At 71.4% G+C, this 108,281-nt stretch carries 90 protein-coding genes; 45 read left to right on the forward strand and 45 right to left on the reverse strand.

The genetic code is table 11. The features are described from left to right. The 4 genes from AB0J97_RS40685 to AB0J97_RS40700 all read right to left on the reverse strand — a co-directional run. On the reverse strand, window positions 1-390 hold a 390-nt coding region (locus AB0J97_RS40685; protein WP_364099420.1), incomplete at its 3' end, for a hypothetical protein. Window positions 391-727: 337 nt separating this feature from the next. Continuing rightward, window positions 728-2,155, reverse strand: a complete 1,428-nt coding sequence (locus tag AB0J97_RS40690; RefSeq protein ID WP_364099647.1) for a DEAD/DEAH box helicase — start codon at window positions 2,153-2,155, stop codon at window positions 728-730. A 352-nt stretch (window positions 2,156-2,507) separates the two neighbouring features. Continuing rightward, on the reverse strand, window positions 2,508-2,714 hold the full coding sequence (locus tag AB0J97_RS40695; protein WP_020545593.1) for a cold-shock protein: 207 nt from the start codon (window positions 2,712-2,714) through the stop codon (window positions 2,508-2,510). Between the two features lie 826 nt (window positions 2,715-3,540). Further along, a complete protein-coding gene (locus AB0J97_RS40700) occupies window positions 3,541-4,323 on the reverse strand; it encodes a class I tRNA ligase family protein (protein WP_364099423.1) in 783 nt (260 codons plus the stop codon). 478 nt (window positions 4,324-4,801) lie between these two features. Here AB0J97_RS40700 and AB0J97_RS40705 point away from each other — a divergent pair, with 478 nt between their 5' ends. After that, entirely contained in the window at window positions 4,802-5,167 is a 366-nt protein-coding gene (locus tag AB0J97_RS40705) for a hypothetical protein (RefSeq protein ID WP_364099426.1), read from the forward strand. Between the two features lie 108 nt (window positions 5,168-5,275). Continuing rightward, window positions 5,276-5,716 (forward strand): hypothetical protein, encoded by a 441-nt coding sequence (locus tag AB0J97_RS40710; protein ID WP_364099429.1) that lies wholly within the window; start codon window positions 5,276-5,278, stop codon window positions 5,714-5,716. A 26-nt stretch (window positions 5,717-5,742) separates the two neighbouring features. Here the strand turns inward: AB0J97_RS40710 and AB0J97_RS40715 are convergent, their stop codons facing one another. Then, on the reverse strand, window positions 5,743-6,864 hold the full coding sequence (locus tag AB0J97_RS40715) for an FAD-dependent monooxygenase (RefSeq protein WP_364099432.1): 1,122 nt from the start codon (window positions 6,862-6,864) through the stop codon (window positions 5,743-5,745). 63 nt (window positions 6,865-6,927) lie between these two features. Between AB0J97_RS40715 and AB0J97_RS40720 the strand changes: the two genes are divergently transcribed. After that, window positions 6,928-7,380 carry a MarR family transcriptional regulator gene (locus tag AB0J97_RS40720; RefSeq protein WP_364099435.1) on the forward strand — a complete coding sequence of 151 codons (453 nt, stop codon included), beginning with the start codon at window positions 6,928-6,930 and terminating at the stop codon, window positions 7,378-7,380. A gap of 40 nt (window positions 7,381-7,420) precedes the next feature. Here the strand turns inward: AB0J97_RS40720 and AB0J97_RS40725 are convergent, their stop codons facing one another. Next, window positions 7,421-8,359: an alpha/beta fold hydrolase gene (locus AB0J97_RS40725; protein WP_357706776.1), complete on the reverse strand. Its 939-nt coding sequence runs from the start codon at window positions 8,357-8,359 to the stop codon at window positions 7,421-7,423. A 90-nt stretch (window positions 8,360-8,449) separates the two neighbouring features. On the opposite strand from AB0J97_RS40725, the gene AB0J97_RS40730 reads away from it, so the two are divergent. Both AB0J97_RS40730 and AB0J97_RS40735 read left to right on the forward strand, forming a co-directional pair. After that, complete coding sequence (locus AB0J97_RS40730; RefSeq protein ID WP_364099438.1) at window positions 8,450-9,037, forward strand: TetR/AcrR family transcriptional regulator; 588 nt, start codon at window positions 8,450-8,452, stop codon at window positions 9,035-9,037. 492 nt (window positions 9,038-9,529) lie between these two features. Further along, complete coding sequence (locus AB0J97_RS40735; protein ID WP_364099441.1) at window positions 9,530-9,682, forward strand: hypothetical protein; 153 nt, start codon at window positions 9,530-9,532, stop codon at window positions 9,680-9,682. A 34-nt stretch (window positions 9,683-9,716) separates the two neighbouring features. On the opposite strand, the gene AB0J97_RS40740 is transcribed toward AB0J97_RS40735, so the two are convergent. Continuing rightward, window positions 9,717-10,628 (reverse strand): LysR substrate-binding domain-containing protein, encoded by a 912-nt coding sequence (locus tag AB0J97_RS40740; RefSeq protein ID WP_364099444.1) that lies wholly within the window; start codon window positions 10,626-10,628, stop codon window positions 9,717-9,719. Window positions 10,629-10,878: 250 nt separating this feature from the next. Between AB0J97_RS40740 and AB0J97_RS40745 the strand changes: the two genes are divergently transcribed. Together AB0J97_RS40745 and AB0J97_RS40750 are read left to right on the forward strand one after the other, a co-directional pair. Next, window positions 10,879-12,639 (forward strand): adenine deaminase C-terminal domain-containing protein, encoded by a 1,761-nt coding sequence (locus AB0J97_RS40745; protein ID WP_364099447.1) that lies wholly within the window; start codon window positions 10,879-10,881, stop codon window positions 12,637-12,639. A gap of 62 nt (window positions 12,640-12,701) precedes the next feature. Then, entirely contained in the window at window positions 12,702-13,370 is a 669-nt protein-coding gene (locus AB0J97_RS40750) for a DUF6198 family protein (RefSeq protein ID WP_357706784.1), read from the forward strand. A gap of 76 nt (window positions 13,371-13,446) precedes the next feature. Here the strand turns inward: AB0J97_RS40750 and AB0J97_RS40755 are convergent, their stop codons facing one another. Continuing rightward, entirely contained in the window at window positions 13,447-13,875 is a 429-nt protein-coding gene (locus AB0J97_RS40755) for a hypothetical protein (protein ID WP_364099450.1), read from the reverse strand. A gap of 24 nt (window positions 13,876-13,899) precedes the next feature. Next, complete coding sequence (locus AB0J97_RS40760) at window positions 13,900-14,070, reverse strand: hypothetical protein (protein ID WP_357706786.1); 171 nt, start codon at window positions 14,068-14,070, stop codon at window positions 13,900-13,902. 203 nt (window positions 14,071-14,273) lie between these two features. Between AB0J97_RS40760 and AB0J97_RS40765 the strand changes: the two genes are divergently transcribed. Together AB0J97_RS40765 and AB0J97_RS40770 are read left to right on the forward strand one after the other, a co-directional pair. Then, window positions 14,274-14,834: a sigma-70 family RNA polymerase sigma factor gene (locus AB0J97_RS40765; protein WP_364099453.1), complete on the forward strand. Its 561-nt coding sequence runs from the start codon at window positions 14,274-14,276 to the stop codon at window positions 14,832-14,834. Then, on the forward strand, window positions 14,831-15,511 hold the full coding sequence (locus AB0J97_RS40770; protein ID WP_364099456.1) for a hypothetical protein: 681 nt from the start codon (window positions 14,831-14,833) through the stop codon (window positions 15,509-15,511). The genes AB0J97_RS40765 and AB0J97_RS40770 overlap by 4 nt, the downstream gene beginning before the upstream one ends. Window positions 15,512-15,564: 53 nt before the next feature. Here the strand turns inward: AB0J97_RS40770 and AB0J97_RS40775 are convergent, their stop codons facing one another. From AB0J97_RS40775 to AB0J97_RS40785, 3 genes are all read right to left on the reverse strand, one after another. Then, a complete protein-coding gene (locus AB0J97_RS40775) occupies window positions 15,565-16,737 on the reverse strand; it encodes a HAMP domain-containing sensor histidine kinase (RefSeq protein ID WP_364099459.1) in 1,173 nt (390 codons plus the stop codon). Window positions 16,738-16,812: 75 nt separating this feature from the next. Beyond that, window positions 16,813-18,324, reverse strand: a complete 1,512-nt coding sequence (glpK, locus tag AB0J97_RS40780; RefSeq protein WP_364099462.1) for a glycerol kinase GlpK — start codon at window positions 18,322-18,324, stop codon at window positions 16,813-16,815. Between the two features lie 21 nt (window positions 18,325-18,345). Next, window positions 18,346-19,191 (reverse strand): MIP/aquaporin family protein, encoded by an 846-nt coding sequence (locus AB0J97_RS40785; protein WP_357706793.1) that lies wholly within the window; start codon window positions 19,189-19,191, stop codon window positions 18,346-18,348. 83 nt (window positions 19,192-19,274) lie between these two features. On the opposite strand from AB0J97_RS40785, the gene glpD reads away from it, so the two are divergent. Continuing rightward, window positions 19,275-20,945, forward strand: a complete 1,671-nt coding sequence (gene glpD, locus AB0J97_RS40790; protein WP_357706794.1) for a glycerol-3-phosphate dehydrogenase — start codon at window positions 19,275-19,277, stop codon at window positions 20,943-20,945. A gap of 10 nt (window positions 20,946-20,955) precedes the next feature. On the opposite strand, the gene AB0J97_RS40795 is transcribed toward glpD, so the two are convergent. The 3 genes from AB0J97_RS40795 to AB0J97_RS40805 form a co-directional block, all read right to left on the reverse strand. Beyond that, window positions 20,956-21,942 carry a S66 peptidase family protein gene (locus tag AB0J97_RS40795; protein WP_364099467.1) on the reverse strand — a complete coding sequence of 329 codons (987 nt, stop codon included), beginning with the start codon at window positions 21,940-21,942 and terminating at the stop codon, window positions 20,956-20,958. Next, a complete protein-coding gene (locus AB0J97_RS40800; RefSeq protein WP_364099470.1) occupies window positions 21,943-23,100 on the reverse strand; it encodes a ThiF family adenylyltransferase in 1,158 nt (385 codons plus the stop codon). A gap of 151 nt (window positions 23,101-23,251) precedes the next feature. Next, window positions 23,252-24,532, reverse strand: coding sequence for an MFS transporter (locus AB0J97_RS40805; protein ID WP_364099473.1), 1,281 nt, complete (start codon window positions 24,530-24,532; stop codon window positions 23,252-23,254). A gap of 420 nt (window positions 24,533-24,952) precedes the next feature. On the opposite strand from AB0J97_RS40805, the gene AB0J97_RS40810 reads away from it, so the two are divergent. The 4 genes from AB0J97_RS40810 to AB0J97_RS40825 all read left to right on the forward strand — a co-directional run bounded on the left by AB0J97_RS40810 (window position 24,953) and on the right by AB0J97_RS40825 (window position 27,567). Further along, on the forward strand, window positions 24,953-25,543 hold the full coding sequence (locus tag AB0J97_RS40810; RefSeq protein WP_364099476.1) for a hypothetical protein: 591 nt from the start codon (window positions 24,953-24,955) through the stop codon (window positions 25,541-25,543). Window positions 25,544-25,550: 7 nt separating this feature from the next. Then, the gene (locus tag AB0J97_RS40815) at window positions 25,551-26,045 is read left to right on the forward strand and encodes a hypothetical protein (protein ID WP_364099479.1); all 495 of its coding nucleotides are present in this window, start codon (window positions 25,551-25,553) and stop codon (window positions 26,043-26,045) included. A gap of 84 nt (window positions 26,046-26,129) precedes the next feature. Beyond that, window positions 26,130-26,633 carry a hypothetical protein gene (locus AB0J97_RS40820; protein ID WP_364099482.1) on the forward strand — a complete coding sequence of 168 codons (504 nt, stop codon included), beginning with the start codon at window positions 26,130-26,132 and terminating at the stop codon, window positions 26,631-26,633. Between the two features lie 25 nt (window positions 26,634-26,658). Further along, window positions 26,659-27,567: a cation transporter gene (locus AB0J97_RS40825; protein ID WP_364099485.1), complete on the forward strand. Its 909-nt coding sequence runs from the start codon at window positions 26,659-26,661 to the stop codon at window positions 27,565-27,567. On the opposite strand, the gene AB0J97_RS40830 is transcribed toward AB0J97_RS40825, so the two are convergent. The 11 genes from AB0J97_RS40830 to AB0J97_RS40880 form a co-directional block, all read right to left on the reverse strand. Then, on the reverse strand, window positions 27,540-28,334 hold the full coding sequence (locus tag AB0J97_RS40830) for a hypothetical protein (protein ID WP_364099488.1): 795 nt from the start codon (window positions 28,332-28,334) through the stop codon (window positions 27,540-27,542). The genes AB0J97_RS40825 and AB0J97_RS40830 overlap by 28 nt on opposite strands. Before the next feature lie 5 nt (window positions 28,335-28,339). Beyond that, entirely contained in the window at window positions 28,340-29,233 is an 894-nt protein-coding gene (locus AB0J97_RS40835) for a hypothetical protein (RefSeq protein WP_364099491.1), read from the reverse strand. Continuing rightward, window positions 29,230-30,084, reverse strand: coding sequence for an ATP-binding cassette domain-containing protein (locus AB0J97_RS40840; protein WP_364099494.1), 855 nt, complete (start codon window positions 30,082-30,084; stop codon window positions 29,230-29,232). The genes AB0J97_RS40835 and AB0J97_RS40840 overlap by 4 nt, the downstream gene beginning before the upstream one ends. Beyond that, window positions 30,081-30,884 carry a zf-HC2 domain-containing protein gene (locus tag AB0J97_RS40845; RefSeq protein ID WP_357706813.1) on the reverse strand — a complete coding sequence of 268 codons (804 nt, stop codon included), beginning with the start codon at window positions 30,882-30,884 and terminating at the stop codon, window positions 30,081-30,083. Before AB0J97_RS40845 ends, AB0J97_RS40840 begins: the two co-directional genes overlap by 4 nt. Continuing rightward, on the reverse strand, window positions 30,881-31,408 hold the full coding sequence (locus AB0J97_RS40850; protein WP_364099498.1) for an RNA polymerase sigma factor: 528 nt from the start codon (window positions 31,406-31,408) through the stop codon (window positions 30,881-30,883). The genes AB0J97_RS40845 and AB0J97_RS40850 overlap by 4 nt, the downstream gene beginning before the upstream one ends. Before the next feature lie 183 nt (window positions 31,409-31,591). Continuing rightward, window positions 31,592-32,515 (reverse strand): ABC transporter ATP-binding protein, encoded by a 924-nt coding sequence (locus tag AB0J97_RS40855; protein ID WP_364099501.1) that lies wholly within the window; start codon window positions 32,513-32,515, stop codon window positions 31,592-31,594. After that, window positions 32,515-33,456 carry an ABC transporter ATP-binding protein gene (locus AB0J97_RS40860; protein ID WP_357706816.1) on the reverse strand — a complete coding sequence of 314 codons (942 nt, stop codon included), beginning with the start codon at window positions 33,454-33,456 and terminating at the stop codon, window positions 32,515-32,517. The genes AB0J97_RS40855 and AB0J97_RS40860 overlap by 1 nt, the downstream gene beginning before the upstream one ends. Further along, entirely contained in the window at window positions 33,453-34,418 is a 966-nt protein-coding gene (locus AB0J97_RS40865; protein WP_364099505.1) for an ABC transporter permease, read from the reverse strand. Before AB0J97_RS40865 ends, AB0J97_RS40860 begins: the two co-directional genes overlap by 4 nt. Further along, complete coding sequence (locus AB0J97_RS40870; protein WP_364099508.1) at window positions 34,415-35,332, reverse strand: ABC transporter permease; 918 nt, start codon at window positions 35,330-35,332, stop codon at window positions 34,415-34,417. Before AB0J97_RS40870 ends, AB0J97_RS40865 begins: the two co-directional genes overlap by 4 nt. Window positions 35,333-35,366: 34 nt before the next feature. Further along, the gene (locus AB0J97_RS40875) at window positions 35,367-37,007 is read right to left on the reverse strand and encodes an ABC transporter substrate-binding protein (RefSeq protein WP_364099511.1); all 1,641 of its coding nucleotides are present in this window, start codon (window positions 37,005-37,007) and stop codon (window positions 35,367-35,369) included. Between the two features lie 78 nt (window positions 37,008-37,085). Continuing rightward, window positions 37,086-39,599, reverse strand: a complete 2,514-nt coding sequence (locus tag AB0J97_RS40880; protein WP_364099514.1) for a collagenase — start codon at window positions 39,597-39,599, stop codon at window positions 37,086-37,088. 153 nt (window positions 39,600-39,752) lie between these two features. On the opposite strand from AB0J97_RS40880, the gene AB0J97_RS40885 reads away from it, so the two are divergent. After that, window positions 39,753-40,709, forward strand: a complete 957-nt coding sequence (locus AB0J97_RS40885) for a LysR family transcriptional regulator (protein ID WP_364099517.1) — start codon at window positions 39,753-39,755, stop codon at window positions 40,707-40,709. A gap of 10 nt (window positions 40,710-40,719) precedes the next feature. Here AB0J97_RS40885 and AB0J97_RS40890 read toward each other — a convergent pair whose 3' ends face one another. From AB0J97_RS40890 to AB0J97_RS40905, 4 genes are read right to left on the reverse strand one after another with little or no spacing between them, the layout of a single operon-like run. Then, window positions 40,720-43,716, reverse strand: coding sequence for a glycoside hydrolase family 38 C-terminal domain-containing protein (locus AB0J97_RS40890; protein ID WP_364099520.1), 2,997 nt, complete (start codon window positions 43,714-43,716; stop codon window positions 40,720-40,722). Between the two features lie 25 nt (window positions 43,717-43,741). Further along, window positions 43,742-44,623: a carbohydrate ABC transporter permease gene (locus AB0J97_RS40895; protein ID WP_364099523.1), complete on the reverse strand. Its 882-nt coding sequence runs from the start codon at window positions 44,621-44,623 to the stop codon at window positions 43,742-43,744. A gap of 1 nt (window position 44,624) precedes the next feature. After that, window positions 44,625-45,497 carry a sugar ABC transporter permease gene (locus AB0J97_RS40900; protein WP_364099526.1) on the reverse strand — a complete coding sequence of 291 codons (873 nt, stop codon included), beginning with the start codon at window positions 45,495-45,497 and terminating at the stop codon, window positions 44,625-44,627. Between the two features lie 7 nt (window positions 45,498-45,504). Further along, complete coding sequence (locus tag AB0J97_RS40905; RefSeq protein ID WP_364099529.1) at window positions 45,505-46,794, reverse strand: sugar ABC transporter substrate-binding protein; 1,290 nt, start codon at window positions 46,792-46,794, stop codon at window positions 45,505-45,507. Window positions 46,795-46,894: 100 nt separating this feature from the next. Here AB0J97_RS40905 and AB0J97_RS40910 point away from each other — a divergent pair, with 100 nt between their 5' ends. The 3 genes from AB0J97_RS40910 to AB0J97_RS40920 all read left to right on the forward strand — a co-directional run bounded on the left by AB0J97_RS40910 (window position 46,895) and on the right by AB0J97_RS40920 (window position 51,684). Then, window positions 46,895-47,920, forward strand: coding sequence for a LacI family DNA-binding transcriptional regulator (locus AB0J97_RS40910; RefSeq protein ID WP_364099533.1), 1,026 nt, complete (start codon window positions 46,895-46,897; stop codon window positions 47,918-47,920). Window positions 47,921-48,034: 114 nt separating this feature from the next. Then, on the forward strand, window positions 48,035-49,267 hold the full coding sequence (locus tag AB0J97_RS40915; RefSeq protein WP_364099536.1) for a glycosyl hydrolase: 1,233 nt from the start codon (window positions 48,035-48,037) through the stop codon (window positions 49,265-49,267). Window positions 49,268-49,281: 14 nt separating this feature from the next. Next, the gene (locus AB0J97_RS40920) at window positions 49,282-51,684 is read left to right on the forward strand and encodes a discoidin domain-containing protein (protein ID WP_364099539.1); all 2,403 of its coding nucleotides are present in this window, start codon (window positions 49,282-49,284) and stop codon (window positions 51,682-51,684) included. Between the two features lie 40 nt (window positions 51,685-51,724). On the opposite strand, the gene AB0J97_RS40925 is transcribed toward AB0J97_RS40920, so the two are convergent. The 4 genes from AB0J97_RS40925 to AB0J97_RS40940 form a co-directional block, all read right to left on the reverse strand. Continuing rightward, window positions 51,725-53,716 carry an ABC transporter ATP-binding protein gene (locus AB0J97_RS40925; RefSeq protein ID WP_364099542.1) on the reverse strand — a complete coding sequence of 664 codons (1,992 nt, stop codon included), beginning with the start codon at window positions 53,714-53,716 and terminating at the stop codon, window positions 51,725-51,727. A 12-nt stretch (window positions 53,717-53,728) separates the two neighbouring features. Next, on the reverse strand, window positions 53,729-54,634 hold the full coding sequence (locus tag AB0J97_RS40930; RefSeq protein WP_364099545.1) for an ABC transporter permease: 906 nt from the start codon (window positions 54,632-54,634) through the stop codon (window positions 53,729-53,731). Then, window positions 54,631-55,593 carry an ABC transporter permease gene (locus AB0J97_RS40935; protein ID WP_364099548.1) on the reverse strand — a complete coding sequence of 321 codons (963 nt, stop codon included), beginning with the start codon at window positions 55,591-55,593 and terminating at the stop codon, window positions 54,631-54,633. Before AB0J97_RS40935 ends, AB0J97_RS40930 begins: the two co-directional genes overlap by 4 nt. A 67-nt stretch (window positions 55,594-55,660) precedes the next feature. Next, window positions 55,661-57,472, reverse strand: a complete 1,812-nt coding sequence (locus tag AB0J97_RS40940) for a peptide ABC transporter substrate-binding protein (RefSeq protein WP_364099551.1) — start codon at window positions 57,470-57,472, stop codon at window positions 55,661-55,663. Between the two features lie 220 nt (window positions 57,473-57,692). Here AB0J97_RS40940 and AB0J97_RS40945 point away from each other — a divergent pair, with 220 nt between their 5' ends. The 15 genes from AB0J97_RS40945 (at window position 57,693) to AB0J97_RS41015 (ending at window position 80,906) form a co-directional block, all read left to right on the forward strand. Then, the gene (locus AB0J97_RS40945) at window positions 57,693-58,841 is read left to right on the forward strand and encodes an ROK family transcriptional regulator (protein WP_357706838.1); all 1,149 of its coding nucleotides are present in this window, start codon (window positions 57,693-57,695) and stop codon (window positions 58,839-58,841) included. Between the two features lie 18 nt (window positions 58,842-58,859). After that, window positions 58,860-60,326, forward strand: a complete 1,467-nt coding sequence (locus tag AB0J97_RS40950) for a M81 family metallopeptidase (protein ID WP_364099554.1) — start codon at window positions 58,860-58,862, stop codon at window positions 60,324-60,326. Between the two features lie 214 nt (window positions 60,327-60,540). Continuing rightward, the gene (locus AB0J97_RS40955; protein ID WP_364099557.1) at window positions 60,541-62,334 is read left to right on the forward strand and encodes a serine protease; all 1,794 of its coding nucleotides are present in this window, start codon (window positions 60,541-60,543) and stop codon (window positions 62,332-62,334) included. A gap of 133 nt (window positions 62,335-62,467) precedes the next feature. Beyond that, window positions 62,468-62,857 (forward strand): VOC family protein, encoded by a 390-nt coding sequence (locus tag AB0J97_RS40960; protein ID WP_364099560.1) that lies wholly within the window; start codon window positions 62,468-62,470, stop codon window positions 62,855-62,857. 212 nt (window positions 62,858-63,069) lie between these two features. Further along, on the forward strand, window positions 63,070-63,276 hold the full coding sequence (locus tag AB0J97_RS40965; protein ID WP_055509312.1) for a cold-shock protein: 207 nt from the start codon (window positions 63,070-63,072) through the stop codon (window positions 63,274-63,276). Between the two features lie 153 nt (window positions 63,277-63,429). Next, entirely contained in the window at window positions 63,430-65,244 is a 1,815-nt protein-coding gene (gene asnB / locus AB0J97_RS40970) for an asparagine synthase (glutamine-hydrolyzing) (RefSeq protein ID WP_364099564.1), read from the forward strand. Between the two features lie 16 nt (window positions 65,245-65,260). Next, complete coding sequence (locus AB0J97_RS40975; protein ID WP_364099567.1) at window positions 65,261-66,151, forward strand: SseB family protein; 891 nt, start codon at window positions 65,261-65,263, stop codon at window positions 66,149-66,151. Then, window positions 66,148-66,555, forward strand: a complete 408-nt coding sequence (locus tag AB0J97_RS40980) for a hypothetical protein (protein WP_364099570.1) — start codon at window positions 66,148-66,150, stop codon at window positions 66,553-66,555. The genes AB0J97_RS40975 and AB0J97_RS40980 overlap by 4 nt, the downstream gene beginning before the upstream one ends. Before the next feature lie 91 nt (window positions 66,556-66,646). Then, window positions 66,647-67,042: a YbaB/EbfC family nucleoid-associated protein gene (locus AB0J97_RS40985; RefSeq protein ID WP_357706847.1), complete on the forward strand. Its 396-nt coding sequence runs from the start codon at window positions 66,647-66,649 to the stop codon at window positions 67,040-67,042. Then, window positions 67,039-67,374, forward strand: coding sequence for a hypothetical protein (locus AB0J97_RS40990; protein WP_364099573.1), 336 nt, complete (start codon window positions 67,039-67,041; stop codon window positions 67,372-67,374). The genes AB0J97_RS40985 and AB0J97_RS40990 overlap by 4 nt, the downstream gene beginning before the upstream one ends. Window positions 67,375-67,377: 3 nt before the next feature. Next, window positions 67,378-77,664 (forward strand): hypothetical protein, encoded by a 10,287-nt coding sequence (locus AB0J97_RS40995; RefSeq protein ID WP_364099576.1) that lies wholly within the window; start codon window positions 67,378-67,380, stop codon window positions 77,662-77,664. 46 nt (window positions 77,665-77,710) lie between these two features. Beyond that, window positions 77,711-78,235 carry a hypothetical protein gene (locus AB0J97_RS41000; protein WP_357706851.1) on the forward strand — a complete coding sequence of 175 codons (525 nt, stop codon included), beginning with the start codon at window positions 77,711-77,713 and terminating at the stop codon, window positions 78,233-78,235. Next, on the forward strand, window positions 78,228-78,779 hold the full coding sequence (locus AB0J97_RS41005; RefSeq protein ID WP_364099579.1) for a hypothetical protein: 552 nt from the start codon (window positions 78,228-78,230) through the stop codon (window positions 78,777-78,779). Before AB0J97_RS41000 ends, AB0J97_RS41005 begins: the two co-directional genes overlap by 8 nt. Before the next feature lie 119 nt (window positions 78,780-78,898). Continuing rightward, window positions 78,899-80,014, forward strand: coding sequence for a family 2 encapsulin nanocompartment cargo protein terpene cyclase (locus tag AB0J97_RS41010; RefSeq protein WP_364099582.1), 1,116 nt, complete (start codon window positions 78,899-78,901; stop codon window positions 80,012-80,014). Between the two features lie 37 nt (window positions 80,015-80,051). Beyond that, the gene (locus tag AB0J97_RS41015; protein ID WP_357706856.1) at window positions 80,052-80,906 is read left to right on the forward strand and encodes a geranyl diphosphate 2-C-methyltransferase; all 855 of its coding nucleotides are present in this window, start codon (window positions 80,052-80,054) and stop codon (window positions 80,904-80,906) included. Here the strand turns inward: AB0J97_RS41015 and AB0J97_RS41020 are convergent, their stop codons facing one another. Both AB0J97_RS41020 and AB0J97_RS41025 read right to left on the reverse strand, forming a co-directional pair. Then, on the reverse strand, window positions 80,907-81,710 hold the full coding sequence (locus AB0J97_RS41020; protein WP_364099585.1) for an MBL fold metallo-hydrolase: 804 nt from the start codon (window positions 81,708-81,710) through the stop codon (window positions 80,907-80,909). 42 nt (window positions 81,711-81,752) lie between these two features. Continuing rightward, window positions 81,753-82,943, reverse strand: coding sequence for a 4-hydroxybenzoate 3-monooxygenase (locus AB0J97_RS41025; RefSeq protein WP_364099588.1), 1,191 nt, complete (start codon window positions 82,941-82,943; stop codon window positions 81,753-81,755). Between the two features lie 151 nt (window positions 82,944-83,094). Here AB0J97_RS41025 and AB0J97_RS41030 point away from each other — a divergent pair, with 151 nt between their 5' ends. Further along, the gene (locus AB0J97_RS41030) at window positions 83,095-83,454 is read left to right on the forward strand and encodes an arsenate reductase family protein (protein ID WP_364099591.1); all 360 of its coding nucleotides are present in this window, start codon (window positions 83,095-83,097) and stop codon (window positions 83,452-83,454) included. Between the two features lie 5 nt (window positions 83,455-83,459). On the opposite strand, the gene AB0J97_RS41035 is transcribed toward AB0J97_RS41030, so the two are convergent. Together AB0J97_RS41035 and AB0J97_RS41040 are read right to left on the reverse strand one after the other, a co-directional pair. Beyond that, complete coding sequence (locus AB0J97_RS41035) at window positions 83,460-84,314, reverse strand: FRG domain-containing protein (RefSeq protein WP_364099594.1); 855 nt, start codon at window positions 84,312-84,314, stop codon at window positions 83,460-83,462. Window positions 84,315-84,380: 66 nt separating this feature from the next. Continuing rightward, complete coding sequence (locus AB0J97_RS41040; protein WP_364099597.1) at window positions 84,381-85,253, reverse strand: patatin-like phospholipase family protein; 873 nt, start codon at window positions 85,251-85,253, stop codon at window positions 84,381-84,383. A gap of 71 nt (window positions 85,254-85,324) precedes the next feature. Between AB0J97_RS41040 and AB0J97_RS41045 the strand changes: the two genes are divergently transcribed. Next, window positions 85,325-85,891, forward strand: coding sequence for a hypothetical protein (locus tag AB0J97_RS41045; RefSeq protein WP_364099600.1), 567 nt, complete (start codon window positions 85,325-85,327; stop codon window positions 85,889-85,891). A 17-nt stretch (window positions 85,892-85,908) separates the two neighbouring features. On the opposite strand, the gene AB0J97_RS41050 is transcribed toward AB0J97_RS41045, so the two are convergent. After that, window positions 85,909-86,748: an NmrA family NAD(P)-binding protein gene (locus tag AB0J97_RS41050; RefSeq protein WP_364099603.1), complete on the reverse strand. Its 840-nt coding sequence runs from the start codon at window positions 86,746-86,748 to the stop codon at window positions 85,909-85,911. A gap of 223 nt (window positions 86,749-86,971) precedes the next feature. Here AB0J97_RS41050 and AB0J97_RS41055 point away from each other — a divergent pair, with 223 nt between their 5' ends. From AB0J97_RS41055 to AB0J97_RS41070, 4 genes are all read left to right on the forward strand, one after another. Further along, complete coding sequence (locus tag AB0J97_RS41055) at window positions 86,972-87,655, forward strand: response regulator transcription factor (protein ID WP_364099606.1); 684 nt, start codon at window positions 86,972-86,974, stop codon at window positions 87,653-87,655. 88 nt (window positions 87,656-87,743) lie between these two features. Then, window positions 87,744-88,343 (forward strand): NAD(P)H-dependent oxidoreductase, encoded by a 600-nt coding sequence (locus tag AB0J97_RS41060; RefSeq protein ID WP_364099609.1) that lies wholly within the window; start codon window positions 87,744-87,746, stop codon window positions 88,341-88,343. An 11-nt stretch (window positions 88,344-88,354) separates the two neighbouring features. Then, window positions 88,355-89,371, forward strand: coding sequence for an ATP-binding cassette domain-containing protein (locus AB0J97_RS41065; RefSeq protein WP_364099612.1), 1,017 nt, complete (start codon window positions 88,355-88,357; stop codon window positions 89,369-89,371). Further along, entirely contained in the window at window positions 89,368-90,210 is an 843-nt protein-coding gene (locus AB0J97_RS41070; protein ID WP_364099615.1) for an ABC transporter permease, read from the forward strand. Before AB0J97_RS41065 ends, AB0J97_RS41070 begins: the two co-directional genes overlap by 4 nt. A 70-nt stretch (window positions 90,211-90,280) precedes the next feature. Here the strand turns inward: AB0J97_RS41070 and AB0J97_RS41075 are convergent, their stop codons facing one another. From AB0J97_RS41075 to AB0J97_RS41085, 3 genes are all read right to left on the reverse strand, one after another. Then, entirely contained in the window at window positions 90,281-90,658 is a 378-nt protein-coding gene (locus AB0J97_RS41075; protein ID WP_364099618.1) for a hypothetical protein, read from the reverse strand. A 204-nt stretch (window positions 90,659-90,862) separates the two neighbouring features. Continuing rightward, the gene (locus AB0J97_RS41080; RefSeq protein WP_364099621.1) at window positions 90,863-94,042 is read right to left on the reverse strand and encodes an AAA family ATPase; all 3,180 of its coding nucleotides are present in this window, start codon (window positions 94,040-94,042) and stop codon (window positions 90,863-90,865) included. 48 nt (window positions 94,043-94,090) lie between these two features. Next, a complete protein-coding gene (locus AB0J97_RS41085; RefSeq protein WP_357706874.1) occupies window positions 94,091-95,287 on the reverse strand; it encodes a cytochrome P450 in 1,197 nt (398 codons plus the stop codon). 141 nt (window positions 95,288-95,428) lie between these two features. Here AB0J97_RS41085 and AB0J97_RS41090 point away from each other — a divergent pair, with 141 nt between their 5' ends. From AB0J97_RS41090 to AB0J97_RS41100, 3 genes are read left to right on the forward strand one after another with little or no spacing between them, the layout of a single operon-like run. Continuing rightward, window positions 95,429-96,946 carry an FAD-dependent monooxygenase gene (locus AB0J97_RS41090; RefSeq protein ID WP_364099625.1) on the forward strand — a complete coding sequence of 506 codons (1,518 nt, stop codon included), beginning with the start codon at window positions 95,429-95,431 and terminating at the stop codon, window positions 96,944-96,946. Window positions 96,947-96,965: 19 nt separating this feature from the next. Next, a complete protein-coding gene (locus AB0J97_RS41095; RefSeq protein ID WP_364099628.1) occupies window positions 96,966-97,919 on the forward strand; it encodes an NAD(P)-dependent oxidoreductase in 954 nt (317 codons plus the stop codon). Between the two features lie 51 nt (window positions 97,920-97,970). Continuing rightward, window positions 97,971-98,720 (forward strand): sulfite exporter TauE/SafE family protein, encoded by a 750-nt coding sequence (locus tag AB0J97_RS41100; protein ID WP_357706877.1) that lies wholly within the window; start codon window positions 97,971-97,973, stop codon window positions 98,718-98,720. A 14-nt stretch (window positions 98,721-98,734) separates the two neighbouring features. Here the strand turns inward: AB0J97_RS41100 and AB0J97_RS41105 are convergent, their stop codons facing one another. Beyond that, window positions 98,735-99,454, reverse strand: a complete 720-nt coding sequence (locus AB0J97_RS41105) for a hypothetical protein (protein WP_364099632.1) — start codon at window positions 99,452-99,454, stop codon at window positions 98,735-98,737. Window positions 99,455-99,652: 198 nt separating this feature from the next. On the opposite strand from AB0J97_RS41105, the gene AB0J97_RS41110 reads away from it, so the two are divergent. Continuing rightward, window positions 99,653-101,212 (forward strand): cellulase family glycosylhydrolase, encoded by a 1,560-nt coding sequence (locus AB0J97_RS41110; RefSeq protein ID WP_364099635.1) that lies wholly within the window; start codon window positions 99,653-99,655, stop codon window positions 101,210-101,212. 76 nt (window positions 101,213-101,288) lie between these two features. On the opposite strand, the gene AB0J97_RS41115 is transcribed toward AB0J97_RS41110, so the two are convergent. Next, window positions 101,289-101,867 (reverse strand): TetR family transcriptional regulator, encoded by a 579-nt coding sequence (locus AB0J97_RS41115; protein ID WP_364099638.1) that lies wholly within the window; start codon window positions 101,865-101,867, stop codon window positions 101,289-101,291. A gap of 143 nt (window positions 101,868-102,010) precedes the next feature. On the opposite strand from AB0J97_RS41115, the gene AB0J97_RS41120 reads away from it, so the two are divergent. Both AB0J97_RS41120 and AB0J97_RS41125 read left to right on the forward strand, forming a co-directional pair. Beyond that, window positions 102,011-103,540, forward strand: coding sequence for an MDR family MFS transporter (locus tag AB0J97_RS41120; protein ID WP_364099650.1), 1,530 nt, complete (start codon window positions 102,011-102,013; stop codon window positions 103,538-103,540). A 162-nt stretch (window positions 103,541-103,702) separates the two neighbouring features. Beyond that, the gene (locus AB0J97_RS41125) at window positions 103,703-106,606 is read left to right on the forward strand and encodes an AAA family ATPase (RefSeq protein ID WP_364099641.1); all 2,904 of its coding nucleotides are present in this window, start codon (window positions 103,703-103,705) and stop codon (window positions 106,604-106,606) included. Here AB0J97_RS41125 and AB0J97_RS41130 read toward each other — a convergent pair. Beyond that, a partial coding sequence (locus tag AB0J97_RS41130; RefSeq protein ID WP_364099644.1) for a M28 family peptidase occupies window positions 106,603-108,281 on the reverse strand: 1,679 nt, incomplete at its 5' end. The two genes, AB0J97_RS41125 and AB0J97_RS41130, sit on opposite strands and share 4 nt — an antisense overlap.

Consider the following 108,281-nt stretch of genomic DNA (forward strand, 5'->3'; position numbering starts at 1 on the left):
GCCCCAGGAGGGGTTCTCCCGGACCAGGCGCAGGATGAGTGCGCGGATGGAACGGACCGTGGGCGGGCGCCCCGGCCGCTTCGGCCGACAGCTCCCGGCACGACGACGTCTCATCAGATCGCGGTGCCGGCGCAAGACGGTGTCCGGGCGGACGAGGAGCCGCACCCGGCGCAGGACCTCGCGGGGCAGCGACGTCAGCAGGGCGGCGAGGAAGGCGCGGTCCTCGGGAGCGAATCTCACCCTGGCACCGACGCCGAGCTGCCGTTCGAGAACGGTTATCTGATGGCGGAGAGCGAGGATCTCGACGTCCTTGTCCCGATCCCCCATCGGTAGCAACCGCAGTACGGCGAAGGTGTTCGTGACGGCGAGATAGGCCAGACGAAAGAGCACGAACGATCATCATGCCGCACTCCGGACGGCTGGAGATCATGTGCGTCAGGCGATCCCCAGCAAGCCCATGACCTGGTCGGATGACATTATCGGCAGGCGCAAGGTCCTGGCCCTGCTCCACCATGACCCCAACCGCCCCTGACCAGGCCGGGACATCGCCCGCCACCTCCGCGATGTCACCCTCGACACCATGTACCGACGACTGTCTCGCTGGGCCGGCAGCCAACTCATCTGCAAGATCGGCCGGGTATCCACACCGCCCGGCCAATCTCTTCAGCACTCCTGCCAACAGCCCAAAAGCCTTGACCACCTGGCCTTGGGCGAGCCCCATCCGCTGCTACCGGAATCGTCTGCCGTTCCGTCCCGACCGACGACTGACAACCGGTGCTGTGATGGTCACAGGGATGCCTGAGGGAGCCTGGGCGCCCGTGATACGCCTCAGCTCGGCCTCGCCCGAACGGACCTCGCTGGTCTGCGGGACGATACCGGCGTCGGCCATCAAGCGGGTCATGTCACGGCGCTGATTGGGCAGCACCAGGGTGACGACGCTGCCGGACTCGCCGGCGCGGGCGGTGCGGCCACCGCGGTGCAGGTAGTCCTTGTGGTCGCTCGGCGGGTCGACGTTGACGACGAGGTCCAGGTTGTCGACGTGGATGCCGCGGGCCGCGACGTTGGTCGCCACCAGCGCCGTGACGTGGCCGCTCTTGAACTCGGCGAGGGTGCGCGTGCGCTGGGGCTGGGACTTGCCTCCGTGCAGCGCGGCGGCGCGCACTCCGCTGTTCAGCAACTGTTCGGTGAGCCGGTCCACAGCGTGCTTGGTGTCCAGGAACATGATCACCCGACCGTCGCGAGCAGCGATCTCCACAGTGGTGGCCTGCTTGTCGGCACCCTGGATGTGCAGCACGTGGTGCTCCATCGTGGTGACCGCGCCCGCCGAGGGGTCGACCGAATGGACCACCGGGTCGCTCAGATAGCGGCGGACCAGCAGATCGACGTTGCGGTCCAAAGTGGCGGAGAACAGCATCCGCTGGCCATCTGGGCGCACCTGGTCGAGCAGGTGGGTGATCTGCGGCATGAAGCCCATGTCGGCCATCTGGTCGGCCTCATCCAGCACGGTGATGCCGACCTGGTCCAGGCTGCAGTCGCCGCGCTCGATGAGATCCCTGAGCCGTCCCGGGGTCGCGATGACGACCTCGGCACCGTTGCGCAGCGCATGGGCCTGGCGGCTGATCGACATGCCGCCGACGACCGTGGCCAGCCGCAGCTTCAGTGCTTGGGCGTACGGCGTGAGCGCATCGGTGACCTGCTGGGCCAGTTCCCTGGTGGGGACGAGGATCAGGGCAAGCGGTCGCCGCGATTGTGCGCGCTGTCCGGAGGTGCGGACGAGCAGGGCCAGGCCGAAGGCGAGTGTCTTGCCCGACCCGGTGCGCCCCCGTCCCAGGACGTCCCGGCCGGCCAGGGAGTTCGGCAGCGTGGCCGCCTGGATGGGGAACGGTTCGTTCACGCCCAGGCCGCTGAGCACCTTCAGCAGTGCGGGCGGCATGCTCAGCTCAGCGAATGTCGCGGCTGCCGGCAGGGCCGGGGTTACGGTGACCGGCAGCGCGAACTCTCTCTGGAGCGCGGCGGGACGCCGCCCGTTGCCGGACCGGTTGGAGGCGCCTGAACGGCCCTGAGCCGGAGAGTTGAATCGGCCGCCCCTGCTTCGGGCGGAGCCGCCCGTACGGGGCGAAGAGTTGCGATCGTGCGCGCGAGTTGCGTGGTTCATGCAGAACCTTCCTCGATGCGGCACGTGTCAGGATCCTCGGCGCGATGAGCGGCACAAGAACAGCTAGCACGAGCCGAAGAAAGACGAGTCGAACCGGCGGAAACAGCCTGGGCTCGTACGTCGAAATGGTCGGCTTTCGCCGGGAAGAACGCGGCTGTGATGCGGCGCCCTGGAACTGGAGCGGGCCTATGCCCGAACCGGAGCCATCGGTGGTGCATCCGGTGTGCGGCGGAAGAACAGACATGCTGCGCTTCTCGGGTTGTGAGGTCATCACGGCACGATGGATGCCACAAAAGCAACGCGCCGGGGACCGCACCCTGCGGCGCGGGCCCCGGCTACGTGGTGCGCAGTGTCAGGCGGGAACGATGTTCTCGGCCTGCGGGCCCTTCTGGCCCTGCGTGACGTCGAAGGCCACCTTCTGGCCCTCGCGCAGCTCACGGTAGCCGCCGTTGGCGACGATGTTGGAGTAGTGCGCAAAGACGTCGGCGCCGCCGCCGTCCTGCTCGATGAAGCCGAAGCCCTTTTCCGCGTTGAACCACTTCACGGTGCCAGAAGCCATGTTGATCTCCTTCGATGGGTGCAAAGCCGGAATCCGCATCGAACGGATTCCGCGTCGCCGCGATAGGACCACACACCCGGAGATGACCGGAGAACAAAAAATGCACCTGAGGCTACATACCGTCAGGTGCACACAAGTCTTTATGGGTACCACAACTGCAACTGATCCCAATCTAGCACATGTGCCGTCGTGCTGCGCATGCCCCCGTCAGCGCCGACATCATCCGCGCGCCATTGCCGCCTTGACCTGCAAGTTCCAGGTTCAACTGCGCTGTTGCCCGCACCGCGCCACCCGACGCGGGCCTCATGGCCGAGTGACCGGCGACCTCCAGACCCGGCAATCAGCGATCCGAGCCGTCGAGATTCACCTAGCCCCTGCCCGACCGGTCGGGCAGGGGCTAGCGGATGGATCATGCATCCCGGCCAGCCAATGGAATGAGAGTGCGCATGGCCAAGGGATGACACCCGTCCCATGGCTGCTCGTTGGATGCTCGTCGGCACCCGACACGACATGGCACCGGACGGCATTTGCGGGCGACCTACGAAGGGCACTGCGCCGGCTTCACGCGGGACCTGTCCCCCGGAGACACTCTGCAACGAATCGGCATCACTCCTGGTCCCCTGGGCGGGTCCGGATTCGGCGTCGCAGCCCAGGGAACTCACACCGGTACCGTGCTGATCGATGCGGCTGGGCCGACCTGCTGTCCGTGAGCACGATCACGGCTTCGACGGCGGCCTGATCATCGCGTTCAACCGCCATTCCGTGGAGTCCACGGAGACGTCCCGGTCCAGGCGGCTCTGGGCGTCCTGCCCGGTCTGGATCGCGGTCAGCGGCCGCTGCCAGGTGCCGCCAGCGGGCCGGCGTCAGGGCCGCTCGTGGCGCGTGCTCCATGGGACGCGCCGTCCACGCGGACGACGATCCGGACGGCGTTGCCGTCCGACAGCTTCTGCTCGGCTGCCAGGGCGTTGGCGTCCCATTCCACCGACGTGGCGAGCGTCTGCTCGGCGAGGAAGTCACGGTGCTGCTCGACCACCGCGCGAAGGGCGACGTCGGCTCCCAGCGTCAGATGGATGCGGTCGGTGACCTTCAGCCCCAGGTTCTTGCGCTCCTGCTGGACCAGGTCGCGGACCAGCCCCTCGCTGATGATGGCCGCGTCCCTGACGAGGTCGAGCTGGACGATCACCTGCGGGGTCTCGCATTCCCAGCAAGAGGGCAGCACCCGCTCACCCTGATGAACCAGGCCCTTGCCGTGGAGCTGTTTGAAGGCCCAAATGACGCTCTCCATGCAGGAGAGGTCCATCGTCTTGTAGTCCTGCTCGAAGTCGACCCAGCGGGCCTGCCGCGTGATGTACCACTCCCACTCGTCGCGGTAGGCCAGCACCGACTTCCGGCAGAACTCGTTGAACCGGTCGACGCCATATTTGATGATGTTCGCCCGGCCGAAGAGCCCGAGCTGCTTTTCCGCCTCCATTTCGGCGGGCAGGCCGTGGCAGTCCCAGCCGAACCGGCGATCCACCCGGTAACCGCGCATGGTCTTGTAGCGTGGGACCACGTCCTTCACGAACCCGGTCAGGAGATGGCCGTAATGCGGCAGGCCCGGCCTGCCCATCCGGGCCAAGCAATCAATAGTTCTGTGACGCGGGACGACGCATGCCGATCAGGAGGCGGCCGGTGCGCCCGGCTCGCGTCACGGGCGCTGTCGAAACTGCAGCGTGCCGTGCCCGGGTGCTCTCCCGCCGGGCGAACACCTCTCCCTTTCGTCGGCCGACGCTTCTAATGTGGCCGGTGTGACGACGAAGCGATCCTTTCTCCTGGCCGCCCTTTTATGCGGGACGCTATTAGTGCCCGCCCCCGCGATGGCCCACGACTTGTCCGCGGCCCCGTCCAAGGCCGCGCTTCTCGCCCCCGAGGACCTCGGAGACGGGTTCGTCCGTCGCGGATTCCGCACCCGAGGACTTCTGCACCCCGAATTCAGCCACACGAAGCCCTGCGCCACGGCCGTCAAAAAACTCGTCCCGGTCTATCGGACCAAGGTCTCGACAGCGCTGAAGCACACGGACAGGTGGGAGGGGATCAGCGAGTACATCGTGAGCGGCACCTCCCGTGAGCTGTCCGCCCTGGAACGCGCGGCCAAGGCCGTGATCCGCCATTGCGGCAGGATCACGATCAGGACCGGCGCCTCCAGGGAGATCATCCGCAAGCTGTCGATCGGCCGGCTCGGGGACGGCGCCTACGGGATCAGGTTCCGCAGCGGGCTCGTGAACAGCAAGCTGGAGTCGGATTCCCACATGTCAGGCATGATGATCGCGACCGACATCGTGATCGTCCGGGTCGGGAACGTCCTGATCGCGTTGGAGCACGACGGCAACGTCGGCGAGTTCGACCCCGCACTGACCAGGACCGCGGCCGAGCTGGCCGTGGCACGGGTCCAGGAGGCCGCGCAGGACGGTTAGCCGATCCGGGAGTGGGTCCAGGCCCACCCATCCGTACGGCCAGCCGCATACCGGGCCGAATCCCCTCTTCCTAGCATCGTTGACACAACGACACGGAGGAGTACGACCATGGCGAACACCGGCCTCACCACGACCGCGACGGCGCCCCTCGGCGAGGCCCGCACCCAGGACGCCTTCGCCACGATGAAGAAGTGCGTCACGCTCTTCGGCGTCGTCGGTGTCATCGTCCTGGGGGTGGTCGCCGTGACGACGTTCGCCGGGCAGGAGGCGTCGGCGTTCATGTGGATCAGGGGAGTGATCCTGGTCGCGGTCGCCCCGCTGATCCACCGCATGACCGTCCGCGCCTCGCAGGGGTCGTACAAGGATTTCGACCGCGTACGCACCCTGTCGGCCACCCTGCCCATCGCGATCGTCGCCGTCGACCTGATCCCCGGCCTGTGCCCGACCTGGTACGCCGTGCTCCAGGGCCTGTCCGCGCCGGCTCTGGGCGGGGTCGCCCTCATCACCCGCGGTTCGTCGCTGCGTGCCGCCTTCCCCGCCAGGAAGTGAACGCGGGCAGCGGCGCATCCCCGCTCTCAGCCTGCGAGGGCCGTGAGACGGTTGCTGAAGCGGGCGAGCATCCCGCTCTGGGACGTCTCGGGCACCATCCGGCCGATGAACGGCGGGATGCGCCAGTTGGCCGGGCTGCGCCTGGCCATCCTGGACACCAGGTTGACGTGCGGGTAGCGGGCCCGCTCGTAGGCGCGTAGCCGTTCCGCCGGGTCGCCGCCCTTGGCGAGCTCGCGCCCGAGCACCCACACGTCCTCAAGGGTCTGGTTGGCGCCCTGTCCGAGGGTGGGCGGCATGAGGTGGGCGGCGTCGCCGAGCAGGGTGACGCGGCCCTTGCCCCACTCCCGGCGCACCTTCTGCCAGTGATGCCCGAAGAAGTCGAGGTCGTCCTCGGACGCCTGGGCGAGCAGCTCGGGGACGGGCGACGCCCAGTGACCGAAGCGGCGCCTGAGCTCGGCCAGGGGCGCGGCGGGGCGCGGCTCGCCCGGGGACCAGCGCACGTCGAACCACCACTGGAGTTTGCCGTCCCCGGCGGGGATCATGCCGCACGCGCCCTCCCGCCCGGTGATCATGAGGTGGAGGTGGGTGCGGGTGAGGTCGATGTCGATCGGGCTCAGGGCCTGCCAGGTGCCGAAGGTGGCCGTCCGGATGGGGACGTCGCCCCACAGCTCGCGCCGGACGACCGAGTGGTGGCCGTCGGCCCCGATGAGCAGGTCGGCCGTGATCGTCGAGCCGTCGTCGAAGGTCGCCGTGACGTGGTCACCGTCCTGGGTCACCGTCCGGAGGGCCGTGCCGTAGCCGATCAGGTCGTCGGGCAGCCCGTCGGACAGCCGTTCCAGCAGAAGGCGGCGGGAGATCGACTTGTTCGGGAAACCGTAGAGCGCGGCCGCATGGGCCATGTCGGAGCTGAGCCGCAGTCGTCCGTCGGAGGTCAGCGCGTCGATCCGGTCGAACCGGCCACCGACCCCGTCGAGGCTGACACCGAGATCGTGCAGCACCGCCGCGCCGTTGCTGAAGATGCTCAGGCCCGCGCCGCCCGTCCGCAGGGCCGGCGCCTGCTCGAAGATCCGCACCTGGTGGCCGGCGGACAGCAGGCTCCGCGCCACGGCCAGGCCGCCCACCCCGGCCCCGATGACAAGAACGTCCATTTTCTCTCCAAATCGAAGTTACTTCGATTCAAAGATACATCGCGGTGAAGTACATTGGGCCGAGTGACCGACAAGCACCCAGAAGAGGACGTCTTCCGCGAGTTCCTGATCGCGGTCATGCTGCACATCGAGGCGATCGCGGACCGGCTGGGCGTGCACCACGTGGACGTGGCGGCCCTCATCCTGCTGGAGATGCGCGGCCCGCTTCCCGTGGGAGTCATCTCCGAGGAACTGGGGTTGCCGTCCGCCTCCGCGACCCGGCTCATCGACCGTCTGGAGAAGGCCGGCTACGTACGGCGGGTGCGCGGCGAGCGCGACCGGCGCATGGTCACCGTGGAACTACTGGAAGGTGGCATGGCCGAGTACCACGCCACCCGCATCACCTCCGAGCGGCATTTGGGCGAGATCCGCGCCGACTACCCGCCGGAGCAGGTGCCGTTGATGCTGGGCATCCTCACCGGCGTCGCGCGGGCCTACCGCTCGGCGACCAGGGAACTGCGCGAGCAGTCCGGCTGAGGGGCCCCCTCACCTCCATTCGCTCTCACCGGCGCGCGCGTCACGGCGTCTCGCGGGTGCGGTCGACCTCGTCGACGAAGGTCAGGACCCGGGCGTTGACACGCTCGGGGAACTCGCCGTTGATGGCGTGGGAGGCGTCCGGCCACAGTTCGACGACGCCTTTGGCGAGCAGGCGGCGGGCGCGCCGGGCGGCCTTGCGCGGGTCGTGGATGATGCTGCGCCCGGCGATCAGGGCGAGCACCGGCACGTCGAGTCCGGCCACCGTGTCGTCCGCGGGGTACGTCGGCGGCGGCAGGAAGGCGGTGAAGTCCCGCATCCCGGCCGAGATCAGGTTGGCGACGGGCTCGTCGTCGGAGGCGTCGGCGCCGCCGGAGATCCAGCTCAACAGCTTCCTGCGCCACGACTCGGGGAAGAACGGCACCACCGAGCCCAGCGAGATGACGATGACCTTCCAGGTGATCCGGCCGAAGAGCACGGCGGGATCGAGCAGGCTCACCGAGGCGATCTTCTCGGGGACGTTCAGGGCGAGATGGAAGGCGCTCCACCCGCCGATGGACACCCCGAAGAGGTGCACCCGGTCGAGGCCGAGCCCGTCCAGCAGCTCCGTCAGCCAGCTCGCCTGGTCGGCCGCGGTCGTGAACGCCCGCGTCTGCACCGAGAGGCCGGGCTCGCCGAGCAGATCGATCGCGTAGACCGGGCGGTGGGCGACGAGCCCGGCCAGGTTCGCCTCCCACATCGGGGTGGACGCGGTGCGTCCCGGCAGCAGGAGAAGCGGCACGCCGTCGCCCGCGCCGAAGCGATGGACCCGGACGGTCCCGAACTGGGTCGCCACGTCCTGGACCAGATCCGGCTCGGGCAGTCGGGCCATGGCCTGGTCGTAGGCGGTCCGGTAGCGCGCGAAGGCGGACGCGTCACGGAAGTGGCCGAGCCGCCGCCCGCGGAACGCGGCTCCGATGTTGGGTTCCACAAGATCGTTCACGTACGGGACCTCCGCTCGCACCCTTCGCGATACGATCGTATCGCATCAAATGTCACGATACACTCGTATCGCGAAGAGGGGGGCGGGGCCGTGCCGAAGCAGGTGGACCACGCGGCGCGGCGGGCGGAGATCGCCCACGCCGCACTCAGGTTGTGCGCCCACGACGGCCTGGCCGGGGTGAGCATGGGGCGGGTCGCCCAGGAGGCCGGCGTCTCCAAGGGGCTCGTGCAGCACTATTTCCCGGCGAAGGCCGACCTGCTGCGGGCCAGCGCACACCTGCTCAGGCAGGAGATCGAGCGCCATGTCCGCGCGGCGCTGCCGGACGCCGGCAGCCCGGCCGACACGCTGCGGCGCACGCTGCTCGCCGTCGTCCAGCTGGGCGCTCGCGCGCCCGTGCTCCTGCTCGCCGGACACGCGTTCCTGGCCACGGCCGTCGCCGACCCCGACGTACGCGAGCTGTACCGCGCGGGCGGCGACACGGTCCACCGCGAGATCGCCGCGCTCGTGACCGCCACCGCGTCGGAACCGGGCCTCGACGCGGGTGCCGAGGCTCACGTGCTGCTCGGGCTCGCGCGCGGCCTGGCCGACGGGGTGCTGGTCGGCGAACTGGACGTCACGGAGGCGGTCGCGGTCCTCGACCACCAGCTCGGCCGGATCGGCGTACGGGCGAACTCCTGACGACGGCTTCCGCAAGAACGCCCACCGGAGGTGTTCAACCTACCTCGGCACGGCCTTCGCGGTAGATCTCCGCCGGCCCTACCAGGCTGTCCCCCGCCCTCGAAATGCGCGGGGTCGCCGGACCCACGGATACCGCCGACGCTTTTTCCGGCGGCGTGATGCGCATGGGACGCATTTATTGCGCCACTCTCCTTTTCGTCTGGCATTCCTTACCGATGGCAGGGCGCGGAACCCGCGAACGGCCGCAATTCGTTGAGAGGACCGACCACAGGCGGGAGCGGGTCGATCGAAGGCGGAAAGGAGAGTCATGCGATTGTCAGAGTGGTTGCAGATTGCATCCTTCTTCGGGGTGGTGGTCGCCTTGCTGCTCACGACTCTCCAGCTCAGACTGGTTTCACGCCAGTCACAGGCTCTCACGCGCTCGATGCAGTACGGCGACTACCGCACCCTCGTGGGTTCGAGGGCTGCTATTTGAGTCGCAAGAACGGGCTCATGCCGGACGACGTGTGGCTCACCTGGCAGCGCATCATGCGGGCGGACGTGAAGATAAAGGAGTTCCAGGAGGTCTGGCCCATCGCACGGGTGTATTACGACCTCGAATTCGGCCGGTTCATGGACGAGATGATGCGCGCCGAATGCCCGTGACGACCGCCGTACCCTGCGGGAAAAGGCCGGGGCGTCAGAGGGGCGGGTGGGCCACGGATTCCAGGGTCTGGATGATTTCGTCGGCGAACAGGAGGCCGGCCAGGCCGTGACCGTGTTTTTCGCGGCGGACGAGCGAGAGGATGTTGTCGCTGAAGGCGCGGTCGCGGACCGGGCGGAAGGCGAGGGTGCCGTTGTGGTGTTCCTCGGCCATGTCGAACCTGCTGAGAAAGGCGATGGCCTCCCCCGCGGCGGCCAGGCGTTTCATCGTCTCGATCGAATTGGTGTGGAAGGCGGGTTCGACTTTCAGGCCGGCCTCGGCGAAGGTGTCGGCGATGATGCCGTGGATCACCATCGAGCGGTCCGCGAAGATGAGCGGGTAGGCCGCACACTGGGCCAGCGGGATGGACTCCAGGCGGGCCAGCGGGTGATGCGGGGCGATGACCGCGCCGAGCCGGGTGTCCATCTGCCAGCAGAGTTCGAGCTGCGCCGAGGACGGGACGTTGAACCCCAGGCCCAGGTCGGCCTCGCTGTTCGCCACCGCGCGCAGGATCTCGTGGGTGGACAGCGCGCGGATGGAGATCCGCACCTCGGGATGGCGGGCGTGGAAGTTCACCGTGGCGGTGGAGACGATGCTGCTGGCCAGGCCGGTCATCGTGGCGATCACCACCTCGCCGCTCGGCAGTGACTGCAGGTCGCGGATCTCCGTCACGGCCTCGCGGTACTCCTGCAGGGTCTTCCGTACGTGGGCGAGGAGGAGCTCGCCCGCCGGAGTGGGCCGCATGCCGCGCGGCAGGCGTTCGAAGAGAGGCTCGCCGAGCTCTTCCTCAAGCAGCAGGATCTGCCGGTTGATGGCCGACGGCGCGACGTGGAGCCTTGCCCCGGCGGCCCGGATGGAGCCGTACCGCGCGACCTCGTCGATGTAGTGCAGCAGGCGTGAGTGGAGCATCGGGCCTCCCGGGCCGGCCGGACCGTGCGCAGAAAACTGGACTGTGCGCAAAAAGAGTACAGTCCGTGCGAAAACGGCTGCTTGTCAGCAACGGTGCGGTGCCATTTCATAGCCACAGCGCGTACGAGCGACACGGCCCCGGCGGCCCCTGATCAACTCCGCGACCTGGCCGCCGGCATCCCGGAGCCGCGTCCTTGGAGCTCGTTCCGCCGGCGGAATCGCAACAGCCGAGTATTGAAGCGAGGAAATCATGCTCCAGCAGGAGAAGACGGGCCAGACCGGTAGGGCGGACCGGGTCTCGGTCCACTACGACCACGTGCGGGCGGTCTTCGACATCCTGAACGGAGAGAGGGAGGCAGACCTGCTGCTGCGCAACCTCAGCGTTCTGGACGTCCACAGCGAGACCGTCTACCAGGGTTCGATCCTCGTCTACAACGAGCGGATCATCGCGCTGAACCCCGACGAGTCGATCGTGCGGGTACGCGAGGTGTTCGACGGCGAGGGCCTTTACGCGATCCCCGGGCTCATCGACGCGCACCTGCATTTCGACGCCCAGTTGGCCCACCCGGCGGCGTTCGGGGAGGCGATCGTGCCGAGCGGCACGACCACCATTTTCGCCGAGACCCTGGACTTCGCCAGCGCGGCGGGCGACGAGGCCGTGGCGGCCGCCGAGGCGTTGTTCAAGGACTACGAGAAGCTGCCCTACCGGATCTACGCCTTCGCGCCGGGCAAGAAGACGTCGGTCGAGGTCACCGACGCCATGCTGAAGATGGACCCGGTGATCGGGCTGGGCGAGCTGGCCCACCTCTCCTACATGACGGGCAACGAGGACGACTTCCGCAAGTCCGCCCTGGGCCGCGCCAAGGGCGGCTTCGTGAACAGCCACTGGGGTGTGACGGCGCTGTCGGACATGTTGCTGAACTACATGCCCGCGATCGGCGCGCACAACAACCACGATGTCTGGAACGAGGACGACATCGAGAAGAGCATCCGGTACGGCTTCCAGACCCAGATCAAGTTCGGCGTCGGCAGCCCCGAGGTGATCAAGACCATGCTGCGCGCCATCGTCAAGCGCCGCTGGCCGGCCGAGAACTTCCAGATGTGCGCCGACAACATCTCCGTCGACCGCGTGCTGACCAGGGGGCACATCGACTGGGTGATCTCCCTGGCCGTCGAGATGGGCCTCAACCCGATCCAGGCGATCAAGATGGGCACGCTGTACTCCGCGCGCTCCTTCGGCATGGACCACGACTTCGGCTCGCTCGCCCCGGGCCGCTTCGCCGACATCGTGCTCACCGACAGCCTGTCGAAGATCAACCCTCGGTACGTGTTCAAGGGCGGCGAGCTGGTCGCCAAGGACCGCAAGCTCCTCAAGCCGGTCGACCTCGACTATTCGGTCATGGTCCAGGAGCCCAGGCCGGGCCTGGCCGATCTGGCTCCCGCGCAGCTCGACCTCACGCCGATCGAGATCTCCGAGGACGGCGGCCGGGCCAAGGTCCTGCTCTTCGACGTCTACGGGCGCGGTCATCTCAAGTTCGCGCAGGAGGTCTGGGTCCCGTTCATGGACGGCGCCGTCGTGCCCGAGGTGGACGGGGTCACGCTGAACCGGATCTCCGTCGTGCAGCGTTACGCGGACGGCACCCGCCATGTCGTCAACGGCCTGTTCAAGGGCGTCTCGATCGACCGGGGGGCGGTCTCGACGTTCTGGCCGGCGCCCTTCGCCTACTTCGTGGTGGTCGGCACCGACAGCGCCGAGATGTGCGACAACCTCAAGCAGCTCGACGCCTACGTCGGCGGCTGCGTCGTGACCGAGGACGGGCAGGTGAAGGCCGCGCTGCCCCTCGACATCTACGGCGTCATGGCGAACATGAACCTGCCCGAGCTGGTCGACGCGACCCGGTCGATCGACGCCGCGCTGGAGAAGCTGGGCAACCACAACGAGGGCGAGCCGGTCGTCAACAAGCTGCTGACCCTCTTCATCTCGCTCGACCGCTTCGGGTTCATGGTCTGAGGCGTACACCGCGTCATCCGGCAGGCTCCGGCCGGAACAGCAATACAGCCAAGGAGGCAACTGTGCTACAGCATGAAAAAGAGGCCGGAGTCGTCGACACCGGAAGCCTGGTGCGGCGTTGGATCACCTACGGCGCCGGCATCTACCTGCTGACCCTGGGGGTCAGCCTGGCCATCAGGGCGGGGATCGGCATCTCGCCGCAGAGCAGTCTCACCCGGACGATGACGCTGGTCTTCCCCTCGGTCAGCCAGGGGACGTTCAACTTCGCCCTTGAGCTGCTGATGTTGTTGCTGACCTATCTCGTCCTGCCGAAGGATTTCAAGCTCAGGAACTTCCTGGCGTTGATCCCGGCCCTCGTCCTGGCCACGTTCCTCGATCTGAACCTGATGCTGACGAGCTGGATCGTGCTGGACGTGTACGCCGCCAAGTTCGTCCTCCTGGTGGTCGCGGACGCGACGTTGGCGTTCGGGCTGTTCCTGATGATCCGGGCGAACCTGGTGCTCATGCCGGTCGACATGTTCGTCAACACGGTCTTCAAGCGGACGGGCTACAAGTGGGGCAACATCAAAACGGCCTTCGACTGCACGTTGCTGGTCGTCTCCGCCGGAATCGGGCTGATCTTCCTGGGCGGGCCGCAGTTCATCCGCGAGGGCACCATCATCAACGGCATCCTCGTCGGGCAGTACATCAAGCTCTACTTCTACCTGTTCAAGAAGTTCTCGCGGACGTGAGCTGACGTCAGTCGCGAGAGGGGCCTCCGGGACCGGGCACAAGCCCACGCCCCGGGGGCCCCGTCGTTTCAGGAGGTCAGGCGCCCGAGACGAGAAGGTTCTGCACCGGCTGCCGGCGGGCGGCCGGGACGTCGCAGGCGTCCATCGCGCGCCGCAACAGGTCGGGGTCGAAGCCGTGGACGCCCAGGTGGTCGATGATCGGGCCGTACCGGTCGGCGCGGTCGCGCAGGAGCTCGGTGGCCAGCCGGATCTCCAGCCGGACCGCCGGCACCTGGTGGGAGCCGCACGCGACCAGGACGTGATGCCGCCACGGCCCCTCCCCTACGCATTCCAGGACGTCCGAACCGGCCGGCCTCTCGACGGTGCTGAGCTCGACCTCGACCCCGTTCACCGCGAACCTGGCGAAGTACTGCGCCGAGGGGGCGGCGGGGCCCGCGGCGTCGAGTGTCATGGCCAACGCCGTGGTGACGTCCGCCCGGCTCAGTGATCTCGTGCGGTGGCCCATGCCGGGCACCGTAGCAACGCGCGGCTAGCTCTTGTCACGCTCGTGCAGGAACTCGGCGATGGAGATCCAGGAGTCGGCGAGGCGCTCAAGGCGTTCCATCAGCGCCAGGTCGGTGATCGTCTCCGCGTTGTAGAGCAGGCGCGCGGCGTTCGCGATGGCGATGTCCACCGTGGTGGTGACGTCTGGCTGGTTCACCGTGCGTTCCGTCCGTCTTCGCTGCTGGGGGATGGCCGACGGTTTGCCGTGGCATCAGGAGCATAAGCCACGGTCGTGCCGGGTGTCGTCCGGGTTTCGGTGTCCGGACGCGGGCGGCGCGAGGTGTCTGTTCTGTCAGCTCTCATAACGTTTTCTCGGCTACTGACCAAGAAGGGGTGTAATCGACGAAGGGAGCACGGCCGGTGCGTCGCAAACAGCCGGACATCGCTACAGATCCGGACGCTTTCGAGGCTTTCTACCGGCGTCACGTCGATGCGATCACCTCGTTCCTCGCACGCCGGATCGACGATCCGCACACGGTCGCCGACCTGGTGGCGGAGGTGTTCGTGGCGGTGCTCGACTCCGCGCACACCTATCGGCCCGGACGCGGCAGTGAGATCGCCTGGCTGTACGGCGTGGCGCGCAACAGGCTCTCGGCCGAGCGGCGTCGGGCGTTCAAGGAGACGAGACTGGCCGATCGGGTGGGCGGGCGACGGCAGCTCGCCCCCGACGACATGACCGAGCTGGTGGAACGCATAGACGCCGAGAACCTGGCCAGAGGCGCCTTCCAGGCCATGGCCGGACTGCCCGACGGTGACCGCGCGATGCTCGAACTGGTCGTCATCGACCAGCTCACGATCGGCGAGGCGGCCACCGCTCTGGGGATCCGGCAGGGAGCCGCCCGCGCCAGGTTGCACCGCGCCCGCCACGCGCTCAGGGACGTACCGGAGACGGCCCCCTTCGTCATGGAAGGAATCCGATGAACTTCAAGGAACACGTACTGATGGAGCTCAAAGCCGAGATCGAGGCCCGCAACGGGGCCCGGAGCCGGCGCACCAGGCGGCGCCTGCTCACCGGCACGGCGGTGGCCGCCGTCCTGGCCGCGGCGGCCGTCGCGACGCCCTTCCTCAACGGCTCTGACACCCCCGCCTACGCGGTCAGCAAGAACACCGACGGCACGATCACGTTGAAGATCAACGAGTTCCAGGATCCCGGCCAGGTGGAGAAGGACCTGGCGGCGCTCGGCCTGCCCGCGGACGTCTCCTACCTCAAGCCCGGCACCCGCTGCGCCCCCGACCGCGCGCCCGCCGACGCCGGCCCCTCCTTCACCAAGGAAGAGCTGCAGAGCAAGGACCCCGCGGTCCACGAGAGGATCAGGAAGGCGATCGAGAACAGCCCCAACGCCAAGACGTTCCGGCTGGGCAACGGTCAGGTGCAGATCGACCCGAAGCGCATCAAGCCAGGTCAGACCGCCGTCATGGAGTTCACCGAGGACGACGACCAGACCTCGGGGCCCGAGAAGCCCAGGGCGCTGTGGCAGTTCGGCGGCTTCGTGGTCGACGGGCCGGCCAAGCCGTGCAAGGTGATCGACGACCCGTCCTGGGACCAGATGCCCGACCCGAAGAAGCACCCCGAGGCGTACCCGCCGTCCGGCAAGTGACCCTCTGAGATCCCCCGCGACGGCCTCCAGACAGGCCGTCGCGGGGTCGTCCCTCAGCGGTTGGGCAGGCTGATCGTGACGGAGAGGCCGCCGCCCTCGCGCGGGGACGCGGTCACCTGGCCGCCGTGCGCCTGGACGACCGCGCGGACGATCGACAGTCCCAGCCCCGAGCCGTTCGCCGAGTCCACGCGGTCGGAGTTGAGCCGCCGGAACGGCTCGAACAGGCTGCCGATCTCGTACGCCGGCACGGGCTGCCCGGTGTTGGCCACGTGGACGACGACCTCCCCGGTCAGCGTCTCGTCGGTGCTGATCCAGATCTGCCCGTTCTGCGGGAGGTTGTACTTGATGGCGTTGTCCACCAGGTTGCCCACGGCGTGTTCGAGGAGGACCGGGTCGCCCTGCATGGTCGTGCCGCCGAGGCGCGAGGTGACGGTGACGCCGCGCCGGTCGGCGGAGGGCGTCAGTTGTTCCACCGCCGTCAGCGTCACGTCGTTGATGTCCACCGGCCTTCTGCGCGCGAGCTCCCGTTCGCTTCTGGCCAGCAGCAGCAGCCCTTCGATGAGTTTCTCGTTGCGCGCGTTCACTTCGAGCAGGGTGCGGGCGAGGGCCTTCAGGTCGGGTGAGGCCAGCGGGTCGGAGAGCGCGATCTCCAGGACCGTGCGGTTGATGGTCAGCGGCGTACGAAGCTGGTGGGAGGCGTTGGCGACGAAACGGCGCTGGGAGTTGAAGGCGCTGTTGAGCCTGGTCAGCATCGAGTCGAAGGTGTCGGCCAGCTCCTTCAGCTCGTCCTCGGGGCCGTGGAGGTCGATGCGCTGGTGGGCCAGCGTGCTCTCGGAGAGTTTGCGGGCCGTCGCGGTCATCTTGGCGACGGGCCGCAACGCCCGGTCGGCGACCAGGTAGCCGCAGACGAGCGCGAACAGGCCGACGCCCAGGAGGATCAGCACGGACTGCTGGACCATGAGACGCAGTATCTGCTCGTTCAGCTTGACGGCCTGGATCTCGATCTGGTGCCGCCAGATCGTCACCAACGCGTCGGGCGTGCCCGGTGGCACGTCGAGCGAGAACTCCACGTTGTCCAGCACCGAGCGCAACAGCAGGTAGGTGACGGTCAGGAGGAGCGTGCCGCCGACGAACAGCATGGACCCGTACGTGAGCGTGAGGCGGGCGCGGATGCTCAGCCTGCCGAACAGCTCTCCGAGCGGTTTTCCGTGGAACGGTAATCGCACGCGATCTCCTTCTGCCGGAGATCTCATTGTGGGGACCGCGGCGGTAAGCGCGCGGTAAGGGCGTCCCGCGGGCGGTCAGGACTCCCAGTCGAGGGTGCGGCTCACCGCGCGTTTCCAGCCCGCGTACCCCTTCTCGCGCTGCTCGTCGCTCCACTCCGGGTTCCAGCGCCGGTCCTCGGCCCAGTTGGCGCGCAGTTCGTCGGTGTCCTTCCAGTAGCCGACGGCCAGCCCGGCGGCGTACGCGGCGCCCAGCGCGGTGGTCTCGGCCACCACGGGACGGCTGACCGGCACGCCCAGGATGTCGGACTGGAGCTGCATGCACAGGTTGTTCGCGGTGACCCCACCGTCGACCTTCAGCACGTCCAGCACCACGCCGGAGTCCTGCTGCATGGCCTCCACGACGTCCCTGCTCTGGTAGCAGATGGCCTCCAGGGTGGCCCGCGCGAGGTGGGCGTCCCTGTTGTACCGGGACAGGCCGACGATCGCGCCGCGCGCGTCGGGCCGCCAGTACGGCGCGAACAACCCCGAGAACGCCGGGACGAAGTAGATACCGCCGTTGTCGGTCACCTGCCGGGCCAGGTCCTCGCTCTGCGCCGAGGTACGGATGATGTGCAACTGGTCGCGCAGCCACTGCACGGCCGACCCCGTCACGGCGATCGAGCCCTCCAGCGCGAACACGGCGGGCTGGCCGGCGAACTTGTAGGCGACGGTGGTGAGCAGGCCGCGCTCGGAGCGTACGAGGTCGGTGCCGGTGTTGAGGAGCATGAAGTTGCCGGTGCCGTAGGTGTTCTTGGCCTCGCCGGGCGAGAAGCAGACCTGGCCGACGGTGGCCGCCTGCTGGTCGCCGAGGATCCCGGTGATCGGCACCTCGCCGGCGAACGGGCCGTACGCGCTGGTCACGCCGTAGGACGCGGGCTCGGACGACGGGCGGATCTCCGGCAGCATCTCGTGCGGGATGCCGAAGAAGGACAGCAGCTCGTCGTCCCACTCCAGCGTCTCCAGGTCCATGAGCATGGTGCGGCTGGCGTTGGTCACGTCGGTGACGTGCACGCCGCCGCGGACGCCGCCGGTGAGGTTCCACAGGGTCCAGGTGTCGGTGTTGCCGAAGACCGCCTCTCCCCGCCCGGCCGCCTGGCGCACGCCCTCGACGTTCTCCAGGATCCACTGGATCTTGCCGCCGGAGAAGTACGCGTCCGGCCGCAGGCCCGTCTTCCTGCGGATGACCTCGCCACGGCCGTCCTGTTCGAGCTGCGCGGCGATCCTGGCGCTCCTGGTGTCCTGCCACACGATGGCGTTGCAGTACGGGCGGCCGGTGCGCGGGTTCCACACGACCGTGGTCTCGCGCTGGTTGGTGATGCCCACGGCGGCCAGGTCGGTGTCGTGCAACCCGGTGCGCTGGAGGGCGGTCTCGATCACCGCGGAGGTCCTGGTCGAGATCTCGATCGGGTTGTGCTCCACCCAGCCGGCCCTGGGCAGGATCTGCTCGTGTTCGAGCTGGAACTTGCACACCTCCAGGCCGCCGTGATTGAAGATCATAAATCTGGTGCTGGTGGTGCCCTGGTCGACGGCCCCCACGAAATCGGGCATGGTCGTTCTCCTCCGGTCGGGTCAGACGCGGCCCGCGTCCTCAAGGTCGGGCTCGGGCTCGGGGAGGAACCGGGCGATCATCAGCTGGTAGAGCCCGGCGCCGGCCACGCCGCCGAGCAGGGGGCCGACGATGGGCACCCAGAAGTACAGGTCGCCGTACTGGTCGCGCCAGGCGCCCGAGTAGCCGGTGAGGAAGCTGGCCAGGCGCGGCCCGAAGTCGCGCGCGGGGTTGATCGCGTAGCCGGCGTCGGCGCCCCACGCCATGCCGATGCCGACGATGAGCAGGCCGATGACGACGGGGCTGAGGTTGGCGCTGGGCGCGAGGTTGTGCGAGTCGGACAGGGCGTACAGGACGAACATCAGGATGGCGGTGCCGATGATCTGGTCGCGGAACCCGCCCCACATGCCCACCGGCAGCTCGCCGTTGCCGGGCAGGGTGGAGAAGACGATCTGGGTCTTCAGCGTGTGCCCGGGGTCCACCTTGGTCAGCACCTCCGTGTAGTTCCAGCGCACCAGCAGCGCCCCGACGAACGCCCCCACGGTCTGCGCCAGCGAGTACGGCAGCACCTTGGCCCAGGGGAACCCCCGGAAGGCCGCGAACGCCAGCGTGACGGCCGGGTTGAGATGGGCGCCGGTGATCCGGCCCGCGACGTAGACGCCGAGCGCGACGCCGATGCCCCACGCCCAGGCGATGCTGTCGTGGTCGCCGATGCCCGCCGCGACCACCTGGGCGACGACGCCCACCCCGAACAGGATGAGCACCATCGTGCCGGCGAACTCGGCGATGAGCTCACCGGCCAGTTCCCGCCGCTTGACACGTTCGACCACCGCTGCCCCCGCTTCCGTGGTGTCGGCGTTGTGTGCCATTCCCCGATCAGGGAAACGTATACGGATTGTGAGCAGTTGAGCACAAAACGTGGTTCGGGGGATCAATGAACATGACCGGGGCGATGGACGCCAGAAACCGTCAGGCCGCCATCGACCGGCTGGCCGAGCAGTCCTTCGACGTGCTCGTGGTCGGCGGCGGCGTGACCGGCGCGGGCGCCGCGCTGGACGCCGCCTCCCGCGGGCTGCGCGTCGCGCTCGTGGAGAGCCGCGACCTGGCCTCCGGCACGTCGAGCCGGTCCAGCAAGCTCATCCACGGCGGGCTGCGCTACCTGGAGCAGTTCGACTTCAAGCTGGTCCGCGAGGCGTTGAAGGAGCGCGACCTGCTGGTCTCGCGGCTGGCCCCGCACCTGGTCAAGCCGGTCACGTTCCTGTACCCGCTGCAGCACGGGCTCATCGAGCGGCCGTACGTGGGGGCCGGGCTCACCCTGTACGACACGTTGGAGGGCATGCGCCGGCCGATGCCCCGGCACCGGTACCTGTCGGTCAAGGAGTCCCGCCGGATGGCCCCCGGCCTCCGCGCCGACGCCGTGTCCGGCAGCATGATCTACTTCGACGCGCAGGTGGACGACGCCCGCTTCACGCTCGCCCTGGCCAGGACGGCCGCCGCGCACGGCGCCGTGGTCGCCACCCGGACGCGGGTCGTCGAGATGCTGCGCGACCAGGGCAACGAGCGGATCGTCGGGGCCCGCGTACGTGACGAGGAGACCGGCCGCGACCTCGACGTCAGGGCCGACGCCGTGGTGGTGTGCGCGGGCGTGTGGACCGACCCGATCAACGGGCTGCCCGGCTCGGCCCCGGCCGGCTTCAAGGTCAGGATGTCGAAGGGCGTGCACGTCATGGTGCCCGGGGAGGCCATCGACGCGTCCACCGGCATGATCATCCCTACCGAGAAGAGCGTGCTGTTCATCATCCCGTGGACGCGGCGGCGGTGGATCGTCGGCACCACCGACACCGAGTACGACGGCGACCGGGAGGAGCCGTCGGCCACCGGCGAGGACATCGACTACATCCTCGACCACGCCAACGCCGTGCTGGCCCGGCCGCTGACCCGCGACGACGTGGTGGGCGTCTATGTGGGCCTGCGCCCGCTGGTGGCCGCCGACGAGAGCTCGGCGACCACCAAGCTGTCCCGCGAGCACGTCGTGGACGTGCCGATGCCCGGCCTGGCCACGATCGCCGGGGGCAAGTTCACCACCTACCGGGTCATGGCCAAGGACGTGGTCGACGCGGCGCTGGAGGGCTTCGACGTGCCGGACTCGGTGACCGACCGGCTGCCGCTGATCGGCGCGGACGGGCTGCCCGCCGTGCGCGTGTCCGTACGGCGTCTGGCCGAGGACCACGACGTGGACGCCGACGTCGTGGAGCACCTCGTCCAGCGCTACGGCACGCTGGCGCCGGAGGTGCTCTCCCTGGTCGACGGCGACCGCTCGCTCGGCGAGCCGCTGGTGGAGGGATGCCCGTGGATCAAGGCCGAGGCTGTGTACGCCGTCACGCACGAGGGCGCGCTGCACGCCGAGGACGTGCTGTCGCGGCGGACCCGGATGCTCATCGAGGCGATCCCCGCCGCGCTCGACGCGGCCCCCGTGGTGGCGCGGCTGATGGCCGGGCTGCTCGGCTGGGACGGGGCCCGGGTCGAGGCGGAGGTGGCGCGCTGCCGCACCCTGGTCGAGGCCGAGCAGAAGGCCCTGGCCGAGGCCACGGCTCCGCGCCGGGAGGCCGCCGCCGCGTCCTGAGGGCCGGCGGTCAGTGGCGCAGGAGGGTCAGCGATGGTTCGGGGGTGACGGTCAGGCGGGCCCGGCCGCCGATCGGGAAGGTGGCCAGCGGGTTGGTGTGGCCGACCTCGACGTTGGCCAGGACGGGGACGTCCCGCAACCCCGGCTGCGTCTCGACGATCTGCTCCAGCAGGGCGCGGGTCATGCGGCTGGCCTGCTGGAACCGTCCGATCACCAGGCCGCGGACGGTCTCGGCGCCCGGCTGCTGGAGCAGCGAGGTGAGGTCGCGGGCGAAGGTGGCCGGGTGAGACTCCAGGTCGTCCTCCACGACGAGCAGCGCGTCCTCCAGTGACGGCATGTACGGCGTGCCCTGAAGCAGGTTCAGGGTGCAGAGGTTGCCGCCCACGACGCGCCCCTCGGCGGCGCCGGGCCGCAGCGGCCACCAGCCTTCGCCGGGGATCGGCTCGCGCTTGTCCTGGTCGAGGAACCACAGGTCGTCGGTCCAGTACGCCGCCGCCGAGAGCTCGACCGGCGCGTCGCCGAACAGGACCGCGGTGAACCACTCCAGGGTCTGCTCGAAGTGGTCCCGCATCCCGAACGTCGACCAGTGGGGCCCCGAGTACGTGACCAGCCCGGTGCGGGCGAGGAAGGCGTTCTGCAGGGCGGTGATGTCGGAGTAGCCGCACACGATCTTGGGGTTGGCCCGGATCAGCTCCCAGTCGAGGTGCGGCAGGAGCTCGTTGCTGTTGTAGCCGCCGATGACCGTCAGGATCGCCGCCACCGACGGGTCGGCGAAGGCGTCGTGCAGGTCGGCGACGCGGGAGGCGACGCTGCTGGAGTTGAAGGCGTCCCGCTCGTCGACGTGGCGGCCGTAGGTGAGCGTCAGGCCGAGCTCGGCGAAGCGGGCGTCGATGAGCGCGGTGTGGTCGTGCTCCATGACCATCGCGCGCGAGCAGGCGGGCGCGACCACGCGGACCACGTCGCCCGCCTTGAGCTTGGGGGGATGGATGACGTCCATCTAGCGAAGCATAGGGGAGTCGTTCTCCGCCTCCGCCCACACCGCGAACGAGGCCGCGTCGGCGCCGTCGCCGCAGACCGGGCAGCCGTCCGGGTCGCGCGGCCACTGGGACATGACCTCCAGCTCGCCGGTCTCGAAGTGCACGTCGAGCTGACGGCCCAGGGCGATCGGCTCGGCGTGGCCGGTCACCAGCCGGATCGCCTCGCCGGTGATCAGCGACGCGACCAGCGCGATGTGCGGGGCGAAGGCGATGGTGACCCGGCCGTGCTCGACCCGCAGCGCCCCGGCGAGCTGGGACAGGTAGCTCGGGTCGGCGCGCGTGTAGTACAGGTGCAGGCAGTCCATGCAGCCCGTCTCGCGCGGGCGCACCGAGAACAACCGGCCGCGGGTGACGAACGAGCCGCCGCAGACGTAGGGCACCCCCTCCTTCACGCAGGCCGCGTTCACCCGCCGCTGCGCGACGAACGGCGGCTCGTCGATCGCGCAGATCGCCACGTCGGCGCCCCGGACGAGCGGGGCGACGTCGGCGGCCGATTCGATCCGGCGCTGCACGGCGGTGAACTCGACGTCGGGGTTCACCTCCTTGGCCAGCCGGGCGGCCACCGCGGTCTTGTACGCGCCGATGTCGCTCTCGCGGTAGAGGGACTGCCGGTTCAGGTTGCCCAGCTCGACCCGGTCGTAGTCGACGGCCGTGATCCTGCCGAACCCGGCCGCGAGCAGCATGGGCAGGATGTAGGAGCCGCCGCCGCCCAGCCCGAGCAGCACGCAGTGGGCGGACCGCAGCCGGTCCTGCGGCTGCTCGCGCGCGGCGGACAGGCCGGCGTAGTGGCTGAAGTAGTTGACGTTGCCCTCGTAGCGGCCGTCCTCGTAGGGCGTGGGCCGCGCTTCCTCAAGGAAGCCGCGCCCGTCCAGGTCGCGGACGGCGGTGAGCACGTCCTCGACGCCGATGCCCGGGTGCGCCCGGCCGACCGCCGCGGCGACCTCGCCGAGCGGCCGCGCGCCGTCCAGCGCCTCGACGAGGGTCCAGAGCTGCCCGTACGGGTCGGTGAAGTCCACCGTGACGCCGGCCTGGGCGCCGATGCGGAAACGCCGGTCGTCCAGCCGGTACACGGGATAGATGGGTTTGACGCGGATGTGGCTGTCCAGGGAGGGGGTCATCGTCGTCCTTTCTTTTCGCGGTCGCTTCGGAAATGGCCGAGCGGGCATCCGGGGAGCGGCCGTTCTCCCCGGATGCCCTGAAACTGTCTGCCGCTGTGTGCGGGTCTACCGTCGGGCTCAGAAAACGATCCAGCTCACCTCGACCGGCGCGTCAGTGCCCAGGTCGCTCATCTCGTAAGTCATGCGATTCACCTCCCTTCGCGAAGTTCCGGACCGGCCCGGAGACGAGGCCGGCCACACCTGCCGCGGCCACCAGTACGGCGCCGAGGACGAACACCGTCCTCGGACCGGCCGCGGAAGCCATGAGTCCCGCGAGCAGCGCGCCCACGGGGAAGATCCCGAACGAGGCCACCAGCAGTGCCCCGGACACCCGCCCGCGCACCGCCGCGGGCAGCGTGGTGTGCACGACGGTGATCAGCAGCACGTTGCCCGCCGCGTTCGCCGCGCCCGCCCCGAGGAAGAGCGCCGCGGGCCAGACCTGGCCCTCGATCAGGCCGACCGCGCCGAGCAGCGCGGCCTGCGGGAGCATCAGCAGCACCGCCGCCCGCACCGGGTTGCGCGGGGCGCGCAGCAGGCCCGCCACGACGCTGCCCGCGAGCGCGCCGAGCCCGAAGGCGCCCAGCACGATCCCGTACGCGGTGGAGAACGTCGCCGGCGCGGTCTCGTGCAGCAGCGCGGGCAGCCCGACCTCCAGAATCCCGGCGAAGCCGAGATTTCCGGCGGCGGCCAGCGTCAGGATCACCCTGAACAGCGGGAACCCGCGCACGACGGCCCACATGCCGGCCCCGCCGCCGCCCTGCTCAGGACGCACCCGTCCAGGGCGCGGCCGGACGAACCAGAGGGTCGCGACCGACACCGCGAACGAGGCCGCGTCCACGGCGAGCGCCGGCCCCGGGCCCAGCCGGGCGACGAACACGCCCGCGACCACCGGCCCGGTCAGCGCGACGGCTTGCGCAGTCGCGTAGTTGCGGCTGTTGGCGCTCTGGACGTGCCGCTCCTCGACGATGTCGGGGATGATGGCGAAGTTCGCCGGCAGGAAGACGCCTCCGGCCAGGCCGAGCACCGCCGTGCCCGCCGCCAGCGCCCACAGGCGGTCCTCGCCGTTCCAGGCCAGGGCGCACAGCAGGCCCGCGGCCGGGGCCCGCACGACGTCGGCCGCAAGCATGATCGGCCTGGGCGTCCAGCGGTCCGCGAGCGGGCCGCCGAGCACGAGACCGAGCAGCCGGAAGAGGCCGTAGACCGTCAGCACCGTCCCCAGGGCCGCGGTGCCGTGGCGCAGCAGCACGATCCCCGGGAGGGCGACGACGTAGAACTGGTCGCCGAAACCGGACAAGCCCTGGCCGGTGACGAGCAGCGCCAGCGACGACACCGGAGAACGGCGGCGCCCGGTGACGTGTCCGGCGGGGATCGAGTGTTTCGACGAGTGGCTCACGTCATGGAGGGCGTTCCACCCCGTTCCAGGGCCGTTCCATGGAGGCGCCGAACGGTCGTTCGCCATCAGCCCGAAACCGGACGTTGCTCAATAATTCCGGCGACAGTGTGCACGTTTGTTATGGACGGCCGATAAACGTGCGACCACAATGCCGCCGGCGGGGCTATTGATAAAGTTGCAAACCCCTGTCAATCGAGCCGAAGAACTGGCAAATGTAGGCCGAATGTAGCCATTCGTGTTCCGCTAGCACACGGGCCGGGGCCGGACAAGGAGTTGCTCGCCGTTCAGCGGCGTGAATAACTGACGCTCAATACCCGGCGGAGAGCCGGGGAGACATTCAAAAAAGCTGCACGGACGGGTGCCGCGACCAACGATCCCCGTCCGTGGAGCACCATTCGATGCAGAGGGAGCCTACCCACGATGTCGCTGAAACGCACGCTCTCGGCAACCGCACTGATCGCACCGCTCGCGATTCTGGGCGCGACGCCGGCCTTCGCCGACGATCCCCGGCCCGTTCCCGGCAATCCGAACGTGGTCGTCGGCTTCGACGACGACACGGAGATCTTCCGCGCCAAGTCCTCCGCTCCTTCCCTGGCGATGGCCTGCCCGCCTGGGGAGGTCAGTTATCGGGTCTCCACCTACAGCAACAGCCACAAGGCGATCGGCCCGACGCAGTCGAACCACAACAGCACCTCGCACGCCGCGACGTCCACCTTCACCGCCACCGTCTCCGGCACGGTCTCGGTCTCCTGGAACGTCTCCGGCAGCCTGAAGGTGGACAGGCTCATCGCCGGGGCCGAAGTGGCCACGGGCGTGAATCTGTCCGCCAGTCTCACGGCTTCATTGGGCAACACCATCTCGATCCCGACTCCCGCCCGCAAAACCACCACCGCCACGTACGGCGTCTGGCGCAAGAAGACCAACGGCGTTTATCACGTATGCGGCCAAAAGCCGAAAAACGTAACCGCCTGGACTCCATGGCGCGTCGGCTGGTACCTCAAACAAAGGTGATCTCGACATGATGATCCGACAGGTGGCGTCTCTCGCCATTCCCTGCTGCCTTCTCGCCCTGGCGACGGCCTGCACGGCTGCGCCTCCGACCGATCCGGCGGCTGAGCGGCGGGACGCCACCCCGTCGGCCCCTCCCAGCAAGACAGCGGCGGTCCCTCCCACCGAGCCCCCGGCGAGCACGCCACCGCCCGAACCCGCGTCCCTGCGCCTGCCGGGCATGGAGGCCGGCACCATCACCGTCCTCAAGGCGGGCCCGAGGAAGGGGTCCATGGTCGTGGGCGACGTGCCCCCCGGCAAGGACGAGCTGTGGGTCCTGTTCCGCTGCCGGGGGGAGGGCAAGGCGGAGATCATCCTGGAGCCGGGCATCGACATGCCCTTCACCTGCCTCGACGACGTGATCAGCCCCATCATGAACCGCCTCGATCTGGGCCGCAGGAAGACCCTGACGGTACGGGTCCAGGCCCCGGACTCGGTCGAGTGGGCCTTGCGCGTGACACGCTGAGGATGGCGTTCGCGGCGGGGTGCGGCACGCCGGGTGAGGAGGAACTCCGGGGTGAGATCCGTCCTGGAGCCTAGGGTGTTTGCCATGGTCAAGTGGCTTGTACTCCTGCTCGCTTGCGCGTTGACCGGGTGCGCCGGTCCTGTCGGGACGGCCGGGCGCACGTCGGCGCCCACTTCCGAATCCGCGTCCGAACCCGCGTCCGAATCCACGTCCGGCTCGTCCACGTCGCCGCCCGACGCCGCCGGCGGCGCGGGCGGGCGGGAGCTCGGTGGGTGCGGGGACGCCCGGTGCGAGGTCACCCTCAGGGCGGGGGACGTCCTGAAGTTCGGGCAGCGTCACGGGATCTCCCGCTTCGCCGTCGGGAGCGTCGAGGGCGACAAGGTCACCTGGGAGGCGGACTTCACCGGGGCCGGGGACATGAGCTCCCAGGGCGAGCAGGGCGGCTCGTCCACCTGCAAGTTCGACGAGGGCGGCGGCTGCACGGGCTACATCCGGGGCGTCACCACGCTCACCCTGAACGACATCGTCCTGCGCTTCCTCTCCTTCGACCGCGGCCGCGCCGTCGTACGGGTGACCCCCAAGCGATGATCGCCTGCCGGGAGGCCGTTCCGGCATGAGCGCGCAGCCGAGCAGCCGGACCAGCGTGATCGTCACCATGGTGGTCGTGGCGACGCAGGCCGTCGTCCTCGGGGTGCTGGCGGCGGCCACCGGCTCGGCCATCCTGTACGCCGAGGCCATGTTCAGCGTGGCCGACCTCGGGGTGGAGGCGTTCCTGCTGATCGGGCTGGCGCGGGTGGCGCGTCCGGCCGACGAGCGCCACCCGCTGGGCTACGGGCAGGAGATCTTCTTCTGGTCGCTGTTCGCCGCCGTGGGGCTGTTCGTGGGCGGGGGCGTCGCGTCGATCGTGGAGGGCCTGGGCGAGCCGTCGGCCTCGGGCGGTTCGTACGCGCTGGGCTACCTGGTGATCACCCTGATCACGGTCAGCGACGGGTGGGCGCTGGCCGTCTCGGTACGGGCCCTCGGCGCGCGGGCCGCGGTGACCGGCCGGTCGTTGTGGTCGGAGCTGCTGGCCGGGAGCGACCCGGCGGCCAAGACCGTCACGCTGGCCAACGCGGCGGCCGTGGTCAGCGGCCCGATCGCGCTGGCCGGGCTCGGGCTGCACCAGGCGACCGGGAACGAGGTCTACGACTCGCTGGGCAGCGTGCTGATCGGGATCCTGCTGGTCGCGGTCTCGGGTCTGCTGCTGCGTCTCAACCAGAACCTCGTCGCCGCGCCCAGCGTGGACGCCGCCGACCTGGCCCGCATCCGCCGCGCGATCGCCGAGGTGCCCGGGGTCGCCGGGGTGCGCAGGGTGATCGCGGTGATCGTGGGCCCTCACCAGGTCATGGTGGCCGCCCGGGTGACCCTCACCTCGGCCACGGACCTTCCCGGGGCCGAGCGGGCGATGTCGGCGGTGGAGGAACGGCTGCGGCGGCGTCCGGAGATCCGCGAGGTCTACGTCACGCCGGTCGCCCCGGAATGAGCCCGCGCCCTGTCACGTCGCGGCGACGGCACCCGGGGGTGCGGGTCCTGGAGAGCTTCCTGGAGGGGGCTCGGGTTCTGGAGGAGGGCTCTGATCTCCTGGCTGATCGTGTTCATGGCGGCGCTCAGGTCGAGCAGGAGCCGGTCGGCCGCGGCGGGGTCGGTGCGGTGGCCGGTGGCGGCCGCGTCGACCGTCCCGGCCAGGTCGCGCAGGGCCCGGCCGAGCCCTTCGTGCAGGTCGTGGTGGAGGCGGCGGCGTTCCTCCTCGCGGATGGCTAGCACGCGTTCCCTGGTCCGGCACAGGTCCGCGACGACGGCCGCGGTGTGGGCGGCGTCGGCGACGTACGGGGTGACCGCGGCGACCGCCCGCGGATCGGCGAACGGGGTGATCAGCAGGCGGCCCACCGCCCGTCCGTGCCACACCAGCGGCACGTCATGAGCGACCGGCCAGGGCTCGCCCGACGTGATCCGGGTACCGGTCAGATCGTGGACGACCGGCCCGGGATCGCCCGACGTGATCCGGGTGCCCGGCAGTTCCACGGCGACCGCGGTGGCCGGCAGTCCTTCTCGTACCAGCTCGATCACGGCGGCCAGCGCGGCCTGCGGGCCGTTGGCGGAGATGGCCCGCTGGAGCCGCCGGACGAGCAGCGCACGCGCCCGGCCCCGCGCGCCGGGCAGCCGGTCGAGCAGGCGCCGCGGGGCGGGCGGGGTCGTGGCGGTCGTGGCGGTCGTGGCGGTCGTGGCGGTCGTGGCGGTCATGGCGGTCATGGCGGTCATGGCAGTTGCCGGATCGCGGCCACCGACGCGGTCACGACCAGGGCGGCGCCGATGCCGACCCAGAGCCCGCGCCGGTCCGAGTCGCGGGTCATCGCCAGCGCCCCGGCCCCCAGGCTCAACGCCAGCAGGTAGAGGGCGTGCCAGGCGGGCGAGCCCGGCAGGAAACCCACGCCCTCCAGGTACGGCGGCGGCCCCCACCGCGCGAACTCGACGTACAGGCCCAGCATGGACAGCGTCGAGTGGTGCGGCTCCACCCGCTGGTTGACGACGATCAACGCGAGCATCACCAGGACGGACACCCCGGGCCACGGCAGCCACCGGGCCACCGCCACCCCCAGGAAACAGGCGCCGAGCATGCACAACGGCCCCGCCGCGATCTCGTGGACGCTCGGGAAACGCTCCAGCTCGACGTCGGCGACCACGTAGACGGTCACCATGACGGCCTGGATCGCGCAGGCCAGCAGGAACGGCCCCAGCCCGGCCAGGCAGCAGGCCGCCGTGCGCAGGTTCCGGCCGACGGGGGTGACGGCCAGCAGCTCGTCCGTGCCCGCGCGTCTGGTGGCCGAGGCCGTGAGCGTCGCGGCGAAGAAGATCGGCAACCCCCACAGGACGACGAAACCGTTGGTGAGCGCGCTGTAGGCGGGCCGGGGCGCCCATTCCGTGGTGGCGAGGCCGAGCAGGTACAGGGCCAGGCCCGCGATCGCGAGCGGGTGCAGCATCAGCCGCCGCGTCTCGGCCAGCGCGAGCGCGGGCAGCAGGTGCGCGAGCAGCGGATGGACGGGCTCGCCACCGTTCTCCAGCAAGTCCGGTGCGTCCGGCGTGCGAGGCGTGCGGGGGGTGGCCGACTTGCGGGGGGTGTCCGGAGGGGAGGCGTCGGGGTCGCGGGTCATGCCGAAGCCTCCGTGATGTCCGTGGTGTTGGTGGTTGTCGTGAGGAGCAGCAGGTAGCCGTCCTCCAGGGTGGGGTCGGCGGGGCGGGCGTTCCGGGGCGTGGGGCCGAGGCCGCGGTACAGGCCGTCGCCGGTCCGCCGCGACGTCCCTGCCGCCTTCTCCGCCGACACCCAGACCTGCCCCTCGGCCAGCGCCCGGAGCTCCCGAGGAGCCCCCGCGAACACGCACCGGCCCGCCTTGAGCACGGCCACCCGGTCGCAGAGGGCGGCGACGTCGTCGGTCTGGTGGGTGGACAGCACGACCGTACGGTCCTGGCCGAGGCGCGCGACCAGCTCGCCGAACAGCAGCCGCTGCTCCGGGTCCAGCCCGGCGGCGGGCTCGTCCAGGAGGATCAGCTCGGGCTCGCCCAGCAGGGCCTGGGCGATGCCGAGACGCCGCCGCATGCCGCCCGACAACGTACGGACCCGCCTGCCGCCGACGGACGTGAGCCCGACCTCCTCGATCACCCGGCGCACCTCGTCGTGCCTGGACCGGCGGTGTGTCATCTCCTTCAGGATCGCCACGTAGTCGACGAACTCGAAGACGGTGACACCGCGTTGGAAGCCCAGGTCCTGCGGCAGGTAGCCGAGCCGCCGCCGGATCTCCAGCCGTCCGGCGGCCGGGTCGCGGCCGAGCAGCCGCAGCTCGCCCTCGTCCGGCGCGAGGACGGTCGCGAGGACCCGTACCAGGGTGCTCTTGCCCGCGCCGTTCGGGCCGAGCAGGCCGGTGACGCCCTTGCCTGCGGTGAGGGTGAGCCCGTCCAGGGCCCGGTCGCGGCCGTAGGTCTTCACCAGGCCGACTGCCTCGATCATGAGAACTCCCTGCGCCGGACGACGAGCAGGACGACGGACACGACGGTGACGGCCAGGTAGCCGGCCTGCCCGGCGGCCCCGAACATGGCCAGATCCGGCTCGCGTACGTTCGTGCCGACGACCGCGGCCACCCAGGGGACGGTCACCGCGATCGCGCAGCGGCGCGGGTCGTACCGGCTGGACAGCGCCAGGGTCAGCGAGGTGAGGGCGAGCGAGGGCAGCAGCCACGCGGCGGTCGCCCAGCCGCCGCCCGGCAGGGTCAGCCCGGCCGCCAGCGCCAGCGCCGACGAGGACGCCACCACGGCGGCGGCCCGCATCAGCATCAGCCGGAACGTCGAGTACGGCGCGGCCAGCCCGATCTCGTAGGCCGGATCCCCGTCCCGCCCGAAGGCCACGGCGACCCCGGCCACCGGCACGACCGGCGCCAGCGTGAGGAACGTCAGCAGTCCCCACCGGTTCGTCTCCCCCGAGGCCAGCGCGGCGAAGAACAGCGCCACGGCGCTGGCGGCCAGCCACGGCAGCCGCAGCGAGACCGTGGCCCCGAGCAGCCGGGCCGTGTGCTCGCGCACCCCGGCGGCCCGCAGCAGCCGTTCGACCGGGCGGGGCGCGGGGGCGTCCACGGTGTCGGCGATGTCGTCCCAGACCCGGTCCAGGCGGGCCCGCGGCACCCGCGGGGCCAGCAGGAGGCGGCACTGCTCGCAGGCCAGCAGGTGGGCCTCGACGGAGGCGGCCGGCGTCGCGGGCAGTTCGCCCGCCGCGTACGCCGCGGCCATGCCGTCGTCCATGTGCCAGGTGCTCACGCCAGTTCCTCCCTCAGCAGCGCGCGGGCGCGCATCATCCGGGTCTTGACCGTCCCCACGGGGATGCCGAGCAGCCGTCCGGCCTCGCGGGTGGTCAGGCCGTCCAGGACGGTCGCCTGGACCACGGCGCGCAGCTCCGGGGAGAGCCGGTCGAGCGCCCGGCCGAGCTCGCCGTACTCGATGCCGAGCAGCACCTGCTCCTCGGCGGAGACCATGACCTGCTCGTGGGCGGGCAGCACCGCCGCGGGGCGGCGGCGCAGGTGGTCGAGCAGGCGGCGCACGCCGATCCCCCAGATCCAGGCCGCGACCTCGCCCCGCCCCTTCCAACTGCGCGCGGTACGCCAGACCGCGACGAAGGTGTCCTGGACCGCCTCGTCCACCAGGGCGGGGTCGGCGCAGCGGCGGGTGAGCCGGAGGAGGAGCCAGGGCGCGTGCCGGGCATAGAGGACTTCCAGCGCACGCCGGTCGCCGTCGGCCACGGCCTCCAGCAGCCGGGCGTCCTGCCACGTCTCGTGCTCGCTCACGGGAGCCCGTTCATCGGTGTCATGCCTCTCTGTCGCATCCCTCCGCTCCGGCGGTTCACGAACTGGGATGCGCGTTTCGCCCGACAAGGGGGATGTGAGAGGAAAGGTACTGGTGACACCGACCCGACCGAGCCCCGGGAAGCCGGTCCGCTCAGGAAACCGGCCTCCCGGAGGCAGGCCCGGTCACTCCTCGGGGAAGTGGCAGCTCACCTGTCGTCCCCGTACCGTCGTGAGCACGGGCGGCTCCGTCCGGCACAGCGACCGGGCCTTCGGGCAGCGCGGATGGAAGGCGCAGCCGGGCGGCGGCGCGAGCGGGCTGGGCGGGTCGCCGTGCAGGACGATGCGCTCCCGCGCGGCCTCCACCTCCGGATCGGGCACCGGCACGGCCGACAGCAGCGTGCGCGTGTACGGATGGGCGGGATCGGCGTAGACGGTGGCCGAGGAGCCGGTTTCCACGATCCGGCCCAGGTACATGACGGCGACCGTCTCGCACATGTGCCGCACCACCGACAGGTCGTGCGCGATGAACAGGTAGCCGAGCCCGAGGTCGGCCCGCAGGTCGGCGAGCAGGTTGACGATCTGGGCCTGGATGGACACGTCCAGCGCCGAGACCGGCTCGTCGCAGACGACCAGGCGGGGGCGGGAGGCGAGCGCGCGGGCGATGCCGATCCGCTGCGCCTGGCCGCCGGAGAACTCGTGGGGGTAGCGGTCGGCGTGCTCGGCGTCCAGTCCGACGAGCCTGAGCAGCTCGACGACGCCGTCCCGGTCCACGGTCCGGCGCGGCCCGGCGACGATCTGCCGGACGGTGTGGCGCGGGTTCAGCGACGCGTACGGGTCCTGGAAGATCATCTGGAGCCGTCCGCGCATCGGCAGCAGGGCCCGGGGGCCCAGGTGGGTGATGTCCTGGCCGTCGAAGGTGACGGTCCCGCCGGTGGGCTCCAGCAGCCGGACGATCATGCGCCCGGTCGTGGACTTGCCGCAGCCCGACTCGCCCACCAGCCCGAGCGCCTGGCCCTCGGGCACGTCGAAGCTCACGCCGTCCACCGCCCGGACCCGTTGCCCGCGGCGTACGGGGAAGGTCATCCGCAGGTCGCGTACGGAGAGCATCAGTGGTCGGCTCCTTCCAGGTGGCACGCGACCCGGTGGGGCTCGCCCGCGAGCGGCGGTCGCGTGGTCGCGCAGACGTCGAGGGCGGCCGGGCAGCGCGGGTGGAACCGGCAGCCCGGTGGCGGCGCGAGCAGCGAGGGAGGCGCTCCCGCGATGGCCCGCAGCCGGGCACGGCCCGGGTCCGCGCCGGGCACCGAGTCCAGCAGGGCCCGCGTGTACGGGTGCAGCGGCCGTTTGAAGATCTCCCTGGCCGGCGCGTGCTCGACGGTCCGGCCGCCGTACATGACCAGGACGTCGTCGGCCATGCGCGCCACCACGCCCAGGTCGTGGGTGATCAGGACGACCGCGAGCCCCCGGTCGCGCTGGATGCGCGCGATCAGGTCGAGGATCTGCGCCTGGACGGTCACGTCCAGCGCCGTCGTCGGCTCGTCGGCGATCAGCACGCCCGGCTCGCAGGCCAGCGCCATCGCGATCATCACCCGTTGCCGCATGCCGCCCGAGAAGCGGTGCGGGTGCTCCCCGGCGCGCCGCCGCGGCTCCGGGATGCCCACCTCGGCCAGCATCTCGACCGCCCGCTCACGAGCCACCCGCCTGCCGGTACGGCGGTGCAGCCGGTACGCCTCGGCGATCTGCTCCCCCACGGTGAAGAACGGATGCAGCGACGACAGCGGATCCTGGAAGATCATCGAAACCGCGCTGCCGCGCAGCCGGCGCAGCCGTTCGGCCGGGGCGCCGACGAGCTCCTCCCCGTCGAGCTCGATCGACCCGGCGACGGTCGCCCGGCGGTGCAGCCCGAGCACGGACAGCGCGGTCACCGACTTGCCCGACCCGGACTCGCCGACGACGCCCAGGGTGCGCCCCCGCGCCACGCCGAACGACACGCCGTCCACGATCCGGACGTCGCCGAAGCTCACGGACAGGTCGCGCACGGAAAGGATCACGAGTACCTCACCCTGGGGTCGATGACCGCGTAGACCAGGTCCACGAGCAGGTTGGCCAGCACGATGAAGAAGGCCGCGAGCAGCGTCGTGCCGAGGATCACGGGCTGGTCGGACTTGACGATGCCGTCGTAGGCCAGCCGGCCCACGCCGGGCAGGCCGTACACGGTCTCGGTGATCATCGCGCCGGCGAGCAGGCCGCCCAGGTCCATGCCGAAGACGGTGACGACCGGGGTCATGGCCGCGCGCATGCCGTGCTTGGCGACCACGGTCCGCTCGTGCAGGCCCTTGGCGCGGGCCGTCCTGATGTACGGCTCGGCCATCGTCTCGATCATCTGCGCGCGGGTGAGCCTGGCGTACATGGCGGCGTACAGGGCGGCCAGCGTGACCCAGGGCAGGATCAGGTTGCCGGCCCAGGCGGCGGGGTCGTCGGTGAGCGGCACGTACGCCGGGTACGGCAGCAGCCCCGTCACCCGTACCACCAGCAGGAGCAGGACCATCGCCACGAAGTAGACCGGCAGGGAGGCGCTGGTCAGCGTGGCGATCATCAGCGTCCGGTCCAGGGCGCTCCCCCGGCGCAGCGCCGACACCACCCCGACCGTGACGCCCACGACCAGCCACAGCAGGGCCGCGCCGATCGCCAGGGACGTGCTGGCCCCGAGCCGGTCGATCAGCAGGTCCCAGACCGGCAGCGCGTTCTGGTAGGAGAACCCGAGGCAGGGCACGTGGCAGCCGGGACGTCCGGCGAAGATGCCCGCGACGTAGCCGCCGAACTGCTCCCACAGCGGCCGGTCCAGCCCCATCTGCGCGCGCACCTCGGCGACCCGCTCGGGCGTGCAGGTCTTGCCGCACGCCTGGACCGCCGGGTCCGACGGCAGCACGTAGAAGATCACGAAGGTCACCGCGCAGATCACCAGCAGCACTCCGGCGACCGCGAGGGCCCGTCTGACCAGGTACGACGTCACTGCGCCGCCCCCTTGGGGTCGATGGCGTCGCGCAGGGCGTCGCCGAGGAGGGTGAAGGCGAGCACGGTCAGGAACAGGCAGGTGCCGGGGATGAGCAGGTACATCGGGTCCACCTCGTACCAGAGCATCGCCTCCTGGATCATCTGCCCCCAGGAGGCGGTCGGCGGGCGCACCCCGACGCCGAGGAACGACAGCGCCGCCTCGGTGCCGATGTTGGCGGGCACGGCGAGCGTCGCGTACACGAGGATCGGCGCGGTGATGTTGGGCATGATCTCGCGGAAGACGATGACGCCGTTCAGCGCGCCGCCGACCCGGGCGGCGTCCACGTACTCGCGGTGCTTGACGGAGATCGCCTGCCCGCGCACGATCCGCCCGATGTACGGCCAGCCGAACCCGCCCATCACGCACACGAGCAGGACCATGCGGTCGCCGTCGGGCATGACCGAGATGAGGGCGATCATGAAGATCAGGCTCGGGAACGACATGAGCAGGTCCATGGTCCGGCTGATCACCGCGTCCGCCCAGCCGCCGAGGTAGCCGGCCAGCAGGCCGAACACGGTGCCGAGCAGCACCGACACCAGGGTCGCCAGGGTGGAGACGAGCAGCGAGACGCGGGCGCCGTACACGATGCGGCTGAAGACGTCGCGGCCGTTGACGGGCTCGACGCCGAGCCAGTGCTCGCCGCTGACGCCGCCCAGCATCCCCTTGGGCACGCCCGCGAGTTCCTGGTCGATGGCGGCCGGGTCGAAGGCGTCCGGCGGCCAGCCGTTCACCTGGGTGAGCAGCGGCGCGGCGAGCGCGACCAGCACCAGGACCGTCACCACAGCCAGCCCGAACCGGGCGGCGGAGCCGCCCAGCAGGCGCCTGCGGACCAGCCGGGCGGGCGGGCTCGCCGTGACGACCGTCGCCGTCATGTCCGGATCCGCCGGAATCCGGGGTAGCCGTTCCTCACTGCTGCTTCACCCCCAGGACGGCGAAGTCGAGCTGCCCGGACCAGACGGGATGGCCCACGGCGCCGGAGACGCCCTTGCCGACCAGGATCGGCTTGCGGTCCCACGCGTACGGCACCGCGGGCGAGGACTGCATGACCTGCCGGTCGAGGTCGATCCAGGCGGCCTCGGCGGCCTTCGGGTCGCTCATCGACTGGATCTCGTCGATGCGCTTCTCCACGGCCTCGTCCTTGAACTGCCAGACGTTGCCCGAGTTGCCCTTCTCGACGATCGTGCGCCCGTCGAACAGCAGCGGCAGGAACGTCGCCCCGGACGGGTAGTCGGGGCACCAGCCGTAGGTGAACAGGTCGGGCGTCTTGGCGGTGTCGCCGACGGTGTCGTAGTAGACCGAGGGATCGACGGGGGTGAGCACGACCTCGACGCCGGCCCGCTTCAGCGACGCCTGCACGGCCTCGCCGAGCGCCTTGTCACCGGTCGAGATCGTCATCCGGACGTTCAGGGTCCGGCCGCCGAGCAGGGCCTTGGCCTTCTCGACGTCGCCGCCCGGGGGCAGGCGGAACACGTCCTGCGGCGTGCCGCCCGACAAGGCCGGCGGCAGGTACGAGGTGGCGATCGAGGTCATGGCCGGGCCGCCGGCGGCGGTCTGGAGGGCCTGCTTGTCCAGGGCGAAGTGCACCGCCTGCCGGGTCTTCACGTCGTCGAAGGGCGGCTTGGAGGTGTTGAAGCCGATCATGTCGGTGCACCCCGACATAGCGTTGACCAGCCGGGACTTCACGTCGGGCCGGGGCAGGATCTTGGCCAGGCTGGCGGCGCTGACGTCGGTGTAGGCGATCGAGGTGGCGTCCTCGCCCCTGCTCTCGATGAGCCGGTCGTCGATCACGCCCTGCCGCAGGCCCTGCTTGACCACGATGCGGTCGGGCGCGGCCTTGCGCACCGGGTCGGTGGCCGCCGACCAGTGCGGGTTGCGGACGAGGACCATCTCCTTGCCGCGGTCGTAGCGCTCGATCTTGTACGGCCCGGAGGAGAAGGGCCGGTTGTCGTACTGCGCCACGGTCTCCTTCGCGGCCGGCACCGGCGCGAACGTCGGCAGCGTCACCGTGGAGGAGAACTCGGCGACCGGCCGCTTGAGGCGGAAGACGATGGTCCTGTCGTCCGGGGTCTCGATCGAGTCCAGGTGCCTGCCCTTCAGCGGACCCTTGTAGCCGTCCGCGTCGGCCAGGTAGAGCTGGGCGTAGTTGGGGCCACCGGGCAGCTCGGGGGCGAAGGAACGCTCCACGTTGTACTTGATGTCCTTCGAGACGACCGGGGTGCCGTCCTCGTACTTCACGCCCTCCTTGAGGGTGAAGGTCCACACCTTGCCCCCTTCGGAGGCGGTCCCCAGGTCGGTGGCCAGATCCGGGACGATCTCGTGGCTGCCTGCCTTGAAGGTGGTGAGGGTGCGGTACAGCAGCCGGATGCCGAAGTCCATCTGGGGCATCGTCCAGTTGCGGGCCGGGTCCAGGTGGGAGAAGTCCTGGTTGGACAGGATCGTCAGGGTCCCGCCCCCGGCCGCCGCCGGCGCGGGCGCGGCGGCCTTGCCGCCGCCGCAGGCCGCCACGCCGAGCAGCAGCCCCGCGGTCAGCACGTTACGGAGAGTCACGGATCACTCCAGTGAGGTGAGAGGGGCCCGGGCCGGGACCGGCGGGAGGGGGTTCGCCGGCCCCGGCGCCCGGGCGGTCTAGTACTCGGTCTTGACGCTCGCGCCCGAGAAGGTCTGCGCGGCGTGGAGGCTGATGTAGTTGTAACCGGCGGGGGGGTTGTTGATCACCAGGGTCTCGGCGTTGCCCGACGCGGTGGAGCGCTGGGTGTAGGCCGAGGTGGTGGCCCAGGTGGCGGCGTTGTAGTAGAGGTCGGCGTTCCCGGTGCCGCCGGAGGCGGTGATGGTCAGCCGGGCCGTCCCCGCGGGCAGGTAGATGTAGAGGTAGGCGTAGTTGCCCTGGGTGGCCGACAGGTTGCCGCGCTTGCAGTTCCTGTCGAGCTTGCGGGTGTCGGAGGCGGTGCACTCGGGCGTCGAGCCGCCGCCGGTCGAGACGGTGACCTGCTTCGACGTCGTCCCGGTGGCGCCGCCGTTGTCGGTGACGGTCAGCGTGACCGTGTACGTGCCCTGCGCCGCGTAGGCGTGCGACGGGTTGGCCGTGGTGGAGGTGGCGCCGTCGCCGAAGTCCCAGCGGCGGGAGGCGATGGTGCCGTCGGAGTCGGTGGAGGTGTCGGTGAAGGAGGCGGTCAGTCCGCTGGCCGTGGAGGTGAAGTTCGCGGTGGGCGCCTGGTTGCCGGTGCCGCCTCCGGAGCACGCCCCGGCCGCGCAGGCGGCGAGCCAGGTGTTCCAGTCGGAGTCGTAGCGGCTGCCGATCGTGCTGGTCAGGAAGGACCTGGCGGTGCTCCACGCGCCGCTCCGGTACGAGCCCAGCAGCGTCGCGACGTCGGCCGGGTGCTTCTCGAACATGTAGCGGACGGCCAGGTAGCCCCACCGGTAGATGCGGGTGGTGTCATGGTCGTAGGTGGTGTTCCACAGCGTGCTGAGGGCGTACGTGCGGTTGCCGGCCTCGGTGATCGCCGCGTCGTAGACGACCTTGCGGTAGGAGTAGGAGACGTACTCGGCGAAGCCCTCGATCCACCAGATGGTCGGCGTGCTCACCCCGGCGTTGAAGTCGCCGTACATGTCGAAGCGGCCGTCGAGGTAGTGGGTGTACTCGTGGTTGAGGTTCCAGATCTGGAAGTCGGGGCGCAGCCACTCGGCCTCGTAGGCGATGAACCTGGGCTGGTTGCCCGCGGCGGCGGGGTCGCCCTCCAGGTACATGCCCCCGTTGTTCGTGTCGATCCCGAAGATCGCGCCGGCGTAGGTCTGGTAGTCGGTGCTGGAGTCGAAGACCACCACTTCCAGCGTGGTGTTGTTGTCGTTCGCGACCGGGCCGTTGTCCTTGACCAGGTTGTGGAAGAAGGCGTCCTGGTTGGCCAGGCTGGCGCAGGTGGAGGCGAGCTGGCTGGCGGTGACGTCCTGGGCGCGGATCCTGATGCTGGCGCTGCACGTGTGGGTGATCGGCAGCACAGTGGTCGCCAGGCGGTTCGCCAGGTCGCAGGTGCCGTAGTAGGAGCAGTTGGCCTTGTCGTAGGCGTCGGTCATCTCGGCCACGCCCACCCACAGCGGCGCGGTGGCGCCGGTGATGGCGCTGCGGCTGATCAGGTTCTTGGCCAGCGGCCGGACGACGGCCTGCAACGCCGTGTGCTGCAGGAAGCGGCCCAGCTCGCGCCCGGCGTTGGAGACGAGATAGGAGCGGTCGGTGCCGAGCATGTTGAGGTGGTTCGTGGCGAAGGAGTTGAGGGTGTCGAGCACGCTGCGGTCGGCCTGCACGGCGCTGACGAACGCGGGCACCTGGTGGCCGCGGAACAGCACGGTGTAGACGTTGTTGACCGCGTTGAGCATCCACCACGACGCGTCGTAGGAGCTGTTGTAGCCGTCGAGCAGGCGCTTGACCACGTACAGGTAGCGGTCGTTCTGCTCGGCGCTGTCGATGAGGGTGACGGCCTCGGCCAGCACCTCGCCGTTGGCGTCGCTGACGGTCGAGGACCGGGAGGAGGCGAAGAAGGCGTCCAGGCCGGACCGGATCGCGGTGATGAGCGCCTGGCCGTAGGTGCCGACGTCGCCGGAGTTGTACCAGTGGACGTAGTAGCCGGCGCGCAGGTAGAGGACCAGTTGCGCGGTGCCGGTGGAGTTGTCGCCCGGGTAGTTCGCCGAGTTGTCGCGCAGGGCGTAGGCGACGGTCGTCATCTGCGCCTCGCGGAAGGCGTTGTAGGCGTCCGTGCCGGTCAGCATGAACAGGGTGTTGACGCAGTCGGTGGCGCTGGCCTTGATCTGCTGGACCAGGGCGCTGCCGGTGCGGCTGGTGAAGTCGGAGACGTTGCAGGCGGCGGCCGCCGCGACGCCCTTGCGCGCCGACGGTCTCGGGCGCTGCGGCTGCGTGGCGGGTTCGTCGTAGTCGCGGCGCAGGGCGTCCTTGGCCGCGGGCTGGGGGGCCCGGTCACGGGTGTCGAGCCGGGTCTTGCTGACGTGCGGGGCTTCGTCGGACGGGGCCGCGAGGCGGGCGGCCGGGGGCGGTTCGGCCGTCGCGCTCGCGGGTGCCGCGGCGAACGGGGAGAGAAGGGCTAAGGCGGCCAGGGGAACGACGAGCCGCCAGCCGTGCAGGACCTTGCGCACAAGAACCTCCGGGGGGTATCCGCATGGATGCGAGGTCGGGTACGAGTGTGCGGTCCGTCCGGAGGGCGTGGTCATACGACGCCGCATAAGTGTTGCCTATGGGCGTCTCGAATACGTCGCCAAGAGCCATCACATGTCACATAATCCTGAGCTATGGACCTGGATCTCCGGCATCTCCGAATGGTCTGTACGATCGCCGAAGCGGGCAGCGTCACCAAGGCGGCCGCGCGCCTGGGGCTGTCCCAACCGGCGATCACCACCCAGCTCCGCAGAATCGAGGAGATGGTGGGTGGTGAGCTGTTCACCCGCAGCCGGAACGGCGTCCAACCCACCCAGCTCGGACGTCAGGTCATCGCCCGTGCCCGGATCGTCCTGTCGGAGATCGACGCCCTCTTCGGCGACCTGCACGACGCGAACCCGTCCGTCACCGGGCTCCGGCTCGGGTGCAGCCACCTGGCGTGCGTGGCCAGCGTGGTGGACCGGGTCGGCGAGGCGTTACCCGGCCGGTCGATCTCCCTGCGCATCGAGCCGTCCAGCGTGCAGCTCGCCGACGCGCTCACCCACGGCCAGCTCGACGCCGCGCTCATGGGCATGATCGAGGGCTTCGACGTCACCCTCACGCCGCCCGTCGTCACCCGCACGCTGGTGCCCAGGTATCCCATCTTCGTGGCCATGTCCGCCGGGCACCCGCTGGCCGAACAGCCAGAGGTGCACCTGTCCGACCTCAGGAACGAGCGCTGGATCAGCCCGCCCGGCGCCGACGACGGCTCGCTCGCCGCCCTGCGCGCCTCCTGCCGGGCCGCCGGATTCGAGCCGGACGTGCGCTACGACGCCCCCAGCGGGGCCGGGCGCCCGCTGGTCGCCGCCGGGCTGGGCGTGCGCCTGGTGGACCCGACCTGGCCGGTGCCCGAGGGCACCGCCGTACGGCCGCTGGTGGGCGAGCCGCAGGTCGGGCACCTGGTCATGGCCTGGCGCAGGGACCTGATCGGCCCCGACGCGGCGGCGGCCATCTACCGCGGGCTCGCCGCCGCCTTCGAGGACCACATCGACGACAACCCCATCTTCCGCCAGTGGTGGGACGAGCACCCGGGCGCCCATCCCCTCCCCTGACGCCCCGCGATCAGCGCGCCAGCCGCAGCGTGACCAGCTCGAACGGCCGCAACGTCACCGGGATCGACGGGCCGGGCCGCTCGGGCTCGGCCAGCGGGCGCTCCAGCAGGTCGGTCACGGTCACCGAGGTGACGGGGAAGCCGGCCGTGAGCGTGGCCGCCGCCCGTCCGCCGCGCGACTCGTGGAAGCGCACGACCACGTCGCCGCTGCCGTCGTCGGCCAGCTTGACCGCGGTGATCACGACCGCGTCGTCGTCCACCGTGACCAGCGGCGCCACCTCGGCGTCGCCGGACAGCACCCGTTCGGGCAGGTTGACGAACCAGCCCTCGCGCACCGCGTCGCCGATCGTCGCGCCGGGCAGCAGGGCGTGCCGGAAGGCGTGCCTGCCCTGGTCGGTCTCGGGGTCGGGGAAGCGGGGGGCGCGCAGCAGCGACACCCGCAGGGTCGTGGTGGTGCCGCCGTCCTCGCGGACCGTGCGGGTCACGTCGTGGCCGTAGGTGGAGTCGTTGACCACGGCCACGCCCCAGCCGGGCTCCTCCAGGTGCACGAACTTGTGGTTGCACGCCTCGAACTTGGCCGCCTCCCAGCTCGTGTTGGTGTGGGTGGCGCGGTAGGCGTGGCCGTACTGGCTCTCGGAGGCGTAGCGCTCGGCCCGCACGTCGAGCGGGAAGGCCAGCTTGAGGAACTTCTCGGTCTCGTGCCAGTCGACCTCGGTGGCGATGTCGACGCGCCGCCCGTGCAGCGAGATCACCTGCGTGACGGACGAGCCGCCGAACGAGCGGGTGACCCGGACCGAGCCCGGCCGCTCGCCTGCCGTCACCTCGTCGGCGTCGGTGAGGTCGCGGACGGTGTTGCGGTAGAACTCGTCCACGTCCCAGGCGTCCCACATGTTGGGGAAGTCCTGGTGGAGCTGGAGCAGGTTGGCGGCCTGGCCGGGGGGCAGGGTCTCGCGCCGGGCGCGCAGGTCGTAGGCGGAGACGATCAGGCCGCGCCCGTCCACCTCGACCCGGAGCAGGCCGTTGTCCAGCACGTAGCCGCCGCCCTCCCGGGGTTCCCTGCCGGTCGCGGCCGCCGGTACGGCCGCGGCCGCGCCACCGGCCGGGACGCCGTCGCGGGCGTGCGGGGCCGCGTTGAAGACCAGTTCGCGGGAGCCGTCCCCGGCCAGGGCCCGCTGGGCGCCGGCGATCAGGCCGTTCAGCTCCTCGGCCAGCGCCGCGTAGGTGTTCCTGGCCTCGCGGTGCACCCAGGCGATCGACGAGCCGGGCAGGATGTCGTGGAACTGGTGCAGCAGCACCGTCTTCCAGATGCGGTCGAGCTGCTCGTACGGATACGGCGCCCCGGCCCGTACGGCGGCCGTGGCGGCCCACAGCTCGGCCTCGCGCAGCAGCGACTCGCTGCGCCGGTTGCCCTGCTTGGTCTTGGCCTGGCTGGTCAGCGTGGCCCGGTGCAGCTCCAGGTAGAGCTCGCCCACCCAGACCGGCGGACTGGGATACTCGGCCTCGGCCTTGGCGAAGAAGTCGGCCGGGGTCTCCCAGGTGACGGTGGCCGAGCCCTCCAGGTCGCGCAGCCGGGCGGCCTTGGCCACCATCTCGCGGGTCGTGCCGCCGCCGCCGTCGCCCCACCCGGTGGGGGCCAGCGAGTGCCGGGCGACGCCCTTGTCCTTGAAGTTGCGGGCGGCGTGCGCGATCTCCCTGCCGTTCATCGAGCAGTTGTAGGTGTCGACCGGCGGGAAGTGGGTGAACACCCGCGTCCCGTCGATGCCCTCCCACAGGAACGTGTGGTGCGGGAACGTGTTCGTCCGGCTCCAGGAGATCTTCTGGGTGAGCAGCCGCTTCGAGCCCGCCGCCTTGATGATCTGCGGCAGCCCGGCCGCGAAGCCGAACGTGTCCGGCAGCCACACCTCCTCGTTGTCGACGCCGAACTCGTCGATGAAGAAGCGCTTGCCGTGCACGAACTGGCGGGCCATGGCCTCGGAGCCGGGCATGTTCGTGTCGGACTCCACCCACATGCCGCCGGCCGGGACGAACCGCCCGGCCGCCACGGCCTTGGTCACCTTGGCCCACACCTCGGGCCGGTGCTCCTTGATCCACGCCCACTGCTGGGCCTGCGACATCGCGAAGACGAACTCCGGCTCGTCGGCCAGCAGCGCCGTCATGTTGGAGGCCGTACGGGCCACCTTCCGGACGGTCTCGCGCAGCGGCCAGAGCCAGGCCGAGTCGATGTGCGCGTGCCCGACCGCGCTGATCCGGTGGGCCGAGGGCACGGCGGGCGCGGACAGCACTCCGGCCAGCTCGGCGCGGGCGGCCTCGGCGGTGGCGTTGACGTCCTGGAGGTCGATCGCGTCCAGGGCGCGGTCGATCGCCCGGGTCAGCTCGGAGCGGCGGCCGCTGTCGGCGGGCAGCTCGTGCATCAGCTCCCCGGCCACCTCCAGGTCGAGGATCAGGTTCCACACCGTCTCGTCGAACACGGCCAGGTCCATGCGCACCAGCCGGTACTGCGGCTCGGCGCCCGCCGTCTCCCTGTCGCCGAGCGGGGTGGGCACGAACGGCTTGTAGCCGAGCACGACCGGGTTGGAGGCCGCCTCGATCCGCAGCTCGACCTGCTCGCCGCCGGTCACCGGCGCGCCGACGCGCACCCACTGGTTACGCGGGTTGAGCCCCTTCACCGGCGCGCCGTCGGGCAGGTAGACCAGGCCCTCGCACTGGAAGCCCGGCATGTTCTCGTCGAAGCCGAGGTCGAGCACCGCCTCGACGGTCCGGCCCGCCCAGTCCTGCGGGACCGTGCCGGTCACCGTGAACCAGCTCGTGCCCCACGGCGCGCCCCACGCCGTGCCGACCGCGATCGGCTCGGCGGGCGCGGCCAGCCCTTCGGCGACGGGCACGGGCTCGCCCGGCGCGTGCCAGACGCGTACGTCCATCGGCACGGACTCGGGGTAGACGGCCGGACGCAGACGTTCGTCCAGCACGCGCTTGAGACGGGCTTCGACCAGTGTGCGGTCGTCATGCATCGGAGAGCTCCCTAGAGGTGGCGGGTCAACCCTTGATCGCGCCTTCCGCGACGCCCCTGAAGAAGAAGCGCTGGAGGGACGCGAACACGATCACGATCGGCAGGAAGGAGATCATCGTGCCCGCCGCGATGAGGCGGGGGTTGGCCGTGAACGTGCCGTTGAGGTACTGCAGGCCCACGGTCAGCGTGTAGTGGTCGGGGTCGTTGAGCACGATGAGTGGCCACAGGAAGTCGTCCCAAGCGCCGATGAACGCGAAGATCGTGATCACACTCAGCATGCCACGGACGTTCGGCAGCCCGATATGGCGCAACCGCTGCCATGCGGTCGCCCCGTCGATGATCGCGGCCTCGTCCATCTCGGGCGGGATCGAGCTGAAGGCGACCCGCATGAGCAGCACGTTCAGCATGCCGATCGCGCCGGGCAGCGCCACGCCGGGCAGCGTGTCGGCCAGGCCGAGGTCGCGGACGATCACGTACTTGGACACGATCGTCACCTCCTCCGGCAGCACCAGTGTGGCCAGGAACGCGCCCAGCAGCAGCTTGGCGCCCCGGAAGCGCAGCTTGGCCAGGGCGTAGCCGGCCAGCGTGGCGCCGACGGCGTTGCCGGTGACCACGATGGCCGCCACGACCACCGAGTTGGCGGCGTACGACCAGACCGGGATCGTGCGGGCGACCTCCACGAAGTTGTCCAGCGTGGGGTGCTCGGGCAGGAAGGCCGGCGTGCTGGTGTAGATGTCCTCGTCCAGGCTCTTCAGCGACGTGGACAGCTGCCACAGGAACGGCGAGACGGTGATCGCCAGCATCAGCAGTAGCAGCGCGTACCGCAGCGCCCGCTCCCCCGGCGAGATCGTGTTGAGCGAGCCCCCACCCATGGGGCGGCGCCGGTGGGCCGGGTCGGTGCGCGCCACCTCAGGCCGCCTTCCTGTCGAGCCGCAGCAGCAGGAGCATCGGGCCGATCGTGATCACCAGCAGCACGAGGCTCAGCGTGGAGGCGTAGCCGAGATGGCCGGAGAAGCCGCGGCTGTACATCTGGATCAGCATGACCAGCGACATGTCGCGCCCGCCGGGGCCGCCGGTGCCGTTCGACAGCACGTACAGCTCGGAGAAGACGCGCAGCGCCGACACCGACACCAGGACCGAGACCAGCAGCATGGTGTTGCGCACGCCGGGGACGGTGACGCTCCAGAACCTGCGGATCGCGCTCGCGCCGTCCACGGCGGCCGCCTCGTGCAGCTCCCGCCGGACGTTCCCGAGCGCCGACAGGTAGATGATCATGTAGTAGCCGAGGCCCTTCCACACGGTCAGGCTGATCGCGCTGAACAGCAGCAGCCACCGGTCGGTCAGGAACGGCACCGGCGCGGCGACCACGCCCAGCCACTGTGCGAAGCCGTTGACCAGGCCCCGGTCGTCCAGCAGCCAGCCCCAGATCAGCGCCACCACCACGGCCGAGGCCACGACGGGCGTGTAGAAGGCGGTGCGGAAGAACATGATCCCGGGCAGCCGCTTCTCCACCAGGATCGCGATCAGCAGCGGCAGCATCGTCAGCAGCGGCAGGCAGACCAGCATGAACACGACGCTGTTGACCAGCGCGTCCACGAGCTGGTCGTCGTTCAGCACCCGTTCGGCGTTGGCCAGGCCGGTGAAATGCCCGCCGCCGAGCGGCTTGGCGTTCGTGAACGACAGCACGATCGTGTTGATCGAGGGCCAGACGTTGAACGCCACCAGCCAGACGGCGGCGGGCAGCACCAGCAGCCACGGCGTGAACCAGCGGCGGTGGGTCATCGGCCGCTCAGCTCGTGAGCAGTTCGTTGCACTTCGCCACCGACTTGTCCAGCGCCTCCTTGGAGCCGATCTCGCCGCTGATCGCCGCCGCGAACTGCTGCCTGATGTACTTGCTCATCGCCTCGGTCACCTCGTACGGCTGCAACACCTTGGCCTTGGCCAGCGAGGTGAACGCGGTGACCTTGGCGTCGCCGGAGTTCGTGCCGTCGCTCTTGCTGAAGAACGGGTCGGCCGACGACGCCTTGGTGCTGGGGAAGATGTTGACCAGGTGGGCGAAGGCGGCCTGGTTCTCGGCGTTGGTCACCCAGCGGGCCAGGGCGAGCGCGGCGGGCGGGTTCTTGGTCTTCGCGGAGACCGACAGGCCCTGGACGTACAGCGGGGGCACGTCCCAGACCGGCGAGGAGACCACCTTGGGCGCCAGCGTCGGGTTGTCGGTGGCCAGGCTGGTGATGTAGTTGCCGCCGCCGGTCGTCCAGGCGACCGTGCCCTCGTTGAACAGCTTGGCGTTGCCCGCGTAGGTGTCGGTCAGCACGTCGCGCGGCAGCAGGCCGTCCTTGAACGCCGCCCGGTAGCGGTCGAGCACGGCGACGGCCTCGGGGGTGTTGAAGACGAAGCTCTTGCCGTCGTCGGCGAGGATCTTGACGCCCGCCTGGGTGAGGTCGCCCAGCTCGGGGCGGCGGCTCATCAGGTAGACCTTGCCGCCGGACTTCTCCTTGACCGTCCTGGCCTGCGCGATCAGCTCGTCCAGGGCCGCCGGCGGCTTGGCCGGGTCGAGGCCGTACTTCTTGAGCAGCTCGGAGTTCCAGTAGTTGACGTCGGTGTTGAGGTACCAGGGGTAGCCGTAGACGCCGTCGTGGCCGGAGAACCGGTACGCCTCGACGCCGCCGGGGACGTACTCGTCGGCCAGCTTGGCGTCGGCCCGGCCGACGTCGAGTAACAGCCCCTGCTTGACCAGGGGCAGCGCGAAGTCCGGCGGCAGGTTGGTGACGTCGGGCAGGGTGCCGCCGGCCGCCTGGCTCAGCACCTTCTCGGAGTAGCCGTCGGCCGGCTGGTCGAGCCATTCGACCTCGACGCCCGGGTACTTCTTCTCGAAGGCGTCGATGACGCCCTGGACGTAGTCGGTGAACTTGGGCTTCAGCGCCCACGTCTGGAGGCTCACCTTGCCCTTGACCTCGCCGGTCAGGCTCGCGCTCGGCACTGCCGGTCCTTGTTCCGAACCCTGCTCCGCGCCGCCGAGCCCGCAGCTCGTGGTGATCATCGTGGCGGCCACGGCCAGTCCTGCCCAGTACCTTCGCATGAAGCACTCCTTCTGGGAACTAAACCGCTCTAGTTGCGGGACTATCCACCGGGCTACACTGCGGTGTCAATAGATGAGACGAATCCGTGAGGAGCCAGCCGTGGGCCGACCGACGATCGCCGACATCGCCGAGAGGGTCGGGGTGTCGAAGGGCGCGGTGTCGTTCGCACTCAACGGCCGTCCCGGCGTCAGCGAGGCGACCAGGGCCCGCATCCTCCAGGCCGCCAAGGAGATGAACTGGCGGCCCCACAGCGCGGCCAGGGCGCTCGGCGGGTCCAGGGCCGAGGCCGTCGGGCTGGTCATCGCCCGGCCGGCCAGCACGCTGGGCGTGGAGCCGTTCTTCGCCCAGCTCCTGTCGGGGCTGCAGGCCAGCCTGTCGGCCCAGTCGGTGGCCATGCACCTGCTGGTGGTCGAGGACGTCGAGGCCGAGATCGAGGTCTACCGCGAATGGGCCTCCGCGCACCGCGTGGACGGGTTCATCATGGTCGACCCGCAGGTCCGCGACCCGCGCATCGACGCCCTCCAGGAGCTGGAGGTGCCCGCCGTGGTGCTCGGCGGGCCGGGTGGCCACGGGTCGCTGTCGAGCGTGTGGGCCGACGACCGCGAGGCGATGCTCTCGGTGGTCGACTACCTGGCCGCGCTCGGCCACCGGCGCGTGGCGCACGTGGCCGGGCTGCCGCGCTTCCGCCACACGCAGCGGCGGATGCGCGCGCTGCGCGACTCCGTGCGCAGGCTCGGGCTGGTCGAGGCGGTGTCGGTGCCGACCGACTTCAGCGACGCCGAGGGCGCCGCCGCCACCAGGGCACTGCTGTCGCGCGGGCGGCGGCCCACCGCGATCGTCTACGACAGCGACGTGATGGCGCTGGCCGGGCTCGGGGTGGCGGGCGAGATGGGGGTGCGCGTGCCGGACGAGCTGTCCATCGTGGCCTTCGACGACTCGGTGCTGACCCGGGTCACGCATCCGGCGATCACGTCGTTGTCGCGGGACACGTTCGCGCTGGGCGGGCAGGTGGCCGAGGTGCTGCTGGAGCTGATCGCCGACCCGGGGCGGCGGCGCGACCTCAAGACCGCCACGCCGCGCCTGGTCGTCCGCGAGAGCACCGCGCCGCCGTCCCGCGACGCCTGACCGCCTTCCGGCCGGTTCCGGCGGGCCGCCGCGCCCTCCTGGGAGCGGTGTCTTGGCAAGCGGACTAAACCGATTTAGGGTTCGGGGAGTTCCGATCGACTCCTCGGAGGACGTGTGCCCTTCCCCTTGCGTTTCGGCGCCAACTACGTGCCCGCGGAGGGCTGGTTCTACAGCTGGCTCGACTTCTCGGCCGACGCCGCCCGCCGCGACCTGGCCGACCTGGCCGGAATCGGCCTCGACCACATCCGGATATTTCCGGTCTGGCCGTGGATTCAGCCCAATCGCTCGCTGATCCGGCAGCGCGGCATCGACGACGTGCTCGCCCTCATCGACATCGCCGCCGAGTTCGGCCTCGACGTCTGCGTCGACCTCCTCCAGGGCCACCTGTCCAGCTTCGACTTCCTGCCGTCCTGGGTGCTCACCTGGCACCGGCGCAGCCTGTTCACCGACCGGGACGTCCGCGACGGCCTGGCCGCGTACGTCGACCGGCTCACCCGCGAGGTCGCCACCCGCGGCAACGTGTTCGCCGTGACGCTGGGCAACGAGGTCGACAACCTCTTCCCGGCCAACGGCACCACGCCGGACGCGTCCTCGGCCTGGGCCGCCGAGCTGGTCGGCGTGGCCCGCGCCGCCGCCCCCCGCCTGCTCGCCCTCCACTCCCTCTACGACGCCACCTGGTACGACCCCGGCCACCCCTTCCACCCGGCCGACACCGTCGAGCTGGGCGACCTGACCACCGTGCACTCGTGGGTGTTCAACGGCGTGTCCGCCCTCGACGGCCCGCTCGGCCCCGCGACCGTCTCCCACGCCGACTACCTGGTCGAGCTGGCCGCCGCCACCAGCGCCGACCCGGACAGGCCGGTGTGGCTCCAGGAGGTCGGCGCGCCCGCCCCGGACGTGCCCGCCGCCGACGCGCCCGCGTTCGTGCGCGGAATGCTCGACCTGGTCACCGCCAACCCGGCGCTCTACGGCGTCACCTGGTGGTGCTCCCACGACCTCGACCGCTCGCTGGCCGACTTCCCGGAACGCGAGTACGACCTCGGCCTGTTCACCGTCGACCACCGGATCAAGCCGGCCACTCGGGAGCTGGCCGCCGTGATCGCCGAGCACCGCCGCTCCGGCGGCGCCCGGCAGGCGGACGGCGGCGGCAGGCCCGCGCTCGTCTGCGAGCCCGACCTCGCGACCGAGCCCGGCCGGCGCGGCGAGGTCGCGCCGGGCAGCCCCTTCCACGCCGAGTGGGTACGGCTGCGCCGATCGGGGCCGGTGGCCATCGTCACCAAGGCCCGCAGCGCGGACGCCGCGCATCTTCAAGCTCGGGGGATCGACACCGTCCTGACCCAGGCATGAGACAAGGAGCTCAGATGCCACGCAGGCTGTTATCCACCTTGTGCGCGGCGGCCTCATTGGCCGCCGCGCTGGTCGCGGGCCCGGCCCAGGCCACCGCGGCCCAGCCCGGCGACCAGCCGTACGCCTCCTACTGGTACCCGGACACCATCCTGTCGTGGGACCCGGCGACCGACCCCGACGCCCGCTTCAACCGTTCCCGGGTGCCGCTGCGGCCCAGGATCCAGGACCCGGCGCTGAAGGCCAACGCGAACGCCCGTGCCGGGGAGGGCCGCATCGCCTCGCTGGTGTCGTTCGGCCCGACCTCGAACAACCCGTCGCAGGGCTCGTACGACCCGGCCTACTACGCCTTCGGCTACTGGCAGTACGTCGACACGCTGGTCTTCTGGGGCGGCTCGGCGGGCGAGGGCCTGATCCTGGCCCCGAACCCCACGGTCATCGACGCCGCCCACCGCAACGGCGTGAAGGTGTACGGAACGGTCTTCTTCCCGCCCACCGCCTACGGCGGCCAGATCCAGTGGGTGCGCGACTTCGTCCGGAAGTCCGGTTCCTCGTACGTGGTGGCCGACAAGCTCGTCCAGGTGGCCCAGCACTACGGGTTCGACGGCTGGTTCGTCAACCAGGAGACCGCCGGCGGCGACGCGTCCCTGGCGACCGAGCTGCGGTCGCTGATGAAGTACGCCAGGGCCAAGGGCCCGGTCGAGTTCATGTGGTACGACGCCATGACCGAGAGCGGCTCGGTCTCCTGGCAGAACGCCCTGACCACCGCCAACGACGCCTTCCTGGCCGATCCGGCCAAGGTCTCCGACTCGATGTTCCTGAACTTCGGCTGGTCGGCGAGCGGTCTGGCCTCCTCCCGCGACCGGGCCGGCTCGCTCGGCCGCAGCGGGTACGAGCTCTACTCCGGCATCGACACCGAGGCGAACGGCTACGGGACGGGCGTGTCCTGGGACGCGCTGTTCCCCGCCGGCCGGCCGCACGTCACCTCGCTCGGCCTCTACCGCCCGGAATGGACGTGGAAGTCCTCCTCCGGCCGCGACGACTTCCGCACCAAGGACGCCCGCTACTGGGTGGGCGCGAACGGCGACCCGTCGAACACCTCGACGTCCTCCTCGTGGAAGGGCCTGGCCACGTACGTCGCGGAGTCCAGCGCGGTCACCGCGAAGCCCTTCGTGACCGGGTTCAACGCGGGACAGGGCGACTTCTACAACGTCGGCGGCCTCCGGGTGCGGACCGGCGGCTGGAACAACCTCTCGCTCCAGGACGTGCCGCCCACCTACCAGTGGCTGGTCTCGTCCGCCGGGACCAGGCTCACGCCCTCGATCGACTTCGGCGACGCCTACGAGGGCGGCTCCTCGCTGCGTCTGCGCGGCCGTCTGGACTCGGTCAACACCGTCCGGCTCTACCAGACGAAGCTGCCGGTGGCCGCCGACACCAAGCTCTCGGTCGTGTTCAAGGCTCCGGCGGCGGGCGCGACGAACCTGCGGGCGGCCGTCGCCTTCACCGACGCGCCCACCACGTTCACCACGTTCGACCTCGGCTCGGCGGCGGGCACCGGCTGGGAGCGCAGGACGCTCGACCTGTCCGCCCACGCCGGGAAGACGATCGCCCAGCTCGGCCTCCAGGCCGCCGGGAGCAACGACGCCTACGACATCCGCGTCGGCCAGCTCTCTGTCCACGACGGCGCGGTGGACGTTCCCGCCGCCCCCACCGGCGTGAGCGTGCTCGGCGTCACCGACGTGTCGGCCGGCCGCAAGTCGCTCCGCCTGTCCTGGTCGGGCTCCGGCCAGGCCCACCACTACGACGTCTACCGGCGCAACCCCGACGGGACGCGCACCTACCTGGGCGGCACCCCGAACGACGCCTACTTCGTCCCGCAGCTCGACCGGGTGGGCACGGAGACCTCGACCACGATCGACGTCGAGGCGGTCTCCCCCGAGTACGGCCGCTCCCCCGCCGCCTCCACCACGGTCGCCTGGGGAGGCGACCCCGGCGAGAGCAACCTGGCGCTCGGCCGGCCCGCCACCGCCTCCGGCCAGTGCAACGCGGACGAGGGCCCGGCCAAGGCCGTCAACGGCAGCGTGTCCGGCGGGAACGCCGACAAGTGGTGCGCCCTGACCAGCACGAAGTGGCTGGAGGTGGACCTCGGCTCGGCGAAACAGCTCACCCGGTTCGTGGTCAGGCACGCCCAGGCCGGCGGCGAGCAGGCGAGCTGGAACACCCGTGACTTCACCGTCCAGGTGCGCTCGTCCGCCTCGGACCCGTGGACCACGGCGGTCACGGTCACCGGCAACACCACCGGGACCAGCACGCACCCGGTCACCTCGACCGCCCGGTACGTGCGGCTGAACATCACCAAGCCCGCGCAGGACTCCGACCCCGCGGCCCGGATCTACGAGTTCGAGGTCTGGGGCTCCTGACGGGGGGCGAGGTGCCGGCCCGCCTGCCCGGGCCGGCACCTCAATCCGCCGTGCGCAGCGGGAAGTGGCAGGCCACCTGATGGGCGCCGCCCGCCAGCGGCGGTTCGGTCTCGCAGATCTCCTGGGCGAGCGGGCAGCGCGTCCTGAACCGGCATCCCGTGGGCGGGTTCTGCGCGCTGGGCAGCTCGCCCTTGATCGCCACGCTCTCGCGCGGTGCCACACCGGGCTCGGCGGACGGCACGGCCTCGATCAGCGCCTGCGTGTACGGGTGCCGGGCGGCCCTGACGACGTCGCGGGCGGGCCCGACCTCGACGAGCTTGCCCAGGTACATGACGCCGATCCGGTCGGACATGTAGTCCACGACGGACAGGTCGTGGCTGATGAACACGTACGACAGGCCCAGCTCGCGCTGGAGGTCGCGCATGAGGTTGAGCACCTGGGCCTGGATGGAGACGTCGAGCGCGCTGACGGGCTCGTCGCACACGATCAGCCGCGGCTCCAGGGCCAGCGACCTGGCCAGCCCGATGCGCTGGAGCTGGCCACCGGAGAACTCGTGCGGGTACCGGTCGAGCACCCGTCGCGGCAGGCCCACCTGATCCAGCAGGGTGCCGATGCGGGAGCGGCGGCCGGCCCGGTCGCCGGCCTGCTGGATCTCCAGGGGTTCGGACAGGATGGAGTCGATGCGCATGCGCGGGTTCATCGCCGCGTAGCTGTCCTGGAACATGAGCTGGACCCGCCGGTGCATGCGGCGGCGGGCGCGCCGGTCGAGCGTGGCGATGTCGGCGCCGTCCACCACGATCTGCCCGGAGGTCGGCTCCTCCAGGCCGACGATCAGCCGGCCCACGGTCGACTTGCCGCAGCCCGACTCGCCCACGAGCCCGAACGTCTCGCCGGGGCGCACGTCGAAGCCGACCCCGGCGACGGCGCTCACCTGCGGCGCCTTGCGGCCCAGCGACCCCGTGCCGTCGTAGTTCTTGACCAGCTCGCGGACGGACAGGATCGGCGCGACCTCGTCCTGCGGCCCGGCCCGGCCGGGCACCGGCGCGGCGACCTCGGCGCGCGCCCGCGGCTGGAGCACCGGGTGCAGGCAGGCGTGCTGGTGCTCGTCGCCGGACAGGGTCACGTCGGTGGTGCGGCACTCCTCGGTCGCGAACCGGCAGCGGGGTGCGAACCGGCAGCCGGTCATCGGCCGGGACAGGTCCGGCGGCAGGCCGGGGATGCTGTAGAGCGCGCCGCCCTCGTGGCCGGCCGCGCCGGGCAGCGACTCCATGAGCGCCTCGGTGTAGCGGTGGCGCGGCTGCCGGAACAGTTCGGCGGTGGTCGCGGCCTCGACCACGCGGCCGGCGTACATGACGGCGACGCGGTCGGCGCGGCTGGCGATCACGCCCAGGTCGTGGGTGACCAGGACGACCGCCATCTGGAACTCCTCGCGCAGGTCATCGATGAGTTCGAGGATCTGGCGCTGGGTGGTGACGTCGAGCGCGGTGGTCGGCTCGTCGGCGATGAGCAGCCGGGGCGAGCAGACCAGGGCCATGGCGATGACCACGCGCTGGCGCATGCCGCCGGAGAGCTGGTGCGGGTAGGCGTCGGCGATCTTGTCGGGACGCGGCATGCCGACCCGCCGCAGGATCTCGATCGCCCGCTCACGCGCCTGCGCCTTGCCGACGCCCTGGTGGACCCGGAGCGGCTCGGCGACCTGGGCGCCGATGCGCATGGTGGGGTTGAGCGAGGTGAGCGGGTCCTGGAACACCATGCCCATCTCGACGCCGCGGATCCTGCGCATCTCGGCGGGCGGCAGGGACAGCAGGTCGCGGCCCTCGAACAGGATCTCGCCGCCGACGACGTGGCCGCCGGACGGCAGCAGGCCCATGATCGACAGTGCGGTCATGGTCTTGCCGCTGCCCGACTCGCCCACGATGCCGAGCGTCTCGCCCTGCCGCACCTCCAGGTTGACGTGGTCGAGGGCGTGCACGACGCCCTGACGCAGCGGGATGTCGGTGCTGACGTCGCGCAGGCGCAGCAAAGGGGTCATGTTCCGTTCCTCCTAGCGCCGCCGGAGGCGGACCTCGAAGACGTCCCTCAGCCCGTCGCCGATGAAGTTGAAGGCGAGGACGATGAGGATGATGGCGATCCCGGGCGGGTACAGCAGCCACCAGTAGCCGCTGTAGGTGTTGGCGAGGCCGTCGGAGAGCATCCCGCCCCAGTTCGCCGCGGGTGGCGGCACGCCGAGGCCGAGGAAGGACAGGTAGGCGACGTACAGGATGGCGTCGGCGACCTGGAAGGTGGCGTTGACGATCACGGTCCCGATGGCGTTGGGGATGATGTGCCGCCGTACGGCCCTGCCGCCGGTGCCGCCCATCGACCGCATGGCCTGGACGTACTCGCGCGAGCGCAGGGTCAGCGCCTCGCCGCGGACCAGCCGGGCCGGGCCCAGCCAGGCGAAGGCGCCGATGATGAGGACGAGCATCGGCACGGTCGGCGTGACGATGGTCGCCATCAGCATGAACAGGAACAGCGAGGGGATCGACATCATCGCGTCGACGACCCGCATCATGGCCGCGTCCACCCAGCCGCTGGTGAAGCCGGCGATGGCGCCCCAGATCGTGCCGACGACCGTGGCCAGCACGCCGGCGGCCAGCCCGACGACGATGGACGTCTGCCCGCCGAGCAGCAGGCGGCCGAGCTGGTCGTAGCCGACGCCGTCGGTGCCCAGCGGGTGCCCGGGGGTGCCGGGGGCCAGGTAGACCGAGGCGAGGTCGGTGTGCACCTGGTCGGTCCGGTAGAACAGCGGCCCGAGGAAGCACAGGCCGCCCAGCACGACGAAGATGACCAGGCCCACCAGGGCGAGGCGGTTCTCGGCGAAGACGGTCAGCGCCTGGCGCCACTGGCCGCGTACGGGTGCCTCGTCGGCGGGGACCGGCGTGCCGGCCGCCTCGGCGGGTGCGGTCATGAGCGGGCCGCCGTCCTGAGCCGTACGCGGGGGTCCACGGCGGCGTACAGCAGGTCGGCGAGCAAAGCGCCGAGGACGGTCGCGACCGCGATGATCAGGGTGACGCCGAACAGGATCGGGAAGTCCCGCTTCAGCGCCGCCTGCCAGAAGAGCTGGCCCATGCCCGGGTAGTTGAACAGGGCCTCGACGACCAGGGCGCCGCTGAACAGCGCGGGCAGGTACATCCCGAGCAGCGTGATGACCGGGAACAGGCCGTTGCGCAGCGTGTGCCGGGCGACGACGCGCGCCTCCGACAGGCCCTTGCTGCGGGCGGTGCGCACGTAGTTCTCGTTGAGGTTGTCGACCATCGAGGAGCGCACGTACCGCGAGTAGACGGCGACGGTCACGATGGCGAGCGTGATGGTGGGCAGGACGAGCCCGGCCGGATCGGCGAGCACCTCGCCCAGGGTGAACCCCTGCGAGGCCTCCGGCGGCAGGATCGGCCACACCTGGGAGAAGAGAATGATCATCATGAGACCCATGAAGAAGATCGGCGTGGCGTAGGCCAGCAGCGACAGGGTGGTGATCGTGTAGTCGGGCCACCTGTTGCGCCGCATCGCCTGGACGACGCCGAGCGGGATGGCGACGACGACGGCCAGCATCGTCGAGAACAGCGACAGCACCATGGTCTTGGGCAGCCGCTGGCCGATGGCCTCGGCCACCGACTGGTTGAGCTGGAAGGAGTAGCCGAGGTCGCCGCGCAGGAGGCGGCCGATGAACATGACGTACTGCTGGATCCAGGGGCGGTCGTAGCCCATCTCGTGGTCGAACGCCGCGAGCTGCGCCAGCGTCGCGTCCTTGCCCAGGGTGGCCCGCGCCGCGCCGCCCGGCAGGAGATGCAGGATGACGAACGTGATCATCGTGACCAGCACGACGATGATCAGGGCCTGGCCCAAGCGGGTGATCAGATACCGGGCCACGCGTGGACCCTCCTTGCTCCGGGGACCCCGGCGGCCCCCGCACGGGCCGCCGGAGTGGGGGACTGTCTCAGCTCTTCCAGGACCAGTCCTGGAAGAACATGTTGTTCATCGGGTCCTGCGTCACGCCCTGGAGCCCGGAACGGTACGCCGAGATCTGGTAGACGGGGTTCGGCATCCACAACACCGGCAGGTCCTGGGCCAGACGGTCGTTGTACGCCTTCAGCGTCGCCTCGTCGTCGGAGAACTGGGTGGCCTCGATGAGCTTGTCGGACTCGGCGTCGCTGTAGCTGCCCAGGTTGACCGGGGCGCCGGTGGCGAACAGCCGCTCGCCGCTGGGGAAGGCCGGGTAGTACCAGCTGCCCTGCGAGCCGAAGTACGACATGTCCCACGAGCACTCGGAGTCGGAGGACTTGCAGGCCGGGGTGACCGCGACCGAGTCCGGCACCTCCTTGATGGTGAGCTGGATGCCCAGCTTGGCCATCTGCGACTTGATCTCGGCGAACATCTTGGTCGTCGCGGAGAAGCCGGTCTGGCTGGTGACGGTGAAGGCCAGCTTCGCACCGGACTCGATGCCCTCACCGCACTGGTCGGCGCCGGCGCCCGGCTTCTGGCAGGTCGTCTGGCCGTCGGGGGTCACCTGCCAGCCGTGGCTCTCCAGGAGCTGCTTGGCCTTGGCCGGGTCGAAGGAGTAGGCGCAGCCTTCGCTGGACCCGTTCGTGCCGGGCTTGGCCGGGACGGGACCGCAGGTCGGGGCGGCCATGCCGGACCAGATGGCCTTGCTGATGGTCGGCTGGTCGATGAGCGACTGCAGGGCCTGGCGCAGGTAGAGCTGCTTGAACAGGGGGCCCGAGGCGGGGTTGTTGAAGTTCAGCTGGAGGTAGGTGATGGACCAGCCGTACCAGGGGGCGATCTGGTAGCCCTTCGACTCCAGGTACTTCTGCTGCGACAGGTTGGCCGGCGGCACGTAGCCGTAGTCGATCTGACCGGCGCGCAGCACGTTGAACTCGGAGTCGTCGCTGGTGAAGGGGCGCAGCGTCACCGACTTGAGCTTCGGCTTGTCGGAGCCGGAGTAGTTCGGGCGCGCGGTGAGGACGACCTCGCCGTTCGGCACGTACTTCTCCAGCTTCCACGGGCCGCTGTTGACCTGCCACAGCTCGTTGGTCGCGTACGTCTTGGGGTCCTTCGACGCGGCGGTGAGGAAGTCGAAGACCTTCCGGGCGCCCTCGGGCGTGGTGTCGAGGTCGCTCACCTTGCCCGTCGCCGAGTCCTTGTCCCAGACGTGCTGGGGCAGCGGCACGATGCGGTTGAGCTGGTTGCCGACGAACCACCCGGTGTTGTACGTCTTCGTGGTCGTCAGGGAGAAGGTCTTGTCGTCCTTCACCTTGAACTCGGCGATGTTGTCCGGGAAGCCGCCTTCGCGGTAGGACGCCCACTTGTCCTTGTTCGCGGTGACGAGGTTCCACCAGAACTGGATGTCACGGGTGGTGACGGGCTTGCCGTCGGACCACGTGTTGTCCTTCAGGGTGATCGTCAGCGTCTTGCCGCCGTCGCTCACCTCGGGCGGTCCGGCCATCGAGCGCTCGGGGTCGATGTTGTACTTCGCCGAACCGTCCAGCAGGTACTCGTACACGTGACGGTACTGGGCGGAGCCGAAGATGACGTTCTCGCCCTGGGTGAAGCCGGGCGCCGAAATCGGCAGGATCCAGTTCGGGGTCCTGAGGGCGACGGTCACGCCGTCCTTGGTCTGGCCCCCGCTCTGGGCGCCCTTCTGCGCGCCGCCGGCGGACCCGCTGCACGCGGTCAGCGCCAGCCCGATGGCCAGCACGCCCGTCAGGGCGCCGGTGCCGCGGAGCCCGCGCCGGTGGAATCTGCTCCCCATGGGATCTCCTCGGTTGACGTCGCACGGCGCCCTGCGCTTTCCGGAGGGCCTGGTGCGTTCAATGCGGAGAATGTATAGATGGTCCCGTATGAAGTCAACGGAAGTAACACACTTTGTTCGCTTACTTCTTTCAGGTTAGAGTCGAAGTCGCCGGTGCCTCATGATGGGGCTCTGTTGCGACGACGGGCCTGCCGGGAGACCGGCCTGAAGAAGGAGCGGCATGCCGGAGCCATCGAGTCCCGCCAACCTGCGTGAGCAGGCGCTCGACCTCTTGGCCAGCGGTGCGGCGACATCGCGCGCCGACCTGGTCGAGACTCTCCAGGTGGCTCCGTCCACGGTCTCCAGCGTGGTCCGGCGGCTGCTGGAGGAGGGCGCCATCCTGGAGGAGGGCGTGGGCCGCTCCACCGGCGGGCGGCGGCCGCGCATCCTGCGCCTGCGCGACGTCCAGGGCGCGTTCGCGGTGTCCGAGCTGGGCGCCCAGCACGCGCGCGTCGGGCTGTGCTCGCCCGACGGCCGGCTGCTGGCCGTACGGGAGATCGCCACCGACATAGCGGACGGGCCCGGCCAGGTCTTCGACGCCATCGGGCAGGCGTACGAGCAGCTCAGCACGGCCAAGGCCCCCGGTCAGCCGCTGCTCGGCATCGGCGTCGCGCTGCCCGGCCCGGTCGAGTACCCGCACGGCCGGCTGATCGGCCCGGCCCGGATGCCCGGCTGGAGCGGCTTCGACGCCCAGACCCACCTCAGGGAGCGCTTCGGCGTGCCCGCGGTCGTCGACAACGACGCCAAGGCCGCCGCCATCGGCGAGTACGTCGGCCGGGGCCGCGACCCCGGGGACATGATCTACGTCAAGGCCGGCACCGGCATCGGCGGCTGCCTGGTCAGCGGCGGCCAGATCTACCGCGGCGGCCGCGGCCTCAGCGGCGACGTCACGCACGTCCGGGTGGCCGACAGCGGCGAGCGCGAGTGCTCCTGCGGCAGCCGCGGCTGCCTGGAGACGGTGGCCAGCGGCGCCGCCCTGGTCCGCCAGCTCCAGGACCGGGGCCTGCGGGTCAGCACGCCGCGCGACGTCATCGCCGCCACCGTCGACGCCGAGCCGTCCGTCGTGACCCTGGTCCGCCACGCCGGCGGCCTGCTCGGGGTCGCCCTGTCCGGCCTGGTGAACTTCCTCAACCCCGACGCCGTCGTCATCGGCGGCGCCCTGTCCAGCCTCGACGTCTACGTGGCCGCCGCCCGGAGCATGCTCTACAAGCGCTGCCTGCCGTCCATGACCCAGTCACTCTCCATCGAGGCCAGCGCCGCCGGCCCGGACGCGGCCCTGATCGGCCTCGGGCATCTCGTGCGCGCCTCGGCCGACGTCCGTCCCTCCTAGGCAAGGAGTCCCCCGCCCGTGTCCCGTCCCCTCCGCGTCGCCGTCGGCGGCGTGCACATCGAGTCCAGCACCTTCTCCCCGCACCTGAGCACCGCCGCCGACTTCGAGGTCACCCGCGGTGACGCCCTGCTCGCGCGGTACGGCTGGCTCGCCGAGCCGTGGGCGGCCGACGTCGAGTGGATCCCGCTCGTCCACGCCCGCGCCCTGCCCGGCGGGGCCGTGGCCAGGGAGACGTACGACGCCTGGGCCGCGGAGATCGCCGCCGGGCTGGCCTCGGCCGGCCCGGTGGACGGCGTCCTGCTCGACATCCACGGCGCGATGAGCGTGGTCGGGCTGGAGGACGCCGAGGGCGACCTGATCACGGTGGTCCGTTCGGTGACCGGCGGGGGGCCGTTCGTCTCGGCGGCCATGGACCTGCACGGCAACGTCTCCCACCGCTTCTTCGACGGCTGCGACCTGCTCACCTGCTACCGCACCGCCCCGCACGTGGACGTCTGGGAGACCCGCGAGCGCGCGGCGCGCAACCTGGTGGAGGCTCTGCGCCGCGGGCAGCGTCCGCACAAGGCCCTCGTGCACGTGCCGATCCTGCTGCCCGGCGAGATGACCAGCACGCGCGTCGAGCCCGCCAAGGGCCTCTACGCCCGCGTCCCCGAGATCGAGGCCAGGGACGGCGTCATCGACGCGGCCATCTGGATCGGCTTCGCCTGGGCCGACGAGCCCCGCTGCCGCGGCGCGGTCGTCGCCACCGGCACCGACGCCGCCGCCACCGCCGAGGCCGCCCGCGAGCTGGGCGAGCACTTCTGGGCGGCGCGCGACGCGTTCACCTTCGTCGCGCCCACCGGTTCCATGGACGAATGCCTCGACCAGGCGCTGACCGCGGTCAAGGACCCGGCCCGGCGCCCGTTCTTCATCAGCGACTCGGGCGACAACCCGGGCGCGGGCGGCGCCGACGACGTCACCTTCGCCCTTGAACGCATGCTGGCCCGTCCCGAGATCGCCGGCGGCTCGGTCCGCGCGGTCTACGCCTCGCTGGTCGATCCCGAGGCCGTGGCCCAGGTCGCCGGCCTCGCGCCCGGCTCGCCGGTCGCCCTGCGCGTCGGCGGCCGGATCGACGCCCGCGAGCCGGGGCCGCTGCCGATCGAAGGCGTGCTGGAGGCGGTCGCCGACGACCCCGACGGCGGGCTGTGCGTCAGCGTGCGGGTGGGCGGTCTGAGCGTGTTCGTCACCTCGCGCCGCATGCAGTACCGCGAGCTGGCCTCCTACGCCCGCCTGGGCGTCTCGGTGGACGACGTGGACCTGGTGACGGTCAAGATCGGCTACCTTGAGCCCGAGCTGTTCGACGCGGCGGGCGACTGGCTGCTGGCCCTGACGCCCGGTGGTGTCGACCAGGACCTGCAACGCCTGCCGTACGAGCGGCTGGCCCGGCCGGTCTTCCCCCTCGACCGCGACTTCGACGCCGACCTCACCGTGATCACCGCACGTTAGCCCCCCGACGGACGTGCCCCCGCCGCCTGGACAGAAGGGCGGCGGGTGGGGGGCGGGGGCTGAGCCTGGTGAGGGCTTGCACCCGGTGGCCCGGCAAGGGCTTCGGACCTGGGCCTGGTGGGGGCTTGGAGGGGGCTCCCAGTCGGCTCCAAGCCAGGAACAAGAGGGCTAACTCATCATTCCGCCTGTGAGCGGATATTTCAGGAAAAGGCTGATGAGGGTCGCCGCGGGTGCGGCGGTCGTCGCGGCGGTCATGCTGCCGGCGTTGCCCGCGGCCGCCGACGACTCCCCCGACGAGCGGCCCGACGTCCCGGTCGGCACCTGGCTGGCGGCGCGTACGCAGCCCGCGGTGCAGCTGACCAGCTTCACCTACACGGCGACGGTGTCCGTCCCGTCCAACACGATCAACGAGGCGGCCTACAACCAGATCGTCCAGGAAGCCGTCGCCGCCGTGCAGTCCGGCAAGATCTCCTCGGACGAGCGCAGCATCGGCAAGTGGGTCTTCCAGCAGATCGCGGCCAACGTGGACACCTACGTGTCCGCGACCACCCCGATGCGTACGGTCGAGGCCGAGGTCGGCGGCATGTGCACCGGCTGGTGGGTCACCCCCGACGGGTACATGGTCACCGGGGCGCACTGCGTCCAGATCGGCGACACCGAGCTCAGCCAGCTCTTCGCGCAGCAGGCGCTGGCCAAGTTCAACAAGAAGGACGCCAAGGAGATCATCAGCGGCCTGGGCGACCTCAAGAACGACGAGGAGATCGTCAAGCTCGCCCAGCAGATCTACGTCACGTTCAACTCGACCCACATGCAGCTCGGCAACCTCAAGCAGAGCCTGTCGGTCATGCAGAGCCTGCCGGGCGGCGGCGTCGACAAGACGGCCAAGGCGGTCCCGGCCGAGCTGGTGTCGGTGGGCGAGAGCTACCCCGGCAAGGACTTCGCGCTGCTCAAGGTGAACGGCCAGCAGAACCTGCCGACCGTGCCGCTCGGCGACGACGCCGACGTCCGCACCGGTGACACCCTCTACATCAGCGGCTTCCCCGGCCTGGTCACCAACACGCCGTTCTTCAGCCTGGAGTCGAAGCTGGAGCCGGCCCTGACCGAGGGCCCGTACAACGCCAAGCGCACCACGCAGACCGGCGTGCCGTACATCCAGACGCAGGCGCCGTCCTACCACGGCAACTCCGGCGGCCCGGTGTTCAGCAAGGACGGCAAGGTCGTCGGCATGCTGATCGCGGGCACGGTCAGCGAGGGCGGCGAGGCGTCGGAGAGCGAGAGCTTCGTCCTGCCGGTGGGCATCATCAAGGAGAAGCTCGGCGAGAAGAACGTCAAGCCCGCCCAGGCCGTCACGACGACCCGGTACAACGAGGCGCTCAACGACTTCTTCCGGCGCTACTACTCCGCCGCGCTGCCGAAGTTCCGCGAGGTCCAGGCGCTGTTCCCGAACCACCCGTACGTGGCCAAGTACATCAGCGACTCCCAGCAGGCGATCTCCGCGGGCAAGGACGAGACGCCCAAGCCGATCCTGATGTGGGTGCTGATCGGCGGCGGCGTGCTGCTCCTCCTCGTGCTCGTCGCGGTCCTGGTCAAGGTGCTGCGCGGGCGGCGGCGGTCCCAGCCGGCCGTCATCTCGCCCCAGCCCGGGTACGGCGCGGTGCCGCCGCCCCCGTGGCAGCAGCTTCCCGCGGCCCAGGCCCAGCTCTCGCCGCCGGTCCAGCCGATGTACCCGGCCCAGGGCCAGTACGGTCACAACGGCTCCGACGGCCACGGCGGATACGGCCCCGGCGGGTACGCCGCGGGCGGTCACGCCGCGAGCCCGTACGGATCGGCGCCGGACGACCGGTTCCAGCAGCCCCCTCACCAGCAGGCCGGCGGCGACGAGACCAGGTCCGTCCGCTACGGCCAGTTCGCCCCGCCCTCGGACCCCAGGTCCGGGCAGGTCGCGGACCTGGAACGGCAGATCGCCGACCTCCAGCGCCGGCTCGGCGACCAGCCCCCGAACTCCTGACGGGCCCGCGTGAGCCAGGTCCCGCCAGACACGTCAGGATGCGCGGCCCCGGAACTCCATGACGGGTTCCGGGGCCGCGACATGCGCCCGCCCGATCCGGCCCGCCACGCCCCCCGCGGCCTACGATGACCTCGTGGACGTGCTGAGCAGCCGCGTGCTCCTGCGGCCGAGCGACCCCGGACGCACCCGCCGCTTCTACGCCGAGACCCTCGGCCTGGCGGTCTACCGCGAGTTCGGCCCCGACGACGATCCGGGCGTGGTCTTCTTCCTCGGCCAGGGCTTCCTTGAGGTCGCCGGGCGTTCCGACGGCCCCGCGACCGGCGGCACGCTGTCGATCTGGTTGCAGGTGCGCGACGTCGGGCGCGAGGAGGAGCGCCTGCGGCAGGCGGGCGTCACGGTGCTGCGCGAGCCACGGCTGGAGCCGTGGGGCCTGGTCGAGATGTGGATCGCCGACCCCGACGGCCATCGCATCGTCCTGGTGGAGGTGCCGCCCGGCCATCCGCTGCGCCGCGACCCGCGGTGAAGGCCCCCGCATTTGCGTCATGCGCGATGGGTGTGCTAGCGTTAGCCGCGTTGCAGTTGTGGTACCCATAAAAGACTTTGTGCGCACCTGAAAGGGCTGGATCTTCAGGTGCGTTTTTGTTTTCCGGTCATCTCCGGGATGGGCTCAACGCGGCGACACGGGGGTCCGCGCGGTGCGGATTCCGTCTCTGCACATTCTGAAGGAGATCCGATATGGCAACCGGTACCGTGAAGTGGTTCAACTCCGAAAAGGGCTTCGGCTTCATCGCCCAGGACGGCGGCGGCGCTGACGTCTTCGCCCACTACTCCAACATCGTCTCCAACGGTGGCTACCGTGAGCTGACCGAGGGCCAGAAGGTGGCCTTCGACGTCGTGCAGGGCCAGAAGGGCCCGCAGGCCGAGAACATCGTTCCCGCCTGACCCACGCAGCCCGCGTCTGGGCCCGCACCTCTCCGGGGTGCGGGCCCAGACCGCTTTCAGGGGCATTTATCGGGTATGGACCGAGCAGCTCCGTACGGTTATGTTGCGAGGGCGTCAGGCAAGTTGTCAGACTTCGTCTGAGAGGACCCTCGTATGTGCGGCATCGCCGGATGGGTGGACTTCGACCGCGACCTGACCAGCGAACGGGCCACCGCCCTCGCCATGACCGAGACCATGAGTTGCCGGGGCCCCGACGACCAGGGCCTCCATCTCGAACCCCACGCCGCGCTCGGCAACCGCCGGCTCGCCGTCATCGACGTCGAGGGCGGCCACATGCCGATCGAGGCCGAGGGCCTGGCCGTCATCACCTACAGCGGCGAGGTCTACAACTTCCGGGAGCTGCGCGAGGAGCTGGCCGCCAAGGGCCACCGCTTCCGCACCAGGAGCGACACCGAGGTCGTGCTGCGCGGCTACCTGGAATGGGGAGAGGGCGTCGCCGACCGGATCAACGGCATGTACGCCTTCGCCGTCTGGGACGAGCGCGAGCAGGAGCTCGTCCTGATCCGCGACCGCATGGGCATCAAGCCCCTCTTCTACTACCCGCTGCCCAACGGCGTGCTGTTCGGCTCCGAGCCCAAGGCGATCCTGGCCAACCCGCTGGCGCCGCCCGTGGTGAACCTCGACGGCCTGCGGCAGTTGCTCAGCCTGGCCGGCCTCCGGCAGCGATCGGTCTACCAGGGCCTGTTCGAGCTGCCGCCCGGCCATCTGCTGCGCGTGGGCAGGCAGGGCGCGCGGCTGCGCCGCTACTGGTCGCTGGAGGGCCACGAGCACACCGACGACCTGGACACGACCGTCCGCACGGTGCGCGAGCTGCTCGACGACATCATCGGCCGGCAACTGATCTCCGACGTGCCGATCTGCACGCTGCTCTCCGGCGGCCTCGACTCCAGCGTCGTCACCGCGCTGGCCAGGACGCACGGCCCGATCCGCTCCTTCGCCGTCGACTACGCCGGTTACGCCGAGCACTTCCGGCCCGACGAGTTCCGCGGCGATCCCGACCGGCCGTTCGTGCGGATGCTGGCCGAGCACGTCGGTTCCGAGCACACCGACATCGTCCTCGGGCCGGCGGAGCTGGCCGATCCGAAGCTGCGGGCCTCGGTCGTACGGGCCTGGGACGCGCCGAGCTTCATGGGCGACATGAACTCCTCCCTCTACATGCTGTTCCGGGCCATCCGCGAGCATTCGACCGTGGCGCTGTCGGGCGAGTCCGCCGACGAGATCTTCGGCGGGTACGCCTGGTTCCACCTGCCGCAGACGGTCGAGGCCGACACCTTCCCGTGGCTGGCGATGGCGATGCGCGAGCAGCAGCCGTCCGACATGCTCGACAAGTCGCTGATCCGGCAGCTCGACCTGGACGCCTACACGGCCGACGCCTACCGTACGGCGCTGGCCGAGGTGCCCCACGTACCCGGTCAGGACGCCCGCGAGCGGCGCATGCGCGAGATCTGCTACCTGCACCTGACCCGCTTCCTGCCCTTCCTGCTCGACCGCAAGGACCGGATGAGCATGGCCGTCGGGCTGGAGGTGCGCGTGCCGTTCTGCGACCACCGGCTGGTCGACTACGTGTTCAACACGCCCTGGTCGATGAAGACGTTCGACGGCAGGGAGAAGAGCCTGCTGCGGGCGGCCGGGGCCGACCTGCTGCCCGAGCCGATCCTGCGCCGGGTCAAGGCGCCGTACCCGGTGACCCAGGACGTGGGCTACGAGCAGGCGCTCCGCGCGGCGCTGCGCGAGCTGGCCGCCGACAAGGACGCTCCGGTGCTGCGGCTCCTCGATCCCGACGCCGTCCGGGAGGCCGCCTCGGCGCCGCCCGAGAAGGTGACGACCACGATGAGCAGGTACAGCCTGGAGCTGGCGCTCGACCTGAACGTCTGGCTGACCGCCTATGGCGTGCGCCTGGAGTTGTAGCGGGCAGACTGGGCGGATGACGTCCAGTGATCATTTGCCGGCCACGCCGTTCGAGGAACAGCTGTGGGTGGCCCGCCAGGACGGGCAGGACGCCCTGTGCCTGGGCCTGCTCCGCGACGCCGACCTGGCGTTGCCGATCACCGCCGCCGCGGCGGCCGGTACCGAGCCGCCCGCCTGGGCGACGGCCACGGACTCCGGCCGCACCTGGGTGGTGGCCTTCACCTCGGTCGAGGCGATGATCACCGCGACCGGCGGCGCCGCCACGCACTGCCGGGTCGTCTCGCCCGCCGAGCTGGCGGCCGGCTGGCCCGACCCGCGATGGGGGCTGGCGGTCAATCCGGGGCTGGGGGCGGCATTCCTGCTGGAGCCGGGGACGCTGGCCAGGCTGGCGGTGCCCACGCTCGTCCAGGACCTGCTGCTCGCGCCCGACTCGGGGGTGCCGGTGGTGCAGAAGCTGCTGTCCCCGTCCGACATCGGGGACCTCCTGGCGACGGGCGAGCCGCGCGTCTCCGGCTACTGCCACCACGCCCTCGACGTCTCCCACATCGCCACGCCCGCCGTGCTGGCCGACGCCCTGAAGCAGCCGGAGATGCTGACCGAGAGCGGCTCGCTGAACATCCTGCGCTGGCGTCCCGTCGGCCTCGACCTCTACCGCACCCCGTACGGCGGGCGCGACGAGGAGGGCCGGGTCGCGGTGGCCGGCTGGGTGGTCGAGGAGCCGCCGTTCGTGGGCATGGGCCTGGTGCCCAATGTCGACCAGGTCATCCGCGAGTACAAGGTGTACGGCGTCGGCCTGCCGCACGGCTCGGAGATCTGGGAGCTCACCGTCCAGGGCGCCGAGCACCGGCGCGCGCTGTACCACGGTGACCTGCGGCGATGGCTGCTGATCGGCAGGGGGGAACGATGACCTGGCACTTCTACCGCGCCCACTGGCAGGGCGCCGACTACGTGGCCAGCCCGGAGCCGCACGCCCTGGAGCTGTGGGTACGCCTGCGCACCACCGGCCCGGCCGACGGTTTCGAGGAGGTCGAGCCGGGCTGCCACGTCCGCACGGTGCCGGTGACCGAGTGCGCGTCCCTTCAGTTCGTGACCACGGAGTGCATCTGGCGGGACGAGCGGTTCCAGGTCCACGACGAGCGCGACGGCCTTCTCCTGCTCGAATACCTGGGCGGCTCCGCGCCCGCGGCGCTCGCACTGGGGCTGGAGCGCGTCGAGCGGGGCGTGTACCGGGCGTGGGTCCCGCGAGCGGAGATCGCCGAACTACGGGAAGAAGTTGTGGCGATAAGTCCGCCGAACGACCATTTTTCGTGATTGGCTCTTGTCTCCTGTTGTTCATGTGACGGAAACTGGCCTGAAAGGTCGGTGTGGCGTAAGAGTCACGCGGCATGGGGCCGGGGGTGTCATGGATTCTCCTGACGTGGCGGGGATGCGGGCGTACGGCGACGAGCTGCGCGACATGTTCCGCCAGATCCAGGACGTGGGCATGGAGCTGCACGAGCAGGCCAAGGCCGTCCAGGTGACCGAGACCTCCCGGGACGGCCTGGTCTCGGTGACCGTCGGCGCACGCGGCGAGCTGGTACGGCTCGACCTCGACCCGCGCATCTACCGGCGCCCCGACGCCCGCCACCTGGCCGACACCATCGCCGAGACCGCCCGGCTGGCCACCGAGCGCGCCCAGGAGCGCATCACCGAGATCTTCGAGCCGGTGATCCCGCGCGAGGACTTCCAGGCGCATCTGAGCGGCGACCTCGAAACCGTCCTGACCCGGCTCGCCGACCGCATGGGAGGCGGCCGATGAAGCCCTGGGACGGCACCCAGATCATCAAGCCCGTCGTGGACTCCGGCATCTCCCAGTGGACCACCATGGCCGAGGACTGGGAGAAGGAGTCCAAGCGGCTGGTCGCCGCGGTCGTCGAGGCGCTGGCCGCCGCTCCCTGGGGCGGCGGCACCGAGGGCGAGTCGTTCAAGTCCTCCCACTTCCGCGACGACGGCCCCAACCGCATGCTCAACCAGTACGTCGACCTCTCCAAGCAGATCAACGACGCGTGCGGCAGGCTCCGCGCGAGCATCGACAACACCCTCGGCACGGACGCCGACATCGAGCAAGAGCTCAAGGCGCGAGAGGTCTGACGCGTGTCGCACAGCGCCACCGGCCCCCAGGGGCCGACTTCTGCGGGTTCGTCGGGCCAGGCCACCGTCCAGCCCCCGGTCCGCATCGACCGGGACGTGGAGCCGGTGTGGGAGACCGAGGCGCTGCCCGACTGGGTGGTCAACTGGCTGCTCCCGATGTTGTCGGCCGGTCAGAAGTGGCCGGACGCGAGCGAGAGCGGCATGTCCAAGCTCGCGCACACCTACCACGCGCTGGCCGCCGGGGCGATCGCCACCGCGCCGCGCGCCGGCTCGGCCGTGCGCACCGTGGCGACCGGCTGGTCCTCGCCCGCCAGCGCCGACTTCGTCACCCGCGCCAAGTTCCTGTACGGCCAGGAGGCCGGCATGGCGGGCGCGGCCAGGGTGTCACAGTCCCTCCAGATGCAGTCGGACAACTTCGCGGTCGAGACCCAGTACTCCAAGCTGTCCGTCAACGTGGCCTTCTGGGTCACGGTCGTCGCCATCGCCATCGCGCTCATCGTCGCCTTCTTCTCCGCCGGCACCTCCGCGGCGATCATCGGCCCGTACGCGGCCGCGGGCCGCGCGGCGATCAGCCGCATCCTCGTCAGGCTCGCCATGATCGGCGCCAGGGAGCTGGGCGCCGGCAAGCTGGCCCGGGTGACCACGCTCAGCGGCGCCACCGGCCGCGGTCTGATCGCCAGGCTGCTCGGCTCCTCGATCGGCCGCGAGCTGATCGAGGAGATCGGCGAGGAGTTCTTCATCGACGCCGCCGCCCAGTACCAGCAGATCAAGATGGGCACCAGGAAGGACTGGGACTGGAAGAAGTCCCAGGCGGCGATCATCGGCGCGGGCGGCGGCGCGCTCTTCGGCACCGCGCTGTCCGGGCCCATCTCCAAGGTCACCCGGCACATGCCGGGCTTCCCCGGCCGCGCGATGACCACCGGCCTGACCAACACGATCGCCTCCCCGGCCGGCAGCTTCCTCGCCAACGGCCTGGTGTACGGCCAGTGGAACAACCCGTTCTCGGTCGACTCCCTCATGGGCGGCTTCATGGGCGGCGTCGGGCGTACCGGGTCGATCAGCCCGTTCAACCCCGAGGTGTACACCGCGCTGGGCAACCCGGTCAGCACCCTGGCCTCCGCCTACGACACCGCCGCCCGTTCCGACGCCGCCCGCGCCGGAGGCGGCGACCCCAGCACGGGGGGCGGGAACCCGCCGGTCGGCAGCCCGGCCCCCACGGGTGGCGGCGGGCCCATCGTCCCCGCCTCGGCGCAGGCGCCCGCGCCGAACCAGGGCGACGACGTCAGGCGCGGCACGCCGTCCACGTCTCCCCCCGACTCGGACGCGAACCCGCGCCGCGGCTCCTCCTCGCGGGACGGCCGGACGGACACCGACCGCGAACCCCGTGCCGACGCCGACCAGAACGTCGACGAGGACACCGACGAGAACACCGACGACGACAAGCAGCAGCGGCGGCCGAAGAGCGACCCCGCGCCCGCTCCCCAGTCCACCACCGCCCCGGCCTCCCCCCAGGCCCAGGACGGCTCGCAGGACACCCGCCAGACCCGCGACACCCAGCCGGACGACCAGAGCCAGCAGAACGACCAGCAGAACCCTCGGCAGGACGCCCAGCAGGACACGCAGCAGAACCCCCAGCAAGACGCCCAGCAGAACGGCCAACAGGACGCTCAGCCGGACAACCAACAGGACAACCAGCAGGACGGTCGTCAGGAGCCGATCGCTCAGCAGGGCGACCAGCAGGGCGACCAGCAGGGAACGACCACCGCCCAGGACACGAACACCCCCGCCACGACGTCGGCCGCCGCCCCCGACGCCACCTCGCCCGTGCCCCTCACCGGCCCCGTCCGGGCCGGTACCGCGCTGATGGACTCGCTCACCCTTGACTTTCCCGGCGCGGTCGTCGGCCCCACCGGCGACCTCCTCATCCCCTCCCCCGACGGCACCGTACGGGTGATCCGCGCCGCCACCATGAAACGCGTGCGCGCCGCCCTGGACACCCGCGCCGACGAGGTCACCGACGCCGACGAGCTGCGCGCGGAGGCCACCGCGATGGTGCTGCTGGCCCAGGAGGGCGGCGAGACCCTGCAACCGGCCACGAGCAAGCCGGGCACGGTCACGTCCAGGCCGGTCCCGGGCACCCGGCACGTCCCCGATGCCCGGCCGGACACCCCGTTGGAGCCCGGCGACGTCCGCACGGGAGCCGACGCGGTGCGGCCGTCCCACTTCCTCAACCAGGACGTGGAGGAGATCACCTGGTCGGCCGAGGGCACGCTCGTCGTCCGCACCAGGAACAACGGCACCCACCACTTCCGCCCGGTCATCGGCGGGATGACCGAAGGGCTCATGGGCGAGACCGAGCTCTCGACCGGTGAGGACGCCGCGCACGCCCACGTCGTGCACTTCGCCCCCGGCATGCACCCCAGCCAGGTGTCCCGGGTCTGGCTGCACGAGATCACCGACACCCTGCAGAAGATGCAGGAGGACAACGGCGGCAAGCGGCGGGGCTTCCTGCGCCGCAGGAAGGCGACCAGCGAGCCCACGCAGGACATGTGCGCCCAGGCCCAGCTCAACGAGCTGGCGTTCATGGCCGAGCAGTGGCACGCGGCGCAGACGCCGCAGGAGCAGCGACTCCTCGCCCTCGACATCGACGGCGTGTCCCGCCAGCTCATCGAGCGCGGCCACACCCCGCCGCTGCCGCCCTGGGCCCCCAAGCCGGGGACCCGGCCCACGTACGCGCCGCAGTTACCGCAGGGCCGTCCGTCCCAGGAGGAGCTGCCGGCCGTCATCGACGCGCTGCAGCGGGCCGAGCGGGCGCTCAAGGAGCAGGTCGACGCGAAGCGGAAGACCGCCCAGGAGGCCCAGCAAGCGGCACGCGACGCCAACAAGAAGATGCGGAAGGCGCAGCGGCAGCACGACCAGGGCCGCCAGGCGCGGGCGACCGCGGCGCGGAAGGAGGCGCTCCAGCAGCGGGCCACCCGCAGGCGGCACAACAGGATCGCCGACGCGTACGAGGCCGCGCTGCGCGAGGCGACGCGGACCCGGCAGACCTACCAGCAGCTGCTCACGGCGATGAACGAGATCCAGAACCCGAGCGCGCCCAACGGGCCGGTCAGCATGCGGTCCGTCGCCGAGCGGCTGGCCGCCCAGGTCCTTGAGCAGCACGCCGCCTACCTGAAGGCGCTGGCCGCCGCGTTGCCCCAGGAGATCAGCCTGGCCGCGGCCCAGCCGACGGGCCGGCTGGCCCACCTGTCGGCCCTCACCACCGCCGTCAACGACCTGCTGGCCGACAACGGCGTCAATCACCAGTTCTCCGCCGACCAGCTCGAACGGGCGATCCGGGCCGACTTCCACAAGGCCGTCTCCCCCGACGGCCTCGTGCTGACCGTGGGGCACCACGGCAAGGCGGCCGAGGTGCGGATCAAGCTGACGCTCGCCGACCTGGTCGAGGTGCTCGACCCCGCCATCAAGGGGTCGGAGATGATGGTGGGCCTGTTCTACCAGGCCGCCCGTACGGCCTCGATCAGTCAGGCGGGCAGCGGCGGCGTGTCGGTGGGCTTCGACACCAGCGTCCTGGCGCAGTTCCTGCCGGAGGACCACGTCGCCAGGACGGTGAGCGAGCTGCTGGGCGTCGGCCTCGGCGCCTCGCTCGGCCGCAACTGGTCCACCAGCGGCGGGGCCGGCATGTACGCCCAGGGCGGCTCGGTCACCGACAACCGCAACGAGTCGCTGCTGTTCGACGCCGCCGCCACCTGGACGGCCGAGATCCGCACCGGCCAGGACGCGAGGTGGCAGGGCACGGTCACGGTCGACTCCGGCGCCCCGGGCGACTCGTCGAGCCAGCGGCTGTGGTTCTCGCACCCCGCCACCGACCAGCCGGCGCGCGTGCTGGACTGGATCGACAGGGCCAAGCGGGGCAAGACGATGCCCAACGTCGTCGTCCAGAGCATGACCGACCTGGAAGGCGCCCTCGACGCGCTCGCGGAGGAGCTCGGCGGCGACTACGCCGAGGTCGGCACCGTGCCCCGCGACCAGCTGCGCTCGTTCGTCACCCAGGAGCTGCCCCACCGCCTGCGGACGTCGGTCAACGAGGGGCTGGAGCGCGTCTTCACCAAGAACGGCGAACCGCACGTCCGGGTGCGGGCCGAGAGCCGTGTCGTGGTGGAGACCGCCCAGCCGATCGGCGGCGCGTCCTCCGAGGAGTGGGAGGAGGAGGTGCTCGTCGACTTCGTCCAGACGCCGGGGGGCGCCTCGTCGGGCTCCTCGCTCGACGGCAGCGCCTCGGCCGGGTTCAAGGCCCCCGGGCTGCAGGCCGTGGACCTCGGTCCGTACCAGCCTGCGATCGGCCCCAAGGCCAACGGGGGGAGGGGGGCGTCGCGGTCGTACTCGGCCACGGCCAACAAGCAGGCGATCCACCCCAGCGTGCACCGTAAGTCCCACCCCAAGCAGAGCTACCGGCTCACGGTGGTGACCACGTTCACGGTGGAGGTGATCGGCAAGCCCCCGGTCACCCTGCCATCGGTGCGCAGCACGGCGCTGGTGGACATGCGGGAGTCGGCCGCCTACCGGTACGGCCTGCCCGTGGACAGCGCCGCGCTGGTCCGCAAGGACAGCCGGCCGGTCACCGACGCCAACGGCGACCAGGTCCTGCGCGGCGACCCGCACCCCGGCCCGCCGCCCGGCCGCAAGCCGGAGCTGCCCGCATGGCTCGGCGACGGCCCCGGGCAGATGCGCGGCGCGGGCCCGGCGCTGGTGCAGGAGATCGAGGGGCTGGCGGAGTTCCGGCAGAAGGTGCTGGACGAGCTCGCCGAGCGCGGGCTCATCCCGAAGACCGTGAACGGCGTGCCGGAGTACTCCTCCAACAGGCTCGCCCGCGCCAGCCAGATCCTCAACCGCCAGGAGGTCCTGGAGCAGCTGTCGGAGCAACGCATCCGCGCCGCCTACGACTCCCTGGCCCAGGACGGCATCGTGCTGGACCTGACGCTGCAAGGGCTCAACTCCGCCCCCGAGCACTACATGCTGCGCCTGTCGCTGAAGCAGGACTTCAACGACATGACCTACGTCGGTCACACCGACACCCAGACGGTCGTCAACCTCGACATCGGCTCCGACACCTCCGCCCGCGGCATCGGCAGGTCCAGGACGTACAGCGGCGGCGCCGGGGTCAGCGAGAGCGACGGCCCGGACAAGGGGCAGGACGGCCTCACGAACGAGGTCGGCGTCAAGGGCGGCGGCAACCGCACCCGTACGGCGGGCTCCAGCGCCGGCGGCACGACCAACGTCGTGACCCTCCAGGAGAGCAACAGCACGGTCGCGATCTTCAAGCTGGGCCACCAGATGACCGCCGACCTGCTGCACAGGGGCACGACGACGACGATCGCGACCAGCGACGGATCGGCCCAGCTCGTCTTCGCCGCCGACATGCTCCCCTCGACCAAGCCCACACCGCCCGCGCCGATCGGGCGGATGTCCCAGAAGCTCAGGGCCAAGGCGCGGCTGCTGCACGTGGACGTGGGCCGCCCCCTGGACGCGGCCCGTCAGGTGCTGCCACGCGGCATGACCGCCGACTCCGTGGCCTTCCAGCACCTCATGGCGTTCCTGAACGTGCGCAACCTGGTCGCCCACCCCAAGCTGCTGAACAGGCCGCTGACCACGGATGTCGCGATCCGGCCGAACGGGCCCACGCGCTCGTCGCTGTCGGTGTCCGGCGAGGTCGGCGAGACCGAGGTGCTGGGGGTCGTCGACCAGGTCACGGGCAACATCCTGTTCGGGCTCGGCAGCGCCGGCATCTCGTGGGGCGGCTCGTCCGGGCTGTCGGCCGGCATGTCGACGTCCGTCGGCGACCTCGACGACGGCGGCACGACCGGCGACAGCGGCTCGCTCTCGCTGCCGTCCCGGTCCGGCGGCACGTCCGAGTCCACCTCGATCCTCGACATCTGGGGCAGCGAGGAGCTGACGATCGAGTTCGGCCGCCAGTACATCCTGCGCAGCACGGTCGACCTCACCCTCACCGGTTCCGAGAGCGCCGAGCACGGGGTGCCGACCGGCGAGCAGATCCCCGTCAGCGGCTCGAAGACGACGACCACGTCCGGCACCGCGCTGTTCACGGTCTCGGAGTACGACGCGCTGCTGATGTACGCGGAAGGCGACCTCGACCTGCCGGCCCACCTGGTCGGCGACGCGGTCGAACGGTTCCTCAACGGCAGCCTGACCCTCGACCGCAGCCTCGCGGTCCCGCTGGTCCAGCGCTACGTCCTGGACATGGCCCAGTCGGGGACGACCAACGAGTACACCGAGCGGCACACCCCGGAGGCCCTGCTGGCCAAGCTCAAGGAGGTGACCGGGCTCACCGCCCCCGACAGCGGCAGCCCGCAGCAGAAGCTCGACCAGACCCTGGACAAGGCCGCCGAACAGCTCGAACGCTCCAGGGACGTGGTGCTCGCGCCGTCGTACGACCGGTCGGTGGGCGCGAGCTCGACCGAGTCGCTGACGCTGACCGACGAGAACGGCGACCCGGTCGACGTGATGGACGCCGTCCGGAAGGCCGTGCAGGACGCCGTGCCGGGGGCGCTGGACGAGAGCCCCACCCTCGGCGAGGAGTTGAACGTCGACTTCTCCGAGGACGCCGCGCTGATCCACGTCACCGACATGTGGTCCTCGCGCGGCTTCGAGCGCAGCTACCACGTCCAGCAGGGCGCGCAGGTCACGCAGGCCGAGGAGGTGACGGTCCGGGTACGCCTCGAACCCGTCGGCGACTCGCGCAGGGCCACGATGCTCAGCCAGACGTCGCAGTCCGGACTGATCGTCCAGCACTACCGGTACACCGACCTGTCGCATTCGGAGTCGTACAACGGGTCCTACTCGGCGGGCTTCGACCAGGGCGCCAGCGACCCGACCGGCGGCCAGGGAGCCGGCCTCTCCACCGACCGGGGCCGCGGCTATTCGGGCTCCACCAACCACCAGAACACCAGGTTGCAGCGGATCGGCCTGTTCAACGGGCTGACCCGGGTGCAGCAGGAGATGCGGCTCGTCATCGAGGTCGAGCGCAGGCCCGTACGGGGCGGCAAGGTCTCCGGCGCCGCCAAGCGCGTGGCGGACGTGCTCCAGGGCAAGCGGCGCGCCGCGCCGCCGGTCGTCTACAACGCCACGGTGGTGCGGCGCATCCCGACCGGCATGACCAGGCCCGCCGCCGAGGACCCGGGGCCGGTCGTCATGACCACCGACCCCCGGCAGGCCGAGCTGCATCCCGGCTTCTTCCCGGCGGCGTTGTGGGAGAGCCCGGCCAAGCCGAGCCTGTACGAGGTCGTCACCACCCAGCTCACCAAGATGATCGGCGCGGCGGCGGTCGAGGAACGGCGTCCCGAGCTGATCAGGCGGCTGGCGCCGTCGGCGCTGCTGACCGCCTTCGAGCGGATGACCGGGCCCTCGGGTGAGCCTGTCGTCCGGGTGTCCAGGCAGAAGTTCAAGGACCAGGGCGTGAATGTCACCGTCCACGCCCGCACGTCCGACCTGACCATCGTGGCCGGCCCGTACGACGCGGAGAAGGGTCAGGTCGACCGGCAGGCCGACGCCCAGAACGTGAACGTCTCCCGCGGGCGGACGACCCCGGTGGGCTGGGGCGCCAACGGGTCGGACAGCTCGACCGGGGTGAACGGCGGCGTCCGGGGCGGGGAGCAGACGTCCGAGGGCGTCGGCGACCACCACGGGGCGCGCCGCGAACGCAGCATGTTCGAGAAGGGCAAGGCCTACACCGTACGTCTCCGGGTGGACTACGACCTTGAGTTCCAGTACATGGCGCGGCTGCGTGACGGCAACGAGCGGCCGGTCGGCGAGGCCGTCCACCTGCCCTCCGCCTCGACCGGCGAGGTGGACGTGGTCATGTTCGGCGAGGAGATCGAGGAGCTGCGCGAGCGCATGGCGGCGGGCGTACGGATCGCGCCGCCGCGTCCCGGCGGCCCGCCGCCCGCGACGTTCAATTTCGTGCCCACGTCCGAGCGGCAGAACCCGATCCAGACCCTCCAGGAGGCCCGCGTGGCCGCCCGCGACCGCGGCGAGGTGGCCCGGGTGGCGGTCTGGGAGACGGACGGCCTCCACCGCTACCGCGTCATGCCCGACGGCTCGCTGTACAGCGAGACGCTGGACGGCGGCTTCGCCGAGGCGTTCGCGGGCCTCGCGCCCGACCTCCTGGACGCGGCCCGCGGCGCCGGCCTGAACCTGCGCGACGTCTTCATGAACCCGAGCACGGACGGCACCTTCACCGAGCAGGTCGAGGCCGCGCTCGACGCCGTCGGCGCCCTTCCCGCGCCCGCCGCCCCGGCCGCCTGGCCCGCCGCCGCACCCGACACGCACGCGAACCCGGTCGGCGGCAGCGTGTCGCAGGGCGTGACGCCCGCCGCCGGGATGCCGTCCCCGGCGATCGAGGACAGCCCGTTCAGCAGGTCGGCCCGCCCCGAAGGGGTTCCCGACCTGACCCTGGACGAGCTGCGCGACCAGCCCGTCTCGGCCGTCGACCTCGGCGGCACCGCCGCCCACGTCGGCTGGACCGGGGACGACGTCCTGACCGTCCAGTTGCCGGGCGTGCCCGACCAGCACGTCCGCGTGGTGGTCGCGGACCCGGGCGACGGCCTGAACGCGCTCACCGAGCCGCGCGCGGGCACGGCCGAGGACCCGCACCTGCTGCGGATCTGGGGACGCGTGCATCCGGACCTGGTGTCGTCGATCCTGGTCCACGACCTCTCGCACGTCGCCCAGACGGCGACCGCGGCGGCGGCCGGCATGCCGCAGGGCGTGCTCAGGACGTCCCCGACGGGCGAGCACACCGAGGGCACCGACCTCTGCCTGCTCCCCCGCCTGGACGAGCACGCCCACCTGTCCGACAAGTGGCACGCCACCACCGACCCGGCCCGCCGGGAGCGCCTGGCGGCGGCCATCGACGCCCTCGCCGACGACATCCGCCGGCGCGGCCACACGCCGCCGCCCCCGCCGTGGGGCACCGGGCCCCGCGCACCGGCCGCCCCCGAGCCGCAGAGCCGGATCGCCCGCCTGCTCAACGGCGATTCGGCCACCGGCCTGGACACCTCGCCGCCCGGCCTCGGCAAACTGGCCGAGATCGCCGGCGTCCCCGCCATCACGCCCGGGGGCGTCCCTGCGAACGCCACGGCGCCGCAGATGGGACCGGTGGACACGTTCACGGTGACCACCCCCGAGGGTGAGTTCACGCTGACTCTGGCCGAGGCCGCTCCCGGCACGGCCGGGGTGACCGTCGAGTCGAGCGCTCCCGGCCACCTGACGCTGCGGGTGCCCGCCGACGACGGCCCCAGGGCCACGACCGCCGTCGCCGAGCAGGTCGCGGCCCACGCCGCCACGCTCGCGGGCGACACCGCCGCCGGCCGGTCGCCGGACACCGGCCAGGCCCGGCCGGCGGCCCCCGGGCGGCCCGGCCCGATCGAGGCGGCGGCGCTGGCGCGGCTGCGCGGGCTGGCGCGGGCGGTCGCCGAGGCGGGCCCGGTCCGCTCGCGCACCGAACGGGCGGCGCTCCAGGAGGAGGCCAGACGGCTGGGCCTGGCGAACGGCCAGCAGAGTGCGTCGTCCAAGCTGGTGGAGCTGTCGCGCGCGGGCTATCTCACCCCCGCCCAGGTCACGGCTATCCGCGGCCACGCGACGCTCCCCGCGACGGCCGCCGCCGGAGCCGTCGGACGGGCCGCCGCCCTCATGGGCGCCCGCGTGCACACCCACGGGCCCGGCCTGCTCGACATCGTGCTGCCGGGCCGCGCGCCCATCGCCGTCGAGATCCGGCAGCCGGGAACGGGCGCGAACGACCCGGGCGTGCTCACCTACGAGGTGGACCCGGCCCGCACGGTCGGCGCGAACGAGCGGGCCGCCGCCGCGACGGCCGCCGCCGCGGTGGCCAACGCGCTGGGCCTGCCGCCCGCCGACGGCCAGGAGCTGGCCGAGCTGAACGAGGCCCTGCGCCAGGCCCGTACGGCCAACCCCAGGCAGCGCCCCGGACGCCTGGGCGTGCTGTACGACCTGGTCACCGAGGCCCGCCCGGAGATCCTGCGGATGTTCCCCCCGCAGGTGGCCACCGAGCTGGCCACCCTGGCGGATGGCCGCCGTCCCCGCGACTGGCCGGCGATCATCGAAAAGCTCCGCGTGGTGGCGGACGGGACCGGCTGGGACGTGCCCGACGCCAAGTGCGTGTGCCCGCCCGACGGCCCGTGCACGTGCGGCCGCCGCCTGGACGAGGCCCCGCCGGTGACGCTGGAGCCCGACCCGCAGGCGATGGCGGTGTGACGGACGGGACGTCGGGCATCATGGGAACCCCGAGGAGAGGACGACTATGGCTTTCGCGGTGGCGCGGACGAGGGACGAGGCGCATCTCTACCTCGACCTCAACCCCTGCGCCTGCGGGTCCACCGACACGACCTGGCGCAACGGGCTGATCGACGTCGAGGGCGAGCTGGCCAACCGCTACTTCGGCCCGTGCGAGCAGTGCGGCACGCCGCGCGAGTTCGTGTTCGGGCTGCCGGAGACCCCCGTGATGCCCGCCGGGTTCCCGACGTTCGGCGGCCCGGAGCCGTCGGAGCTGCTCGACGCGGGCGAGTGGTTGTGGGTGGCCGACCTGACGGCGAGCGACGTGCCGGTGTCCGACCGGGCCGAGGCCCTGCGCACGCTCAGGATCGCCGCCGCGGCGGTGGAGGAGGTCGTCAAGTTCGTGCCGGCGGGCGCGGACTCGGTGCCCGACCAGGGGTTCTGGTCCGAGCGCGGGCAGGGGGTGCGGGCGGCCGAGCCGGGCAGGTTCCAGCTCGACCGGCTGCTGGTCGTCCGCGACACCTACCAGACGCTGGCGGGCGAGTATGCCTGAGCAGGGTCTGGGCCGCTCGCTCGTCGAGGCGTACGTCTACATCGACCTGGTGGCCCACTCCGGCCTGCCGGGCGCCTCCCGGAACGCCACGGTCTCCCAGGACCCGGAGAACCTGCGGGTGCGGCTCGACGACGTGGAGGTCGTGGTCCCGGTCGAGGCCGAGCGCGCGGCCAGGGAGACCGGCGCGACGTTCGGCACCGGCCTGTCCGAGCTGCTCGACCCCGGCCAGTGGGTGCTGATCGCCACCACGTACGCCAGCCGGGCCCTGGAGGAGGGCCTGTTCTACGCCGTCGGCCCGGCCTCCCCCGAGCGGTACGACTCGGTGGCTACCGGTTGGCTCTTCGCCGCCGACGCCGTGGCCGAGGCGCTGAAGTTCTTCCCGCCGGAGGCCGCCGAGCTGCCGCCCGACGACTTCTGGAGCGACCTGGGCAGGACCGTGCGCGAGACCGAGCCGGAGCGCCTGACCAGGGAGAAACTGGAGGACGACCTGGCCTTCTACCGCAAGAGCCTCGACGACTTCGAGGGCCTGCACACAAGGCCCTGACCGCCAGAGTGCGCCCGCAGGAGGGTAAGGCTCTCATTACTGATTGGCTACTCTACTTTTAGTAGCTGAATAACTACTTTCGGTAATGTCCTGCTCCTCCTCAAGGGAAGAGGCGCGCCATGCCCCAGTACGCCGCGGCCCCGCGGCTCCCGACCGGCCCCACCGGCCTCGGAACCTCCGCGCTCCACCTTCCGGCCCCCGCCCCGCCCCCCGCGCCGCCTCCCGGACCACGGCAGCTCCTGGCCCCCATCCCCTACGCGGAGCGGGAGTGGGGCGACGGCTCCTACCCGCCGCTCTACTGCCCCGAGACGGTCCGCGACGACCCGGCGCTCGGCGCGGAGGTCGACCGGCGGCTCCTGGCCTGGGCCGAGAAGGTGGGCCTGCACGCCGGGCGGATGGACGAGTTCGCCGCCACCGGGTTCGGCCGGCTGGTGATGCTCGCCCATCCCGACAGCGACGACCCCGACCTGCTGCTGATCGCGGCGCAGATGAACACCGCCTGGTGGGCGGCCGACGACTACTACGCCGACGAGACCGACCTCGGCGCGAGCCCCACCGAGCTGCCGCCGCGCCTGGCACTCGTCATGTCGGCCATGGACCCGCCGCCGCCCGCGGGCGCGTACACCGGGCAGCTCGAAGAGGCGATCGAGGCCGACCCCGTGCTGGTCTCGCTGCGCTCGGCCACCGACCACCTGTCCCGCCACGGCACCCCGTCGCAGGTCATGCGGGCCTGCAACACCACCTTCCAGATGTACGTGAGCTGGACGGCCTACGCCGCCTGGCGCTACCTGGAGACGCCGCCGCCCGTCTGGCGCTACCTCGCGGCCCGGCAGCACGACAGCTTCTACACGTCCATGACCCTCATCGACGTCGTCGCCGGCTACGAGCTGCCCGCCGACCTCTTCTACGACCGGCGTTTCCACACCGCGCTCATGCAGGCCGGCACGGCCAGCGTCATCGTCAACGACCTGCACTCCGTGGCGAGGGAGGCGGCCGACGAGCTGCCCGACTCCAACCTCGTCCTGCTCATCGCGGAGGAGGAGAAGTGCTCCACGCGCGAGGCCACCGAACGCGCCGTCGCGCTGCACAACGACTTCGTCAAAGGCTTCGAGACCAGCCAGCGCGAGCTCGCCGCAGTTCCGTCCGTGGAGCTGCAGCGGTTCCTGCGTGGCGCCCAGGGCTGGATGGCCGGCTGCCTCGAATGGCACGGCAGCAGCAGCCGCTACCACTCATGACACCGGCCGCCCCCGGCCGGGAAGGAGCTCTTCCCAGGTGACCGTCAACACCCATTCCCCCGTCCTCACCAGCCACTACCAGCACTCCGTCGCCAGCTACTGGAACGCCGAGAAGAACCCGGTCAACCTTCGTCTGGGCGACGTCGACGGCCTGTACCACCACCACTACGGCATCGGCGAGGTGAACTGGACGGTACTCGACGGCCCCGAGGACACCCGCGAGGACCGCATCGTCAAGGAGCTCCACCGCCTGGAGACCGCCCAGGCCGACCTGCTGATCAGCCACCTAGGCCCGCTCGAACCCCACCACCGGGCGCTCGACGCGGGCTCCGGCCGTGGCGGCAGCAGCCTCCTGGTCAACATGCGGTACGGCTGCGAGGTCGACGGCGTGTCCATCTCCGAGTCGCAGGTCGCCTTCGCCAACGACCAGGCCAAGAAGCGCGGCGTCGACGACAAGGTGCGCTTCCACTTCCGCAACATGCTGGAGACCGGCTTCGAGACTGGATCGTTCCAGGCGAGCTGGAACAACGAGAGCACCATGTACGTCGAGCTGTCCCTGCTGTTCGCCGAGCACTCCCGGCTGCTGCGCCGGGGCGGCCGGTACGTGTGCGTCACCGGTTGCTACAACGACGCCTACGGCCTGCCGTCCCGGGCGGTCAGTCAGATCAACGCCCACTACATCTGCGACATCCACCCCCGGAGCACGTACTTCGAGCAGATGGCGGCCAACCGGCTCGTCCCGGTCAGCGTCGTGGACCTGACGGCGGCCACGATCCCGTACTGGGAGCTGCGCGCCCGTACCCATCTGGCCACGGGCATCGAGCAGTCCTTCCTCGACGCCTACAAGAACGGCAGCTTCCAGTACCTGCTCATCGCGGCCGACCGCGTCTGATCAACCGGCCACCGCGGCGGCCAGTTCCCACGGGTCGTGGGCCGAGAAGACGCTCACCTGGTCGCCGTGGTCCCGTACCAGCTCCCGCAGCCGGGCCTGGGTGCCGAGCCGCAGGTCGTGATGGACCTCCGAGCGGGTCTGGACGACGTCCATCAGCGGGTGGGGATGCGGGTCCGGCTGCAGCTCGCGGTGGTAGTAGTAGGCGTCGCCGCAGTGCAGCAGCCAGCGGTCCCCCTCGCGGACGGCGACGCCGGTGTGCCCGGCGGTGTGCCCGCCGAGGGGGACCAGCCTGATGTCCTCGGGCAGCCCGTCGGGCTTGATCGAGGCGAAGCCGAACCAGTCGTCGTTCGCCTCCGGGGTGTAGGTGACCCAGTCGGGGCCGTGCGCCCAGTGGGCCGGGCGGTAGCGGTAGCTCGGGGCCTCGGCCAGCGCCGCCTCCAGCTCGGCGGCCAGCAGGTGCACCCGCGCGCCGGGGAAGTCGGGCAGCCCGCCGCAGTGGTCGACGTCGAGGTGGGTGACGATGACGTGGCGCACGTCGTCCGGGCGGTAGCCGAGCCGGGCGACCTGGCGGACGGCGGTCTCCTCCTCCTTCAGCGCGGGCTCGGCCATGGCCACCCAGTCGGCGCCCAGCGTGCCTGCCGGGTCGCGCACATCGCCGAGCCCGAGCCCGGTCTCGACCAGCACGAGCCCGTCGGCCGGGGTCTCCACCAGCAGGCAGTGGTTCACGGCGGGGGCGGCGGGCGGGCCGTCGTAGGTGGCTTCGATCGTCCGTACGGATCCGCAGTTCAGGTGATGAATCCTCATGGGGACGATCGTCGTACTTGAACCGCGGTTCAAGTCAACTCGTCAGCCGCCCGCCATCATGTCGCCGAAGGCGCGGGCCGCCGGGCCCGAGGTGAACAGCCGGTCGAGCCGCGCCCGGGCCAGCCGGCGGCGGAACGGCCCGGCCAGGCTCTCGTCGCCGGCCTCGTGGGTCATCTCCGTCATCCAGCGGGAGAACTCCTGGTGCTGCCACACGCGTTCGAGGCAGGTGGCCGAGTAGGCGGCCAGCGGCTCCTCGTCGCCCTCCCGTACGGCGGCGCGCAGCGCGCGGGCCAGCACGTCGGCGTCGGCGACCGCCAGGTTCATGCCCTTGCCGCCCATGGGCGTGATGATGTGGGCGGCGTCGCCGACCAGGAAGAGCCGGCCGTAGCGCATCGGGTCGACGACGTGGCTGCGCATCTCGACGAACGCCTTCTCGCCGATCGGGCCGTCCGGCAGGTCCTTGTCGGCCAGGCGCAGCCGCAACTGGGCCCAGATCCGCTCGTCGGGCCAGTCGGCGGCGGTGGCGTCGGGGGCGCACTGGAGGTAGAAGCGGCTGGCCCGCGGGCCGCGCGGGAAGTGGGCGGCGAACCCGTGGGCCGTGATCGCCATGAGCGGGAAGCCCGGCGGCGGGACGTCGGCCAGCACCGTCAGCCAGCCGATGCCGTAGTCGTGGGAGTAGGTGGTCAGGGCGTGCGCGGGCACGCCGGCCCGGCTGACGCCGTGGTGGCCGTCGCAGCCGGCGACGTAGGAGCAGGCGATCTCGTGCGTGCGGCCTTCGGCGTCGCGGTACGTGACCGTCGGGGCGGCTCCCCCGACGCCGTGCGGGGTCACCTCGGCCGCCTCGAACCGCAGGTCGCCGCCGGATTCGAGGAGGCGGGCGAGCAGCCGGCCGACGAGGACCTGCTGCGGCACGAGCCGGCCCGATCGGCCTTCGGTGATCGCGGAGACGTCGAGGAAGCGCTGCTCGCCGTCGACGCGGAACTCGAACCGGGTCTCCTGCGGCATGCCCGCCAGGACGGTGTCGGCCAGGCCCCACTCCTCGAAGACGCGGGCGCCGTGGTGGTCGAGGATGCCGGCGCGCTGGCGCTGCTCGACGTACGGGCGGCTCTGCCGTTCGAGCACCACGCACTCGACGCCGGCCTGGCGCAGCAGGTTCGCCAGGGTCAGGCCGGCCGGACCGGCTCCGATGACGACGACCTCGGTGCTCTCTCGCCTGCTGGTCTTCCCGGACATGGCGGTCCTTTCGCCTCGGTGACGCGCAGTGGTACCCGGCCAGGATGATCACGATGATAGTCCGCGCGATCACCCGCCCACCGGGAGATCGTGCGCTTCGGGGCCCCGGCTGACCTCCGCCGGGGCGCCCAAGCGTGAGAACCTCGGCGTCATGGAAATCTGGATCAACCCCGACTGCTCCAAGTGCCGCTCGGCCCTGTCGATCCTGGACGCCGAGGCGGCCGACTACGAGGTCCGCCGCTACCTGGAGGACCCGCCGTCGCCCGACGAGCTGCGCGCCGTCCTGGCCAGGCTCGGGCTGGAGCCGTGGGACATCACGCGTACGGGCGAGCCGGTCGCGGCCGAGCTGGGTCTCGACGCCTGGCCGCGCGACCCGGACGCCCGCGAGCGCTGGATCGCCGCGCTGTCCGCGCACCCGGTCCTCATCCAGCGGCCGATCATCACCGCCGACGACGGCCACACCGTGATCGGCCGCACCGAGGAGGCCGTGCGGGACACGCTGTCCAGGTGACGCGGTCAGTCGTTCATACGGCCCTCCCGCTGGCCTGGGCGCTCGGGGCCGGCCATGCTGGAGCCGCCCGCGGGCACGTCGACGCTGCCCGGCGAGTAGTAGCGGCGCAGCCATTCGGCCAGGCCGTCGAGGCCCCCGAGCAGCACCCGCTCGGTGATCCCGGCCTGGTCGAGCCGCCGCCGGATCTCGACCTTGACCTCGGCCGGGATCGACCAGCCGCGCCACAGCCCGGGATGGGCGGCCAGCCAGTCGTCGAGCTGGTACGTCGCCCCCGACATCGCCGACAACACCGACGACTGGTTGACCATGCGCTCGTCCAGCGAGGGCGGCTCGAAGAAGACCACGAACGGACGGTCGCGGCCGAGGGCGTCGAAGCGGGCCAGACCGGCGGCGCGTTCGGCGAGCATCTCGGTGCTGAAGAGCAGCGCGCCCTCGCCGTCGAGCACCTCGCGCAGCGGCTCGGGCAGCAGGCGGTGCGCGCCCGCGCAGTCGACGGCCAGCAGGACGGCGTCCTCGCCGGGCCAGGACGCGGTGGCGAAGTGCAGGGCGACCAGCGGGGAGAAGGTCCAGTCCAGGAGGCGGGTGGGCAGGCCGTGGTGCTGGCCGAGGGCCAGCCAGTCCCAGACGGTCGGGCCGGGGGCGGCTCTGTGCGCGTATTTTCTAAAATTTCGTATCAAGTGTGCTTCTAGGGTGGCGTAGTCGCCCGCCAGCCGCGCGAGCCTGTGCACGTGCGAGTACGCGCTCTTCGCCAGGCCGCGGAAGACCAGCGGCGAGTGCGCGTGGGCCGGCCCGTCGCCGTGGCCGGCCGCGCCGATCGCGTCGTCCAGCTCCCGCCAGGACGACACCGTCACCATCCCCATCCGCCTCCGGTGCCCCTGTGCGCCCTGGTCACACCTGCCGCCACCAGGGCACCCGGGTGCGCCCGGCTAGGTCCACATGCTGTGGACGGCGGCGGCCACCCGCCGGCCCTGCTCGCGGCCCGCGTGGGCCGCCGGTGACCGTACGGCGGGATCGAGCGGGTTGGGGCCCATGGCCGCGACGGCTCCCTCGTCCGGGCTGACGACCTCGACCGTGGAGCCTTCCTTGCGCAGCTGAGCCACCTCCTGTTCGAGCGACGTCCAGGGGGAGGCGGGCGCGCCCGGCGGCTGCGGCGACACCACCAGCACCCGCTCGAAACCGGCGGCCAGGTCCGCGTTGTCGCTGGACCGCACGCCGCCGTCGACATAGCGGCGGCCCTCGATGGTGACCGGCGGCCAGACCCCCGGCACGGCGCAACTGGCCGCCACCGCGTCCACCAGCTCCACCCCGGACGCCCGGTCGAACAGGCGCGTCTCTCCGGTCACCGCGTCGAGCGCGACCAGCACGAGCGGCCGCTGCGGCCAGCCGGTCTCCGGCAGGCGGGAGGCCACCGCCGCCCGCCGTTCCGGCTCGCCGAGCGTGGGGGCCTTCAGCGCCCAGGCGCCGATGCGGCGGTGCAGCTCGTCCCGGTCGTGGGCGCCGGCCAGGATCTCCTGGAGGCTGCCGGCGAAGGAGGCGGCGTCGAACACCGCGGGGATCTCCCTGGCCTGCAGCGCGGGGTCGACCTGCCGCTGGAACAGCTCCTCGACGGTCAACCCGCTGCGGGCCTGGGCGCCGACGGCCGACCCGGCGGAGGTGCCCACGATCAGGTCGGCGTCCCGTACGTCCACGCCTTCGTCGGCCAGCCCGGCCAGCACGCCGGTCGCCCACGCGATGCCGGCCACGCCGCCGCCCCCGAGCACCAGGGCCCGCCGACGGTCAGAAGCTTCAATTCGGTCCATGAGGATCATCATTCATCAATCAGGAACAAAGCGCGCGTCTCATCCGGGCCGTCCGTGTGTATGGTGAGTCAGTGGAACGTACTCATGATTTTGGGTACAACCCCGCCGTCGAGAGCCTGCGACTCATCGATCACGGGCTGCCGAGGTCCCTGCCCGGCAACCTGAGCGGACGCTTCCGCTTCACCCCTGCCTCCCTGTACGTCGGCGACCGGATCGCGGCGACCGCCTTCGCCCGCCTGGACGGCTTCGGCCTGTCCTGGGTGGACGTCTGGCTGCTGTCACTCCACCGCGGACGCTGGGCGTTGCGCGCCGGCGACAGCAGGTCGGCCGTGCGCAGCGACGACCTGCTGGCCCATCGGCAGGGGGTCTCGGTGCTCAAGGAGCACGCGCTGACCGACGAGAACGGGCGCTTCGACACCAACGCGGGCCGCTGGCTGCCCCGGCCGAAGCGGTGGGTGGCCTACGGGCTGCTGCGGCTGTCGGCCGAGGTGGAGACCGTCAGGCTGGGCGGGCGGGAGGTGCCGGTGCCGGGACACGGCCTGCAGGCGCTCGCCTGGCGGCTGCGGGCCGGCCCGGTGGTCGCCGACCTGCTCGACGACCTGGGCGAGACGATCGCCGCGGTGAGCCTGACCCCGTAGCCCCCGGGCGTTTCACGTCAGGCGGGGAGGAAGTCGGTCGCGTGGTCGTGGGCCCAGGTGCGGAACGTGCGCGCGGGCCGGCCGAGCAGCTCCTCGACCGTGCCGGTCACGCGTTCGGGGGTGTGCGTGAACGACTCCCACGCCCTGAGCCGGGCCTCCACGAACGCCGGATTCCCCCAGGCGGCCGTCAACTGCTCGCGGGCGACCTCCGGCGGCAGGTCCTCCCAGCGCACCTCGCGTCCGATCACCTCGCCGACGGTCCGCGCCAGCTCCTCCTGGGTGATCGACTCGGGGCCGGTGATCAGGTACTTGGCGCCGTCGTGGCCGGGGGTGGTGAGCACGTGGGCGGCGACGTCCGCGATGTCCCGCTCGTGGATCACCGATCTGGCGGCCTTGCCGTACGGGAGCCGTACCACGCCCTGCCGGATCTGGTCGGCCCAGGCCAGCGTGTTGGTGGCGAAGTCGATGGCCCGGACGAACGTCCACCGCGTCCCGGACGCCCTGATCAGCCGTTCGATCTCCTGGTGGTAGATCGTGGCCGGCTCGCCGTCCTCCAGGTCGGTCACGTCCGCCGACAGGTACGCGACCTGCCCGGCTCGCTCGGCCACCGTCGTCACCACCCGGGGATCGACGGGGATGCCGGGCCACATCAGGTACACACCGTCCACGCCGTGCAGAGCGGGCCCAAGGGAGTCGAAGTCCGCCAGATCCCCGCGTACGGGCTCGGCCCCCTCGGGGAGCACCGCCCTGGCCGGGTCGCGGACCAGCGCCCGCACCTCGTGCCCCGCCTCCGCCAGGGAGGAGACGACATGCCTGCCCACGTTGCCGGTCGCGCCGGTCACCAGAATTCTGCTCATGAGGGCAGCCTAGAACCTAGACCCCAGTCAAGGTCTATTCAAAGAACCGACTCACCCAGGTGATATGCCGCACATTCCGGGTAGCGGCGGTATTGGTGATCGCGCTTCAAGGGATGAGAAGGGCCCGGCCCCGGCCGGGCCCTTCTGCTTGTCCCAGGGCCTCACATGCGATTCACAAGCGGTCCTCAGACAAACCTCATGCACGTCCGGCATCGTTCCCGGCATGCACCCGACCGCCTCGACCGTCTCGCCCGGATCCGCGCGCGGCTCGTACGCCGTCCTCGTCGTGGACGAGCGTCCGCTCGGCGAGTCCCTCTCCCGCGCGATGCGCCGCTGGGACGTGCGAAGCCTGCGCGGCGGCGAGGCGGTCAAGGCGGTACGCGGCTTCCGTCCCCGCGCGATCGTCCTGGACGCCACGACCGGCGGACGGCTCCTGCCCCGCCTGCGGGCCGCGCTGCCCGGCGTGCCGGTGCTCTTCCTGACCCCGCCGGACTCCCCGCCCGACCGGGCGTCCTGGCTGCGCGCGGGCGCCGACGACTACGTGACGCGCCCGTTCAGCGTGGACGAGGTCGTGATCAGGCTGCACGGCCTGCTGCGCCGCTCGGCCGCCCCGCTGGCCGTCGGCGACCTCACCCTGGACCAGGAGACCCGCCAGGTACGGCGGTCCGGCGAGGAGATCCGGCTGACCCCGACCGAGTTCGAGCTGCTGCGGCTGCTCATGCGCCATCCGGGACGCGCCCTCAGCAAGGCCCAGATCCTCGACCGGGTGTGGGCCTACGACTTCGCCGGCCAGGGCAACATCGTCGAGCTGTACATCTCCTACCTGCGCCGGAAGATCGACGCGGACCGCCGTCCGATGATCCACACCCTGCGCGGCGTCGGCTACGTGCTCAGACCCGCCGCCTGACGGCCCGCTAGATCCCGTCTAGCAACCTTCTGGCGGCCGTCTCGCGCCTCCTGTGTGAGAGCCCGCAACGGGCCGAGGGAGGTGGACGATGGCGAGCGAAGAGCACACCGCCGGCGGGAGCGCCGTACCGCTCCGCCTCGCGGTGATCATCGGAAGCACCCGCGTCGGGCGGATGGGCGAGACGGTGGCGAAGTGGTTCGCCGGCCGTGCCCGTGACCGGCCCGACCTGGCGGTCAGCCTCGTCGACCTGGCCGACTACGCCTTCCCCGGCCATTACCCCGAGCAGAGCAGCCCCTCGATGCGCCGCTTCACCGCGGCCGTCGGCGAGGCCGACGCCTTCGCCGTCGTCACCCCCGAGTACAACCGCAGCTTCCCGGCCTCGCTCAAGCAGGCGATCGACTACGCCTACGACGAATGGCAGGCCAAGCCGGTCGGCTTCGTGGCCTACGGCTCGGGATCGTCCGGTCTGTACGCGGTCGAGCAGCTCCGTACCGTCTTCTCCGCCCTGCACGTCGTGACGGTGCGCGACTGGGTAGGTCTCGACCTGCTGGGGGACGACGTGGCCGGGAGCGGCGAACCGTACGACACCGACGACCGCGTACGCGCGGTCGCGGCCATGCTCGACCAGCTCACCTGGTGGGGACGGGCGTTGCGGGACGCCCGGCACGCCCAGCCGTACTGCTCATGAGAGGAACACCCATGCGAGACCTGGCGATACAGACCTCCGGCCTGGTCAAGGTCTTCGGCGACAACCGCGCCGTGGACGGCCTCGACCTGGAGGTGCCGGCCGGCACCGTCTACGGCGTGCTCGGCCCCAACGGCGCGGGCAAGACCACCGCCGTCCGCATGCTGGCCACCCTGCTCCGGCCGGACGGCGGCGAGGCCACCGTGTTCGGGCACGACGTGGTGCGCGAGGCCGACGCCGTGCGCAGCCGCGTCAGCCTGACCGGCCAGTACGCCTCCGTCGACGAGGACATGACCGGCGCCGAGAACCTGATCCTGCTCGGCCGCCTCCTCGGCCACCGCAAGCCGGCCGCCAGAGACCGGGCGGCGCAGCTCCTGGAGGCGTTCGGGCTGACGGAGGCCGCCGGGCGGCAGGTCAAGACGTACTCGGGCGGCATGCGGCGGCGCATCGACATCGCCGCCAGCATCCTCAACACGCCTGACCTGCTCTTCCTCGACGAGCCGACGACCGGCCTCGACCCGCGCAGCCGCAACCAGGTCTGGGACATCGTCCGCATCGTCGTCGCCCACGGCACCACCGTGCTGCTCACCACCCAGTACCTGGAGGAGGCCGACCGGCTGGCCGGCCGCATCGCGGTCATCGACCACGGCAGGGTCATCGCCGAGGGCACGCCGGGCGAGCTGAAGTCGTCGGTCGGCTCCGGCTCGGTGCACGTACGGCTGCGCGACCCCGGCACCCGTCCCGAAGCGGAACGGCTGCTGGCCCAGACCCTCGACGCGCCCGTCTACCTGGACGCCGACCCCGTGTCGCTCACCGCCCGCATCGCCGGGAACGGCCGCGAGGCCGCCGCCGCCGAGCAGGCCTCGCGCGCGCTCGGCCGCCTGGCCGAGGCCGGGATCGTCGTCGACGACTTCTCCCTCGGCCAGCCCAGCCTGGACGAGGTCTTCCTCGCCCTCACCGACCACCCCGCCACCGAGACCGCCACTGAGTCCGCCACTGAGTCCGCCACCGACCGGGAGGCCGCAGCATGACCGCCACCACCGAGACCGCCACGACCTACTCCCCCGCCGCCGACGTGCTCGGCACCGTGCTGGCCCCCGCGGCGAAGCCGCCGCGGCCGAGCGCCTGGTCGGCTTCGGTCACGTTCGGCTGGCGGGCCATCCTGAAGATCAAGCACGTGCCCGAGCAGCTCTTCGACGTGACCGCCTTCCCGCTCATGATGACGCTGATGTTCACGTACCTGTTCGGCGGCGCCCTGGCCGGCTCCCCGACGGACTACCTGCAGTTCCTGCTTCCGGGAATCATGGTCAGCAGCGTCGTGATGATCACCATGTACACCGGGGTCGAGGTCAACAAGGACATCGAGAAGGGGGTGTTCGACCGCTTCCGCACCCTGCCGATCTGGCGTCCCTCGACCATGGTGGGCTACCTCCTCGGCGACGTCCTGCGCTACACCATGGCCTCGACGGTCATCCTCGCGGTCGGCCTGGCCCTGGGGTTCCGTCCGCAGGGGGGCGTCACGGGCGTGCTGGCCGGGATCGTGCTGCTGCTCGGCTTCTCCTTCGCCTTCTCGTGGGTGTGGACGATGTTCGGCCTGCTCATGCGGAGCGAGAAGTCGGTGATGGGCGTGAGCATGCTCGTCCTGTTCCCCCTGACCTTCCTGAGCAACGTCTACGTCGACCCGGCCACGATGCCCGGCTGGCTGCAGATCTTCGTCAACGTCAACCCGATCACCCGCCTGGTGGCCGCCGTCCGCTCCCTGATGGCCGGCACCCCGGACATGGCCGAACTGGCCTGGGTCCTGATCGCGTCGGTCCTCCTCATCGCCGTCTTCGGCACCCTGACCATGCGCCTCTACAACCGCAAGTAGCCCCCACGATCGAAGAGCGGGCGCGAAGAAGGCATCCGATGCCCTTCGCGCCCGCTCTGCTGCCCGCGGGTCAGCAGAAGTGCGGGAGCCGGGCGGTGAACTCGGCGGTGGACAGGAGGACGTCGTGGCCGTCCTTCTCCGGCCCACGGTATTCCGTGACGATGACCTGTCCCGGGCGGACCCTCTTCTTGCTCCGGCTGGTGAAGACCACGTCGTACATGCGGAAGTTGCGCTTCGCGTCGTAGCCGGCCGCCATGTACGTCCGCTCCCGCCGGAAGTGCAGATCCCCCTCGGTCAACGACCATCCCGGCGAGACCTCCTCCAGGTCCAGGTACGCCAGGGAGCCGGACAGGGGCGGCGCCGTGAGGCCCGCCTGGTCCACGAGGCCCTCGTCGCTCCTGTGATAGACGACCACGCCGTCCGGCGGCCGTCCGCACCACGCCATCACCAAGGTCAGCCTGCCGTCGGCGTTGACCGTGAGCCGGTCAGGCCGCCGTGGCTCGGGGTGGACGGGAACGGGAGACAGCCGGTTGCGGCGGCGAGCGCGAGCAGGGCGAGAGCACCCCGCCCCGGTTCCCGATCTCGATGCGATTGCGAATGCGCGGCGATCTCCGAGAACCGGCCCAGGCCGTGGCGCGGCCGTCATCCTCGGTCACAGGCGCCAGGTGATGGGGGTGGTGGGCTGGTAGCGGCAGGTGGCGCCGGTGGAGATGGTGGCGCGGAGGTGGGTGGCGAGTTCGGGGTGGGTGTGGGTGAGTTTGCGGAGGGTGTCGCGGATTCTGGCGGTCACCGTCTTGCGGGCGCGTTCGGCTTCGTCGCCCAGGCGGCGGGAGCGGCCGCCCAGCCCGGCGGCCGTGCGGAGCTCCTCCAGCAGGGCCGCTCGTTCGCGGTCGTACTCGGCCGCCCGGTCGTCGTCGCCGCGTTCGGCCGCCCGGTCGATCTCGTCGTCGAGGACGGACAGGCGGCGGCGGTAGCCGGCCTTGGCCTCCTCGTCGAGCACCGCGTCGCCGCCCATCCCGCGGGCGGCCAGCACGAGGTCGCCGCCCTCCGGGGCGAGCAGGTGCACGGCGGGGATGTCGGCGCCGGGGTGGCCGAGCAGGTTGTGCAGGTCGCGCAGGCCCTTGGCGTCGGGCATGTGGGCCAGCCGCCCGGCGAACCCGAGGGTCCAGACCTCGCCGTCCTTCCGGAAGTCGCCCGCGGGCGGGCCGAGGCCCTCGTGCGGTTCGGGAGGCGCGGGACGGTCGTCGGCGACGGGCCGGGGGACGTCGGGCGCGGGCAGCGCCGGCAGGGTGTCGAGGACGTGGTGCATGCCGAGCTCGGCCGCCTCCCGACGGACCTCCTCCAGCAGGGGACGGGCCCGGCCCGGGTCGCCGCCGCCCAGGAGGGCTTCGGCCAGCCGGGCGCGGGCCAGGACCGACCACGGGCGGGCCCGCATACGGTCGGCCGACCGGTAGGCCCGGGTGAACCCCTCGGCCGCCTCCTCCCACCGCTCCTCGGCCAGGTCGAGCACGGCGATCCACAGGTCGTAGGGCCCGCTGATGTCCCACCCGTAGTAGGACACCGCCCACCGCCCCCGGTACGGCAGCAGCGCGGCCCGCGCCCCGGCGGCCAGCTCCCGGTCGCGGGTGGCGGCGGCCAGCTCAGCCTGGAAACGCAGCCACAGCGGTTCGGTCATGCGCCCGACCGCCGCGCCGGCCAGGTGGTGGCGCAGCGCGGTGCCGACGTCGCCGGCCTGCAGGGCGGTCAGCGCCTCCAGCAGGCCGCGGTCGGGATGGCGGCCGGCCCTGAGCCTGCGCAGGGCGTCTTCCTGCTCCTCCACCCTGCCCTGGAGCCAGAGCATCGCCCAGCGGTGGTGGTCGAGCATGACGTCGAAGTCGTGGCTCTTGTCGTCGAGGGAGAGCCCCGTCATCAGCGACTCGGCCTCGGCGAAGCGGCCCGCGAGCGCGGCGACGATGCTGGCGTCGACGGACGTGGTGACGTTGAGGTGGGCGTCGTCGGTGCTGCGGCCCTTGGCCGCGTAGTCGTGGAACTGGGCGAGGTAGCGGGGGTCGCCCTCCTCGATCATGGCGACCCAGCGCAGGGCGCCGGCGTAGTGTTCGAGCTCCCGGTCGGAGGTGCGCCAGGCGACGGCGAGCAGCTCGTCGGTCAGGGCCACGCGCTCGCCCGCCGTGCCGGGGCCCCAGATGATGTCGTGGTGGGCCCACAGGCTGAAGGCCAGGACGTCGTCGTCGCCTCCCTGGCGGGCCTGGGCGGCGAGGTGGAAGACCAGGTCGAGGGCCAGGCGGTCGTCGGGGACCGGCTCTCCTACGAGGCCGGCGTGGGCCCGGCGCAGCCGGTCGAGCGAGGCGTCGTGGCCGTAGTGGGAGCGGAAGACCAGCGCGACGCGGGCGGTCAGCTCGGGGTCGCCGAGGCCGGCGGCCAGGGCGCCGGCCTCCTCGAACAGGGCGCGGGCCTCGTCGCGCTCGCCGCGGTGGTGCAGCTCTCTGCCGAGGTCGAGGCAGCTCAGCACGCGCCGGCGCGGCCCGGCGGCGGCGCTCACCTCGTGGGCGCGGCGCAGGTGGCCGAGCTCCTCCTCACCGGCGAGCCGGCTGCGGGCGGCGCGGGCGGCGGCCTTGAGGAGGTCGATCGCCCGCTCGGGGTCGAGGCGGTCGCCCGCCAGGTAGGCGTGCCTGGCCAGGTCGCTCGGCAACATCCGGCGGGCCAGGTCGGGGGTGCCGTCGAGGGCGCGGACGATCGCCGCGTGCAGGTCGCGGACGTTGGCGACGGCGTCGTAGAGGGTCTCGCGGACCAGGTCGTGGGCGAAGGCGAACCGGCCGCCGCCCTTGGTCACCATCAGCTTGGCGATCACGGCCAGGTCGAGGAGGCGGTCGACATGTGCGACGGGGGCGGCCACGGCGGCGGCCAGCACCTGGCGGTGGAACTCGCGCCCGAGCACGGCCGCGGCGGGCAGCAGCTCCGACACCGGACGCGGCAGCAAGGACAGGCGGCGCAGCAACGCGTCGCGGACGCCCGGCGCGACGGCGGTGGCCGAACCGCCGCTGCGCCACAGCCTGGCGGTCTGCTCGACGAAGAACGGATTTCCGCCCGTGCGCACGTGGACCTCGGCCACCAGGTCGGCGGGCGGGTCGTGACCGGCGGTGCGGGCCATGAGCGCGCCCACCCCGGCCTGGTCGAGGCCGGTGAGCGTGATGGAGGTGGCCTTGGCGACGAGCGGGGACAGCAGGTCGCGCAGCGGGTGGTCGACCGGCTCGACCTCGGCGTCGCGGTAGGTGCCGATGAGGAGCAGGCGCTCGAACCAGGTCTGCCGGGCGGCGAACTCCAGGAGCCTGAGCGAGGCGGGGTCGGCCGCGTGGAGGTCGTCGATGACGATCACGAGCGGATGGTGCTGCGAGAGCGCCACCAGGGCGGTGGTGACCGCGTCGTAGATCTGGAACGCGGAGGCGGGGTCGGTGTCGGCGGTGACGTCGATGTGCGGCTGGGCGAGCGCCGCCGCCTCGCCGAGGAGGGCGGCCAGGCTGCCCCCGGCCGCCTGCTCGGCCTCGGCCCACTCCTGGGGGGCGGCCGCGCGGCGCAGGGCGCGGATGACCTGGACCCAGGGCCAGTAGCCGGGGGCGCTGCCGGAGTCCCAGCAGGCGCCGCCGACCACGAGGGCGCCCCTGCGCCTGGCCTCGGCGGCGGCGCTGGTGACGAGCGTGGTCTTGCCGATGCCGGCCTCGCCGGTGACGAGGACCAGGCCGCCGTGGCTGTCGATCACCCGCGAGACCTCGGCACGCAGCAGCGCGGCGGGGTGGTCCCTGCCGATCAGCTCGTGTGGCCTGGCTTCGGTTGGCATGACACCCGCACGTTATCCGCCGCCACCGACAAAATCGCGTGGACGCCGCTACCAGGCGACCTCCAGCGCGGTCAGGCCGTACACGACGTTGAAGGAGCGGAACTCCGGCGTGGCCTCGGTCGGGCGCAGGCCGGGGAAGCGCTCGAAGAGCGCGGGGAAGGCGATCTTCATCTCCATGCGGGCGAGCGGCGCGCCCAGGCAGTGGTGGACGCCGTGGCCGAAGGCGACGTGGCCGGGGGCGCCGCGGGTGATGTCGAGGGTGTCGGGGTCGGCGATGAAGGCGGGGTCGCGGTTGGCGGCGGGCAGCGAGCACAGGATCATCTCGCCCGCGCCGATGGTCCGGCCGCCCAGCTCGACCTCCCTGGACGTGAACTTGATCGTGCCGGAGTGGACGATGCTGAGCCAGCGCAGCAGTTCCTCGACCGTCGCGTCGATGCGCTCGGGCTCCTTGCGCAGCAGGGCGAGCTGGCCGGGGTTGCGCAGCAGGGCGAGCGTGCCGAGCGAGAGCATGTTGGAGGTCGTCTCGTGCCCGGCGAGCAGCAGCAGGTTGCCGATGCCGACGAGCTCGCTGGTGGTCAGGTCGTCGCCGTGCTCGCGGATGAGCATGCCGAGCAGGTCCTCGCCGGGGTCGGTGCGCATGCGGGTGACCAGGTCGCGCATGTACGCCCGCGACTCGAAGTTCGCCGCCACCCGCTCCTCGACCGGCAGCGACAGGTCCAGCATGCGCCCGGAGCGCCGCTGGAAGTCGGCCCGGTCCTCGTACGGGACGCCGAGCAGCTCGCAGATCACCAGGGACGGGATCGGCAGCGCGAACGACGACACCAGGTCGGCCGGGGAGCCTGTGGCCTCCATGGCGTCGAGGTGCTCGTTCACGATGTCCCTGATGCGGGGTTCCAGCCGCTTCATCCGGCGGATCGTGAACTCGGGCGTCAACATCCTGCGCAGCCGGGTGTGCTCGGGCGGGTCCTGGCCGAGCAGGTTGCCCGCGCGCAGTTCGGCGAGCTGTTCCTCGCTCAGCTCGGGCGCTCCCGGCATGCGGGCGGCGCCCTGCCTGGCGAGCTTGAACCGTTCGGCGTCGCCGAGGACCTCGCGGACGTCGGCGTACCGGGTCACCACCCACGCCTCCAGGCCGAGGAGGGCGTCGATGCGCTTGATCCGTTCCTGGTCGCGCACCTCGCCCAGCTCGGGGGCCGGATCGAACTCCACCCGCCGCATGTGCAGCGGCACCGCCGAGGACTCAGTCATGCAACGACCGTAACAAGTCCGGCGGCCGTCCTCTAGATCGTTTCCGTTCGGTGATCCGGCCGGCGGTTTCGGCCCGAGCTTGACGTGGGACGCGCGGCGCTTGGAGTATGCCGCTGATCACCGTGACGAATGGGAGCTAGTGTGCGCCAGACCGACATACCGGTACTGATCGCCGGAGGCGGGCCCGTAGGACTGGCGACGGCCGTGGAGCTGGCCCATCACGGGGTGCGCAGCATGGTCGTCGAACCGCGCGAGAGCGTGTCGTGGCTGCGTCCGCGCGCCAAGACCACGTCGGCGCGGTCGATGGAGCTGCTGCGCAGGTGGGGGCTGGCCGGGACGTTGCGCGCCCGTTCGCCGCTCGCGGTCTCCTGGTCGGACGAGGCGGTGTTCACGACCGGCCTGCTCGGCCGCGAGATCACCAGGATCGGCGGCTGCTTCGGACTCGACCTGGCCGGCTCCGACCTGGCCGCCGAACCGGGCCAGCAGGTCGCGCAGCCGATCGTCGAGGAGGTGCTGCGCGAGGCCGCCGGTGACGCGCTGCTCACCGGCTGGCGGTTGACCGGCCTGCGCGAGGACGCCGACGGCGTCACCGCCGACCTGGCCTCCGCCGACGGCGACACCCGTCAGGTACGCGCCGCGTACGTCGTCGGCTGCGACGGCGCCCGCAGCGTGACACGCGCCGCCATCGGCGCCCGCTACGAGGGCAGGCAGGACGCCAGGCCCAACTTCAACGTCGTCTTCCGCGCGCCCGGCCTGGCCGACCTGGTCCCCCATGGCCCCGCCGTGCACTACTGGGTGCTGAACCCGGCCCAGCCCGGCATGCTAGGCCGGCTCGACCTGGAGGACCTGTGGTGGTGCATCGCCCAGGGCGTCCCGGCCGAGGGCACCGACCCCGTACGCCTGGTGCGCAACCTGGTCGGGGCCGACGTCGAGGTCGAGATCCTGGCCACCGACCCGTGGACCGCGCGCATGCTGCTGGCCGACCGGTACGCCGGCGACCGGGTGTTCCTGGCGGGCGACGCCGCGCACCAGAACCCGCCCTACGGCGGCCACGGCTTCAACACCGGCATCGGGGACGCGGTCAACCTCGGCTGGAAGCTGGCCGCCGTACTGAACGGATGGGCGCCCGCCACCCTGCTGACCAGCTACGAGGCCGAACGGCGGCCGATCGCGGCAGACACGATCGAGTCCGCCGCCGCCAACATGGCCACGCTCGCGCCCGAACTGGCCGATCCCGCGCTGATGGGCTCGGAGGCGGAGTTCGCGCGGGTGCGCCCGGCCGTCGCGGAGGCGGTGCGGCGGACCAAGGACAACGAGTTCCACAGCCTGGACCTGGTGCTCGGGTACACGTACGCGGGGTCGCCGGTGGTGGCGGACGGGTGCGGCGAGCGGCTGCCGCACCGGTGGCTCGCTCCCGGCGAGTCGCTCTACGACCGGCTCGGGCCCGGGTTCAGCCTGGTGGGCGACCTGTCGTCGCCGGAGGCGAAGGTGCTGGTGGAGCGGGCGGCCGAGCTGGGCGTGCCGCTGCGGGAGGTGGACCTGCCAGACGCGGCGGGCACGCTCGCGCTCGTACGTCCCGACCAGCACGTGGCCTGGCGCCCGTCGTCCGGCCGGGACGCGGCCCACGCCCTGGACCTGGCGATCGGGCGTACGGGGTGAGCCGGTCTAGGGTGGGCGCATGCGTGTAGTGGTGATCGGGGCGAGCGGGCACATCGGCACCTACCTGGTCCCGCGGCTGGTGGACGCGGGGCACGACGTGGTCGCGGTCAGCCGGGGCAGGCGGGGGCCGTACACGCCGCACGGCGCGTGGGAGCGGGTCGCCACCGTGGTCGCCGACCGGGAGAGCGAAGAGGCCGAGGGCGCGTTCGGACGGCGGATCGCCGAACTGGAGGCCGACGTCGTCATCGACCTCATCTGCTTCACCGAGGCGAGCGCCCGGCACCTGGCCGGCGCGCTGGCCGGGCGGGTCCGGCAGTTCCTGCACTGCGGCACGATCTGGGTGCACGGCCCGAGCACCCGCGTCCCGACGACCGAAGACCGCCCGAAGCGTCCCATCGGCGAGTACGGCCGGCAGAAGGCCGCCATCGAGGCGTACCTGCTCGACCTGGCCGCGCGGGAGGGATTCCCGGCCACGGTCGTCCATCCCGGGCACATCACCGGCCCTGGCTGGATCCCGGTCAACCCGGCCGGCAACCTCGACCCGGCCGTGTTCCAGGCGCTGGCCGACGGCGCGGAGGTGCGGCTGCCCAACCTGGGCATGGAGACCGTGCAGCACGTCCACGCCGACGACGTCGCCCGGCTGTTCGTGGACGCGCTGAACAACCCGGCCGCCGCCAGGGGCGAGAGCTTCCACTCGGTGGCCGTGACCGCGCTGACGCTGCGCGGCTACGCCGAGGCGGTGGCGGGCTGGTTCGGCAGGGAGGCGCGGCTGTCGTACCTGCCGTGGGAGCAGTGGCGGGAGACCGTGCCGGAGCGGGACGCCCGCGTCACCCACGACCACATCGCGCACAGCCCCCACTGCAGCATGGAGAAGGCCGGACGCCTGCTCGGCCACCGTCCCCGTCACACGTCGCTGGAGGCGGTCGCGGAGGCGGTCGACTGGCTGGTGGCGGCGGGCACCCTCACCCGCTGACCCCCACCTGACCAGCGAGCGCACCGGACCCACGCACTAGAGTCACCCGCCATGACACCTTGGGAGATGGCCGCGGTCTTCGCGGCCGGCATCGGAGCAGGGGGCATCAACGCCGTCGTCGGTTCCGGGTCGCTGATCACGTTCCCGACGCTGCTGGCCGTCGGCCTGCCGCCGATCACCGCCAACGTCTCGAACAACATCGGCCTGGTGCCCGGCGGCGTGACCGGCGTCCTCGGCTACCGCACCGAGCTCCAGGGTCAGCGCGGCCGGCTGCTCCGTCTGGCCTCGGCCTCCGCGCTGGGTTCGCTGATCGGCGGGCTGCTGCTGCTCAACCTGCCCGAGCGCACGTTCACGGGTGTCGTCACGGTGCTGATCGGGCTGTCCTGCGTGCTGGTCCTGGCCCAGCCCAGGATCAGCCGGATGCTGGCCAGCCGTCCGCGGCAGGCGCACGGCGGGCCCTGGTTGTGGCTGGGCGTGCTGGCCGCCGGGGCGTACGGCGGCTACTTCGGGGCGGCGCAGGGCGTGCTGCTCATCGGCCTGCTCGGCATCTTCCTCGACGAGGAGCTCCAGCGCGTCAACGCCGCCAAGAACGTGCTCTCGCTCGTGGTCAACGCCACGGCCGCCGTCCTCTACACGCTGGTCGCCGACGTCGACTGGTGGGCCGTGCTGCTGGTGGCGCTCGGCTCGACGGTCGGCGGGTTCCTCGGCGCGCGGGTGGGACGCAGGCTGCCCGCGCCGGTGCTGCGCGGCGCGGTCGTCTGCATCGGGGTCGTGGCGATCGTCAAGCTCCTGACCGCCTAGCCGGCGTAGCGGAGTCAGCCCGCCATCCCCACGAAGAACGCCACCGGGACCAGCGCGAGGGTGAGGGCGAGCGCCCACCAGCGGGGCGCGGGGCCCGTCCGCAGCACCGCGACGCCCATGGGCACGAGCGCGACGGCGAGCCCGGCCAGGGCGGCCAGCGCGATCGGGTCGCTGCTGCCCTTGAGCACGCCGAGCGGCAGCCCGGCCGCCGGCGCCAGCGCGACGCATCTGGCCACGCCGACCGGCCCGGCCCCGAAGGCCCTGGTACGGAACGCGCCGACGGCCAGCACGAGCCAGCCGCCCATGATGCAGACGTTGACCGCCTTGAACACGTGGAAGGCCCCGTAGGTGCCGGCGACGACCCGCTGGGCCGCGTCCGGGCCGAGCGCGTCCACCAGCTGGAAGGCCAGATGGCTCACCCCTGCGTGGAACACCCTGCCGAACAGCCCCAGCACCGCCAGCGTCACGCCCCACCTGGCCAGGGCCGGGTGGGCGGCGCCGATCACCCGGCCGAGCGCGGTCACCGCGGGCCACAGCAGCACGGCGCCCGCGGCGTACAGGCTGTAGGAGAGCACCATGCGGCCCGGGTCGGCGGCGTAGGCGGCGAGCTGGCCGGGGAAGAAGTCGTCGGCGCCGAGCCGGAGCAGGACCCCGGCGAGGAGCAGCGCCGGGCCGAGCACCAGCCCGGTCCCCTCCGCCCAGCGCCCGGGGACCGTGATGTGCGTGATCGTCATGACCACCATCCAAGTGACGGACGCGTCCGGGCACATTGGCGCGGCCGCGAGAACCCGTACTCCACCTGGCGCTACTCCGGCATGAAAGTTTCAGACGTTCTCGCAGGTCAGGACGGCTGATGGGCGTCCTCGCATTGACGGGCCCGAACGCGGCGGCCCAGCATGACGCCGCGTTCCCCTCCTGGAAAGGGCACCCCCATGCAGACCTCGAAGGCGGCACTGACCGCCCTGGCCACGGTGGTGGCCGGAGCGGCTGTCGCCGTCGCGCTGACCACCACCCCGGCGGGCGCGGCGACCGGCACAGGGACCGGCTACCTGCACACCAGCGGCAACAAGATCCTCGACAGCACCGGGGCGACCGTCCGGCTGACCGGGATCAACTGGTTCGGCATGGAGACCGACAACAAGACCTTCCACGGCCTGTGGTCGAGCAACCCCTGGAAGAGCCAGATCGACAAGATGGCCTCGCTGGGTTACAACACGCTGCGGGTGCCGTACTCGAACGACGCGCTCAAGCCGGGGGCCGTCGCCACCGGGATCAACGACTACGTCAACCCCGACCTGGTCGGCCTGTCCCCCATGCAGATCCTGGACAAGGTCGTGGACTACGCGGGCGTCAAGGGCATGCGGATCATCCTCGACCGCCACCGCCCGACCGCGGCCGGTCAGTCTCCGCTCTGGTACGTCAGCGCCACGCCCGAGAGCACCTGGATCAACGACTGGAAGACCCTGGCCCAGCACTACGCGAACAACCCCACGGTCATCGGCGCCGACCTGCACAACGAGCCGCACGCCGAGGGCACCAACCCCGCCGCGACCGGCGCCTGCTGGGGCTGCGGCGACCAGGCCCGCGACTGGCGCCTGGCGGCCGAACGGGCGGGCAACGCGGTCCTGGGCGTCAACCCCAACTGGCTGATCTTCGTCGAGGGCGTGAGCTGCCCGAGCGGCGGCCTGTCGAACGTCTGGGACAACGACCCCAGCAACGACGAGGACTGCGGCTGGTGGGGCGGCAACCTGTCGAAGGCCGGCCAGTACCCGGTACGGCTCAACGTGGCGAACCGCCTGGTCTACTCCCCGCACGAGTACGCGACCTCGGTCTACCACCAGACCTGGTTCGACGCCCCCGACTACCCCGCCAACATGCCCGCCATCTGGGACAAGTACTGGGGCTACCTGTACAGGCAGAACATCGCGCCGATCATGATGGGCGAGTTCGGCACCACGCTGGCCTCGAACGTCGACAAGGTCTGGCTCCAGGAGCTCATGAAGTACACCGGGACCGGGGTGAACGGCATGTCGTTCACGTACTGGTCGTGGAACCCGAACTCAGGCGACACCGGCGGCATCGCCAATGACGACTGGACCACGATCAACCAGGCCAAGCAGGACATCCTGCAGCCGTACCTGATCCCGCCGGCCGGGGGCGGAAGCAACCCGACCACGTCGCCGACGGTGAACCCGCCGGGCCAGTGCACGGTCGCCTACAAGCAGACCAACGCCTGGCAGGGCGGCTTCCAGGGCGAGGTGACGGTGAAGAACACCGGCACGTCCCCGATCGGCAACTGGACCGCGACCTGGACGCTGCCCTCGGGGGTCACCCTGAACAACGCCTGGAACGCGGTGGTGACGGTGTCGGGCACGACCTGGACCGCCAAGGGGCCCGACTGGGCGAGGAACCTGGCGCCGGGGGCGTCGGTGGCGATCGGCTTCACCGCCGACGGCCCGGCGGCCACCCCCGCGAACACCACCTGCTCCTGACCTCCCGCCGACCTCCCGCCCGCGTTCCCGCCCGGGGGCGCGGGCGGTCGCTTTCCCCCGGAAGGGGGCGGCTCGGTCAGGTGAAGGGCCGGGACATCTCGTCGAGCATCTCGGCCATGACCTGCCGCAACGAGCGCGACTGGCGCTCGTCCACCCACAGGTGCGACCCGAGACGCAGAGCCGTGAGGAACCCGGCCGCCACGACCCGGGGACGCACCGGGCTCTCCCGCTCGGAGATCACCTCGGCCAGGTCGCGCTCCAGCGCCGCGTGGTTGGCGAGCTGCCGGGCCAGCAGCGACGGGTGCTGCTTGGCCAGGCGGGCGCGTACGGCCCACTCCCGCGCCGGCTCGCCCACCTCGTCGAACACGTCGTCGATCGCGCCGCACAGCGCCTGCCAGGCGGTCCGGCCGGCCGGCTGGGCGCGCACCTTCTCGACCAGGTCGCGGATGCGCTGCTCCTCACCGTAGAGGACGGCGTCCTCCTTGCCGGTGAAGTAGTTGGAGAACGTGCGGCGCGAGATGTTGGCGGCGTCGGCGATGGTCTCGACGGTGACGGCGTCGAGGCCGTGCTCGCCGACCAGCCGCATGGCCGCCTCGTGCACGGCCTGCCGCGTCTCGGCCTTCTTGCGCTCGCGCAGCCCGCCGGTGCTGTCCATGATGCGCCAAGCCTACCGTTCGGGAATATATGCTCAGCGGGCAAACTTTCCCATTGGGCATTGTTTTAACCTAGAGGAGGCCGCGCGTGAGCGCACCGACCGTCCCGGCCGCGCCGCCGGGTCAGATGAGCCATCGGCAGATCATGGAGGCCCTGAGCGGGCTGCTGCTCGTCCTGTTCGTGGCGATGATCAGCGGCACGATCGTGTCGGTCGCGCTGCCGCAGATCATCGGCGCGCTGAACGGCACGCAGTCGCAGTACACGTGGGTGATCACCGCGTCGCTGCTGGCGTCCACGGCCTCCACCCCGATCTGGGGCAAGCTGGCCGACCTGTTCAGCAAGAAGCTCCTGTTGCAGATCTCCATCGTGATCTTCATGGTCAGCTCGGTGGCCTGCGGCTTCGCCCAGGACACCGCCCAGCTCATCGCCTTCCGCGCCCTCCAGGGCCTGGGCATGGGCGCGTTGCAGGTCCTGGTCCAGGTGATCATCGCGGCGATGATCAGCCCGAAGGACCGGGGCAAGTACAACGGCTACCTCGGCGGCGTCATGGCCGTCGCGACCGTGGCCGGGCCGCTGCTCGGCGGCCTGATCGCGGACACCTCCTGGCTCGGCTGGCGCTGGTGCTTCTTCGTCGCGGCGCCGTTCACCGTGATCGCCTTCTTCCTGCTGCAGAAGACCCTGCGGGTGACCCACGTGCGCCGCGGGGGCGTCAAGGTCGACTACGTCGGCGCCACGCTGATCGCGCTCGGCGTCAGCGTGCTGCTCATCTGGGTGACCTTCGTCGGCAACTCCTTCGACTGGCTGTCCTGGCAGACCGCCGCGATGGTGCTCGGCGGCGTCGCCGTCCTGGCGATCGCGACCTGGGTGGAGACCGCGGTCAAGGAGCCGGTCGTGCCGCTGCACGTCATCCGCCGCCGTACCCCGGCGCTGGCCATCCTGGCGAGCCTCGCGGTGGGCATGGCGATGTTCGGCGGCTCGGTCTTCCTCGGCCAGTACTTCCAGATCGGCCGCGGCTACAGCCCGACCGAGGCGGGCCTGCTGACGATCCCGATGATGCTCGGCGTGCTGCTGTCCTCGGCGATCTCCGGGCGCATGGTGTCGAGGAGCGGGAACGTCAAGCCGTACATCGTGACCGGGTCGATCGTGCTGACCGTCGGGTTCCTGGTGTTGTCCCTGATGGACCACGAGACCTCGCTCGTGCTCATCGCCGGCGCGATGGTGCTGGTCGGCGCGGGCGTCGGCATGTCGATGCAGAACCTCGTCCTCGCGATCCAGAACACCGTGCCGCTGCGGGAACTGGGCGCGGCCAGCGGGGCCGTGACGTTCTTCCGCTCGCTGGGCGGCACGGTGGGCGTGTCGGTGCTCGGCGCGGTGCTGGCCAACCGGGTCGCGACGGGCATCGCCGAAGGGCTGGCCAAGGCGGGCATCGACCCGGCCAAGGCGGCCGCGGGCGGCAAGAGCACGCTGAACATCGCGGCGCTGCCGGAGCCGTTCAAGGGCATCGTCCGGGCCGCGTACGGGGACGCCACCGGGCACATCTTCCTGATCTCGGCGGGCATCGCCGTGGTCGGCGTGATCGCCACCCTGTTCCTCAAGCCGACCAAGCTCCGCGACAGCGTGGACCTGGCCGAACCCGCCCCGGCGAGCGACGGCAAGACCCCCGTCGCCCCCTGAGGCGCCGCCCGCGCGGGTCAGGGCGGTGGAGGGCGCCGGGACCACCGGCGCCACCAAGGGCATGTCATTTGACCGGAAAACAGAGGGTTGACCCGCGATGACCTGTGATGGATAACAGTATTCCGACAGGGGGAGTAAACCTGCACTGTTACGGAGACCCCGATGACAAGCCTGGCTTCTCCTGGGTTGATCGGGCGTGACGTTCAGTTACGCTCACTCACCGACGCCATCACCGGCCCTCCGGCCGTCATCCTCGTGCAGGGTGAGGCGGGCATCGGAAAGACCCGGCTGGTCCGAGCCGCGCTCGACCAGTTGCCCGACGGCGAACGCACCGTCCTGATCGGCCATTGCCACCAGATCCGCGAGCCGTTCCCGTACGGCCCGGTGTTCGACGCCCTGCGGCACGTCGCGGGGGCGCTGCCGGAGACCGGCACGCTCAACCCGGTCACCGGCGCCCTGCGCGGATACCTGCCGGAACTGGCCGGGCATCTGCCGCCGGCGCCGTCCCCGCCGCCCCTGGACGACCCCCGCGCCGAGCGCCACCGCCTGTTCCGCGCGGTGCACGCGCTGCTGGCCGCGGCGGGCCCAGCGGTGCTGGTGATCGAGGATCTCCACTGGGCCGACGACGGCACCCGTGACCTGCTGCGCTTCCTCACCGACCAGCCGCCGGCGGGGCTCGCGCTGGTGGTGACGTTCCGCCGGGAGGGGCTGCCGGTGCCGGGGCTGCCGTTCGGGCGCGCGTACCGGCGTCCGCCGGGGGTGCGCAGCGAGGTGATCTCGCTGTCGCCGCTCGACGTCGAAGGGGTGCGCAGCCTGACCGGGGCGTTGCTCGGCCGTTCGACGCTGACCTCCGAGTTCGTCACGAAGCTGCACGACCGCACGGCGGGGGTGCCGTTCGTGATCGAGGAGGTGGTGCGCTCGTTGCTCGACGACGAGGGCCAGTTACTCGGCGGCGAGGAGGAGCCTGAGGTCCTGGAGCGCATGGCCGTCCCGCTGCTGCTGCGCGAGGCGATGGCCGAACAGCTCACCGGGCTCTCACCGGCCGCGCTGCACGCCGTGCACGCCGCCGCCGTGCTCGGGCTGCCCGCCGACGAGCAGCTCATCGCCGCCGTCTCCGGCCACCCGCTGGGCGACGGGCTGAGCCAGGCGCTGAAGGCCGGCGTCCTGCTCGAACAGCACGACGGCCAGTACGGCTTCCGCCACGCCCTCGCCCAGCAGGCCGTCTACGACGCGATCCCCGGCCCCGACCGGCGGCTCACCCACCAGCGGGCGGTGAGCGCGCTGTCGGCCCTCGCCCCGCCGCCGCTCGTCCAGCTCGCCTACCACGCCAGGCGCGCGGGCGACTTCGAGTCCTGGCAGCGGCACGGCCCGGCGGCGGCCGACCACGCCGCCGCCATGGGCGACATCCCGCTCGCCGTCGAGGTGCTGGCCGGCATGCTGGCCGACCCGAAGCTCCCGCACGACGCCCGCGGCCCGCTCGCGCTGCGGCTCAGCAGGGTGGCCGCGATCGGGCTGTCCTACCGGCGGGTGGTGCGCTCGCTGCGCCACCTGCTGGCCGAGGACTTCCTGTCCCGGCACGTACGCGGCGAGGCCCGGCTCAACCTGGGCGTGCTGCTGTCCAACCAGGCCGGCGTGGTCGCCGCGGGCCGCCAGGAGATCCTGCTCGCCCTCCCCGACCTGCACGACCGGCCGAGCCTGGCCGCGCGCGGACTGGCGCTGCTGGCGATGCCCGCCTGGGGCGACGAGCCGCTGGCCGCCCACGAGGAGTGGATGAACCAGGCGGAGAAGCTGCTGGCCACCGTCGAGGACCAGGATCCCGAGCTGACCGCCGCCGTGCACGCCAACAAGATCAGCCTGGCCATGATGCTGGGCTCGGCGGACGCCTTCGACCTGGCCGCGACGCTGCCCGCGAACGACCCGTCGACGGCGGTGCGCAGGCAGGTCGCCCGCGGCTACGCCAACCTGTTCGACGCGGCCATCGCGCTCGGCCACTACGCGACGGCCGAGCGCTTCGCCGACCAGAGCAGGCGCATCGCCGAGGAGACGGGCGCGCAGTACCCGGTGTTCCTGGTGGAGATGTCCTCGATCCGGCTCGCCCTGCTGACCGGCCGCTGGGAGGGCCTGCGGGAGCGGGCGGTCGCGGCGGTCGAGATGACGGCCGAGGCGCCGCTGCTGGCCGTGGACGCCCGGCTGGCGCTGGGCGTGCTGGCCCTGGCCAGGGGCGAGTGGGAGGAGGCCGCCGAGCACCTGATGGCGACGGGGGTCAACGACCTGGAGTCGGGGTTCCTGCCGGTCGCCGCCGTGGCCTCGGGCGGCCTGATCGAGCTGCACCTGACCCGCGACTGCCCGCACGAGGCGCTGGCCGAGGCCGAACGGGGGGTGGCCAGGCTGCGGCGCAAGGGCATGTGGGTGTGGGGCGACCAGCTCGTGCCGCCGGCCGTGGCCGCGCTGCTGAAGGCCGGACGGGCGGAGGAGGCGGAGGAGCTGGTGGCCGAGTTCGCGGCGGGCATCGAGGGCCGGGACGCCCCCTCCGCGCACGCCGGCCTCGACGCGGCGACCGGCTCGCTGGCCCTGGACCGGGGCGCGTACGAGGAGGCGGCCCGGTGTTTCGCCAGGGCGCGGGCGGCGTACGAGGCGATGCCCAGGCCGTACAGCGTGGCCAGGACGGCCGAGTCCGAGGCGGCGGCCCGGCTGGCGACGGGCGACCGGGCCCGCGCCGCGGACCTGATCGCGGACGCCTGCGAACGGTACGCCGGCCTCGGCGCGACCCACGACGCCGCCCGCTGCCGCCACCTGCTGCGCGAGATCGGGCCGGGCAGCGCGCCGCGCAGGGGCAGGAAGGGCCGCAGCGGGGTGTTGTCGCCCCGCGAGGCCGAGGTGGCCCGGCTGGTCGCGCTGGGCCGGACGAACAGGGAGATCGCCGAGGTGCTGTTCCTGTCGCGGCGGACGGTGGACACGCACGTCGCGCGGGTGCTGCAGAAGCTCGGCGTGCGCACCCGCAACGACGTGAAGGAGCCCCGGCCGGATGACCGGCCGGGGCCCCCTGCCCCTGAGTCCGACGGTTAGACCGTGATGCTCCAGGAGTCCAGGAAACCGGTGTCACCGAGGTAGACGTCCTCGATGTCGAGGGTCCAGGTGCCGGCCGCCTGCTGGCTGACCGGGACCGAGAAGGTCCTGGTGCCGTACTGCGTGCAGGTGGTGCCGCCGTAGGCGTCGACCACGTACCAGGTGCCGTTCGGGCCGCGGAGCCAGATGTCGAGGTCCTCGGCGCAGGTGTGGCTGATCGTGATGGACACCTTGACCGGGGAGGCCGCGGTGCCCGACGCCGTGGACGTGATCGAGCTCTGGGTGTTGGCGTAGTCGCTGATCTGGTAGTCGGTGTCGTTGGTGAACGTCCGGCCGCCCGAGGTGCCCTGGACGGTCAGCGTGTAGGTCGTGGTGTGGTTGATCGTCTCGCCCGTGCCGGTCACGGTGATCGGGTAGGCGCCCGCCGGGGTGGTGGGCGAGGTCGCGATCGACAGGCTGGACGAGCCGCCCGACGTGATGCTGGCCGGGTTGAACGAGGCCGTGGCGCCGGTCGGCAGGCCGCTCGCGGACAGGTTCACCGTCTGGGCGGTCCCGTTCGTGGTGGTCGAGCCGATCGTCGTGGTGGCGGTGGAGCCGGCCTGCACCGTGCCCGAGCCAGGGTTGGCGGAGAGCGAGAAGTCACGCGGCTGGGTGGTGCCGCCGACCGCCTGCTTCCAGATGGCGTACGCCGCGGCGTCGGCCGCCCGGTCGAGAACGGTGTCGTTGATGTTGGAGGTGGTGTCGCAGGAGGAGTGGTAGCAGGAGTCGTAGGCCCTGTTGGCCGTGCCGCCCCACTTGGTCGCCTGCGCCGAGGTCTTGATGGCGCTCGCGCCCGCCGCCACGCCCGAGCTGGCGATGCCGGCGTTGCGGAAGGAGGCGTCGTCGGAGCGGTTGGCGCCCTCGGTGTTCTCCTCCGGCTGCAGGTTCAGCTTGTCGTAGAACTCCTTCAGGTAGGACGCGCCCGTGGTGGTGATGTTGTTGATGAAGTAACCACCGTTGGGCGAGCCGACCATGTCGTAGTTGTAGTAGACCTTGATCTTCGAGCGGTCGGCCGAGCTCAGCGAGGCGACGTACGCCTCGGAGCCGTTGAGGCCCTGCTCCTCGTCGGTCCACCAGCCGAACCGCACGTGCTTGGTGAGCGTGGGGTTCTTCTGGGCCAGGGTCAGCGCGACCTCAAGCAGGGTGGACGAGCCGGAGCCGTTGTCGTTGATGCCCGGTCCCGCGGACACGCTGTCCAGGTGGGCGCCGGACATGATGACCTGGTTGGCGTCGCCGCCGGGCCAGTCGGCGATCAGGTTCGGGCCCGCGCCGCTGGTGCAGTAGGAGACGCTGCAGGTCTGGCGGGTCACGGTGTACCCGGCCGCCTGGAGCTTCTGCTCGACGTAGGAGACCGACTGGAGGTAGCCCTGGCCGGTGGACCTGCGGTTGCCGCCGTTCGCGGTGGCGATGCTCTGGAGCTGCGCCAGGTGCGTCTTGATGTTGGTGACACTGACGTCAGGCGGGTCCTGGCCGCCGGGGCCGCCGCCGCCGACCGTCAGGGTGTACGTCGCGGTGTGCGTGGTCGAGCCGGTGCCCGTGATGGTGATCGGGTAGGTGCCCTGCGCGGTGGACGCGCCGACCGACAGCGTCAGCGTCGAGGAGTTGCCGGAGGTCACCGACGCCGGGTTGAAGCTGG

Source organism: Nonomuraea sp. NPDC049607 (assembly GCF_040675375.1).
GTDB lineage: Bacteria > Actinomycetota > Actinomycetes > Streptosporangiales > Streptosporangiaceae > Nonomuraea.

Bases quoted from the DNA above. Each gene is read 5' to 3' on its own strand.
- AB0J97_RS40870 (WP_364099508.1), bottom strand. From the start codon at position 35,332: ATGACGGCGACGGTCGTCACGGCGAGCCCGCCCGCCCGGCTGGTCCGC.
- AB0J97_RS40925 (WP_364099542.1), bottom strand. From the start codon at position 53,716: ATGACCCCTTTGCTGCGCCTGCGCGACGTCAGCACCGACATCCCGCTG.
- AB0J97_RS40755 (WP_364099450.1), bottom strand. From the start codon at position 13,875: ATGGGCCACCGCACGAGATCACTGAGCCGGGCGGACGTCACCACGGCG.
- AB0J97_RS41120 (WP_364099650.1), top strand. From the start codon at position 102,011: ATGGAGGCCCTGAGCGGGCTGCTGCTCGTCCTGTTCGTGGCGATGATC.
- AB0J97_RS40825 (WP_364099485.1), top strand. From the start codon at position 26,659: ATGAGCGCGCAGCCGAGCAGCCGGACCAGCGTGATCGTCACCATGGTG.
- AB0J97_RS41055 (WP_364099606.1), top strand. From the start codon at position 86,972: ATGCACCCGACCGCCTCGACCGTCTCGCCCGGATCCGCGCGCGGCTCG.
- AB0J97_RS40770 (WP_364099456.1), top strand. From the start codon at position 14,831: ATGAACTTCAAGGAACACGTACTGATGGAGCTCAAAGCCGAGATCGAG.
- glpD (WP_357706794.1), top strand. From the start codon at position 19,275: ATGGACGCCAGAAACCGTCAGGCCGCCATCGACCGGCTGGCCGAGCAG.
- AB0J97_RS41050 (WP_364099603.1), bottom strand. From the start codon at position 86,748: ATGAGCAGAATTCTGGTGACCGGCGCGACCGGCAACGTGGGCAGGCAT.
- AB0J97_RS40710 (WP_364099429.1), top strand. From the start codon at position 5,276: ATGGCGAACACCGGCCTCACCACGACCGCGACGGCGCCCCTCGGCGAG.
- AB0J97_RS40715 (WP_364099432.1), bottom strand. From the start codon at position 6,864: ATGGACGTTCTTGTCATCGGGGCCGGGGTGGGCGGCCTGGCCGTGGCG.
- AB0J97_RS40840 (WP_364099494.1), bottom strand. From the start codon at position 30,084: ATGATCGAGGCAGTCGGCCTGGTGAAGACCTACGGCCGCGACCGGGCC.
- AB0J97_RS40700 (WP_364099423.1), bottom strand. From the start codon at position 4,323: ATGGGCAGGCCGGGCCTGCCGCATTACGGCCATCTCCTGACCGGGTTC.
- AB0J97_RS40695 (WP_020545593.1), bottom strand. From the start codon at position 2,714: ATGGCTTCTGGCACCGTGAAGTGGTTCAACGCGGAAAAGGGCTTCGGC.
- AB0J97_RS40955 (WP_364099557.1), top strand. From the start codon at position 60,541: ATGAGGGTCGCCGCGGGTGCGGCGGTCGTCGCGGCGGTCATGCTGCCG.
- AB0J97_RS41030 (WP_364099591.1), top strand. From the start codon at position 83,095: ATGGAAATCTGGATCAACCCCGACTGCTCCAAGTGCCGCTCGGCCCTG.
- AB0J97_RS41040 (WP_364099597.1), bottom strand. From the start codon at position 85,253: ATGGACCGAATTGAAGCTTCTGACCGTCGGCGGGCCCTGGTGCTCGGG.
- AB0J97_RS41060 (WP_364099609.1), top strand. From the start codon at position 87,744: ATGGCGAGCGAAGAGCACACCGCCGGCGGGAGCGCCGTACCGCTCCGC.
- glpK (WP_364099462.1), bottom strand. From the start codon at position 18,324: ATGCCCGATTTCGTGGGGGCCGTCGACCAGGGCACCACCAGCACCAGA.
- AB0J97_RS41110 (WP_364099635.1), top strand. From the start codon at position 99,653: ATGCAGACCTCGAAGGCGGCACTGACCGCCCTGGCCACGGTGGTGGCC.
- AB0J97_RS40735 (WP_364099441.1), top strand. From the start codon at position 9,530: ATGCCGGACGACGTGTGGCTCACCTGGCAGCGCATCATGCGGGCGGAC.
- AB0J97_RS40800 (WP_364099470.1), bottom strand. From the start codon at position 23,100: ATGACCCCCTCCCTGGACAGCCACATCCGCGTCAAACCCATCTATCCC.
- AB0J97_RS41100 (WP_357706877.1), top strand. From the start codon at position 97,971: ATGACACCTTGGGAGATGGCCGCGGTCTTCGCGGCCGGCATCGGAGCA.
- AB0J97_RS40905 (WP_364099529.1), bottom strand. From the start codon at position 46,794: ATGCGAAGGTACTGGGCAGGACTGGCCGTGGCCGCCACGATGATCACC.
- AB0J97_RS40920 (WP_364099539.1), top strand. From the start codon at position 49,282: ATGCCACGCAGGCTGTTATCCACCTTGTGCGCGGCGGCCTCATTGGCC.
- AB0J97_RS40810 (WP_364099476.1), top strand. From the start codon at position 24,953: ATGTCGCTGAAACGCACGCTCTCGGCAACCGCACTGATCGCACCGCTC.
- AB0J97_RS40830 (WP_364099488.1), bottom strand. From the start codon at position 28,334: ATGACCGCCATGACCGCCACGACCGCCACGACCGCCACGACCGCCACG.
- AB0J97_RS41005 (WP_364099579.1), top strand. From the start codon at position 78,228: ATGCCTGAGCAGGGTCTGGGCCGCTCGCTCGTCGAGGCGTACGTCTAC.
- AB0J97_RS40785 (WP_357706793.1), bottom strand. From the start codon at position 19,191: ATGGCACACAACGCCGACACCACGGAAGCGGGGGCAGCGGTGGTCGAA.
- AB0J97_RS40900 (WP_364099526.1), bottom strand. From the start codon at position 45,497: ATGACCCACCGCCGCTGGTTCACGCCGTGGCTGCTGGTGCTGCCCGCC.
- AB0J97_RS40690 (WP_364099647.1), bottom strand. From the start codon at position 2,155: ATGAACCACGCAACTCGCGCGCACGATCGCAACTCTTCGCCCCGTACG.
- AB0J97_RS40855 (WP_364099501.1), bottom strand. From the start codon at position 32,515: ATGCTCTCCGTACGCGACCTGCGGATGACCTTCCCCGTACGCCGCGGG.
- AB0J97_RS40740 (WP_364099444.1), bottom strand. From the start codon at position 10,628: ATGCTCCACTCACGCCTGCTGCACTACATCGACGAGGTCGCGCGGTAC.
- AB0J97_RS40820 (WP_364099482.1), top strand. From the start codon at position 26,130: ATGGTCAAGTGGCTTGTACTCCTGCTCGCTTGCGCGTTGACCGGGTGC.
- AB0J97_RS40965 (WP_055509312.1), top strand. From the start codon at position 63,070: ATGGCAACCGGTACCGTGAAGTGGTTCAACTCCGAAAAGGGCTTCGGC.
- AB0J97_RS41085 (WP_357706874.1), bottom strand. From the start codon at position 95,287: ATGACTGAGTCCTCGGCGGTGCCGCTGCACATGCGGCGGGTGGAGTTC.
- AB0J97_RS41035 (WP_364099594.1), bottom strand. From the start codon at position 84,314: ATGGGGATGGTGACGGTGTCGTCCTGGCGGGAGCTGGACGACGCGATC.
- AB0J97_RS41020 (WP_364099585.1), bottom strand. From the start codon at position 81,710: ATGAGGATTCATCACCTGAACTGCGGATCCGTACGGACGATCGAAGCC.
- AB0J97_RS40945 (WP_357706838.1), top strand. From the start codon at position 57,693: ATGCCGGAGCCATCGAGTCCCGCCAACCTGCGTGAGCAGGCGCTCGAC.
- AB0J97_RS41025 (WP_364099588.1), bottom strand. From the start codon at position 82,943: ATGTCCGGGAAGACCAGCAGGCGAGAGAGCACCGAGGTCGTCGTCATC.
- AB0J97_RS40890 (WP_364099520.1), bottom strand. From the start codon at position 43,716: ATGCATGACGACCGCACACTGGTCGAAGCCCGTCTCAAGCGCGTGCTG.
- AB0J97_RS41010 (WP_364099582.1), top strand. From the start codon at position 78,899: ATGCCCCAGTACGCCGCGGCCCCGCGGCTCCCGACCGGCCCCACCGGC.
- AB0J97_RS40980 (WP_364099570.1), top strand. From the start codon at position 66,148: ATGACCTGGCACTTCTACCGCGCCCACTGGCAGGGCGCCGACTACGTG.
- asnB (WP_364099564.1), top strand. From the start codon at position 63,430: ATGTGCGGCATCGCCGGATGGGTGGACTTCGACCGCGACCTGACCAGC.
- AB0J97_RS40975 (WP_364099567.1), top strand. From the start codon at position 65,261: ATGACGTCCAGTGATCATTTGCCGGCCACGCCGTTCGAGGAACAGCTG.
- AB0J97_RS40835 (WP_364099491.1), bottom strand. From the start codon at position 29,233: ATGACCCGCGACCCCGACGCCTCCCCTCCGGACACCCCCCGCAAGTCG.
- AB0J97_RS40930 (WP_364099545.1), bottom strand. From the start codon at position 54,634: ATGACCGCACCCGCCGAGGCGGCCGGCACGCCGGTCCCCGCCGACGAG.
- AB0J97_RS40990 (WP_364099573.1), top strand. From the start codon at position 67,039: ATGAAGCCCTGGGACGGCACCCAGATCATCAAGCCCGTCGTGGACTCC.
- AB0J97_RS40795 (WP_364099467.1), bottom strand. From the start codon at position 21,942: ATGGACGTCATCCATCCCCCCAAGCTCAAGGCGGGCGACGTGGTCCGC.
- AB0J97_RS41070 (WP_364099615.1), top strand. From the start codon at position 89,368: ATGACCGCCACCACCGAGACCGCCACGACCTACTCCCCCGCCGCCGAC.
- AB0J97_RS40815 (WP_364099479.1), top strand. From the start codon at position 25,551: ATGATGATCCGACAGGTGGCGTCTCTCGCCATTCCCTGCTGCCTTCTC.
- AB0J97_RS41115 (WP_364099638.1), bottom strand. From the start codon at position 101,867: ATGGACAGCACCGGCGGGCTGCGCGAGCGCAAGAAGGCCGAGACGCGG.
- AB0J97_RS41095 (WP_364099628.1), top strand. From the start codon at position 96,966: ATGCGTGTAGTGGTGATCGGGGCGAGCGGGCACATCGGCACCTACCTG.
- AB0J97_RS40745 (WP_364099447.1), top strand. From the start codon at position 10,879: ATGCTCCAGCAGGAGAAGACGGGCCAGACCGGTAGGGCGGACCGGGTC.
- AB0J97_RS41080 (WP_364099621.1), bottom strand. From the start codon at position 94,042: ATGCCAACCGAAGCCAGGCCACACGAGCTGATCGGCAGGGACCACCCC.
- AB0J97_RS40985 (WP_357706847.1), top strand. From the start codon at position 66,647: ATGGATTCTCCTGACGTGGCGGGGATGCGGGCGTACGGCGACGAGCTG.
- AB0J97_RS40885 (WP_364099517.1), top strand. From the start codon at position 39,753: ATGGACCTGGATCTCCGGCATCTCCGAATGGTCTGTACGATCGCCGAA.
- AB0J97_RS41065 (WP_364099612.1), top strand. From the start codon at position 88,355: ATGCGAGACCTGGCGATACAGACCTCCGGCCTGGTCAAGGTCTTCGGC.
- AB0J97_RS41105 (WP_364099632.1), bottom strand. From the start codon at position 99,454: ATGACGATCACGCACATCACGGTCCCCGGGCGCTGGGCGGAGGGGACC.
- AB0J97_RS41000 (WP_357706851.1), top strand. From the start codon at position 77,711: ATGGCTTTCGCGGTGGCGCGGACGAGGGACGAGGCGCATCTCTACCTC.
- AB0J97_RS41125 (WP_364099641.1), top strand. From the start codon at position 103,703: ATGACAAGCCTGGCTTCTCCTGGGTTGATCGGGCGTGACGTTCAGTTA.
- AB0J97_RS40940 (WP_364099551.1), bottom strand. From the start codon at position 57,472: ATGGGGAGCAGATTCCACCGGCGCGGGCTCCGCGGCACCGGCGCCCTG.